Origin of the sequence: Sphingobium algorifonticola, assembly GCF_004005485.1 — a bacterium.
Lineage (GTDB): Bacteria > Pseudomonadota > Alphaproteobacteria > Sphingomonadales > Sphingomonadaceae > Sphingobium > Sphingobium algorifonticola.
Genome location: NZ_RZUL01000004.1, coordinates 55,321 through 168,209, shown reverse-complemented (window position 1 = coordinate 168,209; position 112,889 = coordinate 55,321). Strand labels below are relative to the sequence as shown.

Below are 112,889 nucleotides of genomic sequence, written 5' to 3'. Positions count from 1 at the left end.
CTTCGATCGCTTCGGCATCGGCCGCGTCCTTTGGCGGATCGCGGCGAATGAACAGCAGGTTGGTGGTGTTCCGGTCGGCGGTGGGGCCGGGAATCAGTTGTGCGACCTGCGTGATTTCCGGCGCGAAGAAAATGCTGACATTGGGAAAGATCGTCCGCACGAAATCGAACCCGTCGTTTTCGTGATTGCCCCAGCTTTCGCGCGGCAACGCCTCCAGCGCCTCCTCGATGCGTACCTGCGGATAGCCGACGCGCATGTGCGGGCCGAGCGCGGTGAAATGCATGATGTTGCTAAAAGTGCGCGGATGGATGGTTTCGGGATGCGCGGCGGCGAAATGATAGCCTTCCAGATAACCGTCATAGGCGATCTTCCAGTTGGCGCCATGGATGCGGCGTGATCCGCAATAATGCCACTGGTCCAACCCATAGGCATTGAGGTCGTCGAGCATCCCGCCCAGATGCGCCGCGATGTCGATTTCCATCCCCGGCGTGAGGCACACCCAGATGATGCCGCCTGCTTCGACACAGGGCAGGCGCGTCAGATTGCGATCCTCCTTGCAGATGGCACCGAACTTTTGCGGATCGGCAACACCCAGAAGCTTGCCGTCGTTTACGAAGGTCCAGCCATGATAGGGGCAGGACAGCCGCTTGGCATTGCCATGGCCTTCAGGCTTCAAAATCATGCCGCGATGGGTGCAGACGTTCAGCATCGCGGCCACGCTGCCGTCGGTCTTGCGGGTGATGAGCACCGGCTTGCCCATCAGGTCCATAGCCTTGTAATCGCCGGGATTGGGCATTTCGGCGGTCAGCGCGGCAAGAAGCGGCAGTTTCATGAAGATTTCGGCCATTTCCCGTTCGAAAATGGCGGGGTCGGTGTAGGCGGCAGCGGGCACTTCCATGGTGCCGTCGGCGCAATCGGTCGTGCCGGTCTTGACATATTCCAGCATCTTTTCGGCTTCGCGGCCGATCGTGTCGTTATAGCCCATATGCTGCTTCCGCTCCCCTTCAGTCCGCAGGATCAAGGCAGACGACCGTCTTGCCGGTCGTCTTGCCCGCCATCAGCCGGATGAAGGCGTCCGGCGCGGCAGGCAGCCCTTGGCTGACATTTTCCAGCGGACGCAACGCGCCTGCCTTCACCCACGCGCTGATACGCCTTTGCGCCTCGTCCAGATACTCTGGATGGTCATAGGTCAGAAAGCCGCGCATCGTCGCGCGCTTGACCAGCAATTGCCACAGGTTGCGGATGGGATATTGGTCATCGGCATTGTTGTAGTTGGCGATCATGCCACACACGATGATCCGGCCGAAATCGCGCATATGCGGCAGCATCGCGTCAAGGACCTCACCGCCTACATTGTCGAAATAAACGTCCACGCCATCGGGCGCCGCTGCCGTGATCTTTGCGCTCAGATCGCCCGGCGCACGATAATCGACCACCGCATCGAATCCCAGATCGCGGCAGAGCGCACCCTTGTCTGCCCCGCCGGCGATAGCAATGGTACGACACCCGCAAAGCCGCGCGATCTGCCCCGCCACATTGCCGACCGCGCCCGCCGCTGCGCTGATCGCCACCACGTCGCCCGGCTTGATCTGGCCGATGGCGAACAGCCCGACGTAGGCGGTAAGGCCGGACGGGCCTAGCGTTCCCATGTACAGCGACATCTGGCTGCGATCGGCGATGTCCAGCTTTTCGAGGCCTAGCGCGTCGGCAGTCAGCAGGCTGTATGCCTCCCACCCCGCCAGGGCGCGCACCACATCGCCAGGCGCAAAGCCGGACAGGCGGCTTTCCACCACTTCGCCCAATGTCATGCCGCGTATGGTCTCGCCCAAGGCGACGGGCGGCAGATAACTCGGCCGGTCATCCAGAAATCCGCGGATCGCCGGGTCCATCGCCAGCACCCGGTTGCGCACACGCATCTGGCCTGGCTCCAGTGGCTCCAGGGGGCGTTCCTCGAAAGCGAAATCCTGCCGCACCGGCAGGCCGACCGGTCTGCGCGCCAGCGTGATGCGACGGTTGACAGCACTCATCGCGCGTTGGCTTTCCTCATGCGTTATATCATAAGCCGCAGCGGGCACGGCGCATTCCTCTTACTAGCACTAGTTGTTGTGCGGGGGCGTCCGGGGATCATGCGCCATAATAGAGCAATGCGGAAGGATGCAGGGATGATGATCGACCTCAGCGGCAAAACCGCGCTGATTACGGGCGCTGCATCGCCCAAGGGTCTGGGCTTTTCAGCCGCGCGCAAGATGGCGGAGCAGGGGGCACGGCTGTTCCTGACCGACATTGACGGCGCACGGGTTGCCGAGCGCGCCGCGGAACTGACAGCGGCGGGGCATGTTGCTCATGCGATGGCGCATGACGTCACCGACGAAGCGGCGTGGACAGCAGTGATGGCGGCAGTCGTCGATACGCTCGGCAGACTGGACGTCCTTGTCAACAATGCCGGCATCGCGGTGCTCAAGATGATGGCGGACATGACCAAGACCGCCTGGGATCACCAGATCAACGTCAATCTCAACAGCGTCTATCTGGGCTGCAAGGCGGCACTGGACCAGATGCGCGCGCAAGGCGGTGGCGGGTCGATCATCAACCTGTCGTCGGTGGTCGGCCTGATCGGGGTGCCCGGTTGCGCTGCCTATGCCGCCAGCAAGGGGGGCGTGCGGCTGATGACGAAGACGATCGCCATGGAAGCCGCGCGTGAGCAGATTCGCGTGAACAGCGTCCACCCCGGTTCGATCTGGACGGAGATGCAGGATGTCGCGCTGGCCGACAATCCCGAACAGTTCAAGGTGATCGAGAATGCTATTCCCATGGGCCGCCTGGGGGATCCGGACGATATTGGCGCGATGATCGCGTTTCTGGCGTCCGACGATGCAAAATATATCACTGGTGGCGAATTTGTCGTCGATGGCGGGCTTACCGCGCAATAGCCCGCGCCATGCCTTCGGCACGTATCCGTCGTCTGCGCCGGGCCGCCTGACGCAATCCACAGGTCGCGTCACCGTGCCGATGGGTTATGCTGGCGCGACGACAGATCAGGAGACGGAGCAGATGGCCGAACGCGATTCGAAGATCAAGGGAACACCGCTGCCGCGCTGCCCCGGCACATCAGTACGCGATCTGGCGCTGGCGGATACCAATCCGGTGCCCGCGTTCCTTTATGAAGATGAATATGAAAATCTGGGCTCCGATCCGATTCCGGCGTCGCGCTACACCGATCCGGCCTTTTTCGCGCTGGAGAACGAACGCATGTGGCCGCGCGTATGGCAGATGGCGGCGCGCGAAGAGGAATTGCCGGAGCCGGGCGACTATATCGTTTATGAAAATGCCGGAAAATCCTTCATCCTGATGCGGCAGGTGGATGGGGCCATCCGCGCCTTCGCCAATGTCTGCCTGCATCGCGGGCGAAAGCTCAAGACGCAGGATGGCTGGACGTCAGAGCTGCAATGCCCTTTTCATGGCTTTACCTGGAACAACGACGGGTCGCTCAAGCAGATACCGTGCCGCTGGGATTTCGCGCATTTGAAGGACGACGCGATGCATCTGCCCGAAATCTCGGTCGGGCGCTGGGGCGGCTATATCTTCGTGCGGGAGGCCGCGGACGGGCCGAGCCTCGAAGAGTTTCTCGCCCCGATGCCGGAGCATTTCAAACGCTGGCGGCATGAGGAATGCGCGACCGCCATCTGGGTGGGCAAAGTCATCCCCGCCAACTGGAAGGTCGTGATGGAAGCCTTCATGGAAAGCTGGCACACCGTCATCACTCATCCGCAGTTGCTGCCGTTCACCGGCGACGCCAATTCGATGTACAATATCTACGGCGATCATGTGAACCTGACCGTCACGCCGTTCGGCACCATGTCGCCGCATATCGATGCCGAGGGTAAGGAAGAACAGTGGATCGTCGACGAGTTCGTCAAATATAACGGCCGGTCGTCAGACAATTATGATCCCGATGGGGTGCAGGAGGAAGGTGGCTACAACGTGAAGGTGCCCGCCGGCATGACGGCGCGCGCGGCGCTGGGGGCCAGTCTGCGCGACACCACCAGCAAGATGTTCGGCCATGACGTCAGCTTCGCGTCCGATGCGGAAATGATGGATGCGCTGCTCTACAACGTCTTTCCCAATTACAGCCCATGGGCCGGGTTTCAGCCGAACATTGTCTATCGCTGGCGCCCTTGGCCCGATGTCGACCACTGCCTGATGGAAGTGCGCATCATAACACGCGTACCGCCTGGCCAGCCGCATCCCAAGGCCCCGCCGATGAAATTGCTGACCGACGCGCAGAAATGGACCGACGCGCCGGAGTTGGGGATTTTGGGCGACGTATTCGAACAGGATATGGAGAATATCCCCTATGTGCAGCAGGGGCTGAAGGCGTCGCTCAACGGTCAGGTGCAACTCGCCAATTATCAAGAAATGCAGATCCGCCAATTCCAGAACACGCTGATGAAATATATCGACGGAACGCTCTAACGGACGGTCTTTCCGATGCTCTGCTGATCCTCCCCTTTTTAGGGGAGGTTTTTTTGTGCGAGCGGGAATACACAACGGGGTCCGGCTTGAGACCGAACCCCGCAGCGCCCCCCGGAGCAATGGAAACAGTGGGGTGGCACCTTGCAGGGCGCCACCTTCCCGTCAGAAGCGGATACCGACCGTCGCGCCATAAGTGCGCGGTTCGATCGCCGAAGCGAAGGACCACAGGCCCGCCACGGTAAAGGCGGCGCTGGTGCGGCGCTGGTCGAGCAGGTTGCGCGTGAACAGCGTCAGATAGGCTTCCTTCTCGCCCAGGGTGAAATTGGCGGTCAGGCTGGCATCCATCAGGTTCTGCGCCTTGGTCCGTACCCGCGGGTCGTTGCCGTTCACGATCACCGGTCCGGTCGTCAGATTGCCCGAGAGGGTCCCGAGCGAAATCTGCTGATCATATGCGCCGATATGGCGCAGCCCGACATTGGCGATCATTTCCCCGAAGCTGGTCGGCGCAATATATTCGGCGCTGACCGAACCGCTGAACTTCGGCGCGTAGATCAGGTTGTTGCGGGAATAATCGAACGGCACGATCGTCGTGCCATCGACCGGCGAGATATTGCCGACCACAAAGCCCTTGAACTTCGAATCCAGAATGCCGACGGTCGCGCTCAGTTTCAGGCCGTCCATGGGGCGCGCGGTGATGTCCGCTTCGATCCCCTTGATGTTGGCCGAACCGACGTTCGAGGTAATCGTCTGGTTGCCGGTCGGGCCGCCGGGGATGGTCGTGTTCTGCTGAAGATCCTTATACTTCGATGCGAAAGCCGCGATGTTGAATTGCAGCTTGCGATCGAGCAGATCCAGCTTCGCGCCGATTTCATAGCTGTCGACCGTTTCGGGATCATAGGGTGTACCCGCCGTCGCTGCCGTCGCCGCGCGCGGGCTGAACCCGCCGGAACGATAGCCGCGCGACCAGCTCGCATAGAGCATCGTATTGTTGTCCGGGCGGAAATCGACCCCGACCTTGGGTGTGAACTTCTTGAAGGTGCCGTCGCCCTGGCCCACGAGGCCGGTGGTCGCGAACCGGTTGCTCAGCTCTTTCTGGTCGCGCGTGAAGCGGCCCCCGAACGACAGGCGCCAGCGGTCGGCGAACGCCCAGTTGAAGTCGCCGAACAGCGCGTAGGATTCTGTCTTGCCCATTACCATCTGCGGATTGGTGTCGGCGACGCGCGGATCCAGGGCGTCATTGAACCCGAACAGGCGAGTCCACTGCGTCAGATCATATTTCGAGTTGAAGTAGAAGCCGCCGACGACATAGTCGAACCCTTCGAACAGGTCGCCGGAAAAGCGCAGTTCCTGGCTCCACTGGCGATAATTCTGTTCGCGGTACACATAATAGAGATCGACCGAGGACGCATCGAAATCCTGCGTCTGGGTTTCGTCGGATTTGCGCCAGCCGGTGATGGACGTGATTTTGACCGGACCAGCATCATAGTTCATTTCGAGCGTGACCGCAGGCGCGCTGTAGCTGCTCGACGCCGGGCTGTTGAAGGTGGTGTATAGATCGTCCGTCGTGTTGCGGTTGCACTGGTTGGCTGGCTCGAAATTGCAGAATACTTCGCCGGTGCGGGCGATGTTCGAGTTCACGACGTCGAACTTCTGGCTCAGCTTTTCGACGGTCAGCAACGCGTCGAAGCCGCTTCCCGTTGGCTCGAACAACAGCGATGCGCCGAAGTTTTCATTGTTCGACCCGCCATCGCGCTTGCCGGTGATGGCATTGCGATAAAAGCCGTCGGACTGATTATGGAAATACCAGCCTTTCAGCCCAAGGCTTTCGCCGTCGCCGACGTTGACGACCGCGCGGGTCGCCCAGCTATTAAACTTGCTGTAGGTACCCTCAAGCTTGCCGCCAAACTCCTTGGTGGGGCGCGTCCGGCGGATGTTGATGACCCCGCCGATCGTGTTGCGGCCGAACAGCGTGCCCTGCGGACCGCGCAGCACTTCGATCTGCTCGATATCGAAAAAGTCGAGCAACTGGCCGGTGTTGGTGCCGATGAACACGCCGTCGATGACGACGCCGACGGTCGGCTCCTGCGACTTTTCGATGTCGGCATAGGTCAGCCCGCGGATCGACAGATTGGCGGCCTGCGCGCCGGAGTTCTGCTGCGTGATGAGCAGGTTGGGCGCGGCGCCCTGAAGATCGCCGATGTTTACCGATGCCTTGTTCTCGATCATCCCGGCGTTGATGGCGGTGATGGCAACGGGCGTGGTTTGCAGGGTCTCGTCACGGCGCCGGGCGGTCACGATAATCGCGTTGCTGTCCGTGCCGCTGGCCTGCGGCGCGGTTTCGTCCTGCGCCAATGCGGGATGTACCCAGAGCGCAGCGGCACCCAGTGCAAGCGTTACCGGGCGGGTGATGAAGGATTTTGCCACAGATATTCTCCCCATATTGGGGGCGGACACTTATGATGCCCTTACGGCTCTGCCCCCGATCGCCTGTCTTCATGCGGCAGTCTTGCGCGACGGGACACTAAGACTTTGCACAGGTTCGCGGCAACGCTCTGCCAACTGTGTTCCCGACGCCACATCACAGCGCCGTCATGCCGCCATCGATGCTGAAGGCCGCGCCCGTCGCAAAGCGGCTTTCGTCCGACGCGAGATAGGCCACGATCGCGGCGATGTCGTCGGGATGCCCAAGATGTCCGATCGGATGGACGGAAAGGAACCCGGCGAGCGTCGCCTGCGGATCGGGCACCTGCGCCAGCACCTTGTCGATGATCGGCGTATGGATGGCGCCGGGATGCACGCTGTTGACGCGGATGGCGTAGCGTTCCCGCGCGCAATGGAGAGCGATGGATTTGGTCATCAGCGTCACGGCGGCTTTTGCGGCGTTATAGCCGACCAGCCCCGGATCGGCTTTCAGCCCCGAAGCGGACGCCATGTTGATGATCGACCCGCCGGTCGCCTTCATCAGCGGCAAGGCGCTCTGGCAGCCGAGAAAAACCCCGATCACGTCGATTTCCAGCTCATGGCGGAACGCATCGACATCCAGCGTCTCGATATTGCCCATGGTTGTGATCCCGGCATTGTTGACGAGAACGTCGAGCCGCCCGTTCGCTTCCTCCACCGCTGCAATGGCGGCCCGCCACGCCGCTTTCGCCGTCACGTCCAGCGCGATCGCGCGGCCGTTTGGCAGCGTCGCTGCATGCGCCTGCGCGCCGGGCCAATCGATGTCCGCCACCCAGACCACCGCGCCTTCGCCTGCCAGACGCGTGGCGATCGCCGCGCCAAGGCCCGATGCGCCGCCGGTCACCAGGGCGATGCGTCCCGCAAGCCGGTCGGGAAAGGGGGGAAGGGGTGAAGCGGGTGTCAATATGGTCATGACGCATCCTCTCCCACTGCCGCGTTACCGCTACCTGTCAGTTTGCACAGGGGACAGCACAATTGCGGGATCGCAAAGCGACGCAAGGCAGGTTACGCTGATTGCGGAGGATGACCAGGCACATCATGACGACAGCAAACCCGACGACCACGGATGATCGGCAGGCGCGTTTTGCGGGGTCGGGTGCGATCCGCGCCGGGCACGGTTTCGATGTCGAGCGGCTTGCCGAATGGATGGCTGCGCATGTTGCGGGCTTTGCCGGGCCGCTGTCCGTCGAACAGTTCAACGGCGGGCAGTCGAACCCGACCTATCGCCTCGTTACGCCGACGCAATCCTATGTCCTGCGCCGCAAACCGCCCGGTCAGTTGCTGAAAGGCGCGCATGCGGTCGAGCGGGAATATCGCGTGATCGACGCGCTGGGGGCCGTCGGCTTTCCCGTCGCGAAAGCCTATGGCCTGTGCGAGGACGCCGACGTGATCGGCACAGCCTTTTACATCATGGATATGGTGGAAGGGCGCATATTCTGGGATTCGACCCTGCCCGGTCTCGATCCTGTGGCTCGCGCCGCGCATTTCGATGCGATGAACGCGGCCATAGCCAATCTGCACGGCTTTGACCCGGATGCCATTGGCCTTGGCGATTATGGCCGACCCGGCAATTATTTCGCGCGGCAGATTGCCCGCTGGTCCGGCCAATATGCAGACGACAACGCGGCGGGGCGGCTGGACGATATGGACGCGCTGGCCGCCTGGCTGCCGGCCCATATCCCGCCGGGCGATGCGAGCACCGTGGTGCATGGGGATTTTCGTGCCGACAACATGATTTGGCACCCCACGGAACCGCGCATTCTGGCGGTGCTGGACTGGGAACTGTCTACGCTGGGCCATCCGCTCGGCGATTTTACCTATCATCTGATGATGTACCATCTGCCGCCGCACATCATTGGCGGGTTCAAGGGCGCGGACCTCGCGGCCCTTGGCATCCCGTCGCAGGACGAATATGTCGCCGCTTACTGCGCGCGGACCGGCCGGACCGGCATCGACAACCTCAATTTCTACCTGGCTTTCAACATGTTCCGCTTCGCCGCGATCATTCATGGCATCAAGGGGCGGCTGGCGCGCGGTACGGCCGCCTCGCCCGAGGCCGCCAATCTGGTGCAGGTGCTGCCGGAACTTGCCGCCATAGCGCGCGCCACGGCAGGACTGTGACATGATCGCAGACCATCCCATCCGTCAGATCGCCTATTTCGTGCCGGACGTGCGCGCCGCCGCGCTGGTGCATCACCGGCACTATGGCTCGGGCCCCTATTTCGTGGCGGAGCATATTCCGTTGCGCACCAGCCTGCATCGCGGCGTCGCGCGCCCGTTCGACCACAGCTCGGCTTATGGCCAGTGGGGTCCGCTGATGATCGAGTTCGTGCAGCAGAACAATCCCGGTCCCTCGGCGATGCACGACCTCTATCCCGAAAGGAGCGGTCGGCAGGGAATGCATCATGTCGCGCTGTTCGTCGATGATCTGGCGGCGGAGATCGCGCGTTACAATGCGGCGGGGCATGAAACGGCGCTCTATGCCGAAATGAACGACGGCTTCGCTTTCGCCATGATGGATACGGTGGCGCAGACCGGCCATATGGTCGAACTCTATCAGCCCGTCGCCTCGCTCACCGGCTTCTACGACTATGTGGCGAAATGCGCCGCGCGGTTCGACGGGACCGATCCCGTTCGCACCATCACCTTTACCTGAAGGAACCGATCGCATGGCCTACAGCGCCCGCGCCATCGACATCGCCGCCCGTGTCGAGGATTTCGTCCGTACCGTCATCATTCCCTATGAAAAGGACGGACGCCGCACGGCGCATGGGCCGACCGAGGAACTTGCGCTGGAAATGAAGGCGAAGGCGCGCGCAGCCGGGCTGATGACGCCGCATATCCTTCCCGATGGCAGCCATCTGCACCACAGCGAAGTGGCGCTCGTGCTGCGCAAGTCGGGCCTTTCGCCGCTGGGGCCGCTGGCGCTCAACACCGCCGCGCCGGACGAAGGCAATATGTATCTGATCGGCAAGGTCGGCAGCGCGGAACAGAAGGCGCGGTTCCTCGCCCCCATGATCGCAGGCGAGGCGCGCTCCGCCTTTTTCATGACCGAACCGGCGGCGGATGGCGGCGCAGGCTCAGACCCCTCGATGCTCAAGACCCGCGCCGTTCTGGACGGCAACCACTGGGTCATCAACGGACGCAAGGCTTTCATCACCGGTGCCGACGGGGCGAAAGTCGGCATCGTGATGGCCAACAGCGGCAGCGACGAAAAAATGGCTGCGACCATGTTCCTCGTCGATCTGCCCGATCCCGCCATTCGTATCGAGCGGGTGCTGGACACCATCGACAGTTCGATGCCCGGTGGCCATGCCATCATCGCCATCGACAATCTGCGCGTACCCGCCGATCAGATCCTGGGCGAAGTGCACAAGGGCTTCGACTATGCGCAGGTGCGGCTCAGCCCGGCGCGGCTCACCCATTGCATGCGCTGGCTGGGCGCCTGCACCCGCGCGCAGGAAATCGCGACGGAATACGCCTGTCGCCGTCACGCCTTTGGCAAGCCGCTGATCGATCATGAGGGCGTCGGCTTCCCGCTCGCCGAAAACATGATCGAGCTGAAGCAATGCGAACTCATCATCGACTGGTGCGCGGGCGTGCTCGACAGCGGCGATCTTGGTACGACGGAAAGCTCCATGGCGAAAGTCGCGGTGTCGGAGGCATTGTTCCGCATCGCCGACCGCTGCGTGCAGGTGATGGGTGGCACCGGCGTGACGCAGGATACGATCGTGGAACAGGTGTTTCGGGAAATCCGCGCGTTCCGCATCTATGACGGCCCGACCGAAGTGCACAAGTGGAGCCTCGCGAAGAAGATCAAGCGGGGGCATGAAGCGGTCTAATACATAAATCCGTTCGCCCTGAGCGAAGTCGAAGGGTTCTGCCGAGCGCAAGCGAGGCATCCTTCACCTGCGGCTCAGGGGAGGGCTTCGACAAGCTCAGCCCGAACGGGGATTGCTTGTATCATCCCCCCGCCTGACACATTCGTCAGTAGCCGCGTCGGCCCCGCCGCCCGATCCTCCGCAGCATCATGCAAGGAGCGGACATGCAGGGCGAACTGGCCGACAGCTATGACTATATCATCGTCGGCGCTGGCTCTTCCGGCTGCGTCCTAGCCGAGCGGCTGTCGGCGGACCCGGCGATCCGGGTGCTGCTGATCGAGGCGGGCGGGGCGGGCATCTCGCCTTGGATCACGATGCCCAAGGGGATCGCGAAGCTCGTCACCTCGCCTGCGCATGTCTGGGCCTATCAGGTCGATCAACCGCGCGTGGAAGGCGAGGCCGCGCATGAAGTGTGGATACGCGGGCGCGGCCTTGGCGGCTCCTCCGCGATCAACGGCATGATCTGGAGCCGGGGCGAGGCGCACGACTATGACGCCTGGGAAGCGAAAGGCGCAACCGGATGGAACGCCGCGGCGATGCTGGAGGCCTTCCGCGCGATCGAGGATCACGCCATGGGACCAAGCGACACGCGCGGCAGCGGCGGGCCGGTGCATGTCACGGCGGACACCTATCGCTATCCGCTGGCCGAACGCATGATTGCGGCGGGCGAAAGCATGGGTCTTGTCCGCACCGATGACCTCAACAGCCGTGGCGGCGGGCGCGTCGGCTATTACAGCCATAACATCCGCAAGGGGCGAAGACAGAGCGGGTCGGTCGCCTTCCTGCGCACCGCGCGCCGCCGCGCCAATCTGCATGTCCTGACCGACACGACCGCCCGCCATGTCCGCCTGTCCAATGGCCGCGCCGTGGGTCTTGCGCTGCGCAGCGCGACGCGAGGGGACATTTCCGTCAATTGTGCTGGCGAAATCATCCTGAGCGCCGGAACGCTCGAAAGCCCGCGCCTGCTCCAGCGATCGGGCATCGGCGACGGCGCGCTGCTGCTAGCGGCCGGCGTGACGGTGCAGGCGCACAGCCCGGCGGTCGGTCGCCACATGCGCGAGCATCTCTCCTTCACCATGCCGTTCCGGCTGAAACGGCCCAGCGGTATCCAGCATCATTATCATGGGGCGGGTCTCATCGCGGCGGCGGCGCGCTATTATCTGACGCGCAGCGGTCCGATGGCGACGGGACCGTTTGAGATCGGCGCGTTTCTCAGCACGAAGGGGCAGGGCGCGCCGACCGACCTGCAACTGTATCTCAGCGGCTACATGTTCGCGCTGGGGGACGAGAATCATCCCGTGCCGCTGGGGGCGGTCGATCCGCGACCCGGCATGACCGTGTCCGGCACGCTGCTCCAGATGACCAGCGAAGGGAGCATTGCGATTACCGGGCCGGAACCGGACGCCCCGGCCCGCATCGCGCCCAACTGGCTGGCGACGCCGGAGGATCGTGTCGCCGCCATTGCTTCGATCCGCATGATGCGTGCCTATGTGGCGCAGCCTGCGCTGGCGCAGGATGTGGGCGAGGCAATCATTCCCGGCGCGGATGTGCAGGATGACGCCGCGCTGCTGGAGCGGTTCCGCGCGCTTTCGACCAGCGGGCTGCATGGCGTCGGCACCTGCGGCATGGGTGGGGAAGAGACAGCGGTGCTCGATCCGCATCTGCGTGTGCGCGGCGTCGATGGCCTGCGCGTCGTGGATTGTTCGGCGATGCCGGGCCTGATTTCGGGCAACACCAATGCGCCGGCGATGGCACTCGGCTGGCGCGCTGCGGCGATCATCGCGGCGGACCGGCGGGGATAAGCACCTCACCGGACGCGGTGACCTACGCTCTTTGCGCCCCGAACGGACCGTTCAGCACGACGATCCGCCAGTTGAGCCAGCTCGCGAAGCTGACCCAGAGCAGATAGGGCAGGTTGAGCAGCGCGGCCTTGGCGGAAATTGGCCCCAGCACGACCATCAGCAGGACGATGGACACCCACAGGAACACCACTTCCACCAGTGCCCAGTCGGGGCGACGCGCCTTGAAGAACAGCGGGCTCCACAAAGCATGGCACACGGCGTTCACGGCAAAGACGATGATGATGGCGCGCCGCGTCGCGGCATCGGCGGTACTCTCCCATGCGATCGAGGCGGACCATGCGGAAAGGCCCAATATGATCGTCCAGGCCGGACCGAACAGCCAGTTCGGCGGCTGCAGACCCGGTTTCCGCAAGTCGCGATACCAGGTGCCGATCGGCGTGGCGAGGCCGCCGCCAACGAGCAGCACGATGGCCACGCCCATGGCAACGACAAGGGAGTTTGACAATTTCTGTCCTGACCGGCTTGTGGAGTGTCCAGTGCATGTTACACGTTGCGCATGAAAATGTCCTTCCCCTTTTCCGCCATCGTCGGTCAGGATGAAATGAAGCTGGCGCTGCTGATCGCCGCGGTCGACGCGCGGATCGGCGGGGTCATGGTGTTCGGCGATCGCGGCACGGGAAAGTCCACGGCGGTCCGTGCGCTGGCCGGGCTGCTCCCCCCGATTCCGGTTGTCGCGGGCTGTCGATACAACTGCCCGCCGGGCAGCGAGAATGCCTGCCCCGCGCCCGAGGCGCACAGACCGGGCAAGGCGGTGATGCCGGTGCCGTTCGTCGATCTGCCGCTTGGCGCGACGGAGGATCGCGTGGTTGGTGCGCTCGATCTGGAACGGGCGCTCGGCCACGGTGAAAAGGCATTCGAGCCGGGACTGCTGGCGCGGGCGCATCGCGGATTTCTCTACATCGACGAAGTGAACCTGCTGGAGGATCATATCGTCGATCTGTTGCTCGACGTGGCGGCGTCGGGCGAGAATGTTGTCGAACGCGAGGGGTTGAGCGTCCGCCACGGTGCCCGTTTCGTGCTGGTAGGCAGTGGCAATCCGGAAGAAGGCGAACTGCGACCGCAACTGCTTGACCGTTTCGGCCTTTCGGTCGAGGTGCGAACGCCGCAGGATCTGGCGCAGCGGATCGAGATACTGAAACGATGCGACGCGTTCGAACGCGGCCCGGAAAGCTTCGTCGAAAGCTGGCGCAAGGCGGAACGCAAGACGCTCAAGAAGATTGGCCGGGGCAAGGACATGCTGCCTGCCGTGACAGTGCCGGACGAGATTCTCTCGCTTGCCTCGCGCCTGTGTATAGCGGTCGGGGCCGATGGCCTGCGTGGCGAACTCACTCTGATGCGGGCGAGCCGGGCGCTGGCGGCGCTGGATGGCGACGCTACGGTTGCGCCGAGCCATCTGCGGCATGTCGCGCCGCTCGCCTTGCGACACCGGCTGCGCCGCAACGTGCTGGACGAAACCGGATCGACGGCGCGGATCGACCGGGCAATGGCCGAACTGATTCCCGCATGACCGCCACGGCGGTTCCGGAAGCTGAAACGGGCCCGGACGCCTTTGCCGATGCCCTACTTGCCGCGCGCCTGTGCGCTGTCGATCCGGCGGGTCTGGGCGGCATGATCCTGCGCGGCGGCGGCGACATGCGCGATCCTGTGCTCGACATGCTGCGCGCCTGCATGCCTGCCGATGCGCCCGAACGGCGGCTGCCCGGCCACATCGACGAGGACCGTCTGCTCGGTGGCATCGACCTGACGGCAACGCTGGCGCGGGGCGGCGTGGTCATGCGCCGGGGGCTGCTCGCGGAGGCTGACGGCGGCAGAGTCGTCATCCCGATGGCGGAGCGTCTGCCCGACCATATCGTCGCACATCTGGCAGCTACGCTGGACAGCGGCACGGTGCGCGCGGCGCGCGACGGCGTGATGCTGGAAGCGCCCGCGCGGCTGTTGCTGGTGGCGTTCGACGATGGCGTGGAGGCCGAGGAGCGCGTCAGTGATACGCTGGCGGAGCGGCTGGCCTTTCATATCCGGCTCGACGCGCTCAGCAATGACCGGCGGCATCGGTTGGACGGCGATCCAATTTCGCCGCCCCTGCTTCGTTTGCAGGATATCGAGCCGCCGGGCGATGATGTGCTGACGGCGCTGGTGGCTACAGCCGGGATGCTGGGGATAGAATCGGCCCGCGCGCCGATCTTCGCGCTGCGGGCGGCGCGTGCATCGGCCGTGCTGGCCGGGCGGCGCACGATCGGCGAGGCGGATGTCATGGCCGCCGCGCGGCTGGTGCTGGGTCCGCGGGCGACGCGCCTGCCGGCGCCGCCGCAGGCCGATGCGCCCGATGAGACACCCGATCCGCCGCCATCGTCCGGCGACGCGCCGCCCGACAGCGACGGCGACGACCAGAGCGCGCCGATGCCGATGGAAGATGTCGTCCTGGAAGCGGTGATGGCCCATCTCCCGCCCGATGTGCTGGCCCGGATTGCCGACGGACGCAGCCGTCAGCGTGCGGTCAACCGGGCGCGGGGCGCGGGCGAGCGGCGTAAGTCGGCCGCGCGCGGACGGCCGGTCGGGGCGCGGGCGGGCGTGCCTGGCAATGGGTTGCGCCTCAGCCTCATCGACACGCTGCGCGCTGCCGCGCCCTGGCAGAAGCTGCGCGGCGGCCAGATCGGGCGGGTGCAGGTGCGGCGCGACGATCTACGTATCCGCCGTTTCGAGACACGGGCAGAGGCGGTCACGATCTTTGCGGTCGATGCATCCGGGTCGTCGGCTGTCGCCCGGCTTGCGGAAGCCAAGGGCGCGGTAGAGCGGCTGCTGGCCGACGCCTATGTGAAGCGCGCGCAGGTGGCGCTGGTCGCCTTTCGCGGCACCGGTGCGGACGTGCTGCTCCCGCCCACCCGGTCGCTGACGCGCGCGCGGCGGTCGCTGGGGGACTTGCCGGGAGGCGGCGGTACGCCGCTGGCCGCCGGTTTGCACGCCGCGCATGACGTTGCGCAGGCGGCGAGGGCACGTGGCCGATCGCCGTTCATCGTGGTGCTGACCGATGGCCGGGCCAATGTCGCGCGCGACGGCGCTATGGTACAGGCGGTGGCGCAAGCCGATGCCGAGACGGCAGCGCGAATCATCGGGGCATCGGCGATACCGTCGGCTTTCGTCGATATTTCCCCCCGGCCCCGGCGCGAAGGCGCGGAACTTGCTGCGATGATGGGCGCGCGATACCTGCCCCTGCCGCGAGGCGACGCCGCCGCGATGCACGCTGCGGTGGTCGCGGTGCAAAAGCCATGAGCTATCATCCGCGCTGGGATGTCGAGGGGCGCGACTGGCCCAACCGGTCGGCCAGCCGCTTCGTCGATGCGGGGCAACTGCGCTGGCATGTCCAACTGATGGGGAACGGCCCGCCATTGCTGCTGCTCCACGGCACGGGGGCGGCGACGCATAGCTGGCGCACACTGATGCCGCTGTTGGCGGCGCATTTCACCGTGATTGCGCCCGATATGCCGGGGCATGGCTTTACCAGCGGGCGACCGCCGGGCGGGCTGGCGATGACTGCGATGGCCCGCGCAGTCGGTGGGCTGATGACGGCGATGGACCTGTCGCCGCGCTGCATCGTCGGCCATTCCGCAGGCGCGGCGGTGGCACTGCGCATGGTGGCGGACGGACATGCCCAACCGGACTGTGTGGTGGGCTTGAACGCCGCGCTTATGCCTTTTCCGGGGATCGCCGCGCGCCTCTTTCCAACGCTCGCGAAGCTGCTGTTCGTCAATCCCTTCGCGCCGTCGATCTTTGCGCGGATGGCGCGTGACCCGGCCGATGTCGCAAAGTTTCTGGCGCGCAGCACCGGATCGCGGATCGATGCGGCCGGGGTGCGCCATTATGCGGCGCTCTTTGCTACCCCGGGCCACTGCAGCGCCGCGATCACGATGATGGCGGACTGGGACCTGCCTTCCCTGCAAGCCGCACTGCCGGGAATCACAGTGCCGGTATTGCTGGCGCATGGGCAGGGTGATAGCGCCATTCCGGCAAAAGATGCACAGGCCGCAGCGGCGATCATGCCGAATGCCGACATGACGATCCTGTCCGGTCTGGGCCATCTGGCGCATGAGGAAGCGCCCGAGCGGATTGCGGCGATCATCGCCGATCATGCTATGCAACTGGATCAGCGAGAGGAGAAAAGCCGTGAACCCCGATAACTACGGCCTTGTGGAAATGGTCTTCGTGCTCGCGCTCGCGCTGGGCTTCGGCGGCTGGCAGCTCTGGTCCGTCAACCGCGATATCGCAAAGGACAAGGCCAAGAAGGCGGCGGAGAAAACGGAGACGGCTGACCCGCCGCTTTAACCCGCGCGCCGGGACTCGCCACGACCACCCTCACCACACCGCCCGCGGCATCCGGTAGGGCAGCATCGACTGGACGATCGGCGAGCGGAACCGGTTGAGCGACAGGCTTTCGTGGACGGCCTGCACATCCTCGCCGAACATGCGGGTTGCAAGCGCCGACCGGGCGTAGAAGGGCGCATCGATCCATGTCCTGATGACGCGCGGGTCGGTTCCCGCATCGGCCCGCGTCGCGCGCTTCACCAGCCAGCCGGTGCGCGGCAGCGATGCGACGGGTGGTGGTACGACATCATGCCAACGTCCCTGTCGGTCGAAGCGCAGCGCCAGATCGAACGGCGTGCCGCAGCGGCGCACGCCTTCGTACAGGACCGCCACGTCCCGCTTCAGATGCGCGCGCGACCAGTGCCAGTCGACAAAGCCGTCCTCCAGCGGTTCATCGCCGAAATTGCTGTCGAAATAGCCGTCGCCCTTCCAGCTTATGCCCGGATGCGTCATCTCGACTTCCACCCGCGCGCGCGGTGCCACTGGATGCCAGCGATGCCGCCCGGCCGGATCGAGCGTGAAGGCCGTCGTGCCGATCATCTCGGGCGAGACGCGGATTTGCCCCCGCACCGGCCAGGGTAGGGGGGCCGATATCTCGTTCACGTCGATGACCAGCGTGTCGCCGTCCCAGCGCAGCGCGCTCGGCCCGACCGCGAAATGGTCCTTGCCCCTGTCGACGCGATGCTGTGGCCGTTCGGTCATCGCCCAGCGGTTGCTGCCGGGGCCGTTGAGCGCGATGTTGATCGCGCAATGATTGTCCGGCCGTCCGCGCCCGCTCAGCTTGTAATAAGGTGAAAACACGCTGCCGATGAAGGCGATGACGGTCAGGCCGAAGCGGCGGTCCTCGCTGAAGGCGTCGATGTACCACCAGGCATAGCCGTTCGGCGCGACATGGACGTCAAAGGCTGGTCCTTGAGCAGGCATGCGGCGGCCTGGCTGCCGGAGAGTGCCGCCATCGGGACGCCCGCGCCGGGATGGGTGCTCCCGCCCGCGCAGTAGAGCCCAGGGATCCGCGTCCGCGCGCCCGGCCGGCGGAAGGAGGCCGCCCACCCGTGCGAGGCCGGTCCATAAAGGGCTCCACCCGTCGAGGGATACATCGCCGCGAAATCGGTTGGCGTGGTAAGCTGCGTCGAAGCCGGGGGGAGGTCCAGCATAAGCCCGGCCCGCGCCAGGCATTCCAGCATCCGTACTGTGCATCGGTCGATCTCCGCAGGCGTAAGGGGGTGCGTGTCGCCGGTCGGCGGCGCATTGACGATGATCTGGACGCGCTCTGCCATATCGCCGCAGGTGAGCGTGCCGCCGTCGTCCCGGTCCTGCGCGCAGACGTAGACGCTGGGTCGGTCGGCGAGGTGGCCGGCGGACAAGGCGGCGAACTCGGCAGGATAATCGTCCGAGAAAAAGACATTGTGGCGGCTCAATGGAAAGCCCGTCGCGCCCGCGCGTGCCGTCCACACCATCGCGGCCAGCGAGCGCCGATCGCGCGGCACGGCGGGGACAGCACGGCGCACCGCCTGCCCGAACAGGCCGTCGGCCAGCGCGGCAGGATCGGCATTGCAGACAATGGCGCGCGCCGGAACCTGATCGCCGCTGGCAAGGGTGACGCCATTTGCCCGTCCTTGCCCGACCGTGATCCCGACGACCTTTTCGCCATAGCGTATGTCCACGCCAAGGCAGCGCGCGAGCGTTTCGAGCGCGCGGGCAAAGCCGTGCATGCCGCCCTCGACCAGCCAGACGCCGCTTGCCTCCACATGCGCGATCAGCATCAGCGTGGCCGGGCAAAGGAAAGGCGACGACCCGCAATAGGTCGCATAGCGGCCGAAAAGCTGGCGCAGCCGGGGGTCGCGGAAATGCTCGCCCAGCGCCTTCCACAGAGTCTCGTACGGGCGGATGGCGCACAGGTCGGCAAAGCCGCGCGCGCCCATGCGCAGGGTCAGGCCAATGGGATTGGTCTGTCCCCGGCGCAGGAACGGGGCATCCAGCGTCTGGAAGATGCGCTGCGCCTCGGCGCGGAAAGCGCGATAGCCGAGCGCCTCGGCGGCCCCGGCGAAGGCACCGATCGCATCCTCGCTGGCCTGCGGATCGGCGAACAGGTCCAGCCGGTCGTCGCCCCAGGCATGGCGGGCCAGTATGCTGGCCGGTCGCAAGGTAACATAGTCGTCGAGCCGCGCGCCGCATTCGGCGAAAATGGCATCGAACACCGGGCGCATCGTGAACACCGTCGGGCCGCCGTCGATCGCCGCCCCGTCAACCGTGACTTGCCGCATCTTCCCGCCCGGCGCGTCGGACGCCTCCAGCAGCAGCACCGGAACGCCGCGCGCCGCCAGCAGCGCCGCCGATATCAGCCCGCCGACTCCTGCACCGATCACGATGACCTGGCTTTCGTTCATGGCGTGACACTAACAGTTGTCCAATAAACTGGACACATAATTCTATCCAGTTAGGGTGACAAAATGAATTGGCAGGAGAGATGGACCGGCTGGCGCAACCGCATCCTGAGCGATCCGGGGTTCCAGCACTGGGCGGCGCGGCTGTGGATGACCCGACCCGTCGCGCGGATGCGGGCGCGGCGGATATTCGATCTGGTGGCGGGATTTGCCTATTCGCAGGTGCTGGATGCCTGCATCCGATCGCGCCTGCTCGACCGGCTTGCAGAGGGACCGATGACGAGTCGGGCGGTCGCGGCGGCGACCGATCTGCCTGAGGCGGGCGCCGAACGTCTGCTCCGCGCCGCCGCCGCGCTCCGGTTGACGGAGCGTCTCGACGACGGGCGCTGGACACTCGGCAGCGATGGCGCGGCGCTGCGCGGCAATGGCGGCATCGCCGACATGGTGGCCCATCATCACCTGCTCTACGCCGATCTTGCCGATCCGCTGGCGCTGCTGCGGCGCGGCGGGGGCGGCGGCGCGCTGGCGCGATACTGGCATTATGCGGAAGATGTCGGCCAGGGTGACGGGGATCAGGTTGCGCCCTATTCCGCGCTGATGGCGGCCTCGCAACCGCTGATCGCCAAGCAGGTCATTGATGCCTATCGCTTTTCCCGTCACCGGCGGATGCTCGATGTGGGCGGCGGGCAGGGCGCATTTCTCTGCGCCGTCGCTGCGGCCGCGCCCGCGCTGGAACTGGCGCTGTTCGACCTGCCTGCCGTCGGCGTCCGTGCGCGGCAAGCATGCGACTCGGCGGGTTGTGGCGATCGCGTAACGATCCATGGCGGCAGTTTTCTCGCCGATCCCCTGCCGCAGGGGTATGATCTCATCACGCTGGTGCGGGTGCTGCACGATCATGACGATGATCCGGCGATGTTTTTGCTGCGCAGCATTCATGCCGCCCTGCCACCCGCCGGGCGCCTTCTGCTTGCCGAACCGATGGCCCGGACGCGCGGTGCCGAACCGGCAGGCGACGCCTATTTCGGCCTGTATCTGCTGGCGATGGGATCAGGTCGGCCACGCAGTTTCGAGGAGATCGCAGGGATGGCGAAAGCGGTCGGTTTCCGCCGCATCCGCCGCATCCGCACCGCCATGCCGCTGACCACGTCGATCCTGCTTGCTGAAAGATGAACAAAACCATCAAGCAAAGTTGACATTAAAAAGCGTCAAGTTAAGATGACACTTTAGGAGAGGGTGCCTGTTTCGGTGCTCTTGGCAAGGAAGGGACCGGCGTATGGACACGCTCGCGGTCATACTGGATGCCCCCGAGTTACTCGGGCTTCGGACCCTTGCGCTTAATGCTCTTGGTGATGGCGACGTGCTGGTTGCCGTGGACTGGAGCGGTATCAGCACCGGCACTGAAAAGCTCCTCTGGTCCGGCCGGATGCCGAGCTTTCCGGGCATGGGCTATCCGCTCGTGCCGGGCTACGAATCGGTCGGCCGGGTGATCGACGCCGGGCGCGATGCGCGCAGCCGGATCGACGAATGGGTCTTCGTGCCGGGTGCCAATTGCTATCAGGCGGCACGCGGCCTGTTCGGCGGCACCGCCCGCCACGTCATTCTTCCTGCAGCCCGCGCCATCCCGCTCGACGAGAGGCTGGGTCGCGACGGCATATTGATGGCGCTGGCCGCCACGGCCTGTCACGCGATCGTCGGTGGCAGCGCGCCGGACCTGGTGATCGGCCACGGAATACTAGGTCGCCTCATCACCCGTATCGCCATCGCCTCGGGCGCACCTGCGCCGACCGTGTGGGAAACGCACCCCGGCCGTCGGCAGGGTGACGGCTATAGTGCCATCGACCCGGCGACCGACGATCGCCGTGACTATCGCCACATCTGTGACGCCAGCGGCGCGCCGGACATTCTCGATCTGGCCGTCGCACGGCTCGCCAAGGGCGGCGAAGTCGTGCTGGCGGGCTTTTACGACCGGCTGACATTCGCGTTCCCGCCCGCTTTCATGCGGGAGGCACGCTTCCGCATTTCGGCGGAGTTCACGCCGGACGATCTTGCCACCGTCACGGCGCTGATCGCGGGCGGTGCGCTGCGACTCGATGGTCTCATCAGCCATGTCCGCGATGCCGGGGAGGCGCAGGACGCCTATCCCGCGGCATTTGGCGATCCGGACTGCCTCAAGATGGTGCTCGACTGGAGACATCAATGACAATGCTCGATTATGACAGCCTGCGCCATGAAGCCCATGAGGAGCCGGACCCCGTGCATGCGGGGCCTGTGACCAAGGAGACGCAGATCATCGCGATCTACGGCAAGGGCGGATCGGGCAAATCCTTCGCCCTGTCGAACCTCAGTTATATGATGGCGCAGCAGGGCAAGCGCGTGCTGCTGATCGGTTGCGATCCCAAGTCCGACACGACCAGCCTGCTGTTCGGCGGCAAGAGCTGTCCCACCATCATCGAAACCAGCGCGGCCAAAAAGCTGGCGGGCGAGGAAGTGACGATCGAGGACGTCTGTTTCCAGCGCGATGGCGTGTTCGCGATGGAGCTGGGCGGGCCGGAAGTCGGGCGCGGCTGTGGCGGACGCGGGATCATCCACGGGTTCGAACTGCTCGAAAAGCTCGGCTTCCATGAATGGGGCTTCGATTACGTCCTGCTCGATTTTCTGGGCGACGTGGTGTGCGGCGGCTTTGGCCTGCCGATCGCGCGGGATATGTGCCAGAAGGTGATCGTGGTGGGATCGAACGACCTCCAGTCGCTCTATGTCGCCAACAATGTCTGCAAGGCGGTCGAATATTTCCGCAAGATGGGCGGCAACGTCGGCGTGGCGGGCATGATTATCAACAAGGATGACGGCACCGGCGAGGCGGCCGCCTTTGCCAAGGCGGTCGGTATCCCCACGCTCTGCGCGATCCCCGCGAACGAGGATATTCGGCGCAAGTCCGCCAATTATCAGATCATCGGCGTGCCCGGTGGCGAATGGGCCTCGATCTTCGAGGATCTGGCGATCAACGTCGCGGAGGCCCCGCCGGTCCGCCCCACGCCGCTCGACCAGGATGGTCTGCTCGGCCTGTTCAGCCCCGACCAGACAGGGGGCGACGTGACGCTGAAGCCCGCCACCCAGGCCGACATGCGCGGCGCGGCCTATGCGCCCAAGGCGTCGCTCGAAGTCGTGTACGACACTGTATGAGTGAGCTTTCGCCTCCCGCGACACGCACCCCTGATCGGCTGGACCTGGCGAACGCGGGTGGCTGCTCCAGCGCCGCCACGCTTCATGCTGCTGCGAGTGCGGCAGGCAAGACCGAAATACTCGATCGCTACGCCGCCGATTATCCCAAGGGGCCGCATGATCAGCCGCAATCCATGTGCCCGGCCTTCGGGTCGCTGCGCGTCGGCCTGCGGATGCGGCGCACGGCGACGGTGCTGTCGGGATCGGCCTGTTGCGTCTATGGCCTCACCTTCACCTCGCATTTCTACGGCGCACGGCGGACGGTCGGCTATGTGCCGTTCAATTCCGAAACGCTCGTTACCGGCAAGCTGTTCGAGGATATCCGCGACGCGGTCCATGATCTCGCCGATCCGGCGCTGTACGACACCATTGTCGTGACCAATTTGTGCGTGCCGACGGCGTCGGGCGTGCCGCTGCAATTGCTGCCTGACCAGATCAACGGCGTACGCATTATCGGGATAGACGTGCCCGGTTTCGGCATCCCGACACATGCCGAGGCGAAGGATGTGCTCGCCGGTGCGATGCTGAGCTATGCGCGCAAGGAAGCGGCGCAAGGCCCGGTGGCCGCGCCGAAGGAGCGGTCCGACCGCCCGACCGTCACGCTGCTGGGCGAAATGTTCCCCGCCGATCCGCCGGGCATCGGCCTGATGCTGGAGCCGCTGGGCCTGGCCGCCGGACCGGTCGTGCCGACGCGCGAATGGCGCGAGCTTTATGCCGCGCTCGACTGTGCGGTGGTCGGTGCCATCCACCCCTTCTACGCCGCCAGCGTGCGCGAGTTCGAAGCGGCCGGACGCACCGTCGTCGGGTCCGCGCCCGTGGGACGCGACGGCACGGCGGCCTGGCTCGACGCGATCGGGGCGGCCTGCGGCATTGCGCAGGAGCGGATCGACGCATCGAAGAACAAGTTTCTGCCCGCGATTGCAGGCGCGCTGGCGGCGCGACCGATCAAGGGACGCATCACCGTTTCGGGCTATGAAGGGTCCGAACTGCTGGTTGCCCGCCTGCTGATCGAAAGCGGGGCGGACGTGCCCTATGTCGGCACCGCCTGCCCCCGCACAGTCTGGTCGGAGGCTGATCGCGAATGGCTGGAGGCCAAGGGCGTCAAGGTCCAGTATCGCGCCAGCCTGGAACAGGACATCGCGGCCGTCGAGACCTTCGGGCCTGATCTGGCAATCGGCACGACGCCGGTGGTGCAGCATGCCAAGCAACGGGCAATCCCCGCGCTTTATTTCACCAACCTCATTTCCGCGCGCCCGCTGATGGGACCGGCAGGGGCGGGGAGCCTCGCGATGGTCGTCAATGCGGCGCTCGCGAACAAGGACCGCTTCAACCGGATGACCGCCTTCTTCGATGGCGTTGGCACCGGGCACAGCGCAGGCGTTTGGGAAGACACGCCCAAGGATCGCCCCGAGTTCAAGGCCAAGTTCGCCGCCAAGCGCATTGCTGCTGCGAAGGCCGAGGAGGCGATCGGCGTATGACTCTCATTCTCGATCATGATCGGGCAGGCGGCTATTGGGGTGCTGTCTACGCCTTTACCGCGATCAAGGGGTTGCAGGTCATCATCGACGGCCCGGTCGGCTGCGAGAATCTGCCGGTCACGTCCGTCCTGCATTATACCGACGGTCTGCCGCCGCACGAGCTGCCGATCGTCGTCACCGGCCTTGGTGAGCAGGAGCTGGGGCGCGATGGCACCGAAGGAGCGATGCGCCGGGCGTGGGAAACGCTCGACCGCGATCTGCCGGCGGTGGTCGTCACCGGTTCCATAGCCGAAATGATCGGCGGCGGCGTTACGCCCGAAGGCACCAATATCCAGCGATTCCTGCCGCGCACGATCGACGAGGACCAGTGGCAGTCGGGCGACCGGGCGCTCACCTGGCTGTGGACGCAGTTCGGGCCGAAGAAAGCGCCTGCGCCGCGACCTCTCCGGGAAGGCGAAAAGCCGACGGTCAACATCATCGGACCGATGTACGGCACGTTCAACATGCCCAGCGACCTCGCAGAAATCCGCCGCCTGATCGAAGGGATCGGCGCGCAGGTCGGCATGGTGTTCCCGCTCGGCAGCCATCTGTCCGACGTCAAGAATCTCGCGAAGGCGCAGGTCAACGTCTGCCTGTATCGCGAGTTCGGCCGCGGCCTGTGCGAGGCGCTGGAGCGCCCGTATCTGCAAGCGCCCATCGGCCTTGAATCGACGACTTTGTTCCTGCGCAAGCTCGGCGAGCTGACTGGCCTGGACCCTGAACCGTTCATCGAACGCGAAAAGCATACGACGATCAAGCCGCTGTGGGATCTGTGGCGCTCGGTCACGCAGGATTTCTTCGGCACCGCGAGCTTCGGCATCGTCGCCACCGAAACCTACAGCCGCGGCATCCGCAAGTTCCTCGAAGACGACATGGGCCTGCCCTGCACCTTCGCGTTCAACCGCAGCGCGGGCGTGAAGCCGGACAATGCCGCCGTGCGCGATGCGATCGCCACCAATCCACCGCTCATCCTGTTCGGCAGCATCAACGAACGCATGTATATGGCGGATACCGGCGCGCGGAGCATCTATATTCCCGCGTCCTTCCCCGGCGCGGCGATCCGTCGCCACACGGGCACGCCGTTCATGGGCTATGCCGGTGCCACCTATCTGGTGCAGGAAGTGTGCAATGCGCTGTTCGATGCGCTGTTCCACATCATTCCGCTCGCCAGCCAGCTCGACAAGGCGGAAGCCACGCCCACCCGCCTCCAGACCGAACTGGCCTGGGAAGACGAGGCAAAGGCGACGCTCGACGCCGTGGTCGAGCGCGAGCCGGTGCTGGTCCGCATTTCCGTCGCCAAGCGCATTCGCGACGCCGCCGAGCGCGCTGCCCGCCGTGCTGGCGAACCGTCCGTCACTGCCGCACGGCTTGCCGATGCGATCGCCGAAAGTCGCGGGCCATGAGCGCGCGCAGCCTATTTTCCGACGTGTCCCGACAAGGGGCGTATCCCGGCACGGGATCGTGGGACCAAGTGATCTTCGCGACGGTCGTCGTTGCGTGGATGCCGCCGGGAAGCGTCGTTGCGGCGTTTCCGTACACGTCGGGCAGAATGGAGACGAAAGATGGACAATAGAGACGACAGATTGGGGCCGGGAACCTACCTGACCCCGGAAGAGGCGAAGGAGTTCCACAAGATCTTCATCACCAGCTTCATTATCTTCACGATAGTGGCGGTGATTGCGCACTTCCTCGCATGGAGCTGGCGGCCGTGGCTGCCGGGTCCCGATGGCTATGCGATGATCGATCACGGCGTTGCCGTGGCGAGCACCGCCATCACTTCACTCTTGGCATAAGGAGACCATCTCATGTGGAGACTATGGATGATCTTCGATCCGCGCAGGACCTTGACGGCCCTCGCGATCTTCCTGTTCGTGCTGGCACTGTTGATTCATTTCATCCTGCTCAGCACCGACCGGTTCAACTGGCTCGACGGTCCTGCAAAGGCACCGGCGGCGATGGAGGCCCCCGCAGCACCTCCGGCAACCTGACGGACGCCTTTGCTGCAATTGCGAGTGGACGAGGACGGGCTTTGTCGGCCTCGTCCACTTGAACACACCTTCAGTCCGCCGCGATTTCCGGGCTGGCAGGTGCATTATCGACGACTGAAATCGCGCTAACGGAGAGACCCGCCGACGGACCGGCTGGGGGGAGATATCGCTATGGCGTTGCTAAGCTTCGAGCGGAAATACCGGGTCAGGGGTGGCACGCTGATCGGCGGCGACCTTTTCGACTTCTGGGTAGGTCCATTTTATGTCGGATTTTTCGGCGTCACCACCGCGATCTTCGCCAGCCTGGGCACCGCGCTGATCTTCTACGCCGCGGCGATCGGCCCGACGTGGAACCCGTGGCTCATCAGCATCGCGCCGCCGGATATCAGTTATGGCCTGGCGCTCGCGCCTTTGCGCGAAGGCGGCTTCTGGCAGGTCATCACGATCTGCGCGATCGGCGCCTTTTCCTCCTGGGCGTTGCGAGAGGTGGAAATCTGCCGAAAGCTGGGGATGGGCTATCATGTGCCCATTGCCTTTGCCGTTGCAATCTTCGCCTATGTCTCGCTGGTCGTGGTCCGTCCGTGGCTGCTCGGCGCCTGGGGCTTTGGCTTTCCCTACGGCATCTTCACCCATCTCGACTGGGTGTCGAACACCGGATACCAGTATCTCCACTTCCATTATAATCCGGCGCACATGCTGGCGGTGAGCTTCTTCTTCACCACCACTTTCGCCCTCGCGCTGCACGGCGGGCTGATCCTGTCGGCGGTCAACCCCGACCCCAAGGGCCCGGGCAATGGCGAAGTGAAGTCGCCCGAATATGAAGACACATTTTTCCGCGACACCATCGGCTATTCGGTGGGTACGCTCGGCATTCATCGCCTGGGGCTTTTCCTTGCGCTGTCCGCCGGTTTCTGGAGCGCGATCTGCATCATCATCAGTGGTCCGCTCTGGTCCCGTGGCTGGCCCGAATGGTGGACCTGGTGGCTCAACCTGCCGATCTGGTCGTAAAGGGGAGCAACGCATATGGCACGCTATCAAAACATATTCACCCAGGTTCAGCTTCGCGCCGCGCCCGAAATGGGACCGGCCCTGCCGCCCGGCAGCTTCCCGCGGATCGGCGGAGCAGGCTTCAACTACTGGATGGGCAAGTTCGGCAATGCGCAGATCGGGCCGATCTATCTCGGCACGCTCGGCATGGCATCACTCGCCTGCGGTCTGTTGGCCTTCGAGATCATCGGTCTCAACATGTGGGCTTCGGTCAACTGGGATCCGGTGCAGTTCGTCCGCCAGCTCTTCTGGCTCGCGCTGGAACCGCCCGCGCCCAAATATGGCTTCCAGATGTTCGTGCCGCTGGCCGAAGGCGGCTGGTGGCAGATCGCCGGCTTCCTGATGACCACATCGGTCCTGCTGTGGGCGGCACGCACCTATCGCCGCGCCAAAGAATTGGGCATGGGCACGCATATCTTCTGGGCGTTCATGAGCGCCATCTGGCTGATGGTCGTCCTTGGTTTCATCCGGCCGATGCTGATGGGAAGCTGGGCGGAAGCGGTGCCCTTCGGCATCTTCCCCCATCTTGATTGGACGGCGGCTTTCTCGATCCGCTACGGCAATCTCTTCTACAATCCCTTCCACTGTCTTTCGATCGCCTTCCTCTATGGGTCGACACTGCTCTTCGCGATGCACGGTGCGACCATTCTGGCGGTCGGCCGTTACGGCGGCGAACGGGAAATCGAGCAGATCACCGATCGCGGAACGGCGTCCGAACGTGCCGCCCTGTTCTGGCGCTGGACCATGGGCTTCAACGCGACGATGGAATCGATCCATCGCTGGGCCTGGTGGTTCGCCGTGCTGACCCCGCTGACCGGCGGCATCGGCATCCTGTTGACCGGAACGGTCGTGGACAACTGGTATCTCTGGGCCATCGATCATGGCTATGCCCCCAGCTATCCCGCCTCCGGCACCATCGACCCCGCCACTCTGCCGGGAGCAGGACAATGAACGGATATAGACATGCCGCCGCCGCGGGAGCGGCCCTGGGTTCGCTCATCCTGCTGACGGGATGCGAGCTTGGCCCCAAGACCGTCTCGCAGGTCGGCTATCGGGGTGCCGGTCTCAACCAGATCAACGACCCCGACTCGACGGCAAAGGCCAGCGCCATTCCCGCGCCGCCCTATGCCGTGCCGGAGGATAGCGGCCCGCTGGCATCCGAAAGCTACCAGAATGTCCAGGTGCTGGGCGGTGTGAGCGCGGAGCGGTTCAATCATCTGATGGCGGCGATCACGCAATGGGTCGCGCCCCCGGCCGAAGGGTGCAATTACTGCCACAACCCGAACAATCTCGCGTCGGACGAGAAATATACCAAGATCGTGGCGCGGCGGATGATCCAGATGACCTGGAACATCAACACCAAATATGCGAGCCATGTGAAGCAGACCGGTGTCACCTGCTACACCTGCCACGCGGGCAATGCTGTGCCCAAGAACATGTGGGCAATGTCCGACGCGCCGGGTACGCCGACGCGCATTCGCGGCAACAAGTTCGGGCAGAACGCCCCGAACCCGGCTGTCGGCTATGCTTCGCTGCCCTATGATCCGTTCGCGGCCTATCTCGGGCAGAAGAACGACAATATCCGGGTTGCCTCGAAAACCGTCTATCCCACCGCGGCGCAGACGGCCTCGACCAAGGATGCCGAAAGCACCTATGGCCTGATGATGCACATGAGTACGGCACTGGGCGTCAACTGCACCTATTGCCACAACAGCCAGTCCTTCTCGTCCTGGCCGCTCAGCCGGGGTCAGCGCGCTACGGCATGGTATGGTCTGCGCATGGTGGGTGAGACCAATGCGGAATATATCACATCGCTCCAGAATGTGTTCCCCGCCTATCGCAAGGGTCCACATGGCGACGTGTACAAGGTGAACTGCACGACCTGTCACCAGGGGCTGAACAAGCCGCTGAACGGTGTGAGCATGTTGCCGGACAATCCCGTGCTGCGCGCGCCGCCTGCGATGCGGGCTGCGGCCTTGCCGGGGCCGGCGGATAATGCCGCCGATCCGGCCGACGCCGCCAATGCCACCGCACCGGTCGGGGGCACTCAGCCGGTCGGCACGGAATAGCCGCGCATACCGCAAGGGCGGGGGCGCGGTACGGATCGCGCCCCTGCCTTTCCTCCTGCCCGAAGGGAAGCCACAGCCGTGGAGAGTCTTGCGGCGCGCAGCCACCCCCTTCGGGCCTCGCTGTCCGAGGAAATGCACGTCCGGCGCCTGCCGCGCCTGACACCGCCCTGCCGCCTGTTGCAGATCGTGACCGTGCTCGGCGAAACGGCCGCAAGCGAGGCGCGCGCGCATATCGAGCCGATCGCCGCGCGCCATCGCGTCCACCTGCCGCCCGACGCCAAATATGGCGTGATGCCCATGGGCGAGGTGACGCTGGTGTGGGAACGCCACACCGAGTTCGCCAGCTACACGCTCATTCGCCACGGCCCGTTCGACGCGCCGTTCGACCCGGAATGGTTTGCGCCGGTCGCGAACGAGATCATCGCCAATATGCCCGGCGAAGTCATCCGCGCGACGCAGATCGCGCTGCTCCCGGTTGATGCCCCGATGCCCGACAGAACCGCCTGGAGCGGCTGGTTCGAGGATGAGGCGCTGATCCTGTGCGAGGTGCTGGGGGGCAAGGCGCGGATCATGTCCGACTTCCGCCTGCATGATGACGGCTTCGGGCGGCTGCTTGTGATCGACCAGGGCCTGTCGCGCGATGAACCGGCGCAGCTTGTCTCGCGATTGCAGGAACTGGGCAATTATCGCAACATGGCCCTACTCGGCCTGCCGCTCGCGCAGCGGCTGACGCCGGACGTGTCGCGTCTGGAACGGCGGCTGGCGGCGCTGACACACGCCGTGTCCGAGCGCGGGGCCAAGGACGACCAGTTGCTCGACGAGCTGACCTTCCTGTCGGCGGAACTTGCCCGGCTGATCGCCGAAACCCGCTATCGCATGAGCGCGACGCGCGCCTATGCGCAGGTCAGCACCGAGCGGTTGGGCAGCCTGCATGTCGGCGCAGTGACTGGCTATCAGACGCTGGCCGACTTTACCGAACGGCGGCTGATGCCTGCGGTTCGCACTTGCGATTCCTTTTCACACCGGCTGGATGATCTCTCGCAGCGCACCGCCTGGACCAGCGCGCTGCTGCGCACCCGGATCGATACGGCGCTCGCCATGCAGAACCGCGATTTGCTCGCCTCGATGAACAAGCGCACGCAACTGCAACTGCGCCTGCAACAGACCGTCGAGGGCTTGTCGGTCGTCGCGATCAGCTACTATCTCGTCGCGTTGCTGAGCTATGTGTTCGCGCTGGTGCCGGGCGTCCAGCCGAAGGTCGCGACGGGTATTGCGGTGCCGGTGGTTGTCGGGATCGTCTGGCTGCTCGTCCACCGGTTGCGCGCCACGCTGACCGAGGACTGAGAAGCAAGCGGCTTCATCGCCTGTCCGTTCCCTCCGGCGAGCGCCGGACACAGAAAAGCCCGCTTCCCCAAGGAAGCGGGCTTTTCTGATCGGCGATGAAGGCGCCTCAGGCCGCCATCGCGTGCCGCGCCAGTTCACACATCGACCAGATTTCGGACAGCGCCTTGACCAGCCGGTCGATATCGCCATCGGTGTGGACGGGGGACGGCGTCAAGCGCAGCCGCTCCGTGCCCACCGGCACGGTCGGATAGTTGATCGGCTGCACATAGATGCCGTGATGCTCCAGCAGCCAGTCGCTGATCCGCTTGCACTTGTGCGCATCGCCGACCATCACCGGAATGATGTGGCTGGGATTGTCGATCGTCGGGATGCCGATCGCGTCCAGACGGCGGCGGACCTGGGCCACGCGCTCCTTGTGGCTATCGCGTTCGGCATTGCTTTCCTTCAGATGCCGGATGCTGGCGCAGGCACCGGCGGCCAGAGCCGGGGGCAGGGCGGTCGTGAAGATGAAGCCGCTGGCGAAGCTGCGCACGAAATCGACCATCGCGGCCGATCCGGCGATATAGCCGCCCATCACGCCATAGGCCTTGCCCAACGTCCCCTCGATCACGGTGATGCGGTCCATCAGGCCCTCACGCTCGGCAATGCCGCCGCCGCGCGGGCCGTAAAGGCCGACTGCGTGCACTTCGTCGATGTAGCTCATCGCGCCGTGCTTCTCGCACACGTCGAGGATCTCCGCGATGGGGGCGATGTCGCCGTCCATCGAATAGACGCTCTCGAAAGCGACCAACTTGGGCCGGGCAGGGTCCATTTCCGACAGGCGGCGATCGAGGTCTGCTGGATCGTTGTGCGCGAACCGGTGGCACTCGGCCCGGCTGTGGCGGATGCCTTCGATCATCGAGGCATGGTTGAGCGCATCGGACAGCACGATGCAGCCGGGAATGCGCGCCGCCAGGGTGCTGAGCGCCGCCCAGTTGGACACATAGCCGGAGGTGAACAGCAGCGCCGCTTCCTTGTTGTGCAGGTCGGCCAGCTCATGCTCCAGCTGCACATGGGCGTGCGTAGTGCCCGAAATATTGCGCGTCCCGCCCGCGCCAGCGCCGCATTTGTCGAGCGTCGCATGCATCGCGTCGAGCACCTTGGGATGCTGGCCCATGCCCAGATAATCGTTCGAGCACCAGACCGTTACGGGGTTCACGCCCTCGCCGGTGTAATGCGCCGCCTTCGGAAAGGCCCCCGCCTTGCGTTCCAGCTCCGCGAAAATCCGGTAGCGGCCATCACCTTTGAGCGTATCGAGTTCGCTGGTGAAAAATGCTTCAAAGTCCATGTGCATGCCCTCCCGGATAGTCAGTCACTTATGGCGGCCTTCGCCGCGCCTTTTGCCTTCGCCGAAGATGACGATGCCCAAGTCCACAGTTTCGCGTCACGCAGGGGCAACACGAGGAAAAGATGTTCGATGATGCCCAGCACCGCAAGGCCAAAGAGCAAGGTGGCCGTGACGGCGCTCTCACTGGCTGGGGTCGCCGCCTCGGCCGCGACCCACGCCCACCAGGCGATCGCCGCGGTGGCGATCAGCGAAAAGGGGAACAGGGCGTTCATGGATGCCTTGCGGAAATAGCTTTTGAGATAGGCCAGATGCTCCGGGAACACTTCGTCCGACAGATTGGGGACGCCCAGGAACAGGTTGAACTTGGCGCTCAGCCGCAGCAGGAACAGCAGCAGGAAGGTGAGCGGGGCCGACTGATTGGGTTGCCCCCAGGTCAGCACGAACAGGCCCAGCGCCGTCAGCGCAAGCGCGATTTCATGGTGCATCACGGTGGCGGCGGCAAAACGGAACCGCGCCCATCCGGCGGCCTCGGGCGGGCAGGGGATGCGCCGCGATCCCGCGACGAAGCCCATCAGGAACCCCATTTCATGCCAGCCCCATATGAGAATGGCGGCGGCAAAGCCGACATAAGCACCCGATGCGGCCGGTTCGTCCGCCGTCCACCACACCGCGCCCACGGCGATCAATGCGACGACCCCCGCCCAGAAAAAGCTGCGGGCGAAGGTGGCGCGCGGGCGACTGTCCAGCCAGACGACGGCCGCCGTGCCTATGAACCACATCACCAGTGCGAAGAAGAGCGGTGCAACGCTCACCAGACGGGCGCCAGGCGGATATCGGCAGGTGCCTGATTGGGAACGACCGGCGTCAGATAGAGATTGACGAAGGTGGCGAACACCTGCGCGGTGCGGCCCAGCCGCTTGATCCCGCCGATGATCCCGCCCTGCGCCTTGGCATCGTCGATCCGGGCGGCGAGGAAACGCATCCGCTCCAGCCCCCGCCGGAAACGCGGCCCGTCACTGTCGAGCGTGATCGGGAACACCTGTTTGGTGATTTCGGATGTCAGCGCGAACACCTTGTGGTCATATTCGGTCGGATCGACGCCCAGCCCCTTGTGGAAGGCGGGGCGATTGTGATCGCGCACATACATGGTGGCATAGACTGCGACGAGGAAGAAGCGGATCCACAGCCTGTTGACGCCCGTCAGCAGCTTGGGATCGGTCCGCATCAATATGGCGAACGCCTCGCCATGGCGGAACTCGTCGTTGCACCATTGCTCGAACCAGTTGAAGATCGGATGGAAGCGCAGCTCCGGGTGGCGGGCCAGATGGCGGTAGATAGTGATGTACCGCGCATAGCCGATCTTCTCCGACAGATAGGTCGCGTAGAAAATGAACTTCGGCCGGAAATAGGTATATTTCTTAGCCTTGGTAAGGAAACCCAGGTCGACGCCGATCCCGGCATCCTTCAGCGTATCGTTGATGAAGCCGGCATGGCGGCTTTCGTCGCGGCTCATCAGGCGGAAAAGCTGCTTGATGTCCGGGTTCTTCGCGCGGCGGGCGATTTCCGCATAGAGAATGCAGCCGGAAAACTCCGACGTCATCGAGCTGACGAGAAAATCGATGAACTCCTCGCGCAGGCCATCCGGCAGTCTTTCGATCACGCCGTCGAACGCTTCCGTCCGCTTGAAGTGCAGCTTGTTGGGGTCGGCCGCCATTTCGGCGATCAGCTGGTCCCATTGCGCGCGGACGGGGGACACGTCGATGCGGTCCATCGCGTCGAAATCGGTGGTGTAGAAGCGCGGGGCGAGGATCGTGTCCTGCCGGGCGATTTCCATCGCATCCGTCGTGTCGATCGGCGTGACGGCGTTCATGATAGCCTCCGTTCGGTGAAGCTGACTTCGTAGAGTTCGGACATTTCGAAATGCCCGGCAAACTTCGTCCACAGGCGCTCGGCGGTGCCGGCGCGCTCGACGGTGGCCGTCCGGTCGAATATCCGCCGCTCGCCAAAGCCGACGACGATCGGCGCGCCATGCACCAGCACCCTGTCGCCCGGATTCATCGCGAGGCCGTCGGGCAATTCGACATGCGCGTGGAAATGCACGTCGCTGTGCTCCACTTCGATGCGGCAGGGCGTTTCGAACCGGGTGCGGCGGAACAAGCTCATTGCGGTGCGCCTCCGGCCTTCAGCAAGGCGAGGAAAGCGGCGCGATTGTCGGTGCCGAAAGCTGTCATTTCCGTGGTGCGACCGGTCGCGCTGTCGGTCAGCGACAACTGGCCGTCTTTCCACAAGGTCAGCGTGAAGGGCGGTTGCGATCCGATGCCGCGCATCATCCGGTCGCGCGCCAGGCCGCGCATGACCGCACGGATAAAGCCCGTCTTTTCGCCGGGCTGGATGACATGCACGGTGGCATTGCTGGTCGTATCGACAATCACCACTGCCCCGTCCGACCGATCGTCGAAGCGCAGGCTGCGGGTTTCGACCGGGGCGATCCGGGCCTCGGCGCGCAAGGCGGCGGGCGAGGCGACCGGAGGAATGTCGAGCAGACGCACCGCCGCGGTGGCCGCCAGCGCGAAGATCACCAGCCCACCGGCCAGCATCAGCGATCCACGCGGCAGCATATTGTCGTGGCTGTGGGCGCTACTCATGCTGCGGCAACCTCTCCATAGGCGGGTGCGGTCTGCGCGGGTGCCGCAACCGGGGCGATGTGTCCGGCGGGATTGGCGGCCAGGCAGGTGCGGGCGATCAGCGTCGCGATATCGGCCGCGTTCGGCACGGCGCGCAGCATCGGCTGCGGCGTGGCGATCTTCCACGGCCGGGCATGCGGCCACAGCGCCGCATAGCCCAGCCGCTGCGCGCCCGTGATGGCAAGCGGAAGGTCACCCGATCCGTCGGCGCGCGTGGCGATGTCGATGCTGCCGACCTGCGAAAGCGGCAGGTTGATACATTTGGGCAGGGCAATGCCGATGCGCAGGACGATGCGGCGATTGGTCAGCGTGTAGAGCGTGCTGCGCGCCGTGCCCCAGGCCAGCAGATGCAGCAGGCCGACGCCGATGATCCCGACACCTGCCGTTGCCGCCACGCCGACCAGACAGCCGGTCACGCCGCCATCGGCGCGCAGGCCATCGGCCAGCGCCACCACGGTCAGCACCGCGAAATAGCCTGCGACCAGACGGGTGTGAAAGGCGGTGCGCGCCAGGACTTTCCAGTCGGGTGCGCCCTGCCACAGGATGCGCTCGCCCGGCGGCAGGTGCGCGGGCAATCCGGGCACCGGTTCATTCTCATGTTCCATGCTCACAGGAAAGGCTCCTGCCGTTCGCGCGTCGCATAGAGATAGCCGCCACCGAAATAGGCGACGATCCGCTCTTCTTCATACAGGGTGATGGTATCCTTCGCGGCGATCGCGGGCGCACCGGCGAACTGGCTGGCGAGCAGCGCATCGACGATGACGACGCCGCGCCGCTTGTTCACCACCGCCATCGTCATCGGCGCCAGAACATGCTGCCCGGCCACGCCATTGATTGCGATTTCAAGATAGCGGACCAGGCGGTCGGCCTTGTCGATCCAAAGGTTGGTGACGGTCCCGGCCACAGCATCGTCGGCGCCCAGCACCGGCATGCCGCGCGGATCGGGATCACCCTTGGCGATGAAGAAGCCTTCGGCCGTGTCCATCGGCACGATGCGCGCATGGCCTTCATAATCGATGTCGGGTCGCTTTGCGCGCTCCGCCCAGGCGGCCGGGCCGATGCCGTCGACCAGGGGATTGCCGGTCGGCGCGATCGGCGCGCCGCCGAAGCGATCGGTGCGATAGGCCTTGATGTCGAAGGGGTCGCGCTTGGCGTTGGGAACCGAAACGGTGCCATGGCCGAAGGGCAGTTTGAACGTCTTCGGGCTGGCGGTGGACAGCGGCCCGCCGGGCGTGTCGATGCGACCCGACATTTCATCTTCCAGCGGATAGCCTTCACGCCGGTCCTCGCGTCGCAGATAGAAGACGAGCCCCAGGAAAAAGAGGAAAAATGCGTAAAGCGTAAGCGACGCTACATCTATTCCTTGGGTGATTTGCGGGTTCATGACCAGTTTCCCTTCCTTGGGCCGTCAGATTGGAAATTCGCTGAGGCCGAAGCGTTTTTGTGCTTCGGTCTGCGGTGTGAGCGGGCGGGCGACGAGCGGGCGCAGCACGATGACCGTCCCCAACAACAGAAGTATTTCGGCGACATAGACGAAGGCATAGCCCGTCGCCGGTGCGGCAAGCGCATCCCCGAACGATTGCGCCACGGCCGCGCTGGAAATCACGTCGCGCGCGATGGCGCCGATGGCGATGGCGAGACCGGCGCAGGTCGCCTGCACCGCGCCCCATGCCCCCAGCGCCAGGCCGTTGCGGCCTTCGTCGGATACCGCCATGGCGGCCGTCAATGTTCCGACCGAGAACATGCCGTTGCCAAAACCGATCAGCAGCCCGCCGATCGCCAGCACTGCGCCCGACTGCATCGGGGCCGCCAGGATGATGAGGAGGAAGGCGGCAACGCCGAAACGCGCGCCGATGCTGGCCAAGCGATGGGGATCGCGCCGTGCCGACAGCTTTTGCGCGGCAAGCGCAAAACCGCCGAGCATGCCCATGGCCCACAGACCGGTCAAAGATGTCGTCGCGCCGACCGAAAGGCCAAGGATCTGCCCGCCATAAGGTTCGAGCAGCACGTCCTGCATGCTGAACGCTGCGGCTCCCAGCCCGACGGCACAGAGCAGCCGCTTCGTGCGCGGCTGGGTAATGAACAGATGCCATACTTCGCCGAAGCTCGGGCGATTGTCCTGCTCCGCCGTGGCGGCGCGGCTGCGCGCTTCCTGCTTCCACAGCGCGACCATGTTGAGAACGACGGTCAGCAATGCCGCGCCCTGGATGATCTGCACCAGCCGGGTCGGCGTGAAATCATTGAGGAGCTGGCCGATCACAAGCGCGCTCAGCATCACGCCGATCAGCAGCATGACATAGAGCAGCGCGACGACGCGCGGGCGCGTGTCTGCGGACGCGATATCGGTGGCCAGCGCCAGCCCCGCGGTTTGCGTGGTGTGCATGCCCGCACCGACCATCAGGAACGCCAGCGCCGCCCCGGCATGACCGAACACGGCGGGACCATGGCCTTCGCCGGTCATCACCAGCAGCGCGAAAGGCAGGATGGCGAAGCCGCCGAACTGGAGCAGACTGCCGAACCAGATATAGGGCACTCGCTTCCAGCCCAGTTTGGAACTGTGATGATCGGACTTGAAGCCGATCAGGGCGCGCAGCGGCGCGAACACCAGTGGCAGCGACACCATGAGCGCCACCAGCGAGGCAGACATGCCCAGCTCCACGATCATCACCCGATTGAGCGTGCCTGTCAGCAGCACCGCGGCCATGCCGACCGACACCTGGAACAGCGACAGCCGCAACAGGCGACCGAGCGGCAATTCCGCGCTGGCAGCGTCGGCGAACGGCAGGAACCGGTTGCCGATGCGAATCCAGAAGGCTTGGGTGCGGCTGAGCGTCACGACGTCAGCACCTCCATGGCGTGGCTGGTGTAGAAGCCGCCCTGCACCTTGCGGTCGCGGCCCATGCGCGCGGTCGGCATGGCATTGACGATCAGGGTGCGCAGCAGGCTGTGCTTTACCGGCAGAATGGCAGGCGACCGGTCGCTGCGCGGGAAAAGCCGTCCTGCGGTCAGCATCGCCATCAGCAGCGGCGTCTGCGGCGCAAAGGTAAAGAGCATCGACCCGCTGGTGCGTTCCGACAGGCCCTTGAGCACATCGACGATGTCGAAGGCGGGATAGTGGATCAGCGAGTCCATCGCGACGACATGGTCGAAACGGCCGAGCGCCGGGTCGTGCATATCCCCTACGCGCCAGTCGATCGACAAACCCCTGGGTGCGCGGCGGCGCGCGATATCGACCAGACTGCCCGCCACGTCGATCGCCACCACATCCGCGCCGCGCTGCGCCGCTTCCACCGCCAGCGCGCCCGTGCCGCACCCGGCATCGAGCAGGCGCAGACCCCGCATGTCGGCCGGCAGCCAGGACAGCAGTGTGTCGCGCATGCTGTTGCGCCCGGCGCGCACCGTGGCGCGAATACCGCTGACCGGCGCGTCGGACGTAAGCTGTTCCCACGTCTTGCTCGCGGTCCGGTCGAAATAGGTTTCGAGACGGCTGCGGTAGGAGGCATAGGTGCCGGTCGCCATCATTCGAACCCCAGAAACTCGAATATGTCGCGATCCTTCATCGGCTTCGCATCGAGCGGCTCGCACCCGGCCCAAAGCTGCGCGGCGAGGCGCTTATATTCGAGGCAGGCGGCATCGACTTCGGGCGTCGAGTCCATTTCGAACAATGTGCACTTTTTCAGGCGGCTGCGGCGGATCGCATCGAGATCGGGGAAATGGGCAAGGCGCTTGAGGCCCGTCGCTTCGTTGAAGCGATCGATCTCGTCGGTTGCGGCGGAGCGGTTGGCGATCACGCCCGCCATGCGGACATCGTAGTTCTTTGACTTCGCCGCGATCGCCGCGACGATGCGGTTCATCGCGAAAATGCTGTCGAAATCATTGGCGGCCACCACGACGGCACGCTCGGCATGTTGGAGCGGCGCGGCAAAGCCGCCGCACACCACATCGCCCAGCACGTCGAACAGCACGACGTCGGTTTCCTCGAGCAGATGATGCTGCTTCAGCAGCTTCACCGTCTGGCCGACGACATAACCGCCACAGCCGGTGCCCGCAGGCGGGCCACCCGCCTCCACGCACATCACGCCGTTATAGCCTTCGAACATATAATCTTCCGGCCGCAGTTCCTCGGCATGGAAGTTCACCGTTTCCAGCACGTCGATCACCGTCGGCATCAGCTTCTTGGTCAGCGTGAAAGTGCTGTCATGCTTGGGATCGCAACCGATCTGGAGCACCCGCTTGCCCAGCAGGGAGAAAGCGGCGGAGAGGTTGGACGACGTCGTCGATTTGCCGATCCCGCCCTTGCCATAGACGGCGAACACCTTGGCGGTACCGATCCGGTCGTTGGGGTCCATCTGCACCTGCACGCTGCCGTCGCCATCAAGGCCGAGGCGGTCGGGAAGGCGTCTTGTGGGGGGATCGAGCAGGGCCATATCGTTTTCCTTCATGCCGCCGCTTGCGCGAGGTGATGTTGCGATCCGGCCTGGGGGATGATCCCCTCCAGCCGGTCTTCCAGTTCGTCGCTGGCGGCGTGCAGCGCGGCCAGCGTGGCTTCGTCGGGCGACCAGAAGTTCCGGTCCGATGCTTCGATCAGGCGGTTGGCGACGCGCGCCGACGCCTTGGGATTGAGCGCGGCGATCCGCTCGCGCATGGCGGCGTCGAGCACATAGGTTTCGCTGATCCGCTGATAGACCCAGGGGTCGACTTCGCCGGTGGTCGCCGACCAGCCGAGCGTTGTCGTCAGATGCCCCTCGATCTGCCGGACGCCTTCATAGCCGTGGCGCAGCAGCCCTTCGGTCCAGACCGGGTTGAGCATGCGGGTGCGGGTTTCCAGCGCGACCTGTTCCTGCAGACTGCGCACCTTGCCCGAACCCTGCGTCTGGTCGCCGATGTAGACCGGTGCATTGACGCCACCCTTGGCGCGGGTCACGGCGCGGCTGATGCCGCCCAAGGCATCGACATATTGATCGATGGCGGTGATGCCCAGTTCGACCGATTCAAGGTTCTGATAAGCGCAATCGACGGTTTTGAGCGCGGACGAGAGGATCGCCGCCTGGCGCACCGGCGCGCCCGACACGCCATAGGCATAGCCCTTCTGCCGCTCGAAGCTATCGGCCAGTTCGTCGGGATCGGACCATACGCCGGTGTCGATCATCAGGTTGACGTTCGCGCCATAGGCCCCTTCGGCATTGGAGAACACGCGCAGCGCCGCCGTAGCGATGTCGCAGCCATGCTCGCCCTGATGCGCCAGCGTATGCTTGCGGATGAAGTTCATCTCCACCGGCTCGTCAGCTTGCGAAGCCAGCAGCGCCGCCTGCGCCAGCATCCGCGTCTGGAGCGGCATGAGATCGCGGAACACGCCCGAGAGAGTCGCGATCACGTCGATGCGCGGGCGGCCGAGTTCTGCGAGCGGGATCAGCTCTGCGCCAGCCAGGCGGCTGTAACCGTCGAAGCGCGGGCGTGCGCCCATTAGCGCCATCGCCTGCGCCACCTGCGCGCCTTCGCTCTTCAGATTGTCCGTGCCCCACAGGACCATGGCGACGGTTTCAGGCAGATGGCCCGCATCGGCGATGCTGCGATCGAGCAGCCGCTGCGCCTGCGCCGCGCCGTCATGCATGGCATAGGCAGAGGGGATGCGGAAGGGATCGAAGCCGTGAATGTTGCGGCCGGTCGGCAGTATGTCCGGCGTGCGCAATATGTCGCCGCCGGAAACGGGCCGGATGTAGCGGCCGTCCAGCGCCTTCACGATCCCGTCCAGCTCGCCGTTGCGCGAGAGCGCGACATTGAGTGCGGCCAGTTCCGTGAGCAGGGGCGTGTCGGCGGCGATCAGCCCGTCAACCAGCGCCGTCGCCGTCGCGGTGTCGATTGGCGTTTCGCGCGCGCTGGCAGTGGCGAGCAGCATGTCGATGCGCTCTTCGCGGCTGGCGGCGGCACCTGCGACATGCAGCCCCTGCGGGATCAGTTCGCGCTCGATTTCATACAGCCGGGCGGCGAGCGCGGCGATGTCGCTGCCGTCCAGGTCCATTGCTTCGGCCTGATCGGCGATGATCTCCGCCAGCGTTGCGATGTCCTCGCCGTCGGGATCGGCGGCGCGCCAGCGATCGACCGTGGCTTTCAGGTCGGCGAGGCCCTTGTATACGCCGGATTGCGTGAGCGCGGGGGTCAGATAGCTGATGAGCGTCGCGCCCGACCGGCGCTTGGCCAATACGCCTTCGGAAGGATTGTTGGCGGCATAAAGGTAGATGTTGGGCAGATCGGCGATCATCCGGTCGGGCCAGCATAGCGCGGTCATGCCGGTCTGCTTGCCGGGCATGAACTCAAGGCTGCCGTGCGTGCCGAAATGCAGCACCGCATGCGCGCGAAAGTCCTCGCGCAGCCAGCGGTAGAAGGCGGCGAAGGCATGGGTCGGGGCGTAGCGGCCCTGGAACATCAGGCGCATCGGATCGCCTTCGATGCCCAGCGCGGGCTGGATGCCGACGAACACATTGCCAAAGCGCGCGCCCAGGATATGGACGCTGCTGCTGTCCGCCTGGATGCGGCCGGGGGCGGGGCCCCACTGGCTTTCGATTTCGGCGAGATAGGGTTCGCTGGCGACGATATGGTCGGCGGACACGCGCGCATGGACGTTGGTGTCGCTGCCGTAACGGGCGGCGTTGCCGACCAGCACCGCATCGCGCAAGGCATCGACGCTTGCGGGAACATCGACGGCATAGCCTTCGTCGGACAGGCGGCGCAGCGTCGCGTGCAGCGACTCGAACACAGAGAGAAATTGTGCGGTCCCGGCCGCCCCGGCATTGGGCGGAAAGTTGAAGAGGACGATGGCGACTCGCCGTTCGGCCTGATCGGCGTGGCGCATCTCAATCATCTTGAGCACGCGGGCGGCCAGCATGTCGGCGCGTTCGCTGCACGGCTGCATCGCGCGGACGCCGTTGCCCGCCGGGAATGTGCAGCCCCGCGCGCAGCCGGTGCAGGGGGCCTCCGACCCGTCGGACCGGCCGCCGAACACCATCGGCACCGCGCCGCCGTCCAGCTCGGGAATGGCAATCATCAGCGTCGATTCGAGCGGCAACAGCCCCTGACGGTTCGCGCCCCAGCCTTGCAGCGTCTGGAACTCCACCGGATGCGCGGCGATATAGGGCCGGTCGAGGCGGGCGAGGATTTCCTCGGCCGCGGCAGCGTCGTTATAGGCGGGGCCGCCGACCAGGCTGAACCCGGTCAGGTTGATGACCGCGTCGACGGTGGCGCGCCCGTCGCGCATGAACAATGTCTCGATCGCGGGGCGCCCGTCGAGGCCGCCGGTGAAGGCGGGAATGACGTTGAGGCCGCGCGCTTCCAGCGCCGCAATCACCCCTTCATAATGGCCGGTGTCCTTGGCGAGAATATAAGAGCGCAGCATCAGCAGGCCGACCGAGCCGGTGGCGTTGCGCCGCACCGGCAGGTCGCTCACCAGCTTGCCGATCCGTCCCTTGATGGACGGGTGGAACACGCCGACTTCGGGATAGTCGCGCGGGGCGATCGCCTTCACCGTGCCGCGCAGCGCGCGGCGCGGGCCGTCGGCATAGCGGGTGATGAGCGCGCGGATCAGGTCGACCATATTGTCGTCGCTGCCCGCCAGCCAATATTGCAGGGTGAGAAAATAGGCGCGGACATCCTGCGCCGTGCCGGGAATGAACCGCAGCATCTTGGGCAGGCGGCGCAGCATCGCCATCTGTCCCTTGCCGGAACTTGCGCCGGGCTTGCCGGTGCCGCGCAGCTTCTTGATCATGGCCAGCACGCCGGTGGCGGGCTTGTCCATGCTGTAATCGCCCATGCGCGTCAGCTTCACGATTTCCGTGCCGGACATCATGCCGATCATCGCGTCGCAGTGCGCGCGGCGCGCCAGCAGATCGGGCAGCACCGCCTGAATATGATCCTCGATGAACAGCATCGTCGCCAGGATGATATCGCCCTGCGCAATGTCGGCGCGGGCGGCGGCCAGCGTTTCGGGCTTTTCCTCCCAGTCGGCCGCAGCGTGGAATCCGATGCTGATGTTCAGGCCCGCTTGCGCAAACTGGCGTTCCGCGCGGCGCACCGCGCCCGACAGGTGATTGTCCAGCGTGACGATGACGACACGCACCGGGGCGCCGGAAGGGAGCGTTTCAGCGCGCATAATGGGCCTTCGCATCGTACAGCGTTTCCAGCGTGATAGCGGAAAGGCCCTGCTCGGCGGCGAAACGCTCCGTATTGCGGCGCGCCTTCCCCCGAACGAAGAAGGGTATTTTCATCAGTTCTTTTTCGGCCTCGGCCGACCAGCCTTCGGGTTCAGCGATGGTTTCTACCGATCCGTTCGTGTCGAGCGAAGTCGAGACACCTTGCGCAGTATTTGCGGCCTGTCCCTCGACGTCGCTCGGCACGAACGGGGAGGGGGCAGTCGGCGCCGCATGGCCATGGCCCAGATGGCTGGCCCCGGCGCTGTCGCTGAACTCGAAATCGTCGCGGAACATGGTCAGCAGATGCTCTTCCAGCCCCATGACCAGCGGATGCACCCAGCTGTCGAACAGCACGTTCGCGCCTTCAAAACCCATTTGCGGGCTGTAGCGCGCGGGAAAATCCTGCACATGCACGGGCGCGGAGATGACGGCGCAGGGGATGCGCAGCCGCTTGGCGATATGACGCTCCATCTGCGTGCCCAGCACCAGCTCGGGCTGCAGGGCGGCAATTGCGTCCTCGACTTCCAGATAATCGTCGGTGATGAGCGGCTCGACGCCATAAAGTTTCGCCGCATCGCGCAGGTCGCGGGCGAACTCGCGGTTGTAGCAGCCCAGGCCCACGACTTCGAAGCCCAGCTCGTCGCGGGCGACGCGCGCGGCGGCAATGGCATGCGTCGCGTCGCCGAAGATGAACACACGCTTGGATGTCAGATAGGTCGAATCGACCGAGCGGCTCCACCAGGGCATATGCGACGTATCGAGCGCCAGTGCCGGGTCGACGCCTGCAACGGCTGCGACTTCGGCGATGAAGTCGCGCGTCGCGCCATGGCCGATCGGCACCGTGCGCACGGTCTTTTGCCCGAACGTCTTTTCCAGCCAGCGTACCGCCGTATCGCCGATTTCGGGATAGAGCAGGACGTTGAAATCCGCCGCGCCGATCTGCGCGATGTCGGCGGGGGATGCCCCCAGCGGCGCGGTCAGATGCACGTCGATGCCCATGCTGTCGAGCAGCCGGGTAATTTCGATGATGTCGTCGCGATGGCGGAAGCCGAGGGCCGTCGGCCCGATCAGATTGGCGCGCGGGCGGCGGCCCTCGCGCGCCGCCGGGCGCACGTCCTTGTCCGCCAGCTTCCGCACGATCTGATAGAAGGTTTCCGCCGCGCCCCAGTTTTCCTTGCGCTGATAGCTCGGCAATTCGAGCGGGATCACCGGGATCGGCAGGCGCATCGCCTCGGACAATCCGGCAGGATCGTCCTGGATCAGCTCGGCGGTGCAGGATGCGCCGACGATCATCGCCTGTGGTTGATAGCGGTCATAGGCGTCGCGCGCGGCGGACTGGAACAGGTGCGCGGTATCCTTGCCCAGATCGCGCGCCTGAAATGTCGTGTAGGTGACGGGCGGGCGATGGCCGCGCCGCTCGATCATCGTGAACAGCAAATCGGCATAGGTGTCGCCCTGCGGAGCGTGCAGCACATAATGCAGGCCCTTCATCGCGGTGGCGATCCGCATCGCCCCGACATGCGGCGGGCCTTCATATGTCCAGACGGTCAGTTGCATCGCGTCAGACCCTCAACATGTCGCGGCGGCGCAGCGGCCGGGCGAACAATTCGGCCAGGTCGCCTGCCTGATCGAAGCCATGGATGGGCGAGAACACCAGCTCGATTGCCCATTTGGTGGTCAGCCCTTCGGCCTCCAGCGGATTGGCGAGGCCCAGGCCGCATACCGTCAGGTCCGGCTGTGCCAGGCGTACGCGGTCGAGCTGGCGATCGACGTCCTGCCCTTCGCTGATGACCGTGTCTGCCGGCAGCAGCGCCAGTTCCTGCGCCATATGGCGGCGGTGCAGATAGGGCGTGCCGACCTCGATCGGTGCCATGCCCAGTTCCTGATGCAGGAAACGGGCGAGCGGGATTTCGAGCTGCGAGTCGGGCAGGAAGAAGATGCGCTTGCCAGCCAGGCGTTCGCGGCAATGGTCGATGGCCCGCTTGGCGCGTTCCCGGCCCGGCGCGATCACGCTGCGGAAATGCATTTCGTCGATGCCGAACGCCTGCGCGGCGGCATGCAGCCAATGCGTCGTGCCTTCCGCGCCGAAGGGAAACAGCGCGTCGAGCCGCTGCGCGCCGCGATCTTCCAGCGATCGGGCGGTTTCGCCCAGAAAAGGCTGCGCTAGCAGGAAGCGGGTATTCGGCCCTACCGGCGGAAGGTCGGCGGCGCGGCGGGCGGGCAGGCAATGCACCGGGCCGATGCCGAGCTGCGCAAAAAGACGCAGGAACTGGTCCTCCACCACATCGGGCAGCGCGCCGACGATCATCAGCGCCGGGGCGGCACCGGCCGGTTCGGCGGGCAGCACGGGGACAAGCGAGGCCAGGCAGGCGTCCTCGCCTTCGGTAAAGGTCGTCTCGATCCCGCTGCCCGAATAATTGAGGACGCGGACATTCGGGCTGTGCTTGCCCGAAAGGCGTTGCGCCGCGCGCGACAGGTCGAGCTTGATGACTTCCGAAGGGCAAGACCCGACGAGGAACAGCAGCTTGATGTCCGGCCGCCGGGTCAGCAGGCGATCGACCACCCGGTCGAGTTCCTCGTTGCAATCGGCCATCCCCGCAAGGTCACGTTCCTCGATGATCGCGGTGCCGAAGCGCGGCTCGGCGAACACCATCACGCCTGCCGCCGATTGCAGCAGATGCGCGCAGGTGCGCGATCCGACCACCAGGAAAAAGGCGTCCTGCACCTTGCGATGCAGCCAGATGATGCCGGTCAGGCCACAGAAAACTTCACGCTGTCCGCGCTCGCGCAGGACGTCGGAGTCGTTTCTTTCGCGCAGCACGGGCGCACAATCGCCGCCCGCAGGCGCGGTGAGAGGCAGGGCCGGGGTCATGCGGCCACCGCCGTCATGCGAGCATCGTCTGATGCGGTTTGCAGCCGGGCGGCCCGCAGCTTCAGCAGGAACTGCGTGGCGTTGACGGCATAAGCGGCGTAGGCGGCAAGCGCGATCAGCATCCGGTCACGCTCGGTCCACCAGCCTCCGACGAGCGCGGCGACATAAAGCGCATGCAGCGCCAGCACCACCATGCTGAACAGATCTTCCCACCAGAAGGGTTCGGCGAACAGCCATTTGCCGAACACGACCTTTTCCCAGATCGATCCGGTAATCATGATCGCATAGAGCGCGATCGTCTTGACGATGATGGAGATGGTCGCGGCCATCGCGCCTTCGCCCGTCGCGAAATAGCGCAGCACCAGGCCAAGGCTGACAAGGAAGATGAGGAACTGCAGCGGCGCCAATATGCCCTGCACCAGGGTCCATACCGACTCGTCGCGCCGCCGCCGCTGTTCGGGTGTGTAGAGTGGCGGATTTCTCCGCTTTTCTCCCCTTCCCGTGCCTGCGTCTTGCGACCGCATCTTTTCGCGCCTCCGCTACCTTATATTTGGGAGACTAGGTCAGGCGGGCACAAAGTGTCAATTAAATTAGACATCAAGAATAATTTACACATGTTGCACTGCGGCATCGTTCTTTGTTGTCAAGGACGCTTAACAGGCATAGCATTCGAGTCGGCCGGGGGGTCACGCGGACATCCCGGTTTGCAGTCGATCAGGCTGCCGCCGACGAGGAGAGTCGGGATGTCATCAATGATCGGTGCCGTGCGATCGCAACAGTCTGTGCAGCCCAGAGGCCGCAGACAGCGACAGGGGGCATCCGATTGTTACGCCGCGTTCAGGCAGGACATGCAGCATGCCGCCAGCCATCATCACGATTTCTGCATCAGCAAGTTGATCGAGGCGGAAATCATTCCGCGGCTGCTCGTCGCGCACGCGACCGAAGGCGCGGGGCAGGGCGAACCCATCATCCTCATGTCCGGCGTCGATGCCATCACATCTGCCGAAGTGGAAGCCTTCGCGCCGCTGACCTTGTCCGTCGAGGCCGCCGAATTGCTCGATCAGGTGGAAAACATGCTCGGCCGCGGCGTATCGGTCGAAACGCTGCTGCTCGATCTGCTCGCCCCCACGGCGCGGCTGCTCGCCCCCACGGCGCGGCTGCTCGGCCAATATTGGGAGGAAGACCGCTGCGACTTCGTGGAAGTCACCATGGGTCTGTGGCGTCTGCAGGAAATCGTCCACGAAATATCCGCGCGCATGCCGTCGGCCTGCCAGTCGGGTGGCGGCGGGCACCGCATCATGATCACCGCTTTGCCCGGCGACCAGCATAGTTTCGCCGGTCTGCTGCTCGATGAAATCTTCTCGCGCAACGGCTGGACGACGGATCGTCCGGTCGATGTGTCGCTGGGCGACCTGCTCGGCCGCGTTGCGGGGGAGTGGTTCGATATCGTTGCATTGACGATCGGAACCGATTCCCATATCGGGGCGCTTCCGTCGGTTATTGCTTCATTGCGGAATGTTTCCAGAAATCCGCAACTTTGTATCATGGTCGGCGGCCCGGCCTTCGTTCTACATCCTGAATTGGCGGTTGAGGTAGGTGCCGACGGCACGGCGGCAGATGCCAGCCTGGCCGTGAAACTTGCAAGTGAACTGGTTGCAGCCCAGGAACGGGAGGCAATCTACTGAGTTAGTTGCCTCTCCAGGAGCAAAGCGCACCGTCGATGAACAGGCATAATCCCCACGCCCTGACGAGTGCCTTTGCGTCACCCGATGCCTTGTCCGACCTGCTGTCCGGCGACATCGCTTCGGTGCTGCTGGCTTCCGTGGGCGATGTGGCGTTCGTGCTCGATGCGGACGGGGTTATCGTGGATTGCGCCGTCTCCAACCCCGAATTGCTCAAATATGGCTTTGCCGACTGGGTCGGTCGGGCGTGGATCGACACGGTCAGCACCGAAAGCCGCATGAAGATAGAAGAATTGCTGAGCCATCGCGAGGACGGCGCGGCGATGCAGTGGCGGCAGGTCAACCATCCCACGGCGGCGGGAGACATCCCGATCCGCTATCTGCTGTCCGGCGCGGGTTCGGCCGGGCGCGCGATCGCCATCGGTCGCGACATGCTGAGCGCGTCGGCCATCCAGCAGCGTCTGCTTCAGGCGCAACAGTCGCTGGAGCGCGATTACGTACGCCTGCGCCAGGCCGAGGCCCGCTATCGCCTGCTGTTCGACATGGCGTCCGAACCGGTGCTCATCGTCGATGCGAGCAGCCGCCGCATTACCGAAGCCAATGGCGCGGCGGAGCGGTTGCTGGGTGTCAAGCAGGGCGCGCTGGCCAATCAGCCGGTCACCGCCATCCTCGAAGCCGCCGATCGCGAAACCTTCATCGCCCATCTCGGCGCGATCGCCGTCGCGGACGATGTCCCCCCGGTCGTGGCCCGCCTGGTCAACAGCGGCGCGGAAGCCAGTTTTTCCGCGCGACTCTTTCGGCAGGGGCGCTCCGCACTCGTGCTGGTCCGGTTCGATTTGTGCGCGGCACCCAGCACGGCGGCGGCACAGGATGTCATGATGGGCAACATCATCGATAAAATGCCCGATGCCTTCGTGCTGGCCGATGGCGATTTGCGGATCATCGCGGCGAACGAAGCCTTTGTCGAAATGAGCGAACTGCCGATGGCGGACCGCGTCGTCGGCGAAAGCCTCGGCAACTGGCTGGGCCGTCCGGGAATCGATCTCGACCTCATCACGGCGCAGCTGCGCGACCATGGCTCCGTCCGCAATGTCGCGACCATCGTGCGCGGCGCGGCGGGAGGGCAGGAGGATGTGGAAGTCTCCGCCGTTATGGCGCCGATGGACAGCGGCCCCTATTTCGGTTTTTCGATCCGCAATGTCGGCCGCCGGGTACGCGACACTGCCCCTGCCGAACTGGATCTGCCGCGCTCGGTCGATCAGTTGACCGAGTTGGTGGGTCGGATGCCGCTCAAGGACATCGTGCGCGAAAGTACCGATCTGATCGAGCGGCTGTGCATCGAGGCGGCGTTGACCTTCACGTCGGACAATCGCGCATCGGCCGCGGAGATTCTCGGGCTGAGCCGCCAGAGCCTATATTCGAAGCTGCATCGCCATGGCCTGGGCAATTTGATCGCCTCGCCGGAGTGACGCGCAGCCGACCGTCGCGCAAGCCGCTTTGCAACGGAAAATAACTGTCAATTTCATTTGACGGTTGGAAGTGTCAGGCATAGCCTGCACCCATGGCCGAAGCTGTCTCCACAACGCACAGGGTGCCGATTCCCGCGCCGCGCGACGTGCTCGAACTGCTCAAGCCGATCACCTGGTTTCCACCGATGTGGGCGTTCATGTGCGGCGTGGTGTCGTCCGGCGCGCCGATTGCCGAACGCTGGCCCTTTTTCATCGCGGGCGTGTTGCTCACCGGGCCGCTGGTGTGCGGCACCAGCCAGGCGGTCAATGACTGGTTCGACCGGCATGTCGATGCCATCAACGAGCCGAAACGCCCTATTCCGTCGGGTCGCATCGGTGGCACGTGGGGCTTGCGCATCGCGATCGTCGGTTCGCTGCTTTCGCTGCTGCTCGCGGCGCTGACCGGCCCCTGGGTGCTGGCGGCGACGACGCTCGGCGTTCTGTGCGCCTGGGCCTATAGCGCCCCGCCGCTCCGTCTCAAGAAAAGCGGCCTGTGGGGTCCCGCCGTCGTGGCGCTCACCTATGAAGGGCTGACATGGTTTACCGGGGCGGCGGTGATGGCCGGGGCGCTCCCGTCCGCGCCCGTCCTCGTCATTCTCACGCTCTACAGCATCGGGGCCTATGGCATCATGACGCTCAATGATTTCAAGGCTGTGGAAGGCGATCGGGCGATGGGTATCCGGTCGCTGCCCGCCGTTCTGGGCGTGGACCCGGCGGCGCGGATCGCCTGCGTGGTGATGGCGGTGCCGCAGGTCGTGGTGGTCGCGCTGCTGTGGCAATGGGGGCATATGGCCGTCGGGATCATCGTCGGGCTGCTGCTGCTGGGGCAACTGGGCCTGATGGTCCGTCTGCTCGGCGATCCGCTCAAGCATACGCCCTGGTACAATGCGACCGGCACGACGCTCTACGTCTTCGGCATGCTGGCATCGGCCTTCGGTCTTGGCGGCGCATGGGGACTATGATGGCAAGAGGACATGACATGGAGCGTTCGCGCGGGCTGGGCTGGTTCGGTATCGTCCGCATGGGGCTGGTGCAAAGCGCGATCGGTGCGATCGTCATGCTGGCGACATCGTTGCTCAACCGGGTGATGGTCGTCGAATATGCGCTGCCGGTAGCCTTGCCCGCCGGTCTCGTCGCCTGGCATTATGCGGTGCAGCTTTCGCGTCCGGCCTGGGGCCACCGGTCGGACAGGGGGACGCAGCGGACGCCCTGGATCATCATGGGCATGGGGATATTGGCGCTGGGCGCGCTGCTCGCGGTCGATGCGCTGGCGATGCTGGCGGGCGGCGCGGTCGCGACTGGCTATGCGCTGCTCGTGCTGGCTTTCACGATGATCGGTGCGGGCGTGGGCGCGGCGGGCACGTCGCTTCTGGCGCTTCTCGCCACGCGTGTCGCGCCCGAACGGCGGGCGGCGGCGGCATCGATCACCTGGATCATGATGATCGCGGGCATCGTCATCACCGCCGGGGTCGCGGGCAGCCTCATCGACCCCTTCTCGCTCGAACGGCTGGCGATGGTGTCCGGTGGCGTCGCGCTCGGCGCATTCCTGCTGTCCGTCGCCGCTATCTGGGGCGTCGAGGGCGGCAGTCCTGCCGTCGCCGCGCCACGCGAAGCCCCTTCCGTATCGTTTCGCGCCGCTCTTGCCGAAATCCTGGGCGATACGGAGGCGCGGCGATTCACGCTGTTCATCTTTCTCTCCATGCTGGCCTATTCGATGCAGGATCTGATCCTGGAGCCGTTCGCGGGTCTCGTCTTCGGCCTGACGCCGGGGCAATCGACGCAATTGTCGGGCGCGCAGCATGGCGGCGTACTGGCGGGCATGCTGCTGGTCGGCATTGGCGGCAGCCTCCTGGGCGGGCGCACGCCCGCCGCGCTGCGACGCTGGACGTTTGCGGGCTGTATCGGATCGGCGGCGGCGCTGCTCGGGCTGGCGGTCGCGGCTCGCGTCGGCATGGACTGGCCGCTGCGCGCCAATGTCATGCTGCTCGGCTTTGCCAACGGGGTGTTCGCGGTCGCTGCGATCGGCACCATGATGGCGCTGGCGGGCGCAGGCAGTTCTGTCGAACGCGGCCCGCGCGAGGGCGTTCGCATGGGCGTATGGGGCGCGGCGCAGGCGATCGCCTTCGGCACGGGCGGGCTGACCGGGGCGCTTGCCGTGGATGCCGTCCGCGCGCTGGGCGGATCGACCGAACGTGCCTTCACACTGGTATTCGGTGCCGAGGCGCTGCTGTTTCTGGCAGCGGCATGGCTGGCTCTTCACGTCGCGCGGGCAGTGTCGCGACCTTCTTCGATCCTGGCCGGGGAGATGGCGACATGACGGAAATGCGCGACTATGATGTGGTCGTGATCGGCGGTGGGCCGTCCGGCGCGACCGCAGCGGACGATCTGGCGCAGATGGGGCGCAGTGTCGCCCTGCTCGACAAGGCCGGGCGGATAAAGCCCTGCGGCGGTGCCATTCCGCCGCGCCTCATTCGCGACTTCGCCATTCCCGATCACCTGCTGGTCGCGCATGCGACATCGGCGCGGATGATCTCCCCGTCGGACGTTGCCGTCGACATGCCGGTCGGCAAGGGGTTCGTCGGCATGGTCGATCGCGACATGTTCGACGAATGGCTGCGGGTCCGTGCCGAATCCCACGGGGCTGAGCGTCGCCGCGGCACGTTCGAGCGGATCGAGCGCGATGCCGATGGCCGCATCAGCGTGATCTACCGCGAGCAGCGCGGCGGGCCGGAACTGCGCTTGCGCACCCGCAGCGTGATCGGCGCGGACGGCGCGCGATCGGGCGTCGCACGCGCCGAACTGCCGGAGGCGGAGCGCGTGAAATGTGTCTTTGCCTATCATGAAATCATCCGCGCCCCCGCGCCGGTGCTCGCGGCGGCCGCCGATTTCGACCCGGACCGGTGCGACGTTTTCTATCAAGGAAAGCTCTCGCCCGATTTCTATGCCTGGATTTTCCCGCATGGGGACACCGCCAGCATCGGCGTGGGCAGCGCCAACAAAGGCTTCGACCTGCGCGACGCCGTCGCCCGGCTGCGCCAACAGACGGGCCTGGATGCCTGTGAGACGATCCGCTGCGAAGGCGCGCCGATTCCGCTGAAGCCACTGAAACGCTGGGACAACGGCCGGGACCTGCTGGTCACCGGTGACGCCGCGGGGGTCGTCGCCCCGGCTTCGGGCGAAGGCATTTATTATGCCATGTTCGGCGGGCGCTGCGCCGCGCAGGCGATCGACGCCTATCTGTCAACGGGCAAGGCGAGTGCCTTGCGCCACGCGCGTCGGCGCTTCATGAAGGCGCATGGCCGGGTGTTCTGGATATTGGGGATCATGCAGTATTTCTGGTATTCGAGCGACAAGCGGCGCGAACGGTTCGTCACGATGTGCAAGGATCCCGATGTGCAGCAACTGACGTGGGACGCCTATATGAACAAGGAACTGGTGCGCAAGCGGCCGATGGCCCATGTCCGCATCTTCCTCAGCGACATGCGGCACCTGCTGGGAATGGGGCCGGCGACCGTACCGCAATGACGCGCTGGCTGTTTCCGATACTGATTGCCGCTTTTTTCGCGTCGGCGGTGGCGTTTCTCGGCGCGACGGTCACCGATATCGGCCCCTGGTATCGCAGCTTGGTGCTGCCGCGCTGGGCACCGCCCGATGCCGTCTACGGGATCGGCTGGACAATCATCTATGCGCTCGCGGCGCTGGCGGCCGTGACTGGCTGGCACGCCACACGGACACGGCAGGAGGCGAACCGGCTGATCGGGCTGTTCGCGCTCAACGGCTTTCTCAACATTTTGTGGAGCCTGCTGTTCTTCCGCTTCCATCGCCCCGATTGGGCCTTGTTCGAAGTGCTATTGCTGTGGCTTTCGGTGGGATCGCTGATCCTCGTCACCTGGCCGCGTTCGATGGCGGCGGCGCTGATGCTCGTGCCCTATATCTGCTGGGTGACGTTCGCGGGCTATCTCAACATGACGATCGTGCGGCTGAACGGCCCGTTCGGCTGATGCGGCCATAATGCACGATCTGTTCGCCAGCGGACGGGCCGTCGATATCGTGCTTCTCGTGATCGCAATCGAGGCGCTGTGGTTGATCCTGCGCGCGCGCTGGACGGTCGCGGCCACCCTGCTGCGGCTCGGGCCGGGCGCGCTCATGCTGGTCGCGCTGCGTTTCGCGCTGATGGGGATGGCCTGGCCATGGATTGCCGCCGCGTTGCTCGCTTCCTTTCCGCTGCATCTTGCGGATCTGCGCCGCGATCGGTGAAGCGTCCGATACCGCCATGGCCGCATTACCGGCAGTGGATAGAAAGCGACCCTGTCGCCGCCAGCAAAAAAGGCCCGGCATTGCTGCCGGGCCTTCCGATGTGCAGAGCGCCGCCCTTATTGGCTGGCGAGATAGGCAATCACATCCGCGCGCTTCTGGGCATCGGGGATGCCCGCGAAGGCCATCTTCGTGCCGGGCACCACGCGCTGCGGATTTTCCAGATACTGGAACAGCTTTTCCTGCGACCAGGTGATGCCGCTGTTCTTGTTGGCGGGGGAATAGCTGTATCCCGCAACCGTACCGGCGGCGCGGCCGACCAGCTTGTTGAGCGACGGCCCAATCTTGTTCACGCCGGCTTCGACGGCATGGCATGTCTTGCAGACGGCGAATTCCTTTTCGCCCTTCGCCGCGTCGCCGGTGAAATCGGCGAACTTCGCGCCGCTCACGGTATCGACATTGTCGGGAGCGGGCTTGCCGGCGGCGGCAGGTGCTGCGGCGCTGGTGTTGGCGGCAGGCGCTGCTGCTTCGGTCGGTGCCGTCTGCGCTGTTTCAGGGGTTTCGCTTTTCTTCTCGGAACAAGCGGCAAGGGCGAGGGCGGAAACCGCCAGGCCCAAAGTCATACGTCCAAACGCCTTGGTAGAAATACGCTGCATTCCTCGCTCCTATGGCTTTCTGCCGGTTCCTGGACACCGCCCGTCTCACGACTCCCGAAGATGTCCAAAGTTCCCTACACTGCTCTTGGCCTTGTGAAAATGGCGTAATCCGCGCCAATTTCAAGCGTTAGGATCGCAGAAAAAACGATAGCGAAACGACTGGAGTGATTTCGAGTGAAATGGAACGCTTCACGGCCCGGAAATCACGGTAAAAGAAAGAATTAGACCGCGCTTTTTATTCCATCAAAAGCGAGCGAAGTCTAATGCCCGGCGCGATGATTGAGATCATGGCCCAGCGCCAATATGGCAACGCCGATCAGGGTGTAGAGGCTTTCTTCCAGCCCGTGATCCATCGACAATGCGCCCGCCATCACGCCCAGGCCCAGCGCGCCGATCGCGGCGGGGATCATGAACCCGTGCTTCATCGCGCCATGGCCCAGCGCGACCCCACCCAGCACAATCGCAATGACCAGGCCGACCTCATGGAATAGCGGATTATCGAAAATGCCGCCCGCCGACGCCAGTACGCCCAGCACAAGCGCCGTCACGATGCAATGCGCGGCGCACAGCCCGGACAAGGCGACCGCAACCCGGTCCAGAGAGCCTCTCGCGAGGGCGCTACGCAATGACAACAGCATGGTTCCCGTCCCATAGGCGTATCAGAGGGAAGATACAACATCACATATCGCGATGTCGCGATTTCACAATTCTCGTTGCTCATTTCGATATATCGGCTAATATCGAAATATGGATGACGCAGCGGCCATAGAGGGTTTCGGCGCGCTGGCGCAGGATACGCGCCTGGCGGTTTTCCGGTTGTTGGTGCGGCATGTGCCCGACGGGCTGCCTGCGGGCGAGATCGCCCGGATGGCGGGGGTGCAGCCCAACACGCTCTCCACCCATCTTGCCATATTGACGTGCGCGGGCCTGATCCGGGCGGAGCGGCACGGGCGCTTCATCGTTTATCACGCGGTTCTCGACCAGATACGGGCGCTGACGCTGTATCTGCTGCGTGATTGCTGCAGCGGCCATGTCGATCTGTGCCTGCCGATTCGCGATGCGCTGACGGCCTGCGCGACCGCACCCCCGGCCTGAGCCGCCTCTTGTTCCCCTTTGCCCATCTCGTCTGACCATGGAGCCTGCACATGGCCGAAACCGCCGCCCCGATCGACGTCATCCTCTATCACAACCCCGATTGCGGCACGTCGCGCAACACTCTGGCACTGATTCGCAATGCCGGTATCGAGCCGCATGTCATTCTCTATCGGGACAATCCGCCCAGCCGCGTCATGCTGCTCGACCTGCTTGCGCGCGCGGGGCTGACCCCGCGCGAGGCGCTGCGCGAAAAGGGCACGCCCTATGCGGAACTGGGGCTGGATGACCCCGCCTTGCCGGACGCGGCGCTGATCGATGCGATGCTCGCGCATCCGCTGCTCATCAACCGGCCGTTCGTCGTCACCCCGCTGGGTGTGCGGCTGTGCCGCCCGTCCGAAACGGTGCTGGAGATATTGTCCGCGCCCCAGCGTGGTGCCTTTGCCAAGGAAGACGGAGAAGCGGTGATCGACGAACATGGCGAACGGATCGTGCCGTGACTCTGTTCGAACGCTATCTGACCTTGTGGGTTGCCCTCTGCATCGGCGTCGGCATCATCCTGGGCACAGTCTTTCCGCAGGTCTTCGCGCTGATTGCCACGGCGGAGGTCGCGCGCGTCAACCTGATCGTCGCGGCGCTCGTCTGGCTGATGATCGTGCCCATGCTGCTCAAGGTCGATTTTCGCGGGCTGGCGGACGTGCGGCGGCACTGGAAGGGCGTCGGGATCACCCTCTTCATCAACTGGGCGGTCAAGCCTTTCTCGATGGCGGCGCTCGCGGCCTTTTTCATCGGCTGGCTGTTCGCGCCCTGGCTGCCGGCGGGGCAGGTGTCATCCTATATCGCCGGGCTGATCCTGCTGGCGGCGGCGCCCTGCACGGCCATGGTCTTCGTCTGGTCCAACCTGTGCGAAGGCGATCCTGCCTATACGCTGGGGCAGGTCGCGCTCAACGATCTCATCATGGTGGTCGCCTTTGCGCCGATCGTCGGCCTGCTGCTGGGTGTCGCCGCGATCAGCGTGCCATGGGACACGCTGCTGCTCTCGGTGCTCATCTACATTGTCGTGCCCGTCATGGTCGCGCAGGTCGTGCGCGGTGCCTTGATGGCACGCGGCGGACAGGCGGCGCTCGATCGCCTGCTTGCGCGCCTCGGCCCCGTTTCGCTCGTCGCGCTGCTGGCGACGCTTGTGCTCCTGTTCGGTTTTCAGGGGCAGCAGATCGTGGCGCGTCCGCTGGTCATTGCGTTGCTCGCCATACCCATTCTGGTGCAGGTCTATTTCAATGCGGGCCTGGCCTATTGGCTTGGGCGCCGCTTCGGCGTGGCGTGGTGTGTCGCGGCACCCTCGGCCCTGATCGGCGCGTCCAATTTCTTCGAGCTGGCGGTAGCGGCGGCGATCGCGCTGTTCGGGCTGGAGTCCGGTGCGGCGTTGGCAACGGTCGTCGGTGTGCTGGTCGAGGTGCCTGTCATGCTGTCGGTGGTTGCGCTGGTGAAGCGTTCGCGCGGCTGGTATGAACGGGGCATCGCGGCAGACCGGCCAAAAGCCGCTTGAAACCGCGCGCGCAGCGGCGCAATAGCGCCCTATGGCCGTATCCTTCAGCCCGTTCGCAGCGCCGCGGTCAACCGCCCAGCGCCCCCGCCATCGCGCGATTGCCGCATGGCTGCTGGCGGTGGCTGCGCTCGTCTTCGCCATGGTCCTGGTGGGCGGCATTACGCGCCTGACCGAATCGGGCCTCTCGATCACCGAATGGAAGCCGATCACCGGCGCACTGCCGCCGCTCACCGCAGCTGACTGGGCCGAGGCATTCCGCAAATATCAGCAGATCCCTGAATATCGGGAAATCAACAACGGCATGACCATGGGCGATTTCCAGTTCATCTTTTTCTGGGAATGGGCGCACCGGTTGCTGGGGCGGGTGATCGGCCTCGCCTTTGCCCTGCCGCTGCTGTGGTTCGCATGGCAGCGCGCGATTCCGGCAGGCTATGGCCCGCGCCTGTTCGCGCTCCTTATGCTGGGCGGGTTGCAGGGGGCGATCGGTTGGTGGATGGTGCAATCGGGCCTGTCGGAGCGGACCGATGTCAGCCATTATCGGCTGGCTGTGCACTTGCTGACGGCGCTGTTCGTGCTGGGCGGGCTGGTATGGACGGCCCGCGATCTTTTGACCCAGGCGGCGGACACGCGCGCGCGGACATCGCGGCTCACCGGTTTTGCGTGTGTCGCCGTGCTCGTGCTTTTTGCGCAGCTTCTGTTCGGGGCCTATACCGCCGGTCTGAATGCCGGTGCCGTCGCCAGCACCTGGCCGCTGATGAATGACCATTTCTACCCTGCGGGCGTACAATGGTTCGGGTCGGCGTGGGGCACGATCAGCAACGATCCCTTCCTCATTCACTTCATTCACCGCTGGTGGGCGCTGGCGACGGCGCTTGTCCTCATTCTGCTCGCACGCCGGGCGAAGCGGGCAGGGGCGCGTGGCGCTTCGGTCGCCCTCAATGCCAGCGTCGGCACGCAAGTGCTGCTGGGTATCGCCACCGTGCTGAGCGGTGTGGCCCTGCCGCTTGCCGCGCTGCATCAGGCGGTGGGCGCGCTGGTTGTTGCCAGCACGGCTTGGGCGGCCCATGCGATCGGCGCGCGCAAGCGGTGAGGCGGACTGTTGCCGGTCTGGCGCTGATCGGCCTCCTGAATAGTGCGCCACCGCCCGCCGGGCTGGCACAATCCCCCGTTCCCGCCATCCGCTTTGCGCCGCCGGTCGACCAGCCACTCGCCTATCGGGTTTCGCAGCGCATCGGGACGGGCAAAGCACAGCAGCATTTTGAAAGCGTCCGCCACCTGCGCTTCACGCCGGATCGCGACGGCTATCGCATGACGGTTGTGCTGCACAGCATGACGGGCGACGCGCCGGCCGATGCCCTGGCACGCTATCGCGCGGCCCTGTCGCCGATGGTCGGCATGGCACAGCATCTGCGCATCGACGGCAGCGGCCGGGTGATCGCCATCGACAATCTGGATGCGGTATGGACAGCCTTCATGCAGGGGCAGCGGGCGCTGCTGGCGCTATCGGGTGAAAGCGACGCCAGGCAAGCCGCGTTCGCGCATCTGGAGCGGCTCGACCCGGCGGGTCGTCTCGCCGTGCTGGCGGGCGACGTGCAGCCGCTGATGCTTTTCGCGTCAGGCATCCCGCTGGCGTCGATGCGGCGCGAGCAGGGCATCGACGCGGGCACGAGCCGTTTCAGCGAGGCGGACGAGGCCCGTGGTCTCACTGCGCACTATGTCGTGGACGATGCCACCGGTCTCGTCCTGCGCGCCGGACGCGACGTCGAACAGCCCGGGCGTTCGGTCCGCGAAACGCGCCTCTTGGCACCGATGTCCGAGTGATGGTATCATAATACCCGTCAGGAAAGTGGCCCGAAGCCTTGACTTATCGGGTCCTCCCCGTCATTAGCGCGCATCCCCCGACCGCCGGATAGGCGGGAAGGATGCTATTCAACAGGAGATTCGGCCCATGAAGGCGCTGATGAAGACGACCAAGTCGGCGACCCCGGCCACGGTCGACAAGAAATGGGTATTGATTGACGCGGAAGGGCTGGTTGTCGGCCGGGCTGCGTCGATCGTCGCCAATATTCTGCGCGGCAAGCACAAGCCGAGCTACACCCCGCACATCGATTGTGGTGACAATGTCATCATCATCAACGCGGGCAAGGTGAAGTTCACCGGCAAGAAGCTGACCGACAAGATCTACTACAAGCACACCGGCTATGCCGGCGGCATCAAGGAAACGACGCCTGCCAAGGTGCTGGCCGGTCGTTTCCCCGAGCGTGTGCTGGAAAAGGCGATCGAACGCATGATCCCGCGTGGCCCGCTGGGTCGTCAGCAGATGCGCAACCTGCGCGTGTTCGCCGGTGCCGAGCATCCGCATGAAGCCCAGAACCCCGAAGTGCTCGATCTGGGCGAACGGAACCGCAAGAACAAGGTGGGTGCATAATGTCCGATAACCGCCAGTCCCTGTCCGATCTCGCGGACCTGACCGCCGCTGCGCCCGTCGCGGCTGCACCGGCCGCCGCTTCGGCTGAAACCGCCGCGCCGGTTCAGCCCGCCGCGCCGACGATGCCGCTGCGCCAGCAGGAAATCGACGCGCTGGGCCGTGCCTATGCGACCGGCCGCCGCAAAGATGCCGTCGCCCGCGTCTGGATCAAGCCCGGCTCGGGCAAGGTCACCGTCAACGGCCGCGATCAGGAAATCTATTTCGCCCGTCCGACCCTGCGTCTGGTCATCAATCAGCCGTTCAGCGTCACCGATCGCGTCGGTTCCTATGATGTTATCGCAACCGTCAAGGGCGGTGGCCTTTCGGGCCAGGCCGGTGCGGTCAAGCATGGCATCAGCCAGGCGCTGACCAAATATGAGCCTGCCCTGCGCAGTGCCGTGAAGGCCGAAGGCTTCCTCACCCGCGACAGCCGCGCGGTAGAGCGCAAGAAGTATGGCAAGGCCAAGGCCCGCAAGAGCTTCCAGTTCTCGAAGCGTTGATTTCGGGAATATTTCAACCTTGCAAAGGGCGGTCCTCACCGGGATCGCCCTTTTTCATTTCAGGAGATCGGCTGATGGGCGAACGTTTCGAACGGCATCGCCAGCCATGGACGTCGGAGGAACTGGCCAAGCTGCGGACCCTCGCGGCCAAGGGCATGGCGATGAAGGCCATTGCCAAGGCGCTGACCCGCAGCGAGGAGTCGGTGAAGGACCGCGCCAAGGCGGACGGTATCAAGATCGCCAAGCTGCGGTGATCCACGCACGGCCTGTGGCGGAAAACGCCAGCCTCGAAACATTGGTGGCGCAACTGGCGCGCGCCGCCGCGTTCCTTGGCAGGGATGCGGCGGCCGCGCGCGGCGATCGGCCGATGCCGTGCCGGGTGATGGGCAACGGCCTGCGAGAGCTGGATATATTCCTGGTCGACATCGTGGCGCTCGCCAGTGGTGCGCGACGGATGCGGCGCGTCTACTGTGCGGCCGAAGCATGGCGGCGCTCCGGGCCGGGCATAGGCCTTGCGTCACGCCATCATGCGGCACTGGTTCAGCTCCGCGCCGCGCAGAACCGCATGGCCTTCGCCCCTGCGGGCGTTCGGATCGGGCCGCCTTATCCCCTTGCGTTGGCCTGTCGCCTCTACAGCGATATGGCGCATGCCGTGCTCACCAGCGTTCAGGGGCAGAAAGCGACGGCCTGCAACGATGCCTCCACATTTACCTCCGGCACCGCGCAGGCGCCCCAGGCGACCCGGTCCCCTTCCTTCACGTCCAGTTCCGCCGCGCGCCCGCCGCGCAGCTCGAGCACCGCCGCCACTGGAATGCCCGCCGAAACCGGCTCGCGCGCATAAGGCGTCGTGTTCGCCGCAATCATGGCGATGCTGCCGTCGGTGCGGATGAACAGCATGTCGAGCGGAATGACCGTGTTCTTCATCCAGAAACTGGCGGTGCGCGGCGGGGTCATGGGGAACAGCATGCCGCCGTCGGCAGGCAGGCTGGTGCGGAACATCAGGCCCTGTGCCTGCTGCTCGGGCGTGATTGCCGCCTCGACCGTCAGGCGATGCGCCTTCCCGCCGCTGTTGATGACCAGCGGCAGCGTACCGGCGGGGGCGGATTGCGCGGCCGCACTTTCGGCCGGCGGTGCCTTGTCCGAACAGGCGGCAACCAGCAGCAATGCGGCAAGGCATGATAGTCTAGTCTTCACGATCGGGTATCTCTCCGGGCTGGGCATCGATCCATCGGCGCGCCATGGCATGGTCATGGCCTGCGCGCAGAAAGGCTGCAATCTGCTTGTTGCGCCGGTCGCGCGGCACCGGCGCATCGGCAAAGGGGCCAATCCGCTTGCGCTTGGCCAGAGCCTCCGCCGCGGCCCAGCGTTCGGCGGCGGCATTGTCGAGCGCCGCTGCGCCGTCCGCCTCCTCCACGCCTGCCGCCCGCAACGCCGCGCGCACCCGCCGCGTTCCAAAGCCGCGCCGCGTCAGCGCGCCCGCCTTCATGGCGGCATAGCCCGCATCGTCGATATAGCCTAGATCGACGCATTGCGCCCCAAGACCGGCGATATCCGGCGGCATCGGGCCGTCCCACCCCCGTTCGCGGACCTTGCGCTGAAGATAGGCTTCGAGCTTCGCCCGGGTCGTCGCGAAGCGGCCGACATAGTGCAGCGCCAGGTCGCGCAACCGCGCCGGATCGAGCGGCGGGCGCGGTTTTCTGCCGCGATCGGGGGGAGGGGAGAGTGTCACGCGCCATGTTTGTGCCACAGTCGGGCCGGATTTTGAACGCGCCTTGTGCGCTACAAGCGCATGTTATGCCATAAGCGGTTCGACGTCCCATAAACATAACAGGGCGTTTGACCGCTAAATCAGGATGATAGCATTGGGTGACACCAATATGACGGGTTCGCAGACCAGTTTGATCCCCACGCCGACCGATGACGCTCTGCCTCGGCGCCTCTCCGATTTCGAGACATTGGGTGCCGCGCTCGACTATGCGGCACAGGGAAAACGCGGCCTCAATTTTCATGATCCGCGTGGCAATCTGGCGCGGGCCTATCCTTATGCCGAATTGCGCGCCGATGCGCTTGCCTGCGCCTATCGTCTGATCGCGCATGGTGTGCAGCCGCAGGACCGGATCGCGCTGATCGCGGAAACGGGGCCGGAGTTTGCGCAGATGTTCTTCGGCATCGTCTATGCCGGTGCCTGGCCTGTCCCGCTGCCGCTGCCCACCAGCTTTGGCGGCAAGGAAAGCTATATCGACCAGTTGATCGTCCAGCTTTCCAGCAGCGACCCCGCCATGCTGTTCTTCCCTGCCGAACTGGCCGACATGGCAAGCGAGGCCGCGCGCCAGCGGGCGGTCGAGCCGATGGCCTATGATGCTTTCATCGCTCGTGAGGCAGCACCCTGCGCCCTGCCGCCGGCCGCGAGCGACGACATCGCCTATCTGCAATATTCCAGCGGATCGACGCGTTTCCCGCATGGTGTCGCGGTGACGCACAAGGCGCTGCTCAGCAATCTGTCCGCGCACAGCCACGGCATGGAAGTGCAGGACAGCGATCGCTGCATAAGCTGGCTTCCCTGGTATCACGACATGGGCCTGGTCGGCTGCTTCCTCTCGCCCGTCGCCAATCAGGTGTCGGCCGATTACATGAAGACGGAGGATTTCGCCCGCCGACCGCTCGCCTGGCTCGATCTCATCAGCCGGAACGAAGGCACTTCGATCAGCTACTCGCCGACCTTCGGCTATGATATCTGCGCGCGGCGGATGTCGAGCCAGACGAAGGCCGCCGACCGTTTCGACCTGTCCCGCTGGCGTCTGGCCGGCAATGGCGCGGACATGATCCGCCCGGATGTGATGCAGAGCTTCGTCGACGCCTTTGCCGATGCCGGTTTCTCGCCCACGGCTTTCCTGCCCAGCTATGGCCTTGCCGAAGCGACTCTGGCCGTTACCATCATGCCGCCGGGCGAAGGGATCGTGGTGGAACTGGTCGAGGAAACCGATCTGTCCGGCGGGTCCGCCGCCGAGGGCCGCCCGCAGCGGTTCCGCGCAATCGTCAATTGCGGCAAGCCCGCCAAGGACATGATCGTCCAGATCCGCGACGAAGATGGCAGCCCCCTGCGGGAGCGGCAGATCGGCAAGGTGTGGACCACCGGCCCGTCGCTGATGACCGGCTATTTCCGCGATCCGCAGGCGACCGCCGCCTGTCTCGTCGATGGCTGGCTGGATACCGGCGACATGGGCTATCTGTCCGATGGTTATCTCTACATCGTCGGCCGCGCCAAGGATATGATCATCATCAACGGCAAGAATCACTGGCCGCAGGATATCGAATGGGCAGTCGAGCAGCTTCCCGGTTTCAAACAGGGCGATATCGCCGCCTTCGCGATCACCACGCCGGGCGGGGAGGAAGCGCCCGCCGTACTCGTGCACTGCCGCACTTCGGACAATGACGAGCGGTCGCGCCTGCGCAATGAAATCCGCGAGCGGGTACGTGCGATCACCGGCATGAACTGCGTCGTCGAACTTGTGCCGCCGCGCACCCTGCCGCGCACCAGCTCGGGCAAGCTCAGCCGGTCGAAAGCGCGCAACCTCTATCTGTCGGGCGAGATTCGGCCCTATGATATCGCCGCCTGACGCCTAAGCCGGGCGATCCTTTTCGTACACGGAATCGCGGCGCCGCTAACGCATTGCTAACTTCGCCTGTGGCAGGGATGGGGGGTGAGTGTTGAACCATCCCGATCCCCCGATTCCGTCGGCGACATATTGTCCCTGCCGATGATGATGGGCCTTGCGCCGGTGCGCGTCGGCACCGGCGCGCAGCATTATCGCGCCCAGCTCGAATCGGCCGACCGGCTGCACGGCATCCAGTTCGTGCTGCATCTGTTTGCGCTGCTGTTCGTATGGAACGTCTTTGGATCGCGCGTGCCCCAATGGCTGCTCGCAGGCTGGAGCGCCGTGTCCTTCGGCCTGATGCTGCTGCAACTGCATGGCAGCCGCCTGCGCCTGCACAGCGATTATGCGCAGGTCGGGCGGCGCGACATATTGGGGCAGGGCGCGCTGGTGGGCGCGCAGGGCCTGTTGTGGCTGGCGGCGATGCTGCTGTTTCCACCCGCGCTAGATGCCGCCGCGCTGATTGCCCTGTGGACGTTGGCAAGCTGCCTGATGGTCGGGGCCGCCGTCACCTATTCGGCATTGCCACTTGCTTCCGTGGGCTTCCTGCTGGCCGCCGGGTCAGGCGCGGTACTGTTGTTCGAACGCAGCTATGGGCTACATCTGCCGCTGCTCGCCGCCAGCTATGCGCTTGTGCTGCTGATCGGCAGTCTCAAGCATGCCCGTGCCTTCGGGCGTCAGCTCGGCACCAATACCGAGCTGGCGGACAAGCGCGAAGTCGTGAGCCTGCTGCTGCGCGAATATGAGGACAGCGGGTCCGACTGGCTTTGGCAGACCGACAGCCTGCGCCGCATCACGGGCGTCTCCCCGCGCTTCGCCGCCACGATGGGCGTCACACCCGCCGATCTTGAAGGGAAGCCGCTGCTTCAGATCCTCGCCGGGCGGGACTGGGAAACGGGTGATTTCACGCCGGTCCTGCGCGATCTGGCGGAGCGGCTGAAGCGCCGCGAAAGTTTCAGCAATGTCGTCCTGCCGGTGGAAGTGGGGCAGGAAACACACTGGCTGGAGCTGTCCGCTTCACCCCGCTACAGCGATCAGGGCGACTATATCGGTTTTCGCGGTGTCGGCTCGGACGTGACGGAGCAGCGCGAAAGCGCCAACCGGATCGCGCAGCTCGCCCGCTTCGATCCGCTCACCAACTTGCCCAACCGCCTGCAACTGAGCGAGGCGCTGGCCACCGCTATCGATGCGGTGATGAAATGGAACAGCCGCTGCGCCTTCCTGATGGTCGATCTCGACCGGTTCAAGAGCGTCAACGACACGCTGGGGCATCAGGTCGGCGACAAGCTGCTGGAACAGGTTGCTGCGCGCCTCATCGAAATCTGCGGTCCGCATGAGACCTGCGGCCGCATCGGCGGCGACGAGTTCGCCATCGTCATGCGCGATTTCGGCGATCCGGTCCGCATCGCCCAGCTTGCCAACACCGTCATCGACATTCTGTCGCAGCCTTATGATGTGGACGACAATCTGCTCTATATCGGCGCGTCGGTCGGCTCCGCCATGGCCCCGCGCGACGGCAGCAGCACCGAAACCCTCATCCGCAGTGCCGACCTTGCGCTTTATCGCGCCAAGGACGAAGGCGGCGGCATCCATTGCCAGTATGAGCCGAAGCTGCATATTCATGCGGAGGAACGCCGCACGCTCGAAATCGCGCTGCGCGAGGCGCTGGAGAAAGACCAGCTTCACGTCGTCTATCAGCCCGTCGTCAATGCGCGCACCGGCGCCTGCGAAGGGTTCGAGACGCTGGTGCGCTGGACGCACCCGGAAATGGGCGCCATTTCGCCCGCCAAGTTCATTCCCGTGGCGGAGGATGCACGGCTGATCGCCCCGATCGGCGAATGGGTGCTGCGCACGGCCTGTCAGGAAGCGATGCACTGGCCGTCCGACATTCGCGTTGCCGTCAATGTGTCCGCCGAACAGCTGCACAATCATCAGTTCGTCGCCTGCGTCATTTCCGCGCTCGCGCAAAGCGGCCTGCCTGCGCACCGGCTGGAGCTGGAAGTGACCGAAAGCGTATTCATGCGCGAAGGCACGGTTGCAACGCAGGTGCTTGATCAGCTGCTCGGGCTGGGCATCCGGCTGTCGCTCGACGATTTTGGCACCGGCTATTCCTCGCTCGGCTACCTCAGCCGCACGAAGTTCACGACGATCAAGATCGACCGCAGCTTCGTCGTCAACGCCGCGAAAAATGTGCCGGAGGCACTGGCCATCGTGCGCGCGGTCGTCGCGCTGGCTGACAGCCTGGGCATGGCGACCACGGCCGAAGGCGTGGAGACCGAAGCCGAAGTCGATATGGTCAATGCGCTTGGCTGCACGAAGATTCAGGGCTATTTCTTCGGCCGCCCCATGCCCGCCGAAGAAGCCCGCCAGCTGTTCCGTCGCACCGGCGGCATCAGCGCAGTGGCATAAGGCGCATCCGATCCGGCTACGCCTGTCAAAGCCCTCTGTTGCGCCGCTGGCGAACGCACTTGGCGCTTATCCCCTTCGAGCAACTATGCATGTTCTCCTGCGAAAGCAGGGGTCCAGAGCCCCAAGGGCTATACCGTGCGGCCTCGGCCCCCTGCTTTCGCGAAGGAAGGTTACCTTACGCGCTGGCAAGGCATATGGGCGCACGGTTCCAATACACGCACCCCGAACGACATGTGTGGCTTTACCCGCGCACCAGCCGCCGCTCGATCCCCGTCCACAGTGCCGCAAACTCCTGCGCGGCGGGGCTGCGTCCGGCGAAGGCGCCCAGCGGCTTGCGTCGGGCCGTCATCTGCTCGACGGCGCTCGCCATCGGGATGACGGGCCAGTCGGGCTGCGCCTCCAGCGCCGCCAGATGCAGCGCGCGCCTGCGATCCACCATCGAATAGACCGGCAGGATCGGCGCATGGCTGCCGCCCCGCTGCACCAGATAGCGCGCGACTTCGCCCAGCGCGCGCTGCGACAGGGGGGAAGGGATGACCGGCACGATCACCAGATCGGCGGCGCGCAGCACCTGTTCGCTCGTCTCGGTCAGGCCCGGCGGGCAATCCAGGATGATGCGGTCATACTGCCGCCCCAGCCCCTCGATCAGCTTGGCAAGCCGCTTTTTCTTGCCGATTTCGAAGAATAGGCGATCAAGGCCGCGCAGCGACGTGTCCGCGGCGATCAGGTCGATGCCCGGCACCGTCGACGGGCGGATCAGCGTCGCGATATCGACATCCTTGCTGAAGATCGCCGTCGCTTCGTCGCGACCGCTGGCATCCCCCGAAATCAGCCAGGTCGCTGCCGCCTGCGGATCGAGATCCCACAGCAGCGTGCGCCGCTTTGATATCGCCGCCGATGCCCAGGCAAGGTTGATCGCAAAAGTCGTTTTGCCGACACCCCCTTTGAGGCTGTAGATCGCGATCGTCGCCAATTCCGTGTTCCTGACCATGGCGCAAGGCTAGCCCCCCGCGCGCCTCGCTGGCAAGGCATAGATCATGCGCGAATGACGCTTTTGTTGCGAGCGGGCGAGGGCGGGTCACGCCTTTGTCAGGCGCGGTCATTTCGCTGGCCAATTCGGCGCATCCGTCTCGCGCAGGCGAGACCAGTTGCAGCGTGGCTGTCACTGGCGACGGGCCATGTCTCAATCGCCCGCTGCTTCCCCATCGGCGGCCTCAAGCCTGCGCTGATGGCCAATCCAGTCATCGTCGCAGGAGAGGCGCTTGGCGATCTTCGATCCCGGCTCTATGACGCGCCAGAACGGTACCACCGCGCTTGGCGTAGCGCCTGCCTGCATATCCGCCAGGCTCTTTTCCGCGATCTGGCGCAGGAAGATGGCGGTCGAAACCGGGCATGTCGCATCCGCCTTGTTCTGCCGCGCCAGATCGCGCCGCAGACGAATGATGTCCCGCACCTCACCGGCCGGAATGCCACTGATATAGTGCGCGACGATCTCGGGCGTGGCGACGTACAGCATGGCCCCCGCGCGGATACCCGCAAAGTCCGTATTGAGCATGACACGCTTGGCTTGCTTGGCTTTCGTTACGGCCACACCGCTTCCTTTCGCTCCACCGAATCGGATGGCGAAAGAATAGCGGCTTTGCCCGGCGGCGCTAATAATCGCCGAAAAACGCGATATTTTTCAGTCAATTACTGTTAAGAATGTCCTCGCTCCATCCAAGCCGGCTTTTCGGCCATTGGCGCAAACCGTCGCCTTTCGCTGGCATGCGTCTGCCGCAAGGCTGTGTCCTGGCCGTCAGTCGATCCATGCGGCGGCAGGGTCGACGTATTCCGACCCGTCAAGCAACGCCTGCTTCGCTTTCCTCGCGCGCGCAATGATGGCCTGCGGGTCGACACGCACAACATAAGGCACTGCGCTGCCGCGCCTGCGCGCGATCTTCCGGTCATCGACGTCAAGCCATTCGATCTCGGGATCGGGCGCGAAGGCGAGCGGCAGGGCATGATCGTGCGGTGTCACGCAGCGCAAGCGAGACTGCGAAAGGACGACCGAATGAAACAGGAACAGGCCACCGCGTCTCAGCCATCCCGCAACCGGCCTGCTTTGGCCCGAAGGATCGCGCGCGGCAAAGGCGGCCGCATTGTTATGGCATTGTTGGGGTTGCATCCGCTGCGCGGCCATCTCGGCATCCGGTACGCTCGACACGTCGTAAAAGCGCAAGGCCAATATTTCTTCGACAAGCAGCTGCTCTTCCGGCGTCTCCGGCATCGCCAGTTGCTCCAGCTCCAGAAGGACGCTGCTCAGATTTCGCGCATCTTGTGCCATATTCCCTCGCCCGCACTGTGGCAGGTCATGGCAAAGGGACGCACCTGCGCCGACATCGTTCCCGTTTATGCGACGAAATGAATAATTCTATCAGATGGTTAGATATGTACGCTGCGACATGGTGCGTGCTTCAACACGCTGATCCTGTGGTGCGGTGCGGAACCGCCTAGATCAAATCCCGCACCTTCTCCTGCGGACGACACAGCGCGACGCCTTTGTCGGTCCGCACCAGCGGGCGTTCGATCAGCATCGGTTCCGCCGCCATCGCCGCGAGGACCGTTTTGTCATCGGCGTCGGGCAGACCGCGTTCCGCCGCATCGGTGCCACGCAGGCGCAAACCCTGCTGCGGCGTGATCCCGGCGTCGCGATACAGCGCGCGGAGCGTTTCGACGGATGGCGGGTCTTTCAGATATTCCACCACCGTCACGACAACGCCGGGCGCTTCCTGAAGGATCGCCAGCGTCTTGCGGGACGTGCCGCAGGCGGGATTGTGGTAGATCGTGGCCTTCACGCCGCGCGTTCCAGCCGGTCGGCCAGCCACGTCTTGATCAGGGCCTGCCGCGAAATGCCGCGCCGCTGGGCTTCACGGTCCAACTCCGTCACCATCCAGGCGGGAAAATCGACATTCACCCGCTTCATGGCCAAGTTGACGCGCGTGGCACTCGACAGGTCCAGCGTGTCGAGAATGGACTCTCCCGCATCGAAGCGATCGTCAAATGTCTGTGCTTTCATACAGATCGACCTCTTCCTTACGCGCACGCCGTACCGATATAAGCCTGATCGCTAGATCTCTTCGCGTGAAGATAGCGGACCAGTGACGGCCAGCGATCATTCCGATTGCAATCCAGCGTGGCTCTTCGTCCTTGCCGGTGCGGGCCGAGATGACCAGCAATTGTTCGTCCAGCCAAAGCGCCTGTGCCGCAAGAAAATCAATACCATGCTTGCTGCTGTTGGCGGCGCTTTTGGAAGGATCGAACTCGAACATTCCTATCTCATAATGGTATAATTATGCAACCATTATTGATCTTGCGTATCCCGTGCCAGCCATTCCTCCAGCCATTTGATCGTATAGGCGCCGTCCTGAAATTCGGGGTCGCGCAACAGGGCCTGGTGCAGGGGGATCGTGGTTTTCATCCCCTCGATCACATATTCCTCCAGCGCCCGTTTCAGCCGCATGATCGCGCCTTCGCGGGTGCGGCCATAGACGATCAGCTTGCCGATCATGCTGTCATAATAAGGCGGCACCCGATAGCCCTGATAAAGCCCGCTATCGACCCGTACATGCATGCCGCCGGGCACGTGATAGCGCGTCACGGTGCCGGGCGAAGGCGCGAAGGTCTGCGGGTCTTCGGCATTGATGCGGCATTCGATGGCATGGCCGGAAAACACCAGATCCTCCTGCGCGACCGACAGCGGCCGCCCCTCTGCAATGCGGATCTGTTCGCGGACCAGATCGACGCCGGTGATCATCTCCGTCACCGGATGCTCGACCTGGAGCCGGGTGTTCATCTCGATGAAATAGAAGCCGCCGTCTTCGTACAGAAACTCGATCGTGCCTGCCCCGCGATAGCCCATGTCGGCCATCGCCTTGGCGACGATCCCGCCCATCCGGTCGCGCTCCGCCGCGCTGATGACTGGGGAAGGCGCTTCCTCCAGCACTTTCTGGTGCCGCCGCTGGAGCGAACAGTCGCGCTCGCCCAGATGGATTGCGTTGCCCTTGCCGTCGCCGAAAATCTGGAACTCGATATGGCGCGGATTGCCCAGATATTTCTCCAGATAGACGGTCGCGTCGCCGAAGGCCGCCTTGGCCTCGGTCCCGGCCTGTTGCATCTGGGTTTCCAGCTCGTCGGGGGTCTGCACGATCTTCATGCCGCGCCCGCCGCCGCCCGATGCGGCCTTGATGATGACCGGATAGCCGATGGCATCCGCGATTTTCTTGGCCTCCGCCACATCGCTGATTGCGCCGTCGGAACCGGGGACCAGCGGCAGGCCCAGCGCGCCCGCGCTGCGCTTTGCCTCCACCTTGTCGCCCATGGTGCGGATATGCTCGGGCTTCGGACCGATGAAGATGATGCCGTGCGCTTCGACGATTTCGGCGAACTGCGCATTTTCCGACAGGAAACCATAGCCGGGATGGATGGCGTCCGCGCCCGATATTTCGGCCGCGGAAATGATGTTGGGGATGTTGAGATAGCTGTCGCGCGCGGCGGGCGGACCAATGCAGATCGCTTCGTCGGCCAGACGCACATGCATGGCGTCGGCATCGGCGGTGGAATGGACCGCTACGGTCTTGATGCCCATTTCGTGTGCCGCGCGATGGATGCGCAGCGCAATCTCCCCGCGGTTGGCGATCAGGATTTTCTCGATGCTCATGGGCGCGGGACTATTCGACAATGACGAGCGGCTGGTCGAACTCGACCGGCTGGCCGCTCTCGACCAGCACGGCCTTTACCGTGCCGGCGCTGGGGGCGAGGATCGGGTTCATCACTTTCATCGCCTCGACGATCAGCAGCGTGTCGCCCGCCTTCACCTGCGCGCCGACGCTCACGAAATTGGCAGCTTCGGGGTTGGCGGCAAGATAGGCGGTGCCGACCATCGGTGATTTGACGGCATTGGCGGTGCTGGCCGGGGTCACCGGCTCGGGGGCGGGTGTCGCTGCGGCCGGTGCGGCAACGGGCGCTGCTGCCGTGGCGGGCGGCTGCGGCATGTAGACGGGCTGCGACGGCGCGGCGAGCGGCGCGGCTTTGCGCGCCACGCGGATTTTGCGGTCGCCGTCCTCTACTTCGATTTCGGTCAGGTTGGTATCGTCCAGCATCTCGGCCAGCGCGCGGACCAGCGCGACATCGACCTGCATGCCCTGTTCGTTCTTGTCGTTCATGGATGACCCTTCTGGGATGATGCGTCCGTGGCCCTGCGCCTATTGCGGTTCGCCGCGAAGCGCAAGGTTCCCTGCGCCTACAGCTCCAGCGCGGCTTCCAGCGCAAGGCTGTAAGAGAGGGCGCCAAAGCCCGCGATCGTGCCTTTCGCCGCCATGCCGACATAGCTTTTGTGGCGGAAAGGCTCGCGCTTGTGCGGATTGGAAAGATGCACCTCGATCACCGGCACGGTGATCGCCTTGATCGCGTCGTGCAGCGCCACGGACGTGTGCGTCAGCGCCGCGGCGTTCAGAATGACGGCATGCGCGCCCTGCGCCTGCGCCTCGTGCAGCCAGTCGACCAGATGGCCTTCATGATTGGATTGCAGAAACTCCAGCGCCACATGCGCGCGGTTGGCGGCATCTTCCATCCGCTCGGCGATGTCGTCCAGCGTGTCATAACCGTATATCTCCGGCTCACGCGTGCCCAGCAGGTTAAGATTGGGTCCGTTCAGCACGAAGATTTTGCGCGGTTCGGTCATGCGGCCCTGTTCCTCGACAATTGCACCTTGGCGGTTGCGGCGGGCGGGCGCGCGCCCCTATATGCGTCGCACGCGCGCTTCCCCGTGCAAACGGTGTAGCGCCTCGTGTCCCGTCAAGTCGAGACACGTTTTGCCATGCTTTATGCGAGGACCGGCTTTTGAGCGTCGACGGCACCATATCGATCCATGTGAACGGCGAGCATCGCCGCATCCGGCAGGGCCTGAGTCTCGCCGACCTTGCCAATGAGCTTGGCCTCGCGCCCGAAAAGGTGGCGGTGGAGCGCAATCTGGAAGTCGTGCCCCGCTCGACGCTGGCGCAGGTTCTGGTCGAGGATGGCGACGAGCTGGAAATCGTCCATTTCGTAGGCGGCGGCGATCATGCGCCGCTTGGCGACGACAGCTGGACCGTTGCCGGGCGGACTTTCCGCTCGCGGCTGATCGTCGGCACCGGCAAGTACAAGGATTTCGCGCAGAACGCGGCCGCGCTGGAAGCGTCCGGCGCGGAAATCGTGACGGTCGCCGTGCGCCGCGTCAACGTGTCCGATCCCAAGGCGCCCATGCTGACCGACTTCATCGATCCGAAGAAAGTCACTTATCTTCCCAACACCGCAGGCTGCTTCACCGGTGAGGAAGCGATCCGTACCCTGCGGCTCGCGCGTGAGGCGGGAGGCTGGGATCTCGTGAAGCTGGAGGTGCTGGGCGAGGCGCGGACGCTCTATCCCGATATGGTGGAGACGCTGCGCGCCACGGAAATCCTCGCCAAGGAAGGTTTTCTGCCGATGGTCTACTGCGTCGATGATCCGATCGCGGCGAAGCGGCTGGAGGATGCGGGCGCCGTCGCCATCATGCCGCTGGGCGCGCCGATCGGGTCGGGTCTCGGCATCCAGAACCGCGTCACCATTCGCCTGATCGTCGAAGGCACCAGCCTGCCGGTGCTGGTCGATGCTGGGGTGGGCACCGCGTCCGAAGCGGCGCAGGCGATGGAACTGGGCTGCACCGGCGTCCTGATGAACACCGCCATCGCCGAAGCGAAGAACCCCGTGCTGATGGCCGCTGCGATGAAGGCGGGGGTGGAGGCTGGCCGCATGGCCTATCTCGCCGGGCGCATGGGCCGCCGCATGTACGCCGACCCCTCCAGCCCGCTGGCCGGGATGATCTGAAGATCCGGGTTATGCGCTCGCTGGCGAGCGCGCGCACCAAAGGTCCGTCAGCGTGCATGACCTGAGCAAGACTAAATCCTCTCCAGTGGGAAAGGATAGTGGAGGTTAGCCGCAGGCTTACCGGAACTTGGAGAGGGGTTCCGCGCCAACGGCGTGTCCCATCCCCTCTCCAACTGCGGCTAGGGCCATCCGGCCCAAGCCTCCGTATCCTCTCCCACTGGAGAGGTTTGAAGTTAGAACCCCACCCGCGCCGTTACACGAATATCCCGCCCTGCCAGCGGCGCGAAATCCTTCAGGAAGCTGGCGTGGCGGCGCGCGGTCACGTCGAAGATGTTGTTGGCGGACAGGAGCAAGCTCGTCTGGCTGTTGCCCGGAATCGGCTTGAACGCGACGGAAGCGTTCACCAGCGTGAACCCGCCCGTCTCCGTTTCAAACGTCGTCACCCGGTCCTGCTTGAAACTATGCTCGATTTCCGCGCGCGCCGTCACCCGGTCGCTTGCCGCTTCCAGCCCGCCGAGCAGCCGCAGCGGCGGAATGCGCGGGGCGGGGCCGGTGCCCGTGATCGTGGCGCGGACATAATCGGCGCTGGCGTCGGCGTTGATCGCATAGCTGCCGACCTGCGCCAGCGTCGCCTTGCCTTCGATTTCAAAGCCGTAATAACGCGCCTTGGCCTGGTTGAACTGGAAACAGGGAAACTCCAGATCCTCGCCGCCATTGACCGCCTGGCAGACGGCATCGTCCACCACGCTTTCGTAAATGAAATTGTCGAACCAGTTGTGATAGGCCGACACGGCAACGCTATATCCGGGGCCGCCCCCGCGCAGCGTGCCTTCCAGGCCCCAGCTCTTTTCCTTCGCGAACGCGGGGTTGCCCAGCTCGAACGCCTGCGTACCGGCATGGTTGCCGCGCGCGAACAGCTCTTCGGCGGATGGCGCGCGCTCGGTGCGTGACAGGTTGAGGCCCAGCCGCCAGCCCGGCGTCAGCTCATAGCTCGCACCAAGAGAGCCGGACAAGGCATTGAAAGTGCGTCGTGCCGCATCATTGCCCAGATCGTCGTCCGCCACCGCTTTCAGGATCGAGCGTTCGTAGCGCGCACCGCCTTCCAGCCGCAACGTGCCCAGATCAAGCGATTGCAGCGTAAACAGCCCGAACTGCTGGGTTTCATTCTTGGGCAGAAACTTCTCTTCGCCGACCACGAAGAAATCGCGCACGAACAGTTGCGCCCCGAAGGCGCCGTCCCATCCGCCGCGCTTGGCTTGCACGAACTCCAGCCGGGATTCGATCGACTGATTGTAGAATGTCGTGCCGACTTCGCCGGTGTCTTCCAGCTCCTGATGCTGATAATCGGCAAAGCCCGCGCGCAGCCGGATCGAATCGAGGAACGCGCCATTGGCGGCGATTTCCGCGCGCATGTCGGCGCGGGTCTGCTTGATGTGCAGCCGCACTTCCTCCGCTTCCTCGCCCGCTTCCAGCGCATAGCGCACCGGCACGCCGTACAGATTGTCGAGGCGGCTGACCGAAAAGCCCAGCGATCCGCCTTCGTCGATATAGGCAAGGCCGCCGGCCACTTCCCAGTTGCGCCCGGCGCTGTTGGGCAGCTTGCCGCGCAGGTCGGCCAGTTCCGCGATCTCCGCGTCACCGCTCGCGGCCGCCTCCGCGCGCTGCGCCGGGGCGAGGATATAGCCGCCGGTGTCGAGATTGCCGGTCTTGTTGTAGGTGCCGTCGAAATGGACGACGAAATTGTTGCCCAGCGGCGCTTCCAGTTCCAGCGCGCCGCTGCGTTCATTGGCGGCGCTGCCATAGGTGCCGATGGCGTCGACATGGATCGCCTCGTCGGGGATCCGGCGCGGAATGCGGCTGTCGATTACGTTGACGACCCCGCCGATCGCGGACGAGCCGTAGAGCAGGGCGGAGGGGCCGCGCAGCACTTCGATCCGCTCGGCCGTCAGCGGGTTGATCGCCACGGCATGATCGACCGAAGTGTTCGACACGTCGAAGCTGCCGATACCGTCGGTCAGGATGCGTACACGCTCCCCCTGAAAGCCGCGCAGCACGGGGCGCGAGGCATTGGGACCGAAGGACGTTGCTGAGACACCCGGCTGCCGGGCCAGCGTTTCGCCGATCGTGGGGCGCAGCGACCGGGTCAGCTCATCGCCCGTCACCACCGACGTGCCGGACAAAATGTCGCCCTGCCGCCGGGGGATGATGGCGGTGACGACGATGTCGGCCGGGCGCGGGTCGTGATAGCCGTCGGCGGGCGCGGCCTGCGCCTGGGCCATGGCCGGGCTGGCCGATAGGGCAAGCGTGGCGGAACCGGCGAGCAGCAGTGATCGGATCATGGGCGGGCAATCTCATGTTGAATGGACAAGAACGCACCGCCGCTAGCGCAAAATGATACAACATATCAATACAGAATGATATAACATGGTGCGGTGCGGCACTTTCGCTCAACGCATGAGCGCGCAAAACCCTCTAACTGTCGCTATCTGAACAGATATTCAGACAAGACCGCCGGCATCGAATCATCATCGGCACCGGAACGGACGGCCTGCCGCACGTCGATCGGCGGCAGGGGAAAGGCGATCGGCAGGCGACGGATGCCGTTCATCCGCGCAAAGTCGCGGGCCAGCGGACCGAAGGCCGCGAAATAGCCTGCCCCGTCGCGCACCGCCATCATGATGTCATAGAGATTGTCGGTTTCCAGCACCGGCTCGGCGCGCGCGACCCCCGCGGCGTCGAGCGCGGCGTCGATCAGCGGGCGCAGGCTGTTGCCCGGCGGCAGCATCACCGGCGCGATCCGCGCCAGATCGGCATGGCCCACGCTATCCTGCGCCGCCAGCGGATGCGCGCCGCCGATATAGAGCGTCATCTGCTCACTCCAGGCATAGCGTGACGGCCAGCCGTCCGGTTCGCCCAGCGCATAGAAATAGGCGATGTCGATGCGCCCGCGCGCCAGCGCCGGGATCGCCTGCGCGGCGCTATGGATGTCGAGGTCGAGCGTGATCGCCACATCCTGTGCGTTGGTATCCTCGAACGCGGTGAGCGCATCCTGAAAATGGCTGAATATCGCGGGATGCGCGGCGATCGTGATCGTCTCGCGCGGGGATGCGCGACGCAGCGGCGTCATCCGGGTGGCCTCGGGCTGCGGCATCCGCAACGGCAGGGGGGCATGCAGGGGCGAAGGCGCGGAGGCGGGCGTCGGCGGTGCCGCGACCGGCGTCGAGCCGTCCTGCCAGTCGTCGGGCGCAATTTCGGAGAGATGCTGCATCGCTTCCACGGTCTTGCGGCCCGCATCGGTCAATATCGCCACGCCGCCCTTGCGATCGAACAGCCGGTGGCCCAGCCGCGTTTCCAGCGCATCGATCTCCGCCTCGACTTCGCCGGGTGTCAGGCCCAGATCGCGGGCGCAGACGGCGACTGCGCCGGACGCGATCATCTGCGCGAATATGTCGAGCTGGCGCAGGGTCGGCGTTATCATCGTGCGATGATAGGGGAAAAGCGGTTGGGGGTTAAGCCTCTTGTCCGCCGCGGCGCGGGAAGGGCGACTCGGCGCTTTGCGGGAACGTCATACCGGCGTCTCCAGTGCCCAAACCGCCCCTCCATTTCGCCATTTCCCGCGATAAATTGCACGAAATGCAGCATTTTGGCCGTTCTGGTGCTGGACCTGCCATTTTCCCGAGGCTATGTCCGGCGTTCCATTATTTCAGGAAAGAGCAAACATCATGAACAACAGCGATCTTGCCGATACCATTGCTGCCGCGCACGCCATCAGCAAGACCGACGCCCGCAAGCTGGTCGATGGCGTATTCGCCGCGATCGCCGATGCGGCCGCGAAGGGTGAAGAAGTGTCGCTCAACGGCTTCGGCAAGTTCAAGGTGAAGGATACGCCTGCCCGTGAAGGCCGCAACCCGGCCACCGGCGCGACGATCCAGATCGCGGCATCCAAGAAGCTGTCTTTCGCGCCTGCCAAGGCCGTCAAGGACAAGCTGAACGGCTGATCCGCCGATCGCCTGATCCCCAGGATCAACGTACAAAAAAGGGCGCTTCCCGATGCGGAAGCGCCCTTTTTCTGTTGCGGATTTTGTTGGGCGGGGGTTCAGCCTGCCCGCATCCTATCAACCAGCGCCGCGATTTCCGCCGGTTCCAATATCCAGGTCCGCGTCTTGCGGCCTTCGCGCGCCACCGGCCGGGTCAGCAGGATGCGCGCCTCTGCCTGATGCACGGGCTTGAGCGCCGCGAAATGCTGGACGCACAGGCCGAGGGTCGCGATCAGCGGCGCCTTGCCGTCGAGGTCGATGAGCGTGGCGGGCTGGTCCCAGGGCGTGTCGGTCATGGGGGAAGTCCTTTGGTCGCGGCGTCGGGCTGGCGATAGGCCGATCGTACACGTCGATCAATGGCGCGTCACAGCGGGCAGACAGGGTGAACCGGGCACAAAGTACAAATCCCGGTTTGATCGCCGGGCACTTTGGGCTATCTGCTGGCGATATGCATATATTGTCTGTTTCACTGCGTCTTACGGGATCGCTGCTTGCCCTTGCGTCGCTGGCCGCACCGGCCATCGCGCGCGCCCAGGGCGCGCCGCAGCCGCTGGTGCCGCCCGTCTTTTCCCAGCCCCCAGCGTCGGCCACAACGCCCGCCGCAGCGCCTTCTGCGCCGCCGCCTGTCGTGCCCACAGCGCCGCTGCCGCCGGTGCCCTTGCCCAAACTCTCGGCGGCGCAGACCGATTTTCTCAGAAGCTGGCTGGCAGGCGGCAGGGAACAGGGATTGACGGCCAGGCGGGCATCGGGTCCGGCCCTCAGCGGCGATGCGCTGGCCCGGGCGGCGCTCGACCGCGCGTCGGCGCTCTACCGTGGTCGGGTCGATACCGCCGACTTTCTGGAAGTATGGGCGCTGCGCCCCGCCCAATATGATCCGCTGCCCGGCTTCGTCGCGGCAGTGCAGGGCGATCGCCTTCCGCAATGGACGGCGAGCCTGACGCCGCGCTACGCCGGTTATGAAGGGCTGCGCGCCGGCCTTGCGACTTATGAGGGCATACGTGATTCGGGCGGCTGGCCGATGCTCGACGCGAAGTCGACGCCCGCCGCCATCCGCGCGCGCCTCGCGATCGAGGACAAGACCGGCACGGCGGGCGAACCGCTCACTGCCGCGCTTCAGCGCGCCCAGCGCCGCTATGGCCTCAATCCCACCGGCCTGCTCGATGCGCGTACGATCGCGGCGCTCAACGTGCCCGTTGATGATCGCATCGCTGCCATCATGGCCAATATGGAGCGGTGGCGCTGGCTGCCGCGCAGCCTGCCGGTCAACCGGGTGCAGGTGAACATCGCCGCAGCCGTCCTCACCGTGTTCGAAGGCGACGCGCCCGTCACGTCGATGCGCGCCGTCACGGGCAGCCCGGGCAACGAAACGCCGATGCTCGTGTCGAACATCCATTCGATCGTCGTCAATCCGCCGTGGAACGTCCCGGCCTCCATCGCCAAGCGCGAATTATGGCCGAAGGGGCGCGCCACCCTGATCCGCCAGGGATACAGGATCGTCGGCACGCCCGAAACCGGCGAACGTATCGTCCAGCCCGCCGGGCCGAACAGCGCGCTCGGGCGGCTGAAGTTCGATTTCGACAATCCCTTCGCCGTCTACCTTCACGACACGCCCGCGCGCGCGAAGTTTGCAAGCTACGACCGTCTGGCCAGCCACGGCTGCGTGCGCCTCGAAAAGCCCGTTTCGCTGGCCGAACTGATGGTGCAGGCCGATCCTCTGCTCGCGGGCCAGGTGCAGGCGCTGATCGACAAGGGGAAGACCCAGCGCGTCCAGCTCCCGCAGCAGGTCGCGGTCTATCTGCTCTACTGGACGGCCTTTGCCAGCGCCAACGGCACCATGAACTTCCGCGCGGACCCCTATAACTGGGATCGCCTGCTCGCTGAAAAGATCGAAGCCTCCAGCCGCCGCGCGGCTACCATTGCCTTAGCCTCCGGGAATTGACCGTCATGCGTATCACAGCCATCCTCACCCTTGCCGCCGCACTCGCGCTCTCCGCCTGCGGATCGCGGCCCGACGATGCGGAACCGGCCGCCAACAACATGATCGAAGTGCCCGAGGAGATGATCCCGGCGAACGACACACCGCCCGAAGTCGAGGTGCCCAACAACAGCGCGCCCGCCGCGCCGCCGCCCGCCGTTTCGGAAGAACAGCAGACGCTCGACGATGCCGACGCCACCGGCCTTACCGCGCGCCTGCCAGAGGACGATAGCGCCATGCCGACCAATCAGGCGCGACCGGCCGATTGACGGGGTTATTGGCGCGTTAAGACAGGGATACTATGTTGAAGGCATGAACCGGCGCGCATTTACCAGACTGGCCCTTTCGGGCGCGGGCCTAGCGGCACTTTCGCCGTCCATGGCGGCCGCCGCGCTCGCCGATGTGACGGACGGCACGCCGCAGGTGCCGTTGCCCCGGCCCGTTCCGCTCGTGCCCGGCACCGGCATCAATCTGGAATTGCTCGATCGCGCGCGTGCCGCGCTCGACCGCCATGGTCCCGCCTTCGCCCTGCGCGATCGCGTCGCGCTTGCCGACTTCGCGATGGCGTCGAAGGCTATGCGCTTCCACATCGTCGATCTGATCGACGGGCGCACCAGCTCCTATCTGGTATCGCACGGGCGCGGTTCCGATCCCGACCATAGCGGCTGGCTTCAGCATTTCTCCAACGTACCCGATTCGCTCGCGACCTCCGCGGGTGCCTACAAGACCGGCCAGATTTACGATGGCGTCCACGGCGCGGCGATGCGCCTCATCGGTCTCGATCCCATGAACAGTAATGCCGAAGCGCGCGCGATCGTCATCCATGGCGCGGCCTATGCGACAGAGGATCACATTGCCCGCTGGGGGAAGCTGGGCCGCAGCGAAGGCTGCCTCGCCGTCGCCCCGCATATCCTGCCGCAGGTGCTCGGCATGCTCGGCCCCGGCCGCCTCGTCTACGCCGACAAGATCACGGCGGCTTGAGAGAACCTTGCGCCCGCACTCGGAGTCTTGATTTCGTATCGCAGATCAATCGCATAGGAAGCGCAAAGCGCCATTTTCGTCGTCCTGAACTTGCCTGGCAGTTATACTTTTCCAGCAAGCAAGTTACCGTTCCCCCGCGAAAGCGGGGGTCCAGGGCCGCACGGTACAGCATTGGGCACCCTGGACCCCTGCTTTCGCAGGGGAACAAGAGCCACATGTTCAAAGCAGCGATCGCCTGGAACGATAGCCGTCCGTCAGGCACTATCCATACCGATCATCGCTTCGATTGAGTTTTTCCGCCTCGCACTCTAATCCGCCGCGCATGGCAAGCCTCGCGATTCCCCTGACGGCAATGCCGTGGCGCACCGAAGCGCGCGCGCTGATTGCGCTGGCATTGCCGATGATCGTGGGCAACATCGCCTGGTCGGGCATCGCTGCGACCGATCTGCTGCTGCTCGGGCGTCTGGGGCCGGATGCGGTGGCGGCGGGCGCGCTGGGGATCAATCTCTACACCGCCTGCCTCGTCTTCGGCATGGGGCTGACGACGGCCGCCTCGCCGCTCATCGCTGCGGAGCGGGGCAGGCGGCGGCATGCCGTGCGGGAGATTCGCCGTACCGTGCGGCAGACCCTGTGGGCGGCCGCGCTGCTCTGCCTGCCGTGCTGGCTGCTGCTGTGGCATGGTGAAGGCGTGCTGGTCGCCATGGGGCAGGACCGCGCGCTTTCCGCCGATGCGGGGCAGTTGATGCGCGGCTTGCAATGGGCGCTGCTGCCCTATCTCGGTTTTCTGACGTTGCGCAATTATATTTCCGCGCTCGAACGACCGGTCTGGGGTGTGGTCGTCGTCGTGCTGGCGATCCCGTTCAACCTGCTGGTCGGCTGGGCGCTGATATTCGGGCATCTGGGCATGCCCCCGCTCGGCATGTTCGGTGCCGGGCTGGGGGCCAGCCTTACGGCGCTGTTCATGCTGTGCGGCCTGATCGCCGTGATCCTGATTGATCGTGGCTTTGCGCGCTATCGTCTGTTCGGCCGTTTCTGGGTCGCCGACTGGCCGCGTTTTGCCGCCGTGTGGAAAATCGGCCTGCCGATCGCCATCATGCTGGGCCTGGAGGTCACGGTGTTCAACGCCGCCGTGTTCCTGATGGGGCTCATCGGCCGCGCGCCGCTGGCCGCCCATGCCATTGCGATCCAGATCATTTCGCTCGGCTTCATGGTGCCGCTCGGCATCGGTCAGGCGGCGACGGTCCGCGTGGGGCTGGCTTATGGCCGCGGCGATCCGGCGGCGATCGGGCGTGCGGGCTGGCTGGCGATCGGTATCGGCGTCGGCTTCGCGCTGCTGGCCGCAGCCGTGCTGATCCTGATGCCCGGCGCGCTGATCGCCATCTTCATCGATATCGCCAGCCCGGCCAATGCGCCGGTGGTGGCGCTCGCGCAGGCGTTCCTCGCCGTCGCCGCGCTGTTCCAGATCGTCGATTGCACCCAAGCGGTGTGCGCGGGCGTGCTGCGCGGGCTTCAGGATACGCGTGTACCGATGGTCGTCGCGGCCGGCGGTTACTGGATCATCGGTATCGGCGTGGGCGCGCTGCTCGCCTTCTACACCGGCCTCGGCGGAGTCGGCCTGTGGTGGGGTTTGGCGAGCGGCCTGGGGTTCGTGGCGGCGGTGCTGACCTGGCGCTGGCATCTGCGCGATCGCCTCGGCCTCACGCCCGGCCTGGCAGTGCCCGTGACGAAGGCCCCGGCCCACGCCTGATTCCCGCAAAAACGGGCAAAAACATATGCAATGCATATGCGCCGTCGCGGCCGTGCGTCTCGAAAGCCTATGCCCCCGCCCGTAGATTCGATGCCGTGACAACGCCTTTATGGAAAGGGTGCATGGCGGTGATGACGATCCTGGGTCCTGTAAGACCGACAACCGGTCTCCTGCTCCGGCTGACGGGTGGGGCTTTGCTGGGACTGGCATGGCTCTGCGCCGACTGGCTCGCGCGCATCATGCCGCCGGGCATCGCCGAACCGGTGCCGACCTTCGCGTTGATCCTCGCGCTGCTGATGTTCGTCGCCGCTACCGGCGGCACCAGCCTGCTGCTGCTCGGCGGGCATATTCTCGATCCGGTGCGCGTATCGACGCGCTGGGCACGGTCTGCGGACTAACCCAAGGGCGGTCCCGGCGGCATCGGGAAGCGGGATCGCGGCGCGCCGCCCCACGGCGATGTCGCGCTCTTGGGCGCATGCGCCACCGGATCCTCCAGATAGCGGGCAATGTCCCGCGCGCTCTGCCGGTAATGCGCAGCGGTCAGCGGATCGCCATCCTTGCGGCTTTTCAGGCTCTCCGCCAGCGCCGCCAGCCGGTCGAGCGCATAGGCGCGCGCTTCAGGCGCCGTTTCGCCGCTGGCACCCAGGATCATCATCGCTTCCAGCGCCACCCGCTGGCTGACCCGGCGCAGCGCCTTGTCCGCTACGCTGCTGTCGCTGGCGTTCCACGTTTTCGCCATCACCGCATCGACCATTTCGGGCAAGGTGACGGCATCGCTCTGCCGTGTGGCCAGCGCCACCATCCGTGCCGCGCGGTCCGGCGCGAACAGCGGTTCGAGCACCTGCGCCGCCAATATCCGCGCCGCGCGCAAGGGATCGAACACCGGATCGGTCGACAGATCCTCCAGATTATTGCCGGGGTCGGGGGTCAACTGCGCCTGAAGGCTCTCGGGGATCGCCATCGCCTTCGGGTCGATCGCATCGAGCAGCAGGCCCAGCACCTCGCGCTGCATCGCGCCGGGGATGAAGGCGGTGGCGGGCATCGCCTCGCCTTTCACGGTGATGTTGGTATATTGCCCGCCGATATATTTCGTGCCCGATTCAATGGCATAGCGGTGATGCAGATAGGCCATCCAAAGCCGTGCGTTCCGCAGCGATCCCACCGGCTCGCCGGGCAGCAGCATGTCCGGCCCGTAATTGGCGAGCATGATTGCCCGCGCGGCATAGGCTTCCTTCAGATTTTCGGTCGGCGTCGCGCGATCGTCATACCAGGTCCAGCGCGGGTCGGTCTGCGGCACGTAGAGAATGCCCGCCGCGCGCATCTCGGCAATGATCGCTTCCAGCCCGGCCTTTTCCTGTCCCGGCGGAAACACGGTGGAGCCATAGCGGGCCATGAACACGTCATAGGCGCCGATCGCAGGCATGAAGGATTGCGACAGGTCGAGCTTCCCGTCCTTCACCGCCACGCGCGGCGTGGGATATTCCATCACGGACGCGCGATCGTTCAGGCTGGACGCGAAATTATGGCCAAAGCCCAGCGCATGGCCCAGTTCATGCGCGGTCAGCAGCGCCTGCCGCAGCAGGATCATGTCGCGCTGCCCCGCGGGCATGTCGGCCATCGCGCCTGCCGTCAGCAGGCTGGGGTCGGCGACCGTCACGCCGCTGCCGTCGCCCGGCAGGCCGCCGGCATAGGCGTCCCAGTAATTGCCGATGGTGCGGATGCGGTGCGTGTCCATCCGCGTCTTGGACCCCAATATTTCGCCGGTCCGGGGGTCGCGATAGGTGCCGCCGCTCGAAAAGCCGCGCTCGTCGCGGTTGATCCACAGGACATAGGCATAGCGGATGTCCATCGGGTCCATGTCGGCGGGCGCGTCCACCGCGCGGATCGCATCCTTGAATCCCGCCGCCTCATAGGCCTTGTTCCACCATAATGTGCCTTCCTTCATCGCGGTGCGGATCGGTTCTGGAATGGCGGGGTCGAAATAGAAGACGATCGGCTTGACCGGCTCGCTCATCGCCGCCGAAGGGTCTTTCTTCTCCAGCCGCCAGCGCGTCACCCATTCGGTTTCCGGGCCCTGATTGACCGGCTTGGAAAAGTCGTGGAATTGCAGCGTGGACACACCGATGCGCGGATCGCCCACGCGCGGCACATAGCCGGTCGGCGCTTTCAGGAAGCTGTGGTGGATGCGCAGCGTCATCGACTTGGCGTCGGGCGTCACATTGCGGACGAGCGCGCCGGGCGCATCCCCGGCGAATGTCGCCACCGTCTCGATCTCGGTATTCTCGGGAAAGGCTTTCATCCGTGCGGGGTAAAAGCTGCTGCGCTTTTCATCGAAGCGGAAATTGCCCTGATTGGTGCGTTTCAGCCCAGCTTCGATATTCGCCGCGTCGCGCATGAAGAGGGACGTGGCGTCCACCGTCACCCGGCCGCCGCTTTCGGTCTCGATCGGCAGCGCCGCCAGCACCGATGTCGGGAAACTGTCGGCCACCCCCTGCCGGTGCGCCGCGTCCCCTTCGAGTGACCGGTAGTCCATGTTCTGCTGCACGACGAGCACCTTGCCGCCGACGCGTTTGAAATGGATGACCGCGCTCACCATGATGCCGCGGTCGAACGGCAGCTCGACCGATCCGCCGCCGCTCGCCGCCGACACATAATAAAGCACGTCGCTGTCGAACAGGGGAATGTCCATCAGCAACCGGCCCTTGGCGGCATCGAAGGTGAAGGGGATGAAGCCGTCCATTTTCGCCGCGTTGGTCGCGACCGCCGGGGCCGCCACCGCCACGGATATCGGAAGCGCGCCCATCGCCAGCGCCATCACCGCCACACCTGCCGCTATCCGTGCCTTCTGCCGCATGCCCGCCTCCTGTCCCGTCGCCCAGCCTGTTGCCCCTTTGAAACGCATGAAAAATCACAATCCGCCATGGACTTGGGCGGGCGATCTGCGGCAGGAGGCGGGGGAACGAAGCGCCGCGCCGGTCGTTACGCATCGGATTCGAACTTTTCCGTTTTCGATTGGCGCACGGTTTGTCCGGCGCAAGGGGGGCAGGGGCCACAATGGCTGACGACGCATCATTGTCCGGCTCTGCCCCTCCCAGCTCTGGCGCGCGCCGCTCCGCATTGCTCACAGCGGGCGAAAGCTGCTGGCGCATCGCCCATGCCGACCGCTTTTCCCTGATCGTCGACGCCGACGATTATTTCGCCGCCGCGCGCCAGGCGATGTTGAACGCGAAGCGGCGCATCATGCTGATCGGCTGGGATTTCGATGCCCGCATCGCGCTGTGCCATCCCGGTGCCAGCGACGAAGGCCCGGCCCGGCTCGACGATTTCATGCTTTGGCTGGTGGATCGCAACCCGGACCTTGAAATCTGCCTGCTGCGCTGGGATGTCGGCATGGTGAAGGCGCTGTTCCGGGGGAACACGCTGTTCACCCTGCTGCGGTGGAAAGCGCATCCGCGCATCACCGCGCGCATCGACAGCGTCCATCCCTTCGCCGCTTCGCATCATCAGAAGATCGTGGCGATCGACGATTGCCTCGCTTTTTGCGGCGGTATCGACATGACGAGCGAACGCTGGGACACGCGCGATCATCTGGACGACAATCCTGACCGCGTATTGCCCGGCGGCACCACGCCCTACAAGCCGTGGCACGATGCCACCAGCCTGTTCGACGGGGATGCCGCCGCCGCCATTGGCGAACTCGCGCGGGACCGCTGGCAGGCGGCGTGCGGACAGGTGCTGACGCCCGTCGCCGACATGAAGCCGCAATGGCCCGAGGCGCTGGAGCCGGACCTGCGCGGCGTCGATCTCGCCATTGCGCGCACCTACCCCGAAATGCCCGATCGCCCCGCGGTGCTGGAGATCGAGACGCTGTACGAACGGCTGATCGCGGGCGCAAAGACGTTGATCTACGCCGAAAGCCAGTATTTCGCCTCGCGCCGCATCGCCATTGCCATCGGTAAGCGGCTTCAGGAACCGGACGGGCCGGAAATCGTCGTCATCAATCCGCACACCGCCGATGGCTGGCTGGAGCCGATTGCGATGGACACCGCCCGCGCTCAGTTGGTGGCCGCGTTGCGCAAGGTCGATACGCACAATCGCCTGCGCATCTATCATCCGCAGACGGCGGGGGGCAATCCGATCTACGTCCATGCCAAGGTCACGGTGATCGACGACCATGTGCTGCGCGTCGGTTCGTCCAATTTCAACAACCGCTCGCTGCGGCTGGATACCGAATGCGATGTCGCGCTGGATGTCGCCGACGATCCGGGCCAGCGCGCCACGATCGCCGCGATCCGCGACGACCTTATCGCCGAACATCTGGGCGTCGATCCCGCCAAGGTGACGCAGGGCTATGCGGACAGCGGGTCCATGATCACCACGATCGAGAAGTTGCGCGGGCCGGGCCGCAGCCTCGTGCCCTATGAAATCCCGGACCTGTCGGACATCGAAAAATGGCTCGCCGACAACGAAGTGCTTGACCCCGAAGGACCGGAAGCGATCTTCGAAGGCTTTGCAAAGGAAGGTAAGGTAAAGCGCGGCCTGTTCCGCGGCTGGCACAAGATACACAGCTGGCGGACAAAGCGGCGGATGCGGCGGGCTTCATAGGCGCTTTGCGAAGCTCGTGATGCTGAACTTGTTTCAGCATCCATTAGCTCTAATCTCGCGTAGGCGCGCGCCATGCGCGCCAATGGATCCTGACTTTCGTCAGGATGACGACGACAAAACCGTTCGCCCTGAGCGAAGTCGAAGGGCCAGCCTGAGCACGGCGAAGGCACAGCGCGGCGCTCCGTGGAAGGCTTTGACAGGCCCGGTGCCACCGGAATGGACTAAATCCCCGCCACCCCCTCACGCTGCGGCGCAACATGTGCTATCGGCCCGCCGATGTTGAATGTGAATGCCCTTACCGTGCGGCTTGGCGGCCGCGTCATCCTGGACAAGGCGAGCGCGATGATCCCCGCGCGCAGCCGCGTCGGCCTCATCGGTCGCAACGGCGCGGGCAAGTCCACGCTCATGAAAGCGATGATCGGCCAGATCGACCCGGACGAAGGCGAGATCGATCGCCCGCGCGGCACCCGCCTCGGCTATCTGCGGCAGGATGCGCCCAGCGGCCAGGAATCCCCGTTCGAAACTGTGCTCGCTGCCGATGTCGAGCGCAGCGCGCTGATGCTGGAGAGCGAGACCTGCGAAGACCCCGACCGGCTTGGCGAACTGTATGACCGGCTGATGGCGATCGACGCCTATACCGCCCCGGCCCGCGCCGCGCGCATCCTCGTCGGCCTCGGCTTTGATGAGGAGATGCAGGCGCGCCCGCTCGACAGCTTCTCGGGCGGATGGAAGATGCGCGTCGCGCTCGCCGCGCTGCTTTTTTCGCAGCCCGATCTGCTGCTGCTCGACGAACCCTCGAACCATCTCGATCTCGAAGCGACGATGTGGCTGGAAAACTTCCTCAAAAGCTACGCCGCCACCATCGTCATCATCAGTCATGAGCGTGACCTGCTCAACAATGTCGTCGATCATATCCTGCATCTGGAAGGGGGCAAGATCACGCTCTACCCCGGCGGGTACGACGCGTTCGAGCGGCAGCGGGCCGAACGCCTCGCCCAGTTGCAGGCGGCGAAGGAAAAGCAGGACGCCCAGCGCGCCAAGCTCCAGGATTATGTCGCCCGCAACAGCGCCCGCGCCAGCACCGCGAAACAGGCGCAATCGCGCGCCAAGGCGCTTGCCCGGATGCAGCCGATCGCCGCCGCGATCGAGGATCCCACGCTGTCCTTCGCCTTTCCCAGCCCGCCGCCGCTGCGCCCGCCGCTGGTCACGCTCGACATGGCCTCGGTCGGCTATGACGGCGCGCCGGTGCTCCGCCGCGTCAACCTGCGCATCGACCCTGATGACCGGATCGCGCTGCTCGGCCGCAACGGCAATGGCAAGACGACGCTCGCCCGCCTCATCGCTGCGCAGCTTCCCGCGCTCGAAGGCGGCATGGCCAGCTCCAACAAGATGAAGGTCGGCTATTTCACCCAATATCAGGTGGAGGAACTCGACACCGGCGACACCGCGCTCGAACATATGACGCGCCAGATGAAGGGCGCGACCCCCGGCGCGGTGCGCGCGCAGCTTGGCCGCTTCGGCTTTTCCGGTGACCGCGCGATCCAGAAAGTCGGCAGCCTTTCGGGTGGCGAGCGCGCGCGCCTCGCCCTCGCGCTCATCACGCGCGACGCGCCCAACATGCTCATCCTCGACGAACCGACGAACCATCTGGACGTCGACAGCCGCGAGGCGCTCGTCCAGGCGCTCAACGATTATGAAGGCGCGGTCGTCGTCGTCAGCCATGACCGGCACATGATAGAGCTGGTCGCCGATCGCCTCGTCCTCGTCGATGGCGGCACGGCCAGGGAATATGGCGGCACGCTGGAGGATTATACCGACTTCATCCTCGGCAAGGCCGGGTCCGGTGGCAGCGGCGGGGCCGCAAACGGAGAAGGCGAGAGCGGCGAGAAACTGTCAAAAGCCGACCGCAAGGCCCAGAAACAGGCCGAAGCCGCGCTGCGCGAACAGAGCAAGTCGCTGCGCGAAGCCGTCAGCAAGGCGGAAAAGGCGCTCGCTGCGCTCACCGCGCAACGCAGCCGCATCGAACGCGCCATGTTCGACCCCGCCACCGCCGCCCCGGAAGACGCAAACCTCAGCATGGGCGACCTGATGCGCAAACGCGGCGAGGTGGAAAAGCAGATCGAGGCGGCGGAAGCGGAATGGGTAGCGGCGAGCGAGGCCCTGGAGGCTGTGGGGTAGGGGGAGCCGTTTAGTTGTCGCAAAATGGAAACCGTCATTTGAGCTGTCATGACCTATTGAAGCGTATAACTGCTCAGTATTTGGAGTCTGACCACTTCAATGGTCTGCCAATGTATTCGCTAGCGCAGCGGGAAGCAGACGAGACGCAAGAAACTAAAGTGTCTCAGCTCATTATGCGCATGATGAAGCCTCCGGAGCAGCCGTCCAAAGAGGTAATTGGCGCTGTTCGAGAATTGGTCGAAAGTGGCAAGGTAACCTTGGTGTTTGGAGATGTTCATCCGAACCCTCACATCCGAGCATTTTCGGATGAGTTAAAACACGAGACGCTGACAAGGCTCTCTGGTCCGGATATCAGCTACGCTTGTCTCTACCCAACCGCCCAGCATCTCAGAGGCATAATTAATCCTAGTGATTACGTTGGCCGTCCATATGCTTTAGAGTTGGCACTAGGAGGCGCACAACTCGAGCATCGTGCCTTCCATATGCACGTCCTTGAGCCATACCGGAATGATCCTCGCTTCTCTTATCAGACAAACGACATTTCTGGTCAGATCAGCGTGAAATCCGTAGGCTCGGGACTGAAGGAAAGTGAAGAGGTCTATCTCCGTTTTGGCTTTTGCTATGATGATGATGACAACCGCTATGTTGCGGCATTCCGCTGGGACCTCTTCAAACTCTCGCCTGAAGCCCAGCAAATGTGGCGGATACGCGAGGTGAATGAGATTACTTATTTGCACCCCGATTACTTCCGCAATGCAATCATGGGTGATTTTGCCCGGCATTATTCGATGTACGAGGCGTTTAGACTTGAGCTTAGGACCATCAATCAGATTTCGGCCGCCATTAGTCGTCCAAACCTGTTTCGTCACGACTATGTCGAAAATCGCCCGCGCGGGTTTGAGGCACTGCTTCGACCAACTCTAAAGGAGTTCAACGATTTCATTTGTCTATTGGACAGCATGATGTCTGACAATATCAATCTAAAGTTCTTTCAAAACGACGTGCCCCTAGAGCGGGATGTGGAGCGCAAGGACGGAAAGGTACAGGTGGAGCGTAAAGGTTCGATCCAGGTTCTTCAGGAATGGATCGAGGCGCGTTTTCGTCCAAAGGATAAGGCTTTGATGGAGGAGATGTTCGCAACTTTTCGCAAAATACGAAGCCTGCGTAACAAGCCCTCTCATGCGCCGACCGACGATGAGTTCTCAATTAAAATTGCTGCCGAACAGCGTGAGTTAATGAAAAGCGCATATGGGGCCGTTCGCTCGTTGCGTCTTGTTCTAGCTAATCACCCTGGGGCTGAGGCAGTCGACGTCAACGAACAACTGGCCGATGGTCAGATTTGGACCATATGAGTGGATGATTAAAGGTCACTTGGTTGGCTGTATTTGGAACGAAGCTGGTAAATAATGGACCTTCCGCTAATGACCAATTGCGGTATCAACCATTTCACGCAGGGACCAACCATACACCATTGAAAAAAGCCATATAGGTTATATGTCTTCTTGCTTCCCACTTGCCAACCCGCTAGTGCCCATGCCCGACGAAAATGGAAGTCCTCGCTTTTGCCGCGCTCGATATTTCAATAGTGGCGTCGTTCTGACGTTCCGATTGACGACGCAGGGCATGAAATAATGCAGCTAGGATAACGCCTAAACAGCTATCCGGGCGCGATCTATTTCCAGGGTGACGACCAGGCCGTTTTCGGCCCAGTCATGCCCGATGGCACCGCCAAGCTGGCTCGTCATGCTGCGCTGAACCAATTTGCTGCCAAAGCCGCCGTCTCCCATGGGCTTGGTCACATCCGGTCCGCCATGTTCCGCCCAGGTCACGACAATCTTGTCGCCATCGGTGGTGCTGGAAACGTCCAGCGTTCCTTGCGGCACCGAAAGTGCGCCATATTTCATGGAGTTCGTCGCCAGTTCATGGATAACCAGCGCAAGACTGGTCGAGGCGCTTTCTCCCACGCCCATGCGCTCCACGGCAACGCGTATCCGCCCCTTGAATGCCCCCATGTCATCATAGGGCGCCAGAATGACGGAGATCAGATCGCCCAGCAACGCGGCGTCGCCCTGACCGTTGGGAAGCGGGCGTACCAGATCATGCGCGCGGCCGAGCGCGGATAGCCGCTCCGTCAATTCGCGCGCCATATCCTCCGTGCTTTCTGCCGATCGGGAGGTGATCGCGGTAAGGCCTGATGCAATCGCCAGCAGATTCTTGACCCGGTGGCTCATTTCTCCGGCCAGAAGCTCATGGCCTTCCTGCGCCTGCTTGCGCCCGGTCACATCCAGGAAAATGCCGTACATCGTCCGGCCTACAATGCCGACATCCTCCCCCTGGCCCCGTGCCGCGATCCACCGCACCTCGTCACCGATCAATATGCGAAAATCGGTTTCATATCGCCCCAGGATCGTACGGGTCGCCGTGAATGCCGACCGGACCCGATCGCGATCTGACGGGTGGATGCGCGCCGACAATGTCTCGAACGTCACTTTCTCGCTCAGTCTGACGCCCCACAGCTTGAACCCCACTGCGTCCATCGTGAAGTCGTCGGTATCGACGTTCCACGCCCACAGGGCTATACCGGCGGCCACGATTGCCCGGCGCAAATCGGCATGGTCCCATTCATGCGGCTTGGGCATGTCTTTGGTCATCTGGAGTCCCCCGCTGCGCATCATGCCTTGCGGCAGATCAATGCCCTCTCGGCGCAGCATGTGCGCGAAGTCGGCAATGCGGACAGCGCGCTTTGCCAAGGGTTGAGCAGTCAATCTTTCACAAATGCGCCAACACCGTTTTGGTTCCGCAGGCCGGGCGCTTTCGTATCAGCTCTGCCGAGCGGCCTACGCAGATGACCGGCAGGCTGATGAGACGTCTCACACCCCATCTTGACAAAACAAACCATATAGGTTATACGCTCTCCCACTTTCCAACCCGACACTGGCCATGCTGGGCGAAAGTGGAAGTCCTTGCCTCTGCCATGCGTCATATCCCAATAATGGCGTTGCAACGGGGGCGGGAGCGGTCGGCGCGGAGCCATCCGGGAAAAAGACGGATGTCCGCATAACCGGTCGCCGGTTCAGATTGTGTCTGTAGGGGCGTCGCCTGTCCCCCGGTTCGCCGGGGGCGCCGTACGAGGGGCTTGCAAGACGGGGCTGGGAGAACGGATGGCAAATCCGTTCGTCTGACCGGTCAGCGTGGCATGCCCGGATGTCGGCAGCGGCCAACCATAATTGCCTCCAGTACCCGAAAGGGATTAGCAGACTCGACCGGCGCCACACCATAAAGCCTCGACGCTTTATCGAATGCCGTTACCAAAGTCGTCGAGCCCCGGATGCCCGAGGCAGGACGCGCCGACCGTATTCTTCCTTGCGCGCGCCAGGCCGCACCTCTGTACCCGCCGCATAGCCGCGCCGACCCTGATCCAACAGGCCGCATGCCGCCGGTGCCGCGCTGCCGTTAGGCGTCTCGCGCGCAATATTCGCTTTCCCCGCCGCATCATGCTATCCTTCGTTCAACTCAAGATGGGCATGGGGGCTTCGCTCTGATCTTGCCCGGTCGCTACCAGGTATGGCTTTCGCACCGCGAGTCTCTGGCTTCCGAAGGCTTCGGCCATGGAATTATTTACGCCCATATCGCATGAAACTGCCAACAGCCTTGGCGTCGCCATTGTCCTGTCGTCCGATACGCCGCTGTTGCTGCTCGATGCCGCTCTGGTGGTGCAGGCGGCGAGCGGATCCTTCTGCCGCTGCTTCGGGCTGGATCAGGCAACGGTCGTCGGCAAGAGGCTGCTGGATGCCGGGCAAGGGGAATGGAACCTGCCGCGACTCGAATCGCTGCTGACCGCCACCGTGTCGGGCCATGCGTTCATCGATGGCTATGAACTTGATCTGGTGCGGAAGGGGAAGGACACCGCCCGGCTGGTCATCAATGCACATCGGCTGGATTATGACGCGGGGGACTCCGTCCGCCTGATCGTTGCGGTGCGGGATATCACACAGGCGCGCCACGCCGAGCAGGTGAAAGACGATCTGGTCCGCGAAAAGCATGTGCTGTTGCAGGAACTGCAACATCGCGTCGCCAACAGCCTTCAGATCATCGCCAGCGTGCTGATGCAGGGCGCGCGCAAGGTGCAGTCTGATGAAGCGCGCGCGCATATCAACGATGCGCATCATCGCGTTATGTCGATCGCGACGCTCCAGCGGCAACTGGCCGCCACGCAGACGGGGGACGTCGCCCTGCGGCCCTATTTCACTGATCTTTGCAACAGCATCGGCGCGTCGATGATCGCAGACCCCGATCGGCTGACCTTGACCACGCAGATCGACGACAGCGTCACCAGCGCGGATGTCTCGGTCAGCCTGGGCCTGATCGTGACCGAACTGGTCATCAACGCGCTGAAACATGCCTTTCCGGACTCGGTGCCAAAGGGGGTTATCGCGGTAACCTATGCCTCTACCGGCGAAGGCTGGTCCCTGGGCGTCAGCGACAATGGCGTCGGCATGAAAGCCGGCGGCGCGTAAAGCCCGTTCCCGGCCTTGGCACCGGCATCGTCGATGCGCTGTCAAAGCAGCTCGACGCCAAGGTAACGATTTCGGATGGCAAGCCTGGCACAAAAGTCCGCGTCACGCATAGCTGACGGTCTGGCAATTGCCTGGGGCGTTTGCCTGGGGCGATGGCTTCCGCTGCGTCCCCAATCGGTGCCTTGGCAAATGTGTCACCGTCGCGAAATATATTGGCAATGCGCTGACATCTGGTCAAACAGATAGTGCAACGGGAAGCGGCTCCGGGAGATCATGCGATGCGTGTCATGGTGCTGGTGAAGGCGACGGAAGACAGCGAGCGGGGCCTGCTGCCCACGGCCGAGGCAATGGCCGAGATGGGACGGTTCAACGATGCGCTGAGCGCGGCGGGGATCCTGATCGACGCCGACGGGTTGAAGCCTTCGTCCCACGGCAAGCGGATCGCCTTCGCGGGCACGGACCGGACGGTCATCGACGGACCGTTTCCCGCCACGCGGGAACTGGTGGCCGGCTTCTGGCTCTGGGAAGTCGCGGATATCGCCGAAGCCGTCGCCTGGGTGAAACGCTGTCCCAATCCGATGCCGGGACCCAGCGAGATCGAAATCCGCCCGGTCTATACGATGGCCGATTTCCAGTAATAAGCGATGCGGACGCGACGCGCACCCGATGCGCCGATGCGCGCACTCGCCCGATCGCGGATACCAGCGTCCCGCGCCGGGACGCTTCCCGGCGGCCGCGACCACCTGCGCATGATCGCACGTAGCGCGCCATCGGTTTATCCTGTACCCCAAGGATGTGCGATCGCCGCCCAGGGGACCATAGGCCATGCGCGTCACGATCTTTGCCCCATGCAACGTCCATCTCCTCGAAATCGCGGGATTGCGCGATGCGTTCTTCGAGGCCAACTGCAAGATGGCATCGGGCGACCGCTATCTGGTCAGGCTGGTAACCGAGCGGGGCGAAGCGGAGGTCAGTGCATCGGGCATAACCTATGTGCCCGATGCGGCTATCGGCGACGTCACCGGGCCATGTGATACGCTGATCGTCGCGGGGCCCTATGGCGTGCCGCTACCTCCCAGCGATGGTACCAGACTGTGGCTGCGTGCGCAGGCGGCGCAGGCGCGGCGCTATGGCTCGACCTGTACGGGCGCATTTCTTCTGGCGCACAGCGGCTTGCTGGCGGGGCGTCGCGCGACCACGCACTGGCAATATGCGGACCGGCTGGCCGCCGATTTCCCGGATGTGCTGGTGGAGCCGGACCGCATTTTCGTGCGTGACGGGCCGGTGTTCAGTTCCGCGGGCGTGACGGCGGCCATCGATCTCGCCTTTTCGCTGATCGAGGAAGACCATGGTCGCGCTCTGGCGCTGTGGGCGGCGCGGCGACTGGTCGTCTTCCTCAAGCGTCCCGGCGGTCAATCCCAGTTCAGCTCGGCCTTGACCGCCCAGACGTCCACCGCCAGCCCGATCGACGGGATAAGGCTCCACATCCTGGAAAATCCGTGCGGCGATCTGAGCCTTGATGCGTTGGCGAGAGTGGTGGGGGTCAGTCCGCGCCATCTGTCCCGGCTGTTCCGCGCCGAACTGGGCATGAACCCCGCGCATTATGTTGATCTGACGCGGATCGATATCGCGCGGCGTCTGCTGGAAGACGGCTCTGCACCCATCAAGGCCATTGCTTATGCTGCGGGTTTCGGATCGACGGCAACGCTCAGGCGGGCCTTTCTGCGCAGGCTCGGCGTAACCCCGCTCCAATATCGCCTGCGCTTCCAGACCACCGGGTCGGGATATCCGGTTGCTGACGAAAGCGTCGCCGCTTTGTCCTGAATTGTCGCCTGATCCGCGTTGAATCCTTCGCAATCCGGCGCAATATCGCGCCAGGGGAGCGATGCCATGCGCGTGGACCCCGCCATGCGCAGCGCGGCGGAAACTGAGCGACAGGTGATGGCATCGCCCGGTCAACAGACGGGTTCGCACAATGCATTATGAAACACACGGCGCTGCGGCGATGCCGCCGACCTCTGCGTTCCGGCCGGCCCGGTGGCAGCGCCTTCTGCGGCGATCCCCCGATACGGGGGTGCCACACGATGCATTCTCGCTCGCGCTGGACCATGTCGGCGATGGCATTGTCGTTGCCGACATGCGGTTGCGCGGACATCCGATTGTGCAGGTGAACGCGGCGTTTGAAGCGATCACGGGCTACACGGCCGCCGAGGCGCTGGGCAAGAATTGCCGCTATCTCCAGGGCAGCGACCGGCTACAGCCCGAGATTGCCGAAATGCGCGCCGCCATGGCCGAGGGGCGTTCCTGCGCGGTGACGCTGCGCAATTATCGCCAGGACGGCACGATGTTTCGCAATGCGTTGCGTCTGGAGCCGCTTCGCGACGACGCCGGGCAGGTAACCCATTTTGTCGGCCTGATCCGCGATGTCACGCATGCCGCCGGTATCGATCGGTTGACGGGCCTGCTCGATCGCTATGGCCTGCTGGATCGGCTGACGGCCATGGCGGTTCCGCCGCCTTTTCTTCTCCTTGTCAAGCTGGATATCCATCGGTTCCGCGACGTCAACCAGGGCTTTGGCTACGATGTCGGTGACGCGCTGCTCCAAGCGGCGGCCGCGCGTTTTGCCAGGCTGCCCGCACAGGCTGTCGCCCGCGTTGGCAGTAACACCTTCGTGCTCGCATTCGGCATCGACAACGCCGACGCCGCCGCGCCGCTGGTCGATGATGTCATGGCGCAGATGAAGCCGCGCTTCGTGCTTCCGGGTGCATCGCTCAGCGTTCAGTTCGCCGCGGGATATGCCATTGATGCCGCGGGCGCCGAGCCGCTTCAGCTCGTCCGCCAGGCCGGGGCAGCCATGCAGCGATCGAAGACCACGCCCGCCCATCCGCCCCATGCATTCGCCGTCGCGGACGAGCGCGACGCGCGCAATCGCATCCGGCTGGCGAACGATTTGCAGACCGCGGTTGCGAACGAGGAACTGTTGTTCCACTACCAGCCCCAGGTCGATCTGGGGTCAGGCGAATTGCTGGGCGCGGAGGCGTTGCTGCGTTGGAACCACGGCGCGTTCGGCATGCAACCGCCCGCGCGGTTCATCAGCCTTGCGGAGGAGACCGGCGCGATCATGGACATCGGTGCCTGGGGCCTGCGTGCGCTGGCGTCTTATGCTGCCCGGATCAATCGGGCGCGCCGCACGCCGGTCCGCTTCGCCTTCAACGTGTCGGTCCTTGAGTTCACCCGCCGCGACATGGTTGCCTTTGTGGAACGGGTGCTGGACGAAACGGGCTGCCGTGCCGAATGGCTGACTCTCGAACTCACCGAGGATCTGCTGGTGCCCGATCCGGATAACATCCGCCAGTCGTTCGAGGCGCTTCGTCGGCTGGGGGTTGGGCTTTCGATCGACGACTTCGGCACCGGCTATTCCAACCTGCGCTATCTGGAACGCTTCCCGCTCAGCGAGGTCAAGATAGACCGCAGCTTCGTGCATAATGTGACGCACAGCGCGGCCAAGCGCGTCATCGTGGAGAGCGTTATCAAGCTGGGCGCCGCGCTGGACATCCGCGTCGTGGCCGAAGGGATCGAGACCGAAGCCGAGCGCGCGATCATGCGGGCACTGGGCTGCTCGGTGGGCCAGGGCTATCTGTTTGCCGCGCCGATGGACGAAAGCCGGTTCGAACGCCTGCTCAGGGACGGGCTGGTTCTGGGGGATGGCTGGGATGCACGACGGCTGCTGAAGATGTTCGACGGCGACGGCACCGTCGGCCTCAAATAGCGTCGGCTGGCATCTCGCGGTCCGTCCGCCGGCAACCGGCCGGGCGCGCGCCGAGGGAAACAGCGCCAACGGGGACAGGTCGTGCCCCGTGAGGATCGGCGTTACGACCAAGCCTCGCCGTCTACACTGCCACGGTGCGCCGGGCATGGTTGCCCTACGCCAGGGTCGGCACGCGTCTGCGAGGGGCCTGCTGCAAGGAAGCCGTTGGCACGGAACCATGCAATTTCGTCCCTCAGCGTTTCATCTACCGGGCGGAACGTCAGCCCCAACGCCGCTTCCGACTTGCTGTGGTCAAAGCGCGACCGCTCGCGCTCCTGCATCATGACCTGTACTGTAGCCCAGGAGAGCAACGCGGGTTTGCCGCTGATGCGTGCGATTGTCTCGGCAATGCCTGCAATCACGTAGAGCTGCCAGGCCGGGATGCGGCGCTTCGGCCCAGGCACGCCGGTCAGCGCCTCAAGCCGGTCAAATAGCTCGGCAATCGCCATGTGCCGCCCTGCCGCAAGATAGCGTTCGCCGCGACCGCCTCTCTCCGCCGCGGCAATCTGCGCCAGCGCGACATCGCGGGCGTCCACGAAGGCGAACGTTGCCGGAACGATCCCCGGCAGCTTGCGATTGACAAAGTCCATAACGGTCTGCCCCGCCTGGGTCGGTCCGACATCGCCGGGGCCGTGCATCCAGCCGGGCAGTACAAAGGTGGCGGAAAAGTCGGGATGACGTTCAAGAAAGGCCTGTACTTCGCGATCGGACATGACCTTTGAGCGATAATAGGCATCCTTTTCCGGCAGGGCGCGCAGCATCGTCTCGTTCATGGTCGCCCCGCGTGGCCCATCGAGCACTGCGATCGAGGAGGTATGGATCATCCGGCGAACACCCGCTGCGTGGGCAGCTTGCAGCAGCGCCCGGGTGCCCGAGACATTGATCCGATGCAGCATCGGCCAGTGATCGCCACCCTTGTAGCTGTCGCGGAAATGGGCGGCCGTGTGGAACAGCACGTCACTGCCGACAAGGCTATCGGCAAACCCTGCCACGTCGGTCATGTCGCCCAGCACGATTTCGACATTGGCGATCCCGCCAAGCTGGCGCGAAGCCTTCTCGCGTGAGCGGGCAAGCGCCTTCACCCGCCACCCTTTCTGGCTCAGAAGACGGACGAGATTATTGCCGAGAAGACCGGTCGCGCCGGTGACAAAGGCAGTCTGAGACATGGGAACAACCTCCAATGGATTTTTCACATACTGGTCAGTATATAAAACCGATCTGGTATCCATCAAGATGCCGAATCGTATTTTTATACTAAGGAGTATTTCAGTTGGAGAATCGTCAACGGCTGACGCGTCAGGAAAGCCGGGCGCAAACCCGCGAGCGGCTGATTGAGGCAGCGCGGCACATGTTCGCACAGGACGGCTACGGCGGCGCGAGTGTCGATACGATCGCCGCGGCAGCGGGCTACTCCAAGGGAGCCTTCTATGGAAACTTTGATTCCAAGGAGGCCATTTTCTTGGAGGTGCTGGAACGGCACATGGCCGCAGAGGCCGCGCAGCTTTCCCGGCTTGTCGATGCTGGCCGCACCGTCGGCGATATCCTCGACAGCGTCGATGCATGGCTCGACTCCATGAACGCGGACGCAGACTGGGCCCTGCTGGCGATGGAGCTACAGCTTCAGGCGCGCCGCAGCCCGGGCTTTGCGGTACAACATGACGCGCTCTATGCGCGCCACCGCCAGCGTCTTGGCGGACTGATCACGCGTCTGTTCAGCATGTCGGGCAAGCGGTTGCCGGTCCCCGCCGAGGAGCTGGCCGCCGCAATGATGGCTTTGGCGCACGGCTTGGTCCTGCAACGAACACAGTATGTCGACGGAAGCGACCCCGCAGGACCGCTGATCAAAACGGTATTAAGAAGCCTTCTAGCTGCCGGCAGCCCGTTATGAGCCTTGCATGAAGCCGAAACCCGGTGCAGCGCCAACGCGCATGGCGTGGCGTTAACGGCGACAGGTGGTGCACCCGACGGGATTCGAACCCATGGCCCCCAGATTAGGAATCTGATGCTCTATCCTGCTGAGCTACGGGTGCGCCGCAGATGCGTTTATGCCGGGCGGGGCGCGCGGTCAACGCAGCTTCGCAGGCGGGAACGCTGGTCTGGTCTCAGTTCTGCGCTTCGGGTGGCACGACGGGGAAGGGCAGGGGGGCAACGGGTACGCCTTCCTCGATCAGCGCGCGGGCTTCGTCCGGCGCGACTTCGCCATGGATGCGGGCGGCGTCCTGTTCGCCATAATGGATGGCGCGGGCGGTATCGGCGAAATCGCGGCCTACCCATTGCGAATCCTTCAAGGCATCGCGCTGCGCGGCCGCCAGTCTTTCCATCACTGCCTTCATCTTCGCCATGTCGGGCGCTGCCACCGCCTGGCCGTCCGGCACCATGGCGACGGGGCGCGCGCCGCCAGCCTGCCGGTTGCCCTTGGCCGGAACCGCCGGGGCCATCGGCGCTTTCCTGACATCCGTGTCGCCGCACAGCGGGCAGGCGATCAGGCCGCGCGCCTGCTGGTCGTCATAGTCCGCCGATGATCCGAACCACGCCTCGAACGGATGGCCATGCGCCCCGCAACGCAGATCGAACACGATCATGCCTGCGTCACCTTGGCGGGCACCGGGCGGCGGTTGGCGATGGCGGGGATGCGCGCGCGCACGTCCGCCACCTGTGCCAGGTCGATATCGGCAAAGCCGATGCCCCCGGCCGTGCCCATGTCGAGCAGCACCGTCCCCCAGGGATCGACGACCAGGCTATGGCCATATGTCACGCGACCGTCCTCATGGGCACCCGTCTGCGCCGCGGCGATCACGAACGCCCCCGCCTCGATCGCCCGCGCGCGCAGCAGGACATGCCAGTGCGCCGCGCCGGTCGGCACGGTGAAGGCGGCAGGGATCAGCAGCACGGTTGCCCCGGCATTGGTCAGCGCGCGATACAGGTCGGGAAAGCGCAGGTCGTAACAGACCGAAAGGCCCATGCGCGCCCAGGGCGTATCGACCGTCACCAGCGCCTCGCCCGGCCCGTATACCGCCGACTCGCGCCAGCTTTCACCGGTCGCCAGATCGACGTCGAACAGGTGCATCTTGTCATAGCGCGCCCGGATCGCCCCGCTGTCGTCGATCATAAGCGACCGGTTGCTCCACCGCCCGTCGGCCCGCTCGCCTGCGCAGGCGATGGAGCCAAGATGCACCCACAGCCCCGCTCGTGCCGCCGCCGCGCGCACCTGCGCCAGCACGGCATTGTCCGCCTCGGCGGTCAGCAGCGTGGCGGCGCGCGCCCGGTCCCGGTCGAGATAGGCGGCCATTTCGGGCGTGAACAGCATGTCCGCGCCGCCTGCCTTCGCCTGTGCGATGGCGTCCACCAGGGCGTCGGCATTGGCGACGGGATCGGTGCCGCTCGTCATCTGGAACAGCGCGACGCGCATGGTCATGCCGCCAGCAGCGCGTCCAGCTTGCCCTCGCGGTCGAGGCGCGACAGTTCGTCGCTGCCGCCCACATGCTGTCCGTCGATGAAAATCTGTGGCACCGTCACCCCGCCATTGGCGCGTTCCAGCATTTCGGCGCGCTTCGGGCCGCCCATCGTGATGTCATATTCCTCGAACGCGGCACCCTTGGTTTCCAGCAGCCGCTTCGCCCGCGCGCAATATCCGCAGAACGCCTTGGTATAGATTTCGACATGCGCCATGAACCGTCATACTCCTTGCATCCGCGACATCAGGGGCGACATTGGGGGCGAGGGGCGGTTTGTCAATCGATGCCCTCCACCGCCTCGGGCAATACCCGTGCCCAGCATAACAGCGTAACGGTTCGCACCCCGGCTTTCCGCAAGGCGCGGGCGCAGGCATCGGCGGTCGCGCCGCTGGTGTGGATGTCGTCGATCAGCAGGATGTCGCGGCCTTTCAGCGTTGCGCGCCCCGGTCCCGCAATGGCGAAGGCCCCGCGCACCGCCTTCGCCCGCGCCTTCGGCCCCATCGACCGCAGGGGCGGGGTGCGGCGGGTGCGGACCAGCGCATCCTTGTCTACTGCGATGCCCGTCAGCCCGCCCAGCCGGTCCGCGATCAGGGCGGACTGGTTGAACCCGCGCCACCACAGCCGCCACCGGTGCAACGGCACCGGCACGATCAGCATCTCCGCCCGCGCGCCCTCCGGCACATGCCGCGCCATCTGCGCTGCGATCAGCCGCGCCAGGCCGATGCGTCGCCCATATTTCAGCTTGATCGCCACGGTCCGCGCGACATTGCCATAGGCCAGCACCGCCCGCGCCCGGTCGACGCCTTTTCCCTGCGCACCCGGTGGATCGCCGATGCACGCGCCGCACAGCGCATCGGCACCGCGATCATGGATGAAGGGCAGGCCGCATCGCGCGCAGCAGGGCGGCCCCAGAAAGCGCATCGTCTGCCAGCAATCGGTGCAGAACCGGTCGTCGTCGGCCACCATCGTGCCGCAACCGGGGCAGCGCGGCGGCAAGGCGAAATCGATCACGGCGCGCAGCGGACGGACCAGCGGATGGCGCAGCAGGGACATGCCCCCTTGTTCCCCGTCCGCCGCTATAGCACAAGGCGCGCGATGACCGCGCCCGACCCGATACCGCAGATTTTCGACCATCGCCTGCGCGCTCTCCGCCGGGATCGTGCGGCACCGGGCTTTGCCGCGCACGATTTTCTCTACCGCCACATGGCCGACGATCTGCTCGACCGCCTGGCCGACGTGCGGCGCGACCTGCCCGATGCGCTGGTGATCGGATGCCCGGACGACTATCTCGCGACACGCCTGCGGGCGATGGGCAAGCGCGTCACCTGCTGCGATCCCGGCGCCGCCAACGCCCGCGCGCAAGGCGGGGTGCAGGCGGACGAGGACGCCTTGCCCTTCGCCGAAGACAGCTTCGATCTCATCCTCGCGTGCGGCACGCTTGACAGCGTCAACGACCTGCCCGGCGCGCTCGTGCTGATGCGGCGGATATTGCGGCCCGACGGGCTGCTGCTTGCAGCATTTCTCGGCGCGGGCAGCCTGCCGGTGCTGCGCGGCGTCCTGCTCGCGGCCGAAGGCGACCGGCCCGGCCAGCATATCCATCCGCAGGTGGACGTGCGCGCGGCTGGCGATCTCCTGCGGCGCGCGGGCTTTGCCATGCCGGTCGCCGATGGCGATACGCTCAGTGTGCGCTACGGCAGCCTGTTCGGCCTGCTCGCGGACCTGCGCGGCATGGGCGCGTCCAACGTGCTGCGTTCGCGCCCGCCGATGCTGACGCGCGCCGTGCTCGCGCGCGCCGCCGATCTGTTCGCGCAGGCGGCCGATCCCGATGGCAAGACAGCCGAACGCTTCGCCATCGCGTCCCTCACCGCGTGGAAGCCCGATGCGACCCAACCCGCGCCTGCGCGCCGGGGCAGCGCCACGGTCTCGCTGGCGGCGGCGCTGAAGCCGAAGGAATAGGCACCCCATGTTCCCCGGCGAAAGCCGGGGTCCAGGGCGGCATGGACTGTCCTCTGTTACCCTGGACCCCGGCTTGCGCCGGGGAACCCCGTCCTTTGCGCCATGCCTCCCCTACAACAGCGCATCCAGCAGCCCGATCAGCGGCAGATCCGCCTTCGGCATGGCGACGCCATACATCTGCGCCGGGCGCAGCCATTGCAGTGCCGTTGCATGCCGCGCCTGCGGCACCCCGGTCCATTTGCGACAGACATAGAGCAGCATCACCAGATGCTTGCCGTCGAGCGGTTCGCTCGCAAAGGCGGCGGGGGCCAGGCAGCTCGCATGCGTCGCGATGCCCAGTTCCTCCTCCAGCTCGCGGACCAGCGCCGCTTCCGGGGTTTCGCCCGCATCGATCTTCCCGCCGGGAAATTCCCACAGGCCGGCCAGCGATTTCCCCGGCGGCCGCTGCTGCAACAACACCCGCCCGTCGCCATCGACCAGCGCGACAGCCACCACATGCAGCAGCGGCACTGGCGGACCGGGGGTCGGTGCCGGGCTAATGTCCGGGCCAAGGTCCGGGTCAACCGTTTCTTTGCGTAAAGACATAGGCAAGGGTCGCTCATAGGATTCTGTTAACGGCACTTGCCTTACAATTCTTCGCAGGGGCTTCAAGCAGGCTTGGGCAAAGCGGGGACAAGATGCGCGCACGCATGGCGAAAATGCAGCAAATGGGCCTCGCCACGTGCCAGCGTGGCGCGACCGCCGTCGAATATGGCCTCATCGCCGCCATTCTCGTGCTGGGCATGCTCATCGCATTTCAAACAGTCGCGTCTAAGACGATAGATATGTGGAGTAACGTCGCAAACAGAGTTAGCGAAAATTAACTATAGATTTCTGACATTTCTGTTCGGACGTTAAACTGTTGGAAACCTCGTCAGGATAAATACACATCAGACCGAGCCGATACTCACGTTGAACGCAGTCGACTGGTCCATCAGATTTGGGAGACCATCATGCGCTCGGTAAGAAAGATTTTTGGAGACAACAAGGCGGCCACAGCCATCGAATATGGTCTGATCGCTGCGTTGATTGCGGTAGCGGCCATCACGGCGATGAAGAGCCTTGGCGGCAGGCTGCAGAACACATTCTACAAGGTTTCAAACAATCTCTGACGGATTGCTTGATGCGGGCGGCAGAGCTTTGACCCCTCTGCCAAGGTGATGACGAAGAAGGGAAATGGACATGATGCACATTCGTAAGATGATTCGTAATAACAAGGGCGCAACGGCTATCGAATACGGCCTGATCGCTGCTCTGATCGCGGTTGCCGCGATCACCGCCATGAAGAGCCTTGGCGGCAGCCTGCAGAACACCTTCTACAAGGTTTCGAACAACCTCTAATCCTCATCGCAGGATTGGACGCAAAAAAAAGGCGGCGGGGTCATTCCCGCCGCCTTTTTCGTGGCATCGCGCCGGTTCAATAGCTGACGATCTTCACCTTCTGCCCCGCGCGCACCGTTGCCCCGGCAGCAAGGCCGTTCAGCACGCGGAAACGCTCCTCGCGATAATCCGCATAGGCCATGCGCCCGGCCAGCGTCGCCACGCTGTCGCCTGCCTTGACTGTCACCACCTGCACCCGGCGCGGGCGGATTGCGGCGGCTTCCTGCGCGCTCAGACGCTGGAGGGACCCGACCATCGGCTCGAACGGGCCGATGCCGCGCCCCGCCGGGGCGATCAGCATGAAATGATAGGCGGTGGTCGGCCCGAATCGATAGACGAACACCGTCACATCGACTGGGCCAGACTGCGCATTGGCCCGTGCGCTCGCGTAGCTTGCCGGAATACCGTTGATCGTCGTCGTGCGGATCGCGTCCGGCGAAATCGTCGCATTCTTGGAAAGGCCGCTGAACACCGCGCCGATGTAGCGCGTCATGTCGCCGTCGAACGCTGCACCGGTGAACTGCGCCTGACCATTGGGTCCGGTCACGCTCACCGCCGCCGTGCCGTTCTCCATCGTATAGCCCGCAGGTATCGCGAACGACAGGCGCAGGTCGGGATGGCGGAAGCGATTGCCCTCGATCACCCCCTGTTTGGGATCGTCGCCGTACAGCGTGCCGTCCAGTACCGCCAGAAACGCATCGCGATTGCGCAATGTGCTGCGCGCGCCCGTCGCATTGGCTTTCTGCAACGCGCGCGATACGCGAGCCGCGGGGTCCGGGTGAGTGCTGGCCCATTCGGGCACGGTGCGGCTGTTCCCCGAAACGCGCTGGTCGATGGCATTCTGCGCCGCCAGCGATGCGAGCGTCGAGGACAGCGCATGCGGATCATAGCCCGCACTCGCCAGATAACGAATGCCCAGATCGTCGGCTTCATATTCCTGGGAACGCGAGAATTTGAGCGTCAGCGCCTGGCTCGCCGTGCCGATGCCCTGCTGCAATATGTTGCCGAGGCCCGAATCGCCCAGCACCGCGCCTGCCAGCACCTGCAGCAGCGTGCCGCCGATGGCGTTGCGCGTCGCCGCCTTCTGCCGCCGCTGGCCGTGTTGCGCGGCGACATGCCCCACTTCATGGCCCAGCACACCCGCCAGCTCCGCCTCGTCGTTCATCAAGCCCAGCAACTGCCGCGTCACATAGACATAGCCGCCGGGGATCGCGAAAGCGTTGTTCACGGGGGAATTGAGCAAGGTCACGGTAAAGTCGCCCTGCGCGTTGGACAGGCCGGACTGGACGGCGATCTTCTGCCCCACCCGCGTCACATAGGCCGATTGCGGCCCGGCATAAGGCCCGCCGAACTCGGCCAGCAATTGCGGATGGGCCTTGGCCCCTTCGGATTTTTCCTGCGGGCTGATCGCCGTTGCGGTGGCGATTCGGCGCTGCTGGCCGGTCGCTTGCGGCAAAGCGAGTATCCCGCCCGCCAGCACCGCGCCACAGCCCGCCGCGATCCACCTTTTCCGCATTGCCATCTCCTCCGATTATCTTCGCATCGTCGAGAGCCTGATAGCTTCACTTTTCACCCGTTCGTCCCGAGCGCAGTCGAGGGACTGGCGGCATATGCTGCACGAGGTGTCTCGACTTCGCTCGACACGAACGGGCTTGGGTTAGTAGTCAGGTTCGGTCATTCCATCCCCACCCTAGAACAGGCGGGCAGGGAGGAAAAGCGGCGGAACGGGTTCAGGTTCCCATGGCCAGGAACTTGTCCGCCCTTTGCGTCCGCAACGCACCGGGGCTGAGCGTCGCCAGCGCATCGAGATGCCGGATCAGCGCCGCCTTCAGCGCCGCGATCGCCTCGCCCGGTGCCCGGTGCGCGCCGCCCACCGGCTCGGGCACGATGTCGTCGATCACGCCCAGGCTCTTGAGATGCTGCGCCGTTACCTGCATCGCGGTGGCCGCGTCGCTCGCCTTGTCCGCCGTGCGCCACAGGATCGAGGCGCAGCCTTCCGGCGAGATCACCGAATAGACGGCATGCTCGAACATCAGCACACGGTTGGCGGCGGCCAGCGCCACCGCGCCGCCCGATCCGCCTTCGCCCACCACCGCCGCGACCATCGGTACACCCAGCGCCAGGCATTGTTCGGTCGATCGGGCGATCGCCTCCGCCTGGCCGCGTTCCTCCGCCTGCACGCCCGGAAAGGCACCCGACGTGTCGACCAGCGTCACCACCGGCAGCCCGAAGCGGTCGGCCAGTTGCATCAGCCGGATCGCCTTGCGATAGCCTTCGGGTTTCCCCATGCCGAAATTGTGCCGCAGGCGCGTGACCGTATTGTCGCCCTTTTCATGGCCGATCACCATCACCCGCCGCCCGTCCAACCGCGCAAATCCGCCCAGTATCGCCTGATCGTCGGCAAAGGCGCGGTCGCCTGCCAGCGGCAGGAAATCGTCGAATATCCCTGCGACATAATGTTTGAAATGCGGCCGGTCGGCGTGGCGCGCCACCTGCGTCTTCTGCCATGGCGTCAGCCGGGCATAGCTGTCCGCCAGCATCTTGTGCGCGCGTTGCTGGAGTTTGTCGATCTCTCCGTCGATGGAAAGATCGCCTTCGCGTGCCGTTTCACGCAGTTCGGAAATGCGCGCTTCCAGCGCCGCAACCGGCTTTTCGAAATCGAGAAAACTGACCATGGCGCTCGCGTTAGGACGCGCGCGGCTTCAGGTCAACGAGCGGATGACGGCTGTTGACCAGCGCCACCAGCCGCGCGCTTTCGACATGGGTGTAGATTTGCGTGGTGCCGATGTCGGCATGGCCCAGCATGGTCTGGAGCGCGCGCAGGTCTGCGCCGCCTTCCAGCAGATGCGTGGCAAAGGCGTGGCGCAGCACATGCGGGCTGACTCGTTCGGGCGCGATACCGGCTGCCGCCGCCAGTGCCTTGACCATCTGATACAGGCGGATGCGGCTCAGATGGCTCTTGCCAGATGGGAACAGCCAGAGCGCATCGGCGGGGACCAGCGCGGACCAGTGCGCCACGGCGGCGCGCGCGCGATCGGATATCGGCACCATCCGCTCCTTGCCGCCCTTGCCCCGCAGGATCAGGAACGGCCGGTCGCCGGCCAGCGCGCGGCGGGGCAGGGCGACCAGCTCGCTCGCGCGCAGGCCGGATCCGTAGAGCAGCTCGATCATGGCGGAAAGGCGCAGGTCATGCGGCGCCGGATGCGCCACCGCCAGCCGGTCTGCGATCACCGCGAAAATCCGGTCGATGTCGGCGCCGCTCAATATCTTGGGCAGGGGGCGGCGCTGCGCGGGGCGGGGCAGGGCGCTGGCGGGATTGTCCGCCCGAAACCCCTCATCCTGCAAAAAGGCGTAAAAGCCGCGCAGTGCCGATACTTTCCGCGCAACGGTGGACGCGGTCAGATCGGCCCACAGCCCGGCCAGCCGCGCAAGTCTCTCGCCGTCCGCCGCCTCCAGCCCGCCGATCGCTTCGGATGCCGCCAGCAGGTCGGTCCGATAGGCGTTCAGCGTATTGCGCGCCGCACCCCGCTCGGCCGCCATCATTTCGAGGAAACGGTCGATCAGCGCGGCGTCGGCAGACATCGGATGCGTTCCCCTTCCAAAATCAGGTCAGAAACAATGTGCCAAATAGGATCCGTTCGCCCTGAGCCTGTCGAAGGACCAGCCTGAGTGTAGCGAAGGCACTTCACTGCGTTCAGTCCAAGGCTTCGACACGCTCAGCCCGAACGGGAAAAATCACGCACCCGATCACAAATCACAACCGCGTGATCGCTTCGGCGGCGATCATCCGCGCTTCGGGGTCGAGCCCCACGCGGTGCAGCGCCGCGACGATATGATAGAGATGCGCGGGCGGCACCCGTCGCCAGTCGGGCACCTGAAGGCCGATCGCGGCGAGCAGCGCGACGGTGCCCCGTTCTCCCCGCTGTGCGGCTGCGCCGATGGCGCGCGCCCAGCGCGTATTCGCCGCCAGCGACAGGCCTGCGTCACCCGCAAGGCTTGCCGCCTCTCCGGCGGGCAGGCGGTTCAGCCCGGCGAGGCCAGCCAGCAGCATCTGCCCCTTCATGCCGTCGGACGCATCGATATAGGCTGACACGCGGTTGCGGCTCAGGTCCACCACGGGGCTTGGCGCGCCCAGCGCCAGCAGTGCCCAGGCATCCTGCGCACCATCGTCGTCGCTCCCATTGACTGCACCCGCCCAGCGGGCCGCGCTGCGGTCATAGCCTGCGCTCAGCATCGCGCCGATCAGCCGCACCATGTCGTCCGCCGCCACCGGCACCAGCGGCAGGCCCGCGGCCGCGCGCGCGACGGCGATCAGCCCGGTATAGTCGAACGCGCCATCGGCATCCTGCCAGATGCCGCGCATCGCGTCGATCCGCGCGCCGGGGGTCGTGCCCGTATGGGCCGTCGCCAGCGCCTCCGCCCGGTCGCGCGCAGCGTCCGTCGCATCGGGGTCGGCCGCCGCCGCACTGTAGAAATCGACCAGCGCCGCGCTGGAAAATACGCCCAGCCGCGCGGCGATCTGCGTCCCGTCCCAGCGCCGCAACGGGCCGAGCACCGGCGCGCGCGCTTCCCATGCGCGCACATGCGTCCCCGCCGTCCGCCACAGATCGTCGGGAATCGGCACGTTGACGGCTGTTGCCAGGCCGAAGCGCCAGGCCGTCAGATTGTCCACGCCGTCCCATTCGATCTTGACGGATCGACGCGCGTTGAAGCCGGCACCCACCACCTTTTCCGCCAGCCGATAGTCGATGCCGCGGGCGATGCCCTGCCGCTGCGCCTGGTTCAGCGCCCCGCTGGCCGAACCCTGGTCGCCTGCAAAGGACGCGCAGATGGCCCGCGACATCTGCCAGCCCGGCTCCTTGCTGGTGCGCAGCGCACCGGCGGACAGCGGACAAAGCCCCGCCGGATCGGCCGTCGCCAGATAGGTCTGCATGGCAATGGCATAAAGCCGCGGCGTGAAGCGATCGGGATCGACGCTCTGCACCAGCATCCGCGCGGCGTCGGCCTCGCCCATTCGCAGCAGCAGCCAGGCCCGCTCCGCCACATAGTCTGCGCCATCGATATCGCGCGGCGTGTTGGTTGCCGACAACAAGGCGCGCCGCAGCAATATGGAGGTCCAGCGCGAGGCGAAGGGCGCATGGCTCGCCTTCATCAGGCTGGCAAGATATTGCCCCGATTGCCGCCCGAACGCATTGGCCGCCAGCCCGCGCGTCTCGGGCGTCAGCGGGCCCACCCGGTCCAGCGATCGTCGCGCGCTGTCGGGCAGGTCATATTTCGCCTGCTGCGCGGCCAGTTCCTCCTCGCTCAGCGCAACCTCCGCTGCGGCATTGTCGGCCATGTCGGCGGGCATCGCAAGGTCGACCGACAGTCCCGGTGCACCGGCAGCGGCAGTTGGCGTGGAGGCCGGGACATTGGTGGGGGCAGGCGCGGGGGCCGGGGTGCGCGGCGTGTCCGCAGGAGGCGGCGGATCACCGAAGCCGGGCGGCAGCAGCGATTCGGGTGCGTTCTGCGCCAGACCGGCGTCGATCACGGGCACGGTAAGTGCCGCCACCGCCGCGCCCGCGATCAGACCCGCCACCGTCAGGATGCTGCGCCCCCGCATCGCCCGCGCCCTTACTTGCCGAGCTTCTCGGGCGGGATGGCCTGTTCCACCCGCACCTGCGGCTGTTCGCCGCCGCGCGCCCAAAGCAGCGCGAACAGACCGACGATCAGCAGAATGAGAACGATCGGAATCAGCGGCAGGGTGCTGCGGCGACGGGGGCGGCTTTCGAAACTGTTGCTGTGGCGTTTGATCTTCATGATGCCCCTACTTAGGCGGAATCGCAGCGGCTTGACCAGTGGCATGGCGGGCAGGCCACTTCGTTTCGCCGCGAAATCGGCTTTTGCCCTTGGCGGCGGGTGGCTGTATAGCCCCGCTCGCAATGCAGCGAAACAGCAAATCCCAGCCCTCCTTGCATAATGGCCAGCGCCCCGTGCCGCCGCAGCTTCCCATCGTCCTTGTCGGCATGATGGGCGTCGGCAAGTCGACCGTCGGCCGCCGCCTGGCCGCGCGGCTGGGCCTGCCGTTCGTTGACGCTGATGAGGAGATCGAGCGGGCGGCCGGCATGTCGATCGCCGAAATGTTCGAACGCTATGGCGAGGCGCATTTCCGCGACGGCGAACGTCGCGTCATCGCCCGGCTGATCGACGGCGCGCCCAAGGTGATCGCGACCGGCGGTGGCGCCTTCATGCAGCCAGAGACGCGCGCCCACATCCTTTCTTCGGCGCGGGCCGTATGGCTCGATGCCGACATCGACGTGCTTGTCGATCGGGTGTCGCGCCGCGACGGCCGTCCGCTGTTGAAGGGGCGCAACCCCCGCGAGGTGCTGACCGAACTCGCCGCCGTCCGCAATCCGGTCTATGCGCTCGCGCCCATCCATGTGCGCAGCGTTGCCGCGCCGCACGAAACAGCCGTCGAAACGATCATGAAGGCGCTCAACGCATGACCACCGTAGCCGTCAGCCTGGGCGCGCGCAGCTATGACATCCTGATCGAGGATGGCGCGCTCGATCGCGCGGCAATCCACCTCGCCCGCTTCGCGCGCGACAAGCGCCTGATCGTCGTCACCGATGACGATGTGGCGGCGGCGCAGCTTGACCGGCTGGAGGCCGGGCTGGCAGGCGGCGGTATCGCGATCGAGCCGATCGTCCTGCCCTCGGGCGAAAGCACCAAGAGCTGGCGCTTCCTGGAAACGCTGACGGACCGGCTGCTGGCGCTGGATGTCGAGCGGAGCGATCATGTCGTCGCGCTGGGCGGCGGCGTGATCGGCGATCTGGTCGGCTTTGCCGCGTCGATGCTGAAGCGCGGCTGCCACTTCGTGCAGGTGCCGACGACCTTGCTGGCGCAGGTCGACAGCAGCGTCGGGGGCAAGACGGCGATCAACAGCGCGGCGGGCAAGAATCTGGTCGGCGCCTTCTATCAGCCTGCCTTTGTCCTGATCGATCCCGCGACGCTCGACACGCTCCCGCCGCGGGATGTCGCCGCGGGCTATGCCGAAGTCGTCAAATATGGTCTGATTGACGACGCCGCCTTCTTCGCGTGGTGCGAGGCGTATGGCGCGGCGCTGATCGCGGGGGATCGCGCCGCTCGCGCCATCGCCATCGAAAAGGGCGTCCGTGCGAAGGCGGCGATCGTCGCCGATGACGAGCGCGAGACGACCGGGCGGCGCGCGCTCCTCAACCTCGGGCATACTTTCGGTCATGCGCTGGAGGCGGAGACGGGCTTTTCCGACACGCTGCTTCATGGCGAAGGCGTGGCGGCGGGCATGGCGCTCGCCTTCCGCTTTTCCGCCCGGCAGGGGCTGTGCGATCCCGCCGATGCGGCGCGCGTGACCGATCATCTGCGCAGCGTCGGCCTGCCGCATGATCTGGCGACGGCGCATGTCGATGCCAGCGGCGCCGCGCTCGTCGCCCATATGCTGCATGACAAGAAGATGGCGGGCGGAAAGCTGCCCTTCCTGCTCGCGCGCGGGATCGGGCAGACGTTCCTGGCGCGGGACGTTGACCTGGCCGATGTCGCTGCTTTCCTGGATGAAGAGCGGGGCTGAGCATGACCAGACCGTCCATGTCCGTTCGTCCCGAGCGCAGTCGAGGGACGGTTCGCGAACGCTGCATCATGTGTTTCGACTTCGCGCGACACGAACGGACCTGGGGTACGCGTCACACCAAAGTCGGCCGACGCTGATGCCCAACGGCGTGGCCAAGGCGAACCTGCCGTCGAAGGTCTGCCCGGTCTGCGCGCGGCCCTTTAGCTGGCGGAAGAAATGGGCGCGGGACTGGGACGCCGTGATCTACTGTTCCGACAAGTGCCGCGGCAAGGGCAGATCCGTCCCCTTTGCCTGACCCCGCCTTCTGCCTAACCCCGCCAGTACACCCACGCCAGCCACAGCCAGCCCGCGATCAGCAGGCTGCCGCCGATCGGCGTGACCGCGCCCAGCCAGCGCGGCGCGCCCAGCGCCATGGCATAAAGCGTGCACCCGAAGATCGCGCCGCCCGCCAGCAGCAGCGCCGCCGGGCCGCGCGCCGTCCCCATGATCGCCACCGCCGCAACCGCATGGACAAGCTGATACATGCCGCCGGTGCGCAACCATTCGGCGGCCTGAGGCGAGGACGCGCCATGCGCCCCGAACGCGCCCGCCGCCACCGCCATCGCTGCGGACAGCGCCGCCAGCACTGCGATCATGACGGCGATTCCGCAGGTGCCGCCGATGCCACCAGGCCGAGCGGTTCGGCATGGCGCGTCGCTGAATACATGATGCCGCGCCCGGCATAGATGTCGCCGCCCGCCGCGATCTGCCGGTCCAGCCGTTCGCGGTCCACGGCCCGGTACTGCCGCTCGACATTGGCGATTTCCTCTTCGGACATGCCGAGCGCCTGCATCGCCTGCCACCCCATGCACACCGCCGACTCATAGACTTCGCGCACCGTGCCCGCCAGCTCCAGCCCGCTGATCGCCATCAGCTGCCGCCGGTCGAACGCGCGCACATAGACTTTTGCCTGCGGGAACGCCTCCAGTATCGGTTCGAGCTGCTTGCCGTCGAGATTGGGGTCGTCCAGGCAGAAGGCCAGGATACGCGCCTCCTCCGCGCCCGCCCGCCGCAGCAAGTCGATGCGGGTGCCGTCACCATAGTAGACTTTCATGTCGAACTGGCCGGATACTTCGATCTGCGCGGGCTTCTTGTCGATCATCGTCACCGAGCAGCCGCTGGCCATCAGCATCTGCGCGACGGTCTGGCCGAACCGGCCATAGCCGATGATGATCGCCGTGCCCTGCGGCGCGTCGTCCGGGCCTTCCGGTTCGCTGCCGGGTTTGGGCGGCGCGAACTCCAACCGGCTGGCAAACAGCATCAGGAACGGCGTGGTCGCCATGGAGAAGGTGACGATGGCGGCAAACAGGCTGGCGGCTTCCGGCGCGATCAGCAGCGCGTTCTGCGCCTGCGTGAACAGCACGAAGCCGAACTCGCCGCCCTGGCTCAGCAACAGGCCAAGCCCCAGGCCCTGCCGCCAGTCCATGCCGAACAGCCGCGCGATGCCAGTAATGAACAGCGCCTTCACCGCCACCAGCACCAGCGCCATGGACACCACGAACAGGGGGTTGTTCCGCACTGCCTCCAGATCCAGCACCATACCGACCGCCAGGAAGAACAGGCCGAGCAGGATCGAGCGGAACGGCTCCACATCCGCCTCTATTTCATGCCGGTAGGGCGAATCCGCCAGCATCACGCCCGCCACGAACGCGCCCAGTGCCGTTGACAGGTGCAGCGCATGCATCAGCGCCGCACTCGCCAGCACCGTGAACAGGCCGACCGCCACGAACAGCTCGCGCTCGCCCAATATGCCCACCAGCCGCAGCAGCGGCCGTAGGATGAAGCGCCCGGCCAGCACCAGCCCGGCGATCGCGCCGACGGTATAGAGCGCCATCATCCACCCCGGCGGCCCCGCTGCGTCGGCCGGATTGCGGGACAGGGCGGCGATGATCGTAATGAGCGGGACGATCGAGAGATCCTGGAACAGCAGGATCGAGAAGGCCTTTTCCCCGAACGGCGAATTGATCCGCCCGCTGTTCTTGAGGCCCGGCAGCACCTGCGCAGTGGAGGACAGCGCCAGCGGCAGGCCCAGCGCCAGCGCCGCGCCCCAGCTGAACCCGGTAAACAGGAAGATGATACCCGTCAGCGCCAGCCCGCAGGCCACCACCTGCGTCAGGCCCAGCCCGAATATGTCGCGTTTCAGCCGCCACAGCCGCGTAGGGTTCAGTTCCAGGCCAACGAGAAACAGCAGCAGCACGATGCCGATTTCGGCGATCGCCAGCTTCGATTCGCCGCCGCCGACCAGCCCGAGGCCCTGCGGCCCGACCGCCGCGCC

The 112,889-nt window shown here is 64.9% G+C and carries 113 protein-coding genes and 1 tRNA gene (2 of these 114 only partly in view); 60 read left to right on the top strand and 54 right to left on the bottom strand.

The genetic code is table 11. The features are described 5' to 3' along the window. Together ENE74_RS12965 and ENE74_RS12960 are read right to left on the bottom strand one after the other, a co-directional pair. Positions 1-1,021, bottom strand: partial view of an aromatic ring-hydroxylating oxygenase subunit alpha gene (locus ENE74_RS12965; RefSeq protein WP_338142992.1) — the 5' portion only. It extends 194 nt beyond the left edge of the window; the window shows 1,021 of its 1,215 coding nt (coding positions 1-1,021); its start codon is at positions 1,019-1,021; its stop codon lies off the left edge, out of view. Beyond that, positions 1,005-2,027, bottom strand: coding sequence for an NADP-dependent oxidoreductase (locus tag ENE74_RS12960; protein WP_127691342.1), 1,023 nt, complete (start codon positions 2,025-2,027; stop codon positions 1,005-1,007). The genes ENE74_RS12965 and ENE74_RS12960 overlap by 17 nt, the downstream gene beginning before the upstream one ends. A 135-nt stretch (positions 2,028-2,162) precedes the next feature. Here ENE74_RS12960 and ENE74_RS12955 point away from each other — a divergent pair, with 135 nt between their 5' ends. Next, positions 2,163-2,930, top strand: coding sequence for an SDR family NAD(P)-dependent oxidoreductase (locus tag ENE74_RS12955; protein ID WP_338142991.1), 768 nt, complete (start codon positions 2,163-2,165; stop codon positions 2,928-2,930). Positions 2,931-3,051: 121 nt separating this feature from the next. Further along, a complete protein-coding gene (locus ENE74_RS12950; RefSeq protein WP_127691341.1) occupies positions 3,052-4,473 on the top strand; it encodes an aromatic ring-hydroxylating oxygenase subunit alpha in 1,422 nt (473 codons plus the stop codon). A 162-nt stretch (positions 4,474-4,635) separates the two neighbouring features. On the opposite strand, the gene ENE74_RS12945 is transcribed toward ENE74_RS12950, so the two are convergent. Further along, entirely contained in the window at positions 4,636-6,897 is a 2,262-nt protein-coding gene (locus tag ENE74_RS12945) for a TonB-dependent receptor (protein WP_338142990.1), read from the bottom strand. A gap of 154 nt (positions 6,898-7,051) precedes the next feature. Next, positions 7,052-7,846, bottom strand: coding sequence for a glucose 1-dehydrogenase (locus ENE74_RS12940; RefSeq protein ID WP_127691339.1), 795 nt, complete (start codon positions 7,844-7,846; stop codon positions 7,052-7,054). A gap of 125 nt (positions 7,847-7,971) precedes the next feature. Between ENE74_RS12940 and ENE74_RS12935 the strand changes: the two genes are divergently transcribed. The 4 genes from ENE74_RS12935 to ENE74_RS12920 all read left to right on the top strand — a co-directional run bounded on the left by ENE74_RS12935 (position 7,972) and on the right by ENE74_RS12920 (position 12,616). Next, entirely contained in the window at positions 7,972-9,054 is a 1,083-nt protein-coding gene (locus tag ENE74_RS12935; RefSeq protein ID WP_127691338.1) for a phosphotransferase, read from the top strand. Between the two features lies 1 nt (position 9,055). Then, a complete protein-coding gene (locus ENE74_RS12930; protein ID WP_241241984.1) occupies positions 9,056-9,589 on the top strand; it encodes a VOC family protein in 534 nt (177 codons plus the stop codon). Between the two features lie 13 nt (positions 9,590-9,602). Further along, positions 9,603-10,775: an acyl-CoA dehydrogenase family protein gene (locus ENE74_RS12925; protein WP_127691337.1), complete on the top strand. Its 1,173-nt coding sequence runs from the start codon at positions 9,603-9,605 to the stop codon at positions 10,773-10,775. Positions 10,776-10,978: 203 nt separating this feature from the next. Continuing rightward, positions 10,979-12,616, top strand: coding sequence for a GMC family oxidoreductase (locus tag ENE74_RS12920; protein WP_127691336.1), 1,638 nt, complete (start codon positions 10,979-10,981; stop codon positions 12,614-12,616). A gap of 22 nt (positions 12,617-12,638) precedes the next feature. On the opposite strand, the gene ENE74_RS12915 is transcribed toward ENE74_RS12920, so the two are convergent. Next, positions 12,639-13,097, bottom strand: a complete 459-nt coding sequence (locus ENE74_RS12915; RefSeq protein WP_127691446.1) for a TspO/MBR family protein — start codon at positions 13,095-13,097, stop codon at positions 12,639-12,641. A gap of 75 nt (positions 13,098-13,172) precedes the next feature. On the opposite strand from ENE74_RS12915, the gene bchI reads away from it, so the two are divergent. From bchI to ENE74_RS18270, 4 genes are read left to right on the top strand one after another with little or no spacing between them, the layout of a single operon-like run. Further along, positions 13,173-14,183 carry a magnesium chelatase ATPase subunit I gene (gene bchI, locus ENE74_RS12910; RefSeq protein ID WP_127691335.1) on the top strand — a complete coding sequence of 337 codons (1,011 nt, stop codon included), beginning with the start codon at positions 13,173-13,175 and terminating at the stop codon, positions 14,181-14,183. Next, positions 14,180-15,943, top strand: coding sequence for a magnesium chelatase subunit D (locus ENE74_RS12905; RefSeq protein ID WP_127691334.1), 1,764 nt, complete (start codon positions 14,180-14,182; stop codon positions 15,941-15,943). The genes bchI and ENE74_RS12905 overlap by 4 nt, the downstream gene beginning before the upstream one ends. Further along, on the top strand, positions 15,940-16,848 hold the full coding sequence (gene bchO, locus ENE74_RS12900) for an alpha/beta fold hydrolase BchO (protein WP_127691333.1): 909 nt from the start codon (positions 15,940-15,942) through the stop codon (positions 16,846-16,848). The genes ENE74_RS12905 and bchO overlap by 4 nt, the downstream gene beginning before the upstream one ends. Beyond that, positions 16,835-16,993: a hypothetical protein gene (locus ENE74_RS18270; protein ID WP_164847469.1), complete on the top strand. Its 159-nt coding sequence runs from the start codon at positions 16,835-16,837 to the stop codon at positions 16,991-16,993. The genes bchO and ENE74_RS18270 overlap by 14 nt, the downstream gene beginning before the upstream one ends. Before the next feature lie 30 nt (positions 16,994-17,023). Here the strand turns inward: ENE74_RS18270 and ENE74_RS12895 are convergent, their stop codons facing one another. Both ENE74_RS12895 and crtD read right to left on the bottom strand, forming a co-directional pair. Further along, on the bottom strand, positions 17,024-17,956 hold the full coding sequence (locus ENE74_RS12895; RefSeq protein WP_338142989.1) for a hydratase: 933 nt from the start codon (positions 17,954-17,956) through the stop codon (positions 17,024-17,026). Next, the gene (gene crtD, locus ENE74_RS12890; RefSeq protein ID WP_127691332.1) at positions 17,857-19,419 is read right to left on the bottom strand and encodes a 1-hydroxycarotenoid 3,4-desaturase CrtD; all 1,563 of its coding nucleotides are present in this window, start codon (positions 19,417-19,419) and stop codon (positions 17,857-17,859) included. Before crtD ends, ENE74_RS12895 begins: the two co-directional genes overlap by 100 nt. A gap of 63 nt (positions 19,420-19,482) precedes the next feature. On the opposite strand from crtD, the gene ENE74_RS12885 reads away from it, so the two are divergent. The 11 genes from ENE74_RS12885 to ENE74_RS12835 all read left to right on the top strand — a co-directional run bounded on the left by ENE74_RS12885 (position 19,483) and on the right by ENE74_RS12835 (position 30,600). After that, positions 19,483-20,586, top strand: coding sequence for a methyltransferase (locus tag ENE74_RS12885; protein ID WP_127691331.1), 1,104 nt, complete (start codon positions 19,483-19,485; stop codon positions 20,584-20,586). Positions 20,587-20,689: 103 nt separating this feature from the next. Then, positions 20,690-21,616 carry a chlorophyll synthesis pathway protein BchC gene (bchC, locus tag ENE74_RS12880; RefSeq protein WP_127691330.1) on the top strand — a complete coding sequence of 309 codons (927 nt, stop codon included), beginning with the start codon at positions 20,690-20,692 and terminating at the stop codon, positions 21,614-21,616. After that, positions 21,613-22,596, top strand: a complete 984-nt coding sequence (locus ENE74_RS12875) for a chlorophyllide a reductase iron protein subunit X (RefSeq protein ID WP_127691329.1) — start codon at positions 21,613-21,615, stop codon at positions 22,594-22,596. Before bchC ends, ENE74_RS12875 begins: the two co-directional genes overlap by 4 nt. Beyond that, entirely contained in the window at positions 22,593-24,113 is a 1,521-nt protein-coding gene (gene bchY / locus ENE74_RS12870; protein ID WP_127691328.1) for a chlorophyllide a reductase subunit Y, read from the top strand. The genes ENE74_RS12875 and bchY overlap by 4 nt, the downstream gene beginning before the upstream one ends. Continuing rightward, positions 24,110-25,555, top strand: a complete 1,446-nt coding sequence (gene bchZ / locus ENE74_RS12865; RefSeq protein ID WP_127691327.1) for a chlorophyllide a reductase subunit Z — start codon at positions 24,110-24,112, stop codon at positions 25,553-25,555. The genes bchY and bchZ overlap by 4 nt, the downstream gene beginning before the upstream one ends. Before the next feature lie 159 nt (positions 25,556-25,714). Further along, positions 25,715-25,945 carry a light-harvesting antenna LH1, beta subunit gene (pufB, locus tag ENE74_RS12860; RefSeq protein ID WP_127691326.1) on the top strand — a complete coding sequence of 77 codons (231 nt, stop codon included), beginning with the start codon at positions 25,715-25,717 and terminating at the stop codon, positions 25,943-25,945. A gap of 12 nt (positions 25,946-25,957) precedes the next feature. Beyond that, positions 25,958-26,140, top strand: coding sequence for a light-harvesting antenna LH1, alpha subunit (gene pufA, locus ENE74_RS12855; RefSeq protein WP_127691325.1), 183 nt, complete (start codon positions 25,958-25,960; stop codon positions 26,138-26,140). A 171-nt stretch (positions 26,141-26,311) separates the two neighbouring features. Next, positions 26,312-27,148, top strand: a complete 837-nt coding sequence (gene pufL, locus ENE74_RS12850; RefSeq protein ID WP_127691324.1) for a photosynthetic reaction center subunit L — start codon at positions 26,312-26,314, stop codon at positions 27,146-27,148. 15 nt (positions 27,149-27,163) lie between these two features. Beyond that, a complete protein-coding gene (gene pufM, locus ENE74_RS12845; protein ID WP_127691323.1) occupies positions 27,164-28,138 on the top strand; it encodes a photosynthetic reaction center subunit M in 975 nt (324 codons plus the stop codon). Next, entirely contained in the window at positions 28,135-29,256 is a 1,122-nt protein-coding gene (pufC, locus tag ENE74_RS12840; protein WP_127691322.1) for a photosynthetic reaction center cytochrome PufC, read from the top strand. The genes pufM and pufC overlap by 4 nt, the downstream gene beginning before the upstream one ends. A gap of 78 nt (positions 29,257-29,334) precedes the next feature. Then, complete coding sequence (locus ENE74_RS12835) at positions 29,335-30,600, top strand: DUF3422 family protein (protein WP_127691321.1); 1,266 nt, start codon at positions 29,335-29,337, stop codon at positions 30,598-30,600. A gap of 106 nt (positions 30,601-30,706) precedes the next feature. On the opposite strand, the gene hemA is transcribed toward ENE74_RS12835, so the two are convergent. From hemA to bchF, 14 genes are read right to left on the bottom strand one after another with little or no spacing between them, the layout of a single operon-like run. Further along, on the bottom strand, positions 30,707-31,927 hold the full coding sequence (gene hemA / locus ENE74_RS12830; protein ID WP_127691320.1) for a 5-aminolevulinate synthase: 1,221 nt from the start codon (positions 31,925-31,927) through the stop codon (positions 30,707-30,709). Positions 31,928-31,947: 20 nt separating this feature from the next. Continuing rightward, positions 31,948-32,739, bottom strand: coding sequence for a putative photosynthetic complex assembly protein PuhE (gene puhE, locus ENE74_RS12825; protein ID WP_127691319.1), 792 nt, complete (start codon positions 32,737-32,739; stop codon positions 31,948-31,950). Next, positions 32,736-33,797, bottom strand: coding sequence for a magnesium-protoporphyrin IX monomethyl ester (oxidative) cyclase (acsF, locus tag ENE74_RS12820; RefSeq protein WP_127691318.1), 1,062 nt, complete (start codon positions 33,795-33,797; stop codon positions 32,736-32,738). Before acsF ends, puhE begins: the two co-directional genes overlap by 4 nt. Continuing rightward, entirely contained in the window at positions 33,794-34,090 is a 297-nt protein-coding gene (locus tag ENE74_RS12815) for a hypothetical protein (RefSeq protein WP_127691317.1), read from the bottom strand. Before ENE74_RS12815 ends, acsF begins: the two co-directional genes overlap by 4 nt. Beyond that, on the bottom strand, positions 34,087-34,572 hold the full coding sequence (puhC, locus tag ENE74_RS12810) for a photosynthetic complex assembly protein PuhC (RefSeq protein WP_127691316.1): 486 nt from the start codon (positions 34,570-34,572) through the stop codon (positions 34,087-34,089). The genes ENE74_RS12815 and puhC overlap by 4 nt, the downstream gene beginning before the upstream one ends. Continuing rightward, positions 34,569-35,216 (bottom strand): photosynthetic complex putative assembly protein PuhB, encoded by a 648-nt coding sequence (puhB, locus tag ENE74_RS12805; protein WP_127691444.1) that lies wholly within the window; start codon positions 35,214-35,216, stop codon positions 34,569-34,571. Before puhB ends, puhC begins: the two co-directional genes overlap by 4 nt. Before the next feature lie 2 nt (positions 35,217-35,218). After that, positions 35,219-35,995 (bottom strand): photosynthetic reaction center subunit H, encoded by a 777-nt coding sequence (puhA, locus tag ENE74_RS12800; protein ID WP_127691315.1) that lies wholly within the window; start codon positions 35,993-35,995, stop codon positions 35,219-35,221. Positions 35,996-36,019: 24 nt separating this feature from the next. Next, complete coding sequence (locus ENE74_RS12795) at positions 36,020-37,447, bottom strand: BCD family MFS transporter (protein ID WP_127691314.1); 1,428 nt, start codon at positions 37,445-37,447, stop codon at positions 36,020-36,022. Further along, positions 37,444-38,130 (bottom strand): magnesium protoporphyrin IX methyltransferase, encoded by a 687-nt coding sequence (gene bchM / locus ENE74_RS12790; RefSeq protein ID WP_127691443.1) that lies wholly within the window; start codon positions 38,128-38,130, stop codon positions 37,444-37,446. The genes ENE74_RS12795 and bchM overlap by 4 nt, the downstream gene beginning before the upstream one ends. Then, positions 38,130-39,038: a ferredoxin:protochlorophyllide reductase (ATP-dependent) iron-sulfur ATP-binding protein gene (gene bchL, locus ENE74_RS12785; protein WP_127691313.1), complete on the bottom strand. Its 909-nt coding sequence runs from the start codon at positions 39,036-39,038 to the stop codon at positions 38,130-38,132. Before bchL ends, bchM begins: the two co-directional genes overlap by 1 nt. Before the next feature lie 11 nt (positions 39,039-39,049). Next, positions 39,050-42,754 carry a magnesium chelatase subunit H gene (locus ENE74_RS12780; protein ID WP_206517710.1) on the bottom strand — a complete coding sequence of 1,235 codons (3,705 nt, stop codon included), beginning with the start codon at positions 42,752-42,754 and terminating at the stop codon, positions 39,050-39,052. Next, entirely contained in the window at positions 42,744-44,351 is a 1,608-nt protein-coding gene (gene bchB, locus ENE74_RS12775; RefSeq protein WP_127691311.1) for a ferredoxin:protochlorophyllide reductase (ATP-dependent) subunit B, read from the bottom strand. Before bchB ends, ENE74_RS12780 begins: the two co-directional genes overlap by 11 nt. 4 nt (positions 44,352-44,355) lie before the next feature. After that, positions 44,356-45,666 carry a ferredoxin:protochlorophyllide reductase (ATP-dependent) subunit N gene (locus tag ENE74_RS12770; protein WP_127691310.1) on the bottom strand — a complete coding sequence of 437 codons (1,311 nt, stop codon included), beginning with the start codon at positions 45,664-45,666 and terminating at the stop codon, positions 44,356-44,358. Further along, on the bottom strand, positions 45,663-46,190 hold the full coding sequence (bchF, locus tag ENE74_RS12765; protein ID WP_127691309.1) for a 2-vinyl bacteriochlorophyllide hydratase: 528 nt from the start codon (positions 46,188-46,190) through the stop codon (positions 45,663-45,665). Before bchF ends, ENE74_RS12770 begins: the two co-directional genes overlap by 4 nt. 324 nt (positions 46,191-46,514) lie before the next feature. Between bchF and ENE74_RS12760 the strand changes: the two genes are divergently transcribed. From ENE74_RS12760 to ENE74_RS12730, 7 genes are all read left to right on the top strand, one after another. Beyond that, a complete protein-coding gene (locus tag ENE74_RS12760; protein ID WP_241241983.1) occupies positions 46,515-47,351 on the top strand; it encodes a cobalamin B12-binding domain-containing protein in 837 nt (278 codons plus the stop codon). Between the two features lie 35 nt (positions 47,352-47,386). Then, on the top strand, positions 47,387-48,817 hold the full coding sequence (gene ppsR, locus ENE74_RS12755; RefSeq protein WP_127691308.1) for a transcriptional regulator PpsR: 1,431 nt from the start codon (positions 47,387-47,389) through the stop codon (positions 48,815-48,817). A gap of 92 nt (positions 48,818-48,909) precedes the next feature. Next, entirely contained in the window at positions 48,910-49,818 is a 909-nt protein-coding gene (gene chlG, locus ENE74_RS12750) for a chlorophyll synthase ChlG (RefSeq protein ID WP_127691307.1), read from the top strand. Between the two features lie 17 nt (positions 49,819-49,835). Then, positions 49,836-51,173: a BCD family MFS transporter gene (locus ENE74_RS12745; RefSeq protein ID WP_127691306.1), complete on the top strand. Its 1,338-nt coding sequence runs from the start codon at positions 49,836-49,838 to the stop codon at positions 51,171-51,173. Further along, complete coding sequence (locus ENE74_RS12740) at positions 51,170-52,381, top strand: geranylgeranyl diphosphate reductase (protein WP_127691305.1); 1,212 nt, start codon at positions 51,170-51,172, stop codon at positions 52,379-52,381. The genes ENE74_RS12745 and ENE74_RS12740 overlap by 4 nt, the downstream gene beginning before the upstream one ends. Beyond that, positions 52,378-52,857, top strand: a complete 480-nt coding sequence (locus ENE74_RS12735) for a TspO/MBR family protein (protein WP_206517709.1) — start codon at positions 52,378-52,380, stop codon at positions 52,855-52,857. Before ENE74_RS12740 ends, ENE74_RS12735 begins: the two co-directional genes overlap by 4 nt. A 10-nt stretch (positions 52,858-52,867) precedes the next feature. After that, positions 52,868-53,113 (top strand): hypothetical protein, encoded by a 246-nt coding sequence (locus ENE74_RS12730; RefSeq protein WP_127691304.1) that lies wholly within the window; start codon positions 52,868-52,870, stop codon positions 53,111-53,113. Between the two features lie 116 nt (positions 53,114-53,229). Here ENE74_RS12730 and ENE74_RS12725 read toward each other — a convergent pair whose 3' ends face one another. Both ENE74_RS12725 and ENE74_RS12720 read right to left on the bottom strand, forming a co-directional pair. Further along, positions 53,230-53,733 carry a c-type cytochrome gene (locus tag ENE74_RS12725; protein ID WP_127691303.1) on the bottom strand — a complete coding sequence of 168 codons (504 nt, stop codon included), beginning with the start codon at positions 53,731-53,733 and terminating at the stop codon, positions 53,230-53,232. A gap of 293 nt (positions 53,734-54,026) precedes the next feature. Then, positions 54,027-54,404, bottom strand: coding sequence for a MerC domain-containing protein (locus ENE74_RS12720; protein WP_127691302.1), 378 nt, complete (start codon positions 54,402-54,404; stop codon positions 54,027-54,029). A gap of 109 nt (positions 54,405-54,513) precedes the next feature. On the opposite strand from ENE74_RS12720, the gene ENE74_RS12715 reads away from it, so the two are divergent. From ENE74_RS12715 to ENE74_RS12680, 8 genes are all read left to right on the top strand, one after another. Next, positions 54,514-54,861: an ArsR/SmtB family transcription factor gene (locus ENE74_RS12715; protein WP_127691301.1), complete on the top strand. Its 348-nt coding sequence runs from the start codon at positions 54,514-54,516 to the stop codon at positions 54,859-54,861. Between the two features lie 50 nt (positions 54,862-54,911). Next, on the top strand, positions 54,912-55,358 hold the full coding sequence (arsC, locus tag ENE74_RS12710; RefSeq protein ID WP_206517708.1) for an arsenate reductase (glutaredoxin): 447 nt from the start codon (positions 54,912-54,914) through the stop codon (positions 55,356-55,358). Beyond that, a complete protein-coding gene (gene arsB, locus ENE74_RS12705; RefSeq protein ID WP_206517707.1) occupies positions 55,355-56,404 on the top strand; it encodes an ACR3 family arsenite efflux transporter in 1,050 nt (349 codons plus the stop codon). Before arsC ends, arsB begins: the two co-directional genes overlap by 4 nt. A gap of 31 nt (positions 56,405-56,435) precedes the next feature. Next, positions 56,436-57,494, top strand: a complete 1,059-nt coding sequence (locus ENE74_RS12700; protein WP_127691300.1) for a COX15/CtaA family protein — start codon at positions 56,436-56,438, stop codon at positions 57,492-57,494. Further along, positions 57,491-58,225 (top strand): hypothetical protein, encoded by a 735-nt coding sequence (locus tag ENE74_RS12695; protein WP_127691299.1) that lies wholly within the window; start codon positions 57,491-57,493, stop codon positions 58,223-58,225. The genes ENE74_RS12700 and ENE74_RS12695 overlap by 4 nt, the downstream gene beginning before the upstream one ends. A gap of 127 nt (positions 58,226-58,352) precedes the next feature. Continuing rightward, positions 58,353-58,832 carry a 50S ribosomal protein L13 gene (gene rplM, locus ENE74_RS12690; protein ID WP_127691298.1) on the top strand — a complete coding sequence of 160 codons (480 nt, stop codon included), beginning with the start codon at positions 58,353-58,355 and terminating at the stop codon, positions 58,830-58,832. Beyond that, the gene (gene rpsI / locus ENE74_RS12685) at positions 58,832-59,371 is read left to right on the top strand and encodes a 30S ribosomal protein S9 (RefSeq protein WP_127691297.1); all 540 of its coding nucleotides are present in this window, start codon (positions 58,832-58,834) and stop codon (positions 59,369-59,371) included. The genes rplM and rpsI overlap by 1 nt, the downstream gene beginning before the upstream one ends. Before the next feature lie 71 nt (positions 59,372-59,442). Further along, the gene (locus tag ENE74_RS12680; RefSeq protein ID WP_127691438.1) at positions 59,443-59,625 is read left to right on the top strand and encodes a hypothetical protein; all 183 of its coding nucleotides are present in this window, start codon (positions 59,443-59,445) and stop codon (positions 59,623-59,625) included. Between the two features lie 263 nt (positions 59,626-59,888). On the opposite strand, the gene ENE74_RS18670 is transcribed toward ENE74_RS12680, so the two are convergent. Genes ENE74_RS18670 through ENE74_RS12670 form a run of 3 tightly spaced genes read right to left on the bottom strand, consistent with a single transcriptional unit; the run spans position 59,889 to position 61,118 of the window. Beyond that, positions 59,889-60,020: a hypothetical protein gene (locus ENE74_RS18670; RefSeq protein WP_277601374.1), complete on the bottom strand. Its 132-nt coding sequence runs from the start codon at positions 60,018-60,020 to the stop codon at positions 59,889-59,891. A gap of 17 nt (positions 60,021-60,037) precedes the next feature. Then, positions 60,038-60,616, bottom strand: a complete 579-nt coding sequence (locus ENE74_RS12675; RefSeq protein WP_420902594.1) for a DUF192 domain-containing protein — start codon at positions 60,614-60,616, stop codon at positions 60,038-60,040. Beyond that, a complete protein-coding gene (locus tag ENE74_RS12670; RefSeq protein WP_241241982.1) occupies positions 60,555-61,118 on the bottom strand; it encodes a cytochrome c biogenesis protein ResB in 564 nt (187 codons plus the stop codon). Before ENE74_RS12670 ends, ENE74_RS12675 begins: the two co-directional genes overlap by 62 nt. Positions 61,119-61,224: 106 nt before the next feature. Here ENE74_RS12670 and ENE74_RS12665 point away from each other — a divergent pair, with 106 nt between their 5' ends. Together ENE74_RS12665 and ENE74_RS12660 are read left to right on the top strand one after the other, a co-directional pair. Continuing rightward, complete coding sequence (locus ENE74_RS12665) at positions 61,225-62,988, top strand: fatty acyl-AMP ligase (protein ID WP_206517705.1); 1,764 nt, start codon at positions 61,225-61,227, stop codon at positions 62,986-62,988. 144 nt (positions 62,989-63,132) lie between these two features. Continuing rightward, positions 63,133-65,433, top strand: a complete 2,301-nt coding sequence (locus ENE74_RS12660) for a putative bifunctional diguanylate cyclase/phosphodiesterase (RefSeq protein WP_127691434.1) — start codon at positions 63,133-63,135, stop codon at positions 65,431-65,433. 241 nt (positions 65,434-65,674) lie between these two features. Here ENE74_RS12660 and ENE74_RS12655 read toward each other — a convergent pair whose 3' ends face one another. From ENE74_RS12655 to aroQ, 9 genes are all read right to left on the bottom strand, one after another. Further along, positions 65,675-66,424, bottom strand: a complete 750-nt coding sequence (locus ENE74_RS12655; RefSeq protein ID WP_127691296.1) for a ParA family protein — start codon at positions 66,422-66,424, stop codon at positions 65,675-65,677. Between the two features lie 192 nt (positions 66,425-66,616). Then, positions 66,617-66,988 (bottom strand): hypothetical protein, encoded by a 372-nt coding sequence (locus ENE74_RS12650; RefSeq protein ID WP_164847468.1) that lies wholly within the window; start codon positions 66,986-66,988, stop codon positions 66,617-66,619. A gap of 240 nt (positions 66,989-67,228) precedes the next feature. Next, the gene (locus ENE74_RS12645; RefSeq protein WP_127691294.1) at positions 67,229-67,756 is read right to left on the bottom strand and encodes a hypothetical protein; all 528 of its coding nucleotides are present in this window, start codon (positions 67,754-67,756) and stop codon (positions 67,229-67,231) included. Between the two features lie 166 nt (positions 67,757-67,922). Next, on the bottom strand, positions 67,923-68,267 hold the full coding sequence (locus ENE74_RS12640) for an arsenate reductase family protein (protein ID WP_127691293.1): 345 nt from the start codon (positions 68,265-68,267) through the stop codon (positions 67,923-67,925). After that, positions 68,264-68,488, bottom strand: coding sequence for a type II toxin-antitoxin system BrnA family antitoxin (gene brnA / locus ENE74_RS12635; RefSeq protein WP_127691292.1), 225 nt, complete (start codon positions 68,486-68,488; stop codon positions 68,264-68,266). The genes ENE74_RS12640 and brnA overlap by 4 nt, the downstream gene beginning before the upstream one ends. Further along, positions 68,469-68,741 carry a BrnT family toxin gene (locus tag ENE74_RS12630; protein WP_206517704.1) on the bottom strand — a complete coding sequence of 91 codons (273 nt, stop codon included), beginning with the start codon at positions 68,739-68,741 and terminating at the stop codon, positions 68,469-68,471. The genes brnA and ENE74_RS12630 overlap by 20 nt, the downstream gene beginning before the upstream one ends. A gap of 32 nt (positions 68,742-68,773) precedes the next feature. Then, positions 68,774-70,129 (bottom strand): acetyl-CoA carboxylase biotin carboxylase subunit, encoded by a 1,356-nt coding sequence (gene accC / locus ENE74_RS12625; RefSeq protein ID WP_127691290.1) that lies wholly within the window; start codon positions 70,127-70,129, stop codon positions 68,774-68,776. A 10-nt stretch (positions 70,130-70,139) separates the two neighbouring features. Then, complete coding sequence (accB, locus tag ENE74_RS12620; RefSeq protein ID WP_127691289.1) at positions 70,140-70,634, bottom strand: acetyl-CoA carboxylase biotin carboxyl carrier protein; 495 nt, start codon at positions 70,632-70,634, stop codon at positions 70,140-70,142. Between the two features lie 77 nt (positions 70,635-70,711). After that, entirely contained in the window at positions 70,712-71,152 is a 441-nt protein-coding gene (gene aroQ, locus ENE74_RS12615; RefSeq protein ID WP_127691288.1) for a type II 3-dehydroquinate dehydratase, read from the bottom strand. A 158-nt stretch (positions 71,153-71,310) separates the two neighbouring features. Here aroQ and thiS point away from each other — a divergent pair, with 158 nt between their 5' ends. After that, positions 71,311-72,312, top strand: a complete 1,002-nt coding sequence (thiS, locus tag ENE74_RS12610) for a sulfur carrier protein ThiS (protein WP_127691287.1) — start codon at positions 71,311-71,313, stop codon at positions 72,310-72,312. Between the two features lie 233 nt (positions 72,313-72,545). On the opposite strand, the gene ENE74_RS12605 is transcribed toward thiS, so the two are convergent. Together ENE74_RS12605 and ENE74_RS12600 are read right to left on the bottom strand one after the other, a co-directional pair. Next, positions 72,546-74,651, bottom strand: a complete 2,106-nt coding sequence (locus ENE74_RS12605) for a TonB-dependent receptor domain-containing protein (protein WP_127691286.1) — start codon at positions 74,649-74,651, stop codon at positions 72,546-72,548. 143 nt (positions 74,652-74,794) lie between these two features. Then, positions 74,795-75,790, bottom strand: coding sequence for a LysR family transcriptional regulator (locus ENE74_RS12600; protein ID WP_127691285.1), 996 nt, complete (start codon positions 75,788-75,790; stop codon positions 74,795-74,797). Positions 75,791-76,034: 244 nt separating this feature from the next. Here ENE74_RS12600 and ENE74_RS12595 point away from each other — a divergent pair, with 244 nt between their 5' ends. Continuing rightward, on the top strand, positions 76,035-76,310 hold the full coding sequence (locus ENE74_RS12595) for an HU family DNA-binding protein (protein WP_127691284.1): 276 nt from the start codon (positions 76,035-76,037) through the stop codon (positions 76,308-76,310). A 98-nt stretch (positions 76,311-76,408) separates the two neighbouring features. Here ENE74_RS12595 and ENE74_RS12590 read toward each other — a convergent pair whose 3' ends face one another. After that, on the bottom strand, positions 76,409-76,645 hold the full coding sequence (locus ENE74_RS12590; protein WP_127691283.1) for a hypothetical protein: 237 nt from the start codon (positions 76,643-76,645) through the stop codon (positions 76,409-76,411). 152 nt (positions 76,646-76,797) lie between these two features. Between ENE74_RS12590 and ENE74_RS12585 the strand changes: the two genes are divergently transcribed. The 5 genes from ENE74_RS12585 to ENE74_RS12565 all read left to right on the top strand — a co-directional run bounded on the left by ENE74_RS12585 (position 76,798) and on the right by ENE74_RS12565 (position 81,450). Further along, positions 76,798-78,288 carry a L,D-transpeptidase family protein gene (locus ENE74_RS12585; RefSeq protein WP_127691282.1) on the top strand — a complete coding sequence of 497 codons (1,491 nt, stop codon included), beginning with the start codon at positions 76,798-76,800 and terminating at the stop codon, positions 78,286-78,288. 5 nt (positions 78,289-78,293) lie between these two features. Next, positions 78,294-78,593 carry a hypothetical protein gene (locus ENE74_RS12580; protein WP_127691281.1) on the top strand — a complete coding sequence of 100 codons (300 nt, stop codon included), beginning with the start codon at positions 78,294-78,296 and terminating at the stop codon, positions 78,591-78,593. Between the two features lie 43 nt (positions 78,594-78,636). Continuing rightward, on the top strand, positions 78,637-79,305 hold the full coding sequence (locus ENE74_RS12575; RefSeq protein WP_127691280.1) for a murein L,D-transpeptidase catalytic domain family protein: 669 nt from the start codon (positions 78,637-78,639) through the stop codon (positions 79,303-79,305). A gap of 322 nt (positions 79,306-79,627) precedes the next feature. Next, positions 79,628-81,052 carry an MATE family efflux transporter gene (locus tag ENE74_RS12570; RefSeq protein WP_127691279.1) on the top strand — a complete coding sequence of 475 codons (1,425 nt, stop codon included), beginning with the start codon at positions 79,628-79,630 and terminating at the stop codon, positions 81,050-81,052. A gap of 122 nt (positions 81,053-81,174) precedes the next feature. Continuing rightward, a complete protein-coding gene (locus tag ENE74_RS12565) occupies positions 81,175-81,450 on the top strand; it encodes a hypothetical protein (protein ID WP_127691278.1) in 276 nt (91 codons plus the stop codon). Here the strand turns inward: ENE74_RS12565 and ENE74_RS12560 are convergent. Further along, positions 81,447-83,954, bottom strand: a complete 2,508-nt coding sequence (locus tag ENE74_RS12560) for a zinc-dependent metalloprotease (protein WP_127691277.1) — start codon at positions 83,952-83,954, stop codon at positions 81,447-81,449. The genes ENE74_RS12565 and ENE74_RS12560 overlap by 4 nt on opposite strands. Positions 83,955-84,106: 152 nt before the next feature. Between ENE74_RS12560 and ENE74_RS12555 the strand changes: the two genes are divergently transcribed. The 3 genes from ENE74_RS12555 to ENE74_RS12545 all read left to right on the top strand — a co-directional run bounded on the left by ENE74_RS12555 (position 84,107) and on the right by ENE74_RS12545 (position 89,187). Further along, the gene (locus ENE74_RS12555; protein WP_127691276.1) at positions 84,107-85,657 is read left to right on the top strand and encodes a phospholipase D-like domain-containing protein; all 1,551 of its coding nucleotides are present in this window, start codon (positions 84,107-84,109) and stop codon (positions 85,655-85,657) included. A 276-nt stretch (positions 85,658-85,933) separates the two neighbouring features. After that, complete coding sequence (locus ENE74_RS12550) at positions 85,934-87,835, top strand: ABC-F family ATP-binding cassette domain-containing protein (protein WP_127691275.1); 1,902 nt, start codon at positions 85,934-85,936, stop codon at positions 87,833-87,835. 80 nt (positions 87,836-87,915) lie between these two features. Beyond that, on the top strand, positions 87,916-89,187 hold the full coding sequence (locus tag ENE74_RS12545) for an AAA family ATPase (RefSeq protein WP_164847467.1): 1,272 nt from the start codon (positions 87,916-87,918) through the stop codon (positions 89,185-89,187). A 297-nt stretch (positions 89,188-89,484) separates the two neighbouring features. On the opposite strand, the gene ENE74_RS12540 is transcribed toward ENE74_RS12545, so the two are convergent. Then, on the bottom strand, positions 89,485-90,585 hold the full coding sequence (locus ENE74_RS12540; RefSeq protein ID WP_241241981.1) for a sensor histidine kinase: 1,101 nt from the start codon (positions 90,583-90,585) through the stop codon (positions 89,485-89,487). Between the two features lie 858 nt (positions 90,586-91,443). Here ENE74_RS12540 and ENE74_RS12535 point away from each other — a divergent pair. From ENE74_RS12535 to ENE74_RS12520, 4 genes are all read left to right on the top strand, one after another. Continuing rightward, complete coding sequence (locus ENE74_RS12535) at positions 91,444-92,352, top strand: sensor histidine kinase (RefSeq protein WP_206517703.1); 909 nt, start codon at positions 91,444-91,446, stop codon at positions 92,350-92,352. A 278-nt stretch (positions 92,353-92,630) separates the two neighbouring features. Further along, the gene (locus ENE74_RS12530) at positions 92,631-92,990 is read left to right on the top strand and encodes a YciI family protein (protein WP_127691272.1); all 360 of its coding nucleotides are present in this window, start codon (positions 92,631-92,633) and stop codon (positions 92,988-92,990) included. A gap of 187 nt (positions 92,991-93,177) precedes the next feature. Next, the gene (locus ENE74_RS12525; RefSeq protein WP_127691271.1) at positions 93,178-94,176 is read left to right on the top strand and encodes a GlxA family transcriptional regulator; all 999 of its coding nucleotides are present in this window, start codon (positions 93,178-93,180) and stop codon (positions 94,174-94,176) included. A 250-nt stretch (positions 94,177-94,426) separates the two neighbouring features. Further along, on the top strand, positions 94,427-96,121 hold the full coding sequence (locus ENE74_RS12520) for a putative bifunctional diguanylate cyclase/phosphodiesterase (protein WP_164847466.1): 1,695 nt from the start codon (positions 94,427-94,429) through the stop codon (positions 96,119-96,121). A 101-nt stretch (positions 96,122-96,222) separates the two neighbouring features. Here ENE74_RS12520 and ENE74_RS12515 read toward each other — a convergent pair whose 3' ends face one another. Next, positions 96,223-97,326: an SDR family oxidoreductase gene (locus tag ENE74_RS12515; protein ID WP_127691269.1), complete on the bottom strand. Its 1,104-nt coding sequence runs from the start codon at positions 97,324-97,326 to the stop codon at positions 96,223-96,225. Between the two features lie 104 nt (positions 97,327-97,430). Between ENE74_RS12515 and ENE74_RS12510 the strand changes: the two genes are divergently transcribed. After that, positions 97,431-98,048: a TetR/AcrR family transcriptional regulator gene (locus ENE74_RS12510; protein WP_206517702.1), complete on the top strand. Its 618-nt coding sequence runs from the start codon at positions 97,431-97,433 to the stop codon at positions 98,046-98,048. A 65-nt stretch (positions 98,049-98,113) separates the two neighbouring features. Here ENE74_RS12510 and ENE74_RS12505 read toward each other — a convergent pair. The 5 genes from ENE74_RS12505 to ENE74_RS12485 form a co-directional block, all read right to left on the bottom strand. After that, positions 98,114-98,190, bottom strand: a tRNA-Arg gene (locus ENE74_RS12505). A 72-nt stretch (positions 98,191-98,262) separates the two neighbouring features. Further along, the gene (locus ENE74_RS12500; RefSeq protein WP_127691268.1) at positions 98,263-98,742 is read right to left on the bottom strand and encodes a DUF1178 family protein; all 480 of its coding nucleotides are present in this window, start codon (positions 98,740-98,742) and stop codon (positions 98,263-98,265) included. Further along, the gene (locus tag ENE74_RS12495; protein WP_127691432.1) at positions 98,739-99,569 is read right to left on the bottom strand and encodes a carbon-nitrogen hydrolase family protein; all 831 of its coding nucleotides are present in this window, start codon (positions 99,567-99,569) and stop codon (positions 98,739-98,741) included. Before ENE74_RS12495 ends, ENE74_RS12500 begins: the two co-directional genes overlap by 4 nt. A gap of 2 nt (positions 99,570-99,571) precedes the next feature. Then, the gene (gene grxC / locus ENE74_RS12490) at positions 99,572-99,829 is read right to left on the bottom strand and encodes a glutaredoxin 3 (RefSeq protein ID WP_127691267.1); all 258 of its coding nucleotides are present in this window, start codon (positions 99,827-99,829) and stop codon (positions 99,572-99,574) included. 62 nt (positions 99,830-99,891) lie between these two features. Further along, a complete protein-coding gene (locus ENE74_RS12485; RefSeq protein WP_127691266.1) occupies positions 99,892-100,668 on the bottom strand; it encodes a ComF family protein in 777 nt (258 codons plus the stop codon). Positions 100,669-100,710: 42 nt separating this feature from the next. Between ENE74_RS12485 and ENE74_RS12480 the strand changes: the two genes are divergently transcribed. Beyond that, positions 100,711-101,571, top strand: a complete 861-nt coding sequence (locus tag ENE74_RS12480) for a class I SAM-dependent methyltransferase (RefSeq protein WP_127691265.1) — start codon at positions 100,711-100,713, stop codon at positions 101,569-101,571. A gap of 111 nt (positions 101,572-101,682) precedes the next feature. On the opposite strand, the gene ENE74_RS12475 is transcribed toward ENE74_RS12480, so the two are convergent. Further along, entirely contained in the window at positions 101,683-102,156 is a 474-nt protein-coding gene (locus tag ENE74_RS12475) for a (deoxy)nucleoside triphosphate pyrophosphohydrolase (protein WP_127691264.1), read from the bottom strand. A 92-nt stretch (positions 102,157-102,248) separates the two neighbouring features. Between ENE74_RS12475 and ENE74_RS12470 the strand changes: the two genes are divergently transcribed. From ENE74_RS12470 to ENE74_RS12460, 3 genes are all read left to right on the top strand, one after another. Then, positions 102,249-102,434: a Flp family type IVb pilin gene (locus ENE74_RS12470; protein ID WP_127691263.1), complete on the top strand. Its 186-nt coding sequence runs from the start codon at positions 102,249-102,251 to the stop codon at positions 102,432-102,434. 129 nt (positions 102,435-102,563) lie between these two features. Further along, positions 102,564-102,722, top strand: coding sequence for a Flp family type IVb pilin (locus tag ENE74_RS12465; RefSeq protein WP_127691262.1), 159 nt, complete (start codon positions 102,564-102,566; stop codon positions 102,720-102,722). A 70-nt stretch (positions 102,723-102,792) separates the two neighbouring features. Then, entirely contained in the window at positions 102,793-102,951 is a 159-nt protein-coding gene (locus ENE74_RS12460) for a Flp family type IVb pilin (protein WP_127691261.1), read from the top strand. Positions 102,952-103,027: 76 nt separating this feature from the next. Here ENE74_RS12460 and ENE74_RS12455 read toward each other — a convergent pair whose 3' ends face one another. From ENE74_RS12455 to ENE74_RS12435, 5 genes are all read right to left on the bottom strand, one after another. Further along, on the bottom strand, positions 103,028-104,506 hold the full coding sequence (locus tag ENE74_RS12455; protein ID WP_127691260.1) for a M48 family metalloprotease: 1,479 nt from the start codon (positions 104,504-104,506) through the stop codon (positions 103,028-103,030). A gap of 214 nt (positions 104,507-104,720) precedes the next feature. After that, positions 104,721-105,665 (bottom strand): acetyl-CoA carboxylase carboxyltransferase subunit alpha, encoded by a 945-nt coding sequence (locus ENE74_RS12450; RefSeq protein WP_127691259.1) that lies wholly within the window; start codon positions 105,663-105,665, stop codon positions 104,721-104,723. Between the two features lie 10 nt (positions 105,666-105,675). Beyond that, positions 105,676-106,572, bottom strand: coding sequence for a tyrosine recombinase (locus ENE74_RS12445; protein WP_127691258.1), 897 nt, complete (start codon positions 106,570-106,572; stop codon positions 105,676-105,678). Positions 106,573-106,744: 172 nt separating this feature from the next. Then, a complete protein-coding gene (locus tag ENE74_RS12440; protein WP_127691257.1) occupies positions 106,745-108,592 on the bottom strand; it encodes a hypothetical protein in 1,848 nt (615 codons plus the stop codon). 11 nt (positions 108,593-108,603) lie between these two features. Beyond that, positions 108,604-108,789 carry a hypothetical protein gene (locus tag ENE74_RS12435; RefSeq protein WP_127691256.1) on the bottom strand — a complete coding sequence of 62 codons (186 nt, stop codon included), beginning with the start codon at positions 108,787-108,789 and terminating at the stop codon, positions 108,604-108,606. Positions 108,790-108,911: 122 nt separating this feature from the next. Between ENE74_RS12435 and ENE74_RS12430 the strand changes: the two genes are divergently transcribed. The 3 genes from ENE74_RS12430 to ENE74_RS12420 all read left to right on the top strand — a co-directional run bounded on the left by ENE74_RS12430 (position 108,912) and on the right by ENE74_RS12420 (position 110,870). After that, the gene (locus ENE74_RS12430; RefSeq protein WP_127691255.1) at positions 108,912-109,475 is read left to right on the top strand and encodes a shikimate kinase; all 564 of its coding nucleotides are present in this window, start codon (positions 108,912-108,914) and stop codon (positions 109,473-109,475) included. Next, positions 109,472-110,575 (top strand): 3-dehydroquinate synthase, encoded by a 1,104-nt coding sequence (aroB, locus tag ENE74_RS12425; protein WP_127691254.1) that lies wholly within the window; start codon positions 109,472-109,474, stop codon positions 110,573-110,575. Before ENE74_RS12430 ends, aroB begins: the two co-directional genes overlap by 4 nt. Before the next feature lie 136 nt (positions 110,576-110,711). Then, on the top strand, positions 110,712-110,870 hold the full coding sequence (locus ENE74_RS12420; RefSeq protein ID WP_127691253.1) for a DUF2256 domain-containing protein: 159 nt from the start codon (positions 110,712-110,714) through the stop codon (positions 110,868-110,870). A gap of 13 nt (positions 110,871-110,883) precedes the next feature. Here the strand turns inward: ENE74_RS12420 and ENE74_RS12415 are convergent, their stop codons facing one another. Both ENE74_RS12415 and ENE74_RS12410 read right to left on the bottom strand, forming a co-directional pair. Beyond that, complete coding sequence (locus ENE74_RS12415) at positions 110,884-111,210, bottom strand: DUF423 domain-containing protein (RefSeq protein WP_127691252.1); 327 nt, start codon at positions 111,208-111,210, stop codon at positions 110,884-110,886. Beyond that, positions 111,207-112,889, bottom strand: the 3' portion of a protein-coding gene (locus ENE74_RS12410; RefSeq protein WP_127691251.1) for a cation:proton antiporter domain-containing protein. Its footprint extends 132 nt past the window's final position; only the last 1,683 of its 1,815 coding nucleotides appear in the window; its start codon lies off the right edge, out of view; its stop codon occupies positions 111,207-111,209. Before ENE74_RS12410 ends, ENE74_RS12415 begins: the two co-directional genes overlap by 4 nt.

Coding starts and splice junctions, on each gene's coding strand:
- ENE74_RS12960 (WP_127691342.1), bottom strand. CDS start 2,027: ATGAGTGCTGTCAACCGTCGCATCACGCTGGCGCGCAGACCGGTCGGC.
- ENE74_RS12955 (WP_338142991.1), top strand. CDS start 2,163: ATGATGATCGACCTCAGCGGCAAAACCGCGCTGATTACGGGCGCTGCA.
- ENE74_RS12950 (WP_127691341.1), top strand. CDS start 3,052: ATGGCCGAACGCGATTCGAAGATCAAGGGAACACCGCTGCCGCGCTGC.
- ENE74_RS12940 (WP_127691339.1), bottom strand. CDS start 7,846: ATGACCATATTGACACCCGCTTCACCCCTTCCCCCCTTTCCCGACCGG.
- ENE74_RS12935 (WP_127691338.1), top strand. CDS start 7,972: ATGACGACAGCAAACCCGACGACCACGGATGATCGGCAGGCGCGTTTT.
- ENE74_RS12930 (WP_241241984.1), top strand. CDS start 9,056: ATGATCGCAGACCATCCCATCCGTCAGATCGCCTATTTCGTGCCGGAC.
- ENE74_RS12925 (WP_127691337.1), top strand. CDS start 9,603: ATGGCCTACAGCGCCCGCGCCATCGACATCGCCGCCCGTGTCGAGGAT.
- ENE74_RS12920 (WP_127691336.1), top strand. CDS start 10,979: ATGCAGGGCGAACTGGCCGACAGCTATGACTATATCATCGTCGGCGCT.
- ENE74_RS12915 (WP_127691446.1), bottom strand. CDS start 13,097: ATGGGCGTGGCCATCGTGCTGCTCGTTGGCGGCGGCCTCGCCACGCCG.
- bchI (WP_127691335.1), top strand. CDS start 13,173: ATGAAAATGTCCTTCCCCTTTTCCGCCATCGTCGGTCAGGATGAAATG.
- ENE74_RS12905 (WP_127691334.1), top strand. CDS start 14,180: ATGACCGCCACGGCGGTTCCGGAAGCTGAAACGGGCCCGGACGCCTTT.
- bchO (WP_127691333.1), top strand. CDS start 15,940: ATGAGCTATCATCCGCGCTGGGATGTCGAGGGGCGCGACTGGCCCAAC.
- ENE74_RS12895 (WP_338142989.1), bottom strand. CDS start 17,956: ATGCCTGCTCAAGGACCAGCCTTTGACGTCCATGTCGCGCCGAACGGC.
- crtD (WP_127691332.1), bottom strand. CDS start 19,419: ATGAACGAAAGCCAGGTCATCGTGATCGGTGCAGGAGTCGGCGGGCTG.
- ENE74_RS12885 (WP_127691331.1), top strand. CDS start 19,483: ATGAATTGGCAGGAGAGATGGACCGGCTGGCGCAACCGCATCCTGAGC.
- bchC (WP_127691330.1), top strand. CDS start 20,690: ATGGACACGCTCGCGGTCATACTGGATGCCCCCGAGTTACTCGGGCTT.
- ENE74_RS12875 (WP_127691329.1), top strand. CDS start 21,613: ATGACAATGCTCGATTATGACAGCCTGCGCCATGAAGCCCATGAGGAG.
- bchY (WP_127691328.1), top strand. CDS start 22,593: ATGAGTGAGCTTTCGCCTCCCGCGACACGCACCCCTGATCGGCTGGAC.
- bchZ (WP_127691327.1), top strand. CDS start 24,110: ATGACTCTCATTCTCGATCATGATCGGGCAGGCGGCTATTGGGGTGCT.
- pufB (WP_127691326.1), top strand. CDS start 25,715: ATGGACAATAGAGACGACAGATTGGGGCCGGGAACCTACCTGACCCCG.
- pufA (WP_127691325.1), top strand. CDS start 25,958: ATGTGGAGACTATGGATGATCTTCGATCCGCGCAGGACCTTGACGGCC.
- pufL (WP_127691324.1), top strand. CDS start 26,312: ATGGCGTTGCTAAGCTTCGAGCGGAAATACCGGGTCAGGGGTGGCACG.
- pufM (WP_127691323.1), top strand. CDS start 27,164: ATGGCACGCTATCAAAACATATTCACCCAGGTTCAGCTTCGCGCCGCG.
- pufC (WP_127691322.1), top strand. CDS start 28,135: ATGAACGGATATAGACATGCCGCCGCCGCGGGAGCGGCCCTGGGTTCG.
- hemA (WP_127691320.1), bottom strand. CDS start 31,927: ATGGACTTTGAAGCATTTTTCACCAGCGAACTCGATACGCTCAAAGGT.
- acsF (WP_127691318.1), bottom strand. CDS start 33,797: ATGAACGCCGTCACGCCGATCGACACGACGGATGCGATGGAAATCGCC.
- ENE74_RS12815 (WP_127691317.1), bottom strand. CDS start 34,090: ATGAGCTTGTTCCGCCGCACCCGGTTCGAAACGCCCTGCCGCATCGAA.
- puhC (WP_127691316.1), bottom strand. CDS start 34,572: ATGAGTAGCGCCCACAGCCACGACAATATGCTGCCGCGTGGATCGCTG.
- puhB (WP_127691444.1), bottom strand. CDS start 35,216: ATGGAACATGAGAATGAACCGGTGCCCGGATTGCCCGCGCACCTGCCG.
- puhA (WP_127691315.1), bottom strand. CDS start 35,995: ATGAACCCGCAAATCACCCAAGGAATAGATGTAGCGTCGCTTACGCTT.
- bchM (WP_127691443.1), bottom strand. CDS start 38,130: ATGGCGACCGGCACCTATGCCTCCTACCGCAGCCGTCTCGAAACCTAT.
- bchL (WP_127691313.1), bottom strand. CDS start 39,038: ATGGCCCTGCTCGATCCCCCCACAAGACGCCTTCCCGACCGCCTCGGC.
- ENE74_RS12780 (WP_206517710.1), bottom strand. CDS start 42,754: ATGCGCGCTGAAACGCTCCCTTCCGGCGCCCCGGTGCGTGTCGTCATC.
- bchB (WP_127691311.1), bottom strand. CDS start 44,351: ATGCAACTGACCGTCTGGACATATGAAGGCCCGCCGCATGTCGGGGCG.
- ENE74_RS12770 (WP_127691310.1), bottom strand. CDS start 45,666: ATGACCCCGGCCCTGCCTCTCACCGCGCCTGCGGGCGGCGATTGTGCG.
- bchF (WP_127691309.1), bottom strand. CDS start 46,190: ATGCGGTCGCAAGACGCAGGCACGGGAAGGGGAGAAAAGCGGAGAAAT.
- ENE74_RS12760 (WP_241241983.1), top strand. CDS start 46,515: ATGCAGCATGCCGCCAGCCATCATCACGATTTCTGCATCAGCAAGTTG.
- ppsR (WP_127691308.1), top strand. CDS start 47,387: ATGAACAGGCATAATCCCCACGCCCTGACGAGTGCCTTTGCGTCACCC.
- chlG (WP_127691307.1), top strand. CDS start 48,910: ATGGCCGAAGCTGTCTCCACAACGCACAGGGTGCCGATTCCCGCGCCG.
- ENE74_RS12745 (WP_127691306.1), top strand. CDS start 49,836: ATGGAGCGTTCGCGCGGGCTGGGCTGGTTCGGTATCGTCCGCATGGGG.
- ENE74_RS12740 (WP_127691305.1), top strand. CDS start 51,170: ATGACGGAAATGCGCGACTATGATGTGGTCGTGATCGGCGGTGGGCCG.
- ENE74_RS12735 (WP_206517709.1), top strand. CDS start 52,378: ATGACGCGCTGGCTGTTTCCGATACTGATTGCCGCTTTTTTCGCGTCG.
- ENE74_RS12730 (WP_127691304.1), top strand. CDS start 52,868: ATGCACGATCTGTTCGCCAGCGGACGGGCCGTCGATATCGTGCTTCTC.
- ENE74_RS12725 (WP_127691303.1), bottom strand. CDS start 53,733: ATGACTTTGGGCCTGGCGGTTTCCGCCCTCGCCCTTGCCGCTTGTTCC.
- ENE74_RS12720 (WP_127691302.1), bottom strand. CDS start 54,404: ATGCTGTTGTCATTGCGTAGCGCCCTCGCGAGAGGCTCTCTGGACCGG.
- ENE74_RS12715 (WP_127691301.1), top strand. CDS start 54,514: ATGGATGACGCAGCGGCCATAGAGGGTTTCGGCGCGCTGGCGCAGGAT.
- arsC (WP_206517708.1), top strand. CDS start 54,912: ATGGCCGAAACCGCCGCCCCGATCGACGTCATCCTCTATCACAACCCC.
- ENE74_RS12700 (WP_127691300.1), top strand. CDS start 56,436: ATGGCCGTATCCTTCAGCCCGTTCGCAGCGCCGCGGTCAACCGCCCAG.
- rplM (WP_127691298.1), top strand. CDS start 58,353: ATGAAGGCGCTGATGAAGACGACCAAGTCGGCGACCCCGGCCACGGTC.
- rpsI (WP_127691297.1), top strand. CDS start 58,832: ATGTCCGATAACCGCCAGTCCCTGTCCGATCTCGCGGACCTGACCGCC.
- ENE74_RS18670 (WP_277601374.1), bottom strand. CDS start 60,020: ATGCGCCATATCGCTGTAGAGGCGACAGGCCAACGCAAGGGGATAAGG.
- ENE74_RS12675 (WP_420902594.1), bottom strand. CDS start 60,616: ATGCCATGGCGCGCCGATGGATCGATGCCCAGCCCGGAGAGATACCCG.
- ENE74_RS12665 (WP_206517705.1), top strand. CDS start 61,225: ATGATAGCATTGGGTGACACCAATATGACGGGTTCGCAGACCAGTTTG.
- ENE74_RS12660 (WP_127691434.1), top strand. CDS start 63,133: ATGATGGGCCTTGCGCCGGTGCGCGTCGGCACCGGCGCGCAGCATTAT.
- ENE74_RS12655 (WP_127691296.1), bottom strand. CDS start 66,424: ATGGTCAGGAACACGGAATTGGCGACGATCGCGATCTACAGCCTCAAA.
- ENE74_RS12650 (WP_164847468.1), bottom strand. CDS start 66,988: ATGCTCAATACGGACTTTGCGGGTATCCGCGCGGGGGCCATGCTGTAC.
- ENE74_RS12645 (WP_127691294.1), bottom strand. CDS start 67,756: ATGGCACAAGATGCGCGAAATCTGAGCAGCGTCCTTCTGGAGCTGGAG.
- brnA (WP_127691292.1), bottom strand. CDS start 68,488: ATGAAAGCACAGACATTTGACGATCGCTTCGATGCGGGAGAGTCCATT.
- ENE74_RS12630 (WP_206517704.1), bottom strand. CDS start 68,741: ATGTTCGAGTTCGATCCTTCCAAAAGCGCCGCCAACAGCAGCAAGCAT.
- accC (WP_127691290.1), bottom strand. CDS start 70,129: ATGAGCATCGAGAAAATCCTGATCGCCAACCGCGGGGAGATTGCGCTG.
- accB (WP_127691289.1), bottom strand. CDS start 70,634: ATGAACGACAAGAACGAACAGGGCATGCAGGTCGATGTCGCGCTGGTC.
- aroQ (WP_127691288.1), bottom strand. CDS start 71,152: ATGACCGAACCGCGCAAAATCTTCGTGCTGAACGGACCCAATCTTAAC.
- ENE74_RS12605 (WP_127691286.1), bottom strand. CDS start 74,651: ATGATCCGATCACTGCTGCTCGCCGGTTCCGCCACGCTTGCCCTATCG.
- ENE74_RS12600 (WP_127691285.1), bottom strand. CDS start 75,790: ATGATAACGCCGACCCTGCGCCAGCTCGACATATTCGCGCAGATGATC.
- ENE74_RS12595 (WP_127691284.1), top strand. CDS start 76,035: ATGAACAACAGCGATCTTGCCGATACCATTGCTGCCGCGCACGCCATC.
- ENE74_RS12590 (WP_127691283.1), bottom strand. CDS start 76,645: ATGACCGACACGCCCTGGGACCAGCCCGCCACGCTCATCGACCTCGAC.
- ENE74_RS12585 (WP_127691282.1), top strand. CDS start 76,798: ATGCATATATTGTCTGTTTCACTGCGTCTTACGGGATCGCTGCTTGCC.
- ENE74_RS12580 (WP_127691281.1), top strand. CDS start 78,294: ATGCGTATCACAGCCATCCTCACCCTTGCCGCCGCACTCGCGCTCTCC.
- ENE74_RS12575 (WP_127691280.1), top strand. CDS start 78,637: ATGAACCGGCGCGCATTTACCAGACTGGCCCTTTCGGGCGCGGGCCTA.
- ENE74_RS12570 (WP_127691279.1), top strand. CDS start 79,628: ATGGCAAGCCTCGCGATTCCCCTGACGGCAATGCCGTGGCGCACCGAA.
- ENE74_RS12565 (WP_127691278.1), top strand. CDS start 81,175: ATGGCGGTGATGACGATCCTGGGTCCTGTAAGACCGACAACCGGTCTC.
- ENE74_RS12560 (WP_127691277.1), bottom strand. CDS start 83,954: ATGCGTTTCAAAGGGGCAACAGGCTGGGCGACGGGACAGGAGGCGGGC.
- ENE74_RS12555 (WP_127691276.1), top strand. CDS start 84,107: ATGGCTGACGACGCATCATTGTCCGGCTCTGCCCCTCCCAGCTCTGGC.
- ENE74_RS12550 (WP_127691275.1), top strand. CDS start 85,934: ATGTTGAATGTGAATGCCCTTACCGTGCGGCTTGGCGGCCGCGTCATC.
- ENE74_RS12535 (WP_206517703.1), top strand. CDS start 91,444: ATGGAATTATTTACGCCCATATCGCATGAAACTGCCAACAGCCTTGGC.
- ENE74_RS12530 (WP_127691272.1), top strand. CDS start 92,631: ATGCGTGTCATGGTGCTGGTGAAGGCGACGGAAGACAGCGAGCGGGGC.
- ENE74_RS12525 (WP_127691271.1), top strand. CDS start 93,178: ATGCGCGTCACGATCTTTGCCCCATGCAACGTCCATCTCCTCGAAATC.
- ENE74_RS12515 (WP_127691269.1), bottom strand. CDS start 97,326: ATGTCTCAGACTGCCTTTGTCACCGGCGCGACCGGTCTTCTCGGCAAT.
- ENE74_RS12500 (WP_127691268.1), bottom strand. CDS start 98,742: ATGATCGTGTTCGATCTGCGTTGCGGGGCGCATGGCCATCCGTTCGAG.
- ENE74_RS12495 (WP_127691432.1), bottom strand. CDS start 99,569: ATGCGCGTCGCGCTGTTCCAGATGACGAGCGGCACCGATCCCGTCGCC.
- grxC (WP_127691267.1), bottom strand. CDS start 99,829: ATGGCGCATGTCGAAATCTATACCAAGGCGTTCTGCGGATATTGCGCG.
- ENE74_RS12485 (WP_127691266.1), bottom strand. CDS start 100,668: ATGTCCCTGCTGCGCCATCCGCTGGTCCGTCCGCTGCGCGCCGTGATC.
- ENE74_RS12480 (WP_127691265.1), top strand. CDS start 100,711: ATGACCGCGCCCGACCCGATACCGCAGATTTTCGACCATCGCCTGCGC.
- ENE74_RS12475 (WP_127691264.1), bottom strand. CDS start 102,156: ATGTCTTTACGCAAAGAAACGGTTGACCCGGACCTTGGCCCGGACATT.
- ENE74_RS12470 (WP_127691263.1), top strand. CDS start 102,249: ATGCGCGCACGCATGGCGAAAATGCAGCAAATGGGCCTCGCCACGTGC.
- ENE74_RS12465 (WP_127691262.1), top strand. CDS start 102,564: ATGCGCTCGGTAAGAAAGATTTTTGGAGACAACAAGGCGGCCACAGCC.
- ENE74_RS12460 (WP_127691261.1), top strand. CDS start 102,793: ATGATGCACATTCGTAAGATGATTCGTAATAACAAGGGCGCAACGGCT.
- ENE74_RS12455 (WP_127691260.1), bottom strand. CDS start 104,506: ATGCGGAAAAGGTGGATCGCGGCGGGCTGTGGCGCGGTGCTGGCGGGC.
- ENE74_RS12450 (WP_127691259.1), bottom strand. CDS start 105,665: ATGGTCAGTTTTCTCGATTTCGAAAAGCCGGTTGCGGCGCTGGAAGCG.
- ENE74_RS12445 (WP_127691258.1), bottom strand. CDS start 106,572: ATGTCTGCCGACGCCGCGCTGATCGACCGTTTCCTCGAAATGATGGCG.
- ENE74_RS12440 (WP_127691257.1), bottom strand. CDS start 108,592: ATGCGGGGGCGCAGCATCCTGACGGTGGCGGGTCTGATCGCGGGCGCG.
- ENE74_RS12435 (WP_127691256.1), bottom strand. CDS start 108,789: ATGAAGATCAAACGCCACAGCAACAGTTTCGAAAGCCGCCCCCGTCGC.
- ENE74_RS12430 (WP_127691255.1), top strand. CDS start 108,912: ATGCAGCGAAACAGCAAATCCCAGCCCTCCTTGCATAATGGCCAGCGC.
- aroB (WP_127691254.1), top strand. CDS start 109,472: ATGACCACCGTAGCCGTCAGCCTGGGCGCGCGCAGCTATGACATCCTG.
- ENE74_RS12420 (WP_127691253.1), top strand. CDS start 110,712: ATGCCCAACGGCGTGGCCAAGGCGAACCTGCCGTCGAAGGTCTGCCCG.
- ENE74_RS12415 (WP_127691252.1), bottom strand. CDS start 111,210: ATGATCGCAGTGCTGGCGGCGCTGTCCGCAGCGATGGCGGTGGCGGCG.